Here is a 113,417-nt window from a genome sequence, read left to right as displayed (position 1 = left end):
GAACGCCCGGACCGCGTTAGGGCCGGAGCGGCCGACGCACTCCCGGGCCAGCTGATGGGCGAATTCGCGCTTGGCCTGGACGGAGATGCCGTGCCGCAGGTCGTTCAGGGAGCCGACGTGCTTGTACAGGGACGGCGGCCGTACTCCGAGCCTGTTGGCCAGCAGACCCATGGTCAGGCCCGCCCAACCGACCTCGTCGGCGAGCGCCGCTCCCGCCGCGACGACGGCGCTCGTGTCGAGGCCCGCCCTAGGCACGGGCGTGCGCTTCCAGGAAGGCCAGCATCAGGGACATTGTCTCCTCGGGGTACTGGTCGTGCGGGTAGTGGCCGGCTCCCTCGACCACCGCGAGCTTTCCGACACCGGCCGGCAACGCAGCCACGATCGCCTCGCCCTCGGCGCGCGGATCGACCCAGTCGGGGTCGAGCGAGCCCTGCACGATCAGGGCAGGGCACCGTACGTTGCCCAACTGGGCGCCGGCGTCGGTCGGCGCCGACTGCCCCATCTTCTGCATCGCCCGCATCCGGCCGGGCTCGCCCAGCATCGCCTCGATGTCGGCCAGCCGGTCGGTCCAGTCCGCCGGCTTGCGGCCCGGGTAGGCGTGGTCGAGGTAGCGGGACCACAGTCCCACGCTGCCGAACAGGCTGGCGCCGAGCAGCCGGAAGGCACCCTTGCGGTAGCTCTTCGAGCGGAAGTCGCCGAGCTTGATCGACTGCGCGCGTGTGAAGGGGCCCAGCTCGATGATGCCCCTGACCAGTTCGGAACCCTGGGCGGCTGCGATGGTGGCGGCGCCGCCGGAGATCGAGTGGCCGACCAGGACGGCCGGGCCGCTGTCGATGTGGCGGATCACCGCGAGCAGATCGCCCGCGATGTCGGTGCGCGAGTAGGAAGGCCATTGCGCGCTCGACTTGCCACAGCCCCGCAGGTCGACCGCGGCCACTCGATACCCCGCCGCCACCAGACGCGGCAGGACGAACCTGTACGCCGCGCGGCTGTCCCCCATGCCGTGGGCCAGGACCACCAGCGCGCCTTCTCCAGCGGCCTCGTAGGCGATGGTGCCGCCCGGGACGGAGACAAACTCGGCCATGACATCTCCCTGCTCGTTACGCGCCATAGCTATAAGCTAATGCGGCTAGCTAGAAGCTAATGCCAATAGCCGAGAGTGGTCAACCCTGGCCGGGTGCCAGGGGAGGACGAGGGGAAGGTCCAGGCTCGGTCCGGGGTGGAGCGGTAGGGGCATGAGTTGACGCACAGCTCGGCCGGATCCGCGTCGTCGTCATTCCGGTCATGCCGGTTCGGGACGTGCCTCCCCGATCCCCAGAGGGCTTCTGCGTGCTCGGGGCAGGCCTGCCCGCTCAGCGGCCGGTGCTGAAGCCGGCCAGTACTTGCCCAGTCCTCGCGCTCCGACGGCTGACCGGAAACGGACGCGATCAGGTCGAACCGGCGGAGACGGTCAGGCCGTTACCCCTGAGCAGCCCACCGTTTCGGCCGGGACATCACGCCACGCGACTCCGGTCCGTAGTACGTACATGATCCCGGCGAGTGTCGTCCGGTCGGGAACACGCGGTCGCCCGGGGCGGCGACGGCGCCGCTCAGGAGCAGGTGGCAGCAGCGGAGCTGCGCGCTCCCACGGGTCATCCGGAGCAGGATCATCACGCGTTCAAGGCGCATGTCGGCGATCAATCGCAGCAGCAGCGCTGGTGGCGGCGGTGGAGAGGGGCCTCGGCCGGCTGCCTGCCCACCGATGTTTCCCCGCCCCGCCCGTCGCTGGTCAGCACGGTTTCCGAGAGAAACTCAAGGATCGTTGAAGTAACCAGTACCCGGTGGGTACCTTCCTGGTCGACGGCGCTTTTGAGAGCGTTTCAGGGAGGCCATTGACATGCGGATCGTGTTGTTCGGAGCCACTGGGATGATCGGCAGCCAGGTCGCCGCCGAAGCGGGCGGACGGGGGCACGAGATCACCGGCGTCACCCGCGGCGGGAAGGGCGGCACCCGGGCGGCGGACGCGAGCGCCCCGGATACCGTCGCGCGCTTGGTGGCCGGGCACGACGCGGTGGTGCTGGCGGTGTCGCCGCCACGTGGCGGCAACGAGTCCACCGAGTCACTCCTGGAGGTGGGCCGGGGCGTACTGGACGGAGTCCGCAAGGCCAAGGTAGGCCGCCTGGTCGTGGTCGGCGGCTCGGGCGCCGTCGAGGTGGCGCCAGGTGTACGGGCCGTCGACGCCACCGGGTTCCCCGAGGAGTTGCTGCCGCGCGCACTCGCCCAAATCGCACTGCTCGAACTCATCCGGGACAGCGCCGATGACCTGGAGTGGAGCTACGTCTCCCCGCCCATGGTGCTGGAGCCCGGTGTGCGCACCGGTGTCTACCGGACAGGCGGTGGCCAGTTCCTCGTCGACAGCAAGGGCGACAGCCGGATCAGCATCAAGGACTACGCGATCGCCCTTGTCGACGAGCTGGAGAAGGGGGCACAAATCCACCACCCCATCCACGTCGCATATTGATTGAAAAGAGTAGGGGCAAGGTGGAAAAGGAAAGCATTTTCGTGCGCGTACGGTTCGATGTCCGAGAACAACGGAACGAAGAATTCGAGAAACTGGTGGTCGCGCTGTGCCGACAGGCAGACGACGAGCCAGGCACCAAAAGCTACCGGTGGTTCTCGGCCGAGGACGGCAGCTTTCTGGTGATCGAGGAGTACGTAGACTCCGCGGCGGCCATGGCGCACATGGAGAATGCGGCGGCACTGCTGGAACGTCTGACTAAATGCGCGGCAATTGGATCCGTGGAACTCCACGGGCCGATCGAGCCCGAGTTTCGGAAATGGGTGGGGTCGAATCCGCCGCCGACCACGTTCACGGATTTCCCGGGCCGCTGAAGCCGCCAAGGCCGCCGAGGCGCCGAACGCTTGGACAAACGCATCGAAAAGGAGATAAGCAATGCTTAAATTGGTCGATATCAATGATCATCAAGCCGTTCGCAACCTGAACAACATCGTGAACCTTCACGAAGTGATGATCAACCAGAGGCGGCCGGCGGAAGCCGTGGCGCAGTTCCTGGACCCGGGTTACATCCAGCACGACCCTCTCCTCACCACTGGCGCGGAAGGCTTGTCGAGTTTCTTCGACGATGTCCTCAAGGACCGCCCGCACGCTCGTTGGGTGGGGCATCGCATCATCGCGGTGGATGACTACGTGTGGGTTCACTCGAACTTTCTCAATCTCTTCAACGACGATTCGGACGACACGGGGATCGCCGGCGCGGACATTTTCAAGATGAACGCCGAAGGAAAGGCGATCGAGCACTGGGAGGTCCTACAGATCGTAGGTACTCCGGAAAACGCTGCGCCCTGGTTTGCGCCGGATCTTCCGGCTCTCAACAAGAACGGGCTCTTCTGAGTTCGAAGTGAGATAGAAGAGAGTTCAAAAGCGGCCCGCCATGCACGGTCATTGACCACGGCATCATGGTTTCGTGCATGGCGTGCCGTATTTCGCAGTCGCGCTGCCGCAGCGCGGCACGCCACGACTGGAGCTTCCATGGCCGATTCGTCCGCCGCCTGGATCGCCACCCACCGATCCGCTGTCATTAGTCCCCATAAGGACTTCACACTCTTCGAACTTCGCGGATTCGCCGACCAGACCGTACGTCAGCCGCTGCGAATCGCCGGCGGAGGTGAGGCCCTGCGTATACGCCTCAGCAACCGTTACGGAAAAGAGCCACTGGAGATAGCCGGCGCACACCTCGCCAGGCGCACCGAAGCAAGCGCGATCGTCCCCGCGAGCGACACCGTGCTGCGCTTCGCGGGCGCCGACACTGTCACGATCGGCGTGGGAGACGAGGTCGTCAGCGACCCCGTCGAGCAGAAGGTGAGCGCGGGGGAAGAACTCGTCCTCAGCCTCTATCTCCCGCACGACACGGGCTTGACCACCTACTCGGCGGTCCCCTACGACATCGGTTACGCGGCCCCCGGCAACCAGCTCACCGCCGCGTCCTTCACCGCCGCCGAGGAACTGGCCACCGGGCACTTCCTCACCGGTATCGACGTTCTCGCTCCGGAAGGCACCGCCATCGCCGTGGCCTTCGGGGACTCCTGGATCGAAGGCTTCGCCACCACGCCCGGCGCCGACAACAGCTTCCCCGCTCAGCTCGGCCGTCGCCTCCCCCACGGGTGGATCGTCAACCAGGGCATCTCCGGCAACCGGCTCCTCACCGACGGCATCGGCGAACACCTCCTGGCCCGTCTCGAACACGATGTGCTCGACGTGCCCGGCGTCAGCCACGTCCTCATCCACATCGGTCTCAACGACCTGGGCGTGCCAGGCACCCAGTCCTTCCCCGAACCCCCGGTCCTGCCGGCCCTCGACGACCTCATCGCCGGGTACACCATGCTTGCCGACCGCATCCACGCCGCCGGCCTCGTCGCCGTCGCAGCCACACTTGGCCCCTACGAGGGAACGGTGTACGACGGTGTCGACACCCCGGCCGGTCAGGCCCTGCGCCACCGGATCAACGACTGGCTGCTCGGCCCCGACCAGCCCTTCGACGCCGTCCTCGACATCGCCGCCGCGGTCGCCGACCCGGAGCGACCCGAGCGGATCCGCGAGGAGTACAACAGCGGCGACGGTCTCCACGTCAACGACGCCGGCGCGAAAGCCATCGCCGACGCCGTCGACCTGTCCTTGCTGCGGCTCGGAAACTAGCCCACGAACTCGTCCGCGAAGCGGGCGTCGTGGGCCTTGCGCAAGGACAGAACCTCGTCCACGTGTTTTGCGGCCCAGGCGTTGATCGGCTCCATGACGGGCCCCAAGGAGTGGCCCAGCGGAGTCAGTTCGTACTCCACGCGGGGCGGGACCTCAGCGAAGACCGTCCGGGTGACGAGGCCGTCGCGTTCCATCCCCCGCAGTGTGTGAGTGAGGACCTTGGGCGTCACGTGATGAAGCAGTTCGCGTAGTTCGCTGAACCGCTTGGGTCCGTCGCGCAGGTTCAGCACGATCAGCACCGACCATTTGTCACCGATGCGGTCGAGCACCAGCCGAGGCGGGCAGCAGATGTCCGAGTCGTTGGCGGCAGCCTTCATATCCGAAGGGTACTCAAGGATCGTTGAAGTAACCAGTACCCCATAGATACCTTCTTGATGACGGCGTGCTGGCGGCACGCACGATGAATTTTAGGCGGTCATGACATGCGCATCCTACTGTTCGGAGCCACCGGAATGATCGGCAGCCGGATCGCTGCCGAGGCGGGCAAGCGGGGCCACGAGGTGACCGGTGCCACGCGCAGCGGGAAGGACGGCACCCTCGCGGCGGACGCGAGCGACGTCGACACCGTCGCGCGCCTGGCGGCCGGCCACGACGCGGTGGTCCTGGCGGTGGCACCATCACGAGGCGGCATCGAGGCCTCCGAGTCGTTGCTGGAGGTGGGCCGCGGCGTACTGCACGGCGTACGCAGGGCCGGGGTGCGTCGCCTGGTGGTGGTGGGCGGCGCGGGCATCCTGGAGGTCTCCCCCGGTGTACGGGTCGTCGACACGCCTGGGTTCCCTGAGGACTTCCTGCCGTGGACCCTCGCCCAGGTGGCGCTGTTCGGCCTTGTCCAGGGGAACGCCGACGACCTGGAATGGACCTACCTCTCCCCGCCCGCGATGGTCGAGCCGGGCGAGCGCACGGGCGCGTACCGGATAGGCGATCACCAACTGCTCACCGACGGCGAGGGCAACAGCCACATCAGCACCGAGGACTACGCCGTCGCTTTCGTCGACGAGTTGGAGAGGGGCGAGCTCACCCGCCGCCTCGCCCACGTCGCGTACTGACCGGTTCCCACCAACGTAAGTTGACACGTCACCATGACGTGTCGTGTTAGTCGAGAATCAGCTCGGGTTTCTAGTGTCCTGAGTCTTTGATTCACTGAAGAAGTAGGCTGGGCTCATGGCGCGTATGGGTCGGCCGACGGTCGAGGTGGTCCTGACAGACGACGAGCGGGATACGTTGCTGCGCTGGTCGCGGCGGGCGACGTCGTCGCAGGCTTTGGCGTTGCGGTGCCGGATCGTTCTGGCCTGCGCCCAGGGTGGCTCAAATACCGTCGTGGGTACGGAACTTGGGGTGCACCCGGTGACGGTGGCCAAGTGGCGCAAGCGGTTCGCGTCCGATCGGCTTCAGGGCCTGTCGGACGAGCCGCGGCCAGGGCCGCCGCGCACGGTGAGCGACGAGAAGGTCGAGGAGGTCGTGGTGCGCACGCTGGAGTCCACCCCGAAGAACGCCACGCACTGGTCGACGCGGGAGATGGCCGAGGCCAGCGGCTTGTCGCAGTCCACGGTCTCCAGGATCTGGCGGACCTTCGGCCTCAAGCCGCACCTGGTGGACACCTTCAAGCTGTCCAAGGACCCGCAGTTCATCGAGAAGGTCCGCGACGTCGTCGGTCTGTACCTGGACCCGCCGGAGCGGGCGATCGTGCTGTGCGTGGACGAGAAGTCGCAGATCCAGGCGCTGGACCGGTCCGCGCCGGTACTGCCGATGATGCCCGGCATGCCCGAGCGCCGCACCCACGACTATGTGCGCGGTGGGGTGACGGCCCTGTTCGCCGCGCTGAACGCTGCGACCGGCGAGGTCATCTCCTCCATCCACCGCCGGCACCGCGCGGTGGAGTTCAAGAAGTTCCTGGCCAAGCTCGACAAGGAGGTGCCCGAGCACCTCGATGTCCACCTGATCTGCGACAACTACGCCACTCACAAGACCCCCGCGATCCAGAAGTGGCTGCTGGCCCACCCCCGGTTCCATATGCACTTCACGCCGACCAGCGCCTCCTGGCTCAACCAGGTCGTGCGACACGAAGTCGCTTGAGAAGAGTGGGAATCACCAAGGAGGTTCGACGATGTCGAAGGTGTAGACCCGAGCCAGTGCACAGGGCTCGTTCCCGCCTCAGCGTGCGTCGCGAGTGATCGCGGGGTGCGAAGCCTGAGGAAAGGTCCAAGGATTCCCGTTCCATCCGGGGATTACAGGCCGGGAAATGCCGGACGGGTGAATGCGAATGAACCCTTGATGATGCCTCGTCATGAGCACTCTCGCCGATGGGTTGTTTCAGCGGGAGATAGGGACTGGCCATTGAAAAGTGGCAGGCGCCGACCGGAGATATCTGACCGGTCGGGAGTGCACCGCCGTCCCCGGGGTGCAGAGGGCACCCTCCCCGGCAGCACCTCTCTCATGCGGAACGTGACAACCCCGATGGAGTCCAGGCAATAAGTTTCTGGCCTGGTAAGCCAACCGCAAGTAAGGCCCAAATCTCCAGCGGGCGCAGGAAGACCCAGCAAGCGAATGCCGGTGGCCGAAAGGCAGCAGGAAACCGGGAACCACATGCCGACACCTCCGTCGGCGGTTCCCGCATAACTGGCCGGATAGGGGCCGATACCCCGACCTGAAAGGGTGCTGACGTGGGTCTGGTGAGCTTGTGAAGGCACGAAGACCGAAGACACCGGAACCGAAGGAAAAGTTGGACGTCATGACGACACACGCGGCCGGGACGGCGCAAGCCGCAGCGACCGCCGTCGGCATAGCGAACGGACCGGAGGGCGAGATCACCGACTGGCCGTCGATCGACTGGCGGAGGGTCGAGGACGACGTACGGCGTCTGCGGCAGCGCATCTTCACGGCATCGCAGGCAGGAGACCTGGCCAAGGTCAGGAATCTGCAGAAGCTGATGCTCCGCTCCCGCGCCAACGCACTCGTGAGTGTGCGGCGGGTCACGGAGGTCAACGCTGGCCGCAAGACGGCGGGGGTTGACGGGAAAGTCGTCCTGCCGCCCCAGGAAAAGGCCGAGCTGGCCGACTGGGTCCAGCATGGCGCGGCCCCGTGGAAACCCAAGCCCGTCAAGCGGGTGTATATCGCCAAGGCGAATGGAAAACAGCGCCCGCTCGGAATTCCCGTGATCGCTGACAGATGCCTCCAAGCTCTGGCACTGAATGCGCTGGAGCCCGAGTGGGAGGCACGGCTGGAACCGAAGGTCTACGGCTTCCGTCCCGGCCGTGGCTGTCATGACGCGATTGTGGCCATCCACACGACGGCGTGCGGCAAGACCGCCAAGCGCCTGTGGGTGCTCGACGCCGACTTGAAAGCGGCATTCGACCGGATCGACCACGATAATCTGCTCACGTCGCTGGGTTCGTTTCCCGGAAGGGGAATGATCGCCGGATGGCTGAAGGCGGGCGTGGTCGAGAAAGGTTGGTTCGCCCCCACGTTGGAAGGAACTCCTCAGGGCGGGGTGATCAGTCCCGCGTTGTTGAATATCGCTTTGCATGGAATGGGAAAGGCCGCTGGAGTCCGCTACCAGACTCTCGGCAGCGATGCCGCGATTTTGGCGCGTGACTCACCGGTTCTGGTCGTCTACGCCGACGACCTCCTCGCCCTGTGCCACTCGCAGGAACAAGCCGAGGAGGTCAAGGCACGGCTCGCCGCGTGGCTCGCGCCCCGGGGACTGGCTTTCAACGAGGACAAGACGCGCGTTGTCCACCTCGATGAGGGCTGCGACTTCCTGGGGTTCAACATCCGACGCTATCGCGGCAAGTTGCTGACCAAGCCGAGCAACGCGGCCCTGTGGCGGATCCGGGAACGGCTCGCCGCCGAGATGCTGGCCCTGCGAGGGGCCAACGCCGACGCGGTGATCGCCAAGCTCAACCCGATCATCAAGGGCTGGGCCGCCTACTACCGGATCGGGGTGTCCAAGCGGGCGTTCAACTCGCTGGACGCCTACGTGTGGAGGCTGGTCTACAAGTGGGCCAAGTTCTCTCACGCGAACAAGTCGAAGCGCTGGGTGACCGACCGGTACTTCGGCATGTTCAACCCGTTCAGGTATGACAGGTGGGTGTTCGGGGACCGCACCAGCGGTTTCTACCTCTACAAGTTCGCCTGGACGCCGATCGTCCGGCACCGGATGGTGCCAGGAACGGCGTCGACCGACGATCCCACCCTGGTCGACTTCTGGGCCAAGCGGCGTCGCCGCGGCAAACTCCCGCTGGGCAAAGGCACCCTGCATCTATTGCAGAAGCAGGACGGCCGATGTCCAGTCTGCGGAGGGCTGTTGCTGCACGCCGACCACGAGCCGCAAACTCCCGACCAGTGGGAACAGTGGCTCAAGGTCACCCGCACGGCGATCCGGAAACACGCGATCATCGCTGATGCGGGCAACGGCAAGCCGGACAAATCCGCCGCCCCACGTCTGATCCACACCCACTGCCACCGTCGGCTGACCACCGGCATCGGCAAGTCGCCAGCACTTCTGACCAGCCCGCGAGCCATAGAGCTTGCTTGAGCCGGTTGCCTGGAAATCGGGCACGGCCGGTTCTGAGGGGGGACCGCTGCAGCAATGCAGCGGTCCTACCCGACGAGCGCTGGTTCGGCCTGCTGACGGACAAGCAGATACGGCGCGGCGTCCACAAGAACGTGCAGGCCCTGGAGAAAGACATCCGCTCCTGGATCGCCACCTGGAACGAAGATCCCCGACCTTTCGTCTGGACGAAGACCGCCGACGAGATCTTCGAACGCCTCGCCGGATATCTGAACCGAATCAAAGACTCAGGACACTAGTGTCGGACGGTGTAGCGCTCGATCTTGTCCATGTCCAGTTGCAGGCCGAGGCCGGGGCCGTTCGGCACGCGAAGGAGACCCTCCTCCGGCTGCGGATAGCCCCCCTGGAAAATTTCCCGGCACGGGTTGTCGATGAACATGTATTCAAGGGCGAGCAACGAGGGTGCCGCGGCGGCGACATGGATCGCGGCCAGCTGGGAGAGCCCACCCGAGAAACCCGTATGCGGGGCGAAGGCGATGTTGTGCGCGAAGGCCAGGGTCCAGATGTGGCGTGCTCCGGTGATCCCGCCACAGCGCCCCAGATCAGGCTGTGCCACGTCGATCAGCCGCCGTTCGATCACGTCGCGCATGGTGAAGATCCCGAAGTCGGTCTCGCCGCGCGCCAACGGGATCGAGGTCATCCGGTGGATCTGCTCGTAGCCACCGAGGTCGTCCATGAAGACGGGCTCTTCGAACCAGCGGATGTCCAGGGGCTCCATCGCCCTGCCCATGCGAATGGCGTCCGCCGCGTCGTAGGCACCGTTGGCGTCGACCACCAGGATCAAGTCGTCACCCACGGCCTCCCGGATGGCGCGGAGGGCGGTGAGGTCGGCGTTCTGGCCGCCCTCACCGGGCTTGCGGCCGATCTTGACCTTGAGCCGGTCGAAGCCGCGCTTCTGCTGCGCGATGGCCTCTCTGACCATGGTGTCGGGGTCGGAGATGTAGACCGAGGACGCGTAGACCGGAACCTGCTGTCGGCCGGCGCCTGCCAGCAGCTGCCACACCGACCGGCCCTCGATCTTGCCGACGAGATCCCACAAAGCGGTGTCGGCGCCGCTGACCGCCTCCATCACGACCCCGGAGACGTGTCCCCACGGGCGCAGTTGGCCGACCATGCGCACCCACAATCCCTCGATGTTGCGGGGGTCCTGGCCGACCAGCACGGGAGCCAGCAGCGACTCCACCGCCGTCGCGGTCATCGCTCCGCCGCGCCTGGCCAGGGCCTCCCCGTAGCCGATGTGTCCGCTGTCGTCCTCCACCTCGACGACGACCATGCTGTAGGTGTTGAAGTCGCCGGCGCCGAACACCACTCCGGCCGCCGGGGTCGCTTCCAAAAAGCGCGCGCTGACACGACGAATCGTCACGTCCGACCTTCTCCCTAATTGATTTTTTTCTGCCCTGCCCACACGTTAAGGAGACAAAATCAGCCCGGTCAACGTCCGCGAATAAATTTCGACGAGATGTCGAGTTCCGCTTCTCACGCATCGCATCGGAGTCGCGGACTTCTCATGCACCGAGAAGGATCGAGGCGCCTTCTCGAAGTGCCTGCTCAACGGGGATAAACAGTGACGCCTTCGAGATGTCCCAGTCGCAGCGACACTTTCTGTGCGGTCTCCCGAAGGGCGTCGAGAATCTCCGTGATCATCCGCTCCCGCGACCACCGAGCGCCCTCGACCGAGATCCCGACCGCCGCGACGACGCCGTCGAGGTTGCGGACCGGCAGGGCGATCGCGCGCAGGCCGTGTGCCACCTCCTCGTCCTGCATGCCCCAACCGCGGTCCCGGGTTTCCGCCAGGTCCGCCATCAGTGTCTCGGCGGTCCGGTGAGCACGCGGCCCGACTCCGGCGCGCCCCAGGTCCATGCCCGCCAGCACTCCGCTCAGCTCCTCCGGCTCCAGCGTCGCCAGCAGGGTCTTGCCCATGGCCGTACAGGTGGCCGCCAGCGAGGAGCCCACCGAGACATTGCCGATGACATAGTGCGACGTCTTGTAGCGCAACAGGTAGACGACGTCGCCACAGGAAAGGACGCCGAGATTGCATGTCTCACCCGTGCTCTTCCGAAGCTCCCTCAGCGGACCGCTCGCAGCCTCGACCACTTCGTTGCTCTGCAATGCCGCAAAGCCGAGCTTCAGGACACCCACGGCCGGTGTGAAGTTTCCGTCTTCGAGCTGCTCGACAAATCCAGAATCCGCCAGAGTGCGCAGAATACGGTAAGCAGTCGACACCGGTATGCCGGAAAGCCGTGCCACTTCGCTGGCGCCGAGTTGACGTCGTTGCGGAGTGAAGGAGGAAAGGACTTTCAGGCCCTTGTCGAGGGAGGAGATCCGGTAGCGCGCATTCATGCTCTCCGGCACGTGACCTCTTCGGTGAGCTGGGGGACGACGTCGAAGAGGTCGCCGACCACGCCGTAATCGACCAGGTCGAAGATCGGGGCCTCGGCGTCCTTGTTGATCGCCACGATCGTCTTCGAGGTCTGCATGCCGGCCCGGTGCTGGATCGCGCCGGAGATACCGGAGGCGATGTACAGCTGCGGCGAGACCGACTTGCCGGTCTGGCCGACCTGGTTGGAGTGCGGGTACCAGCCGGCGTCGACGGCGGCACGCGAGGCGCCGACGGCCGCGCCGAGGGAGTCGGCGAGCGCCTCGATGATCGCGAAGTTCTCCGCGCCGCCCACGCCACGGCCGCCGGAGACCACGATCGCGGCCTCGGTCAGCTCCGGACGCCCGGTCGACTCACGCGGCGTACGCCCGGTGACCTTGGTACCGGTCGCCTGCGCGGAGAAAGTGACCGACAGTGCCTCGATCGCACCGGCGGTCGGAGCCGCCTCCACCGCCGCGCTGTTGGCCTTGACCGTGATGACCGGGATGCCCTTGGAGACACGGGACTTGGTGGTGAAGGACGCGGCGAACACCGACTGGGTGGCCACCGGGCCCTCCTCGCCGGCCACCAGGCCGACCGCGTCGGTGATGATTCCGGAGCCGATGCGCAGCGCCAGGCGCGCGGCGATCTCCTTGCCCTCCGCGGAGGACGGGACCAGCACGGCGGCCGGGGAGACGGCCTCGTACGCGGCCTGCAGGGCGTCCACCTTCGGGACGACCAAGTAGTCGCCGTACTCGGCGGCCTCGTGGGTGAGAACGCGGGTCGCACCATGTTCGGCCAGCACCGCGGCCGTGTCAGCAGCACCCGCCCCCAGCGCCACCGCGACCGGCGAACCGATGCCACGAGCGAGCGTCAACAGCTCCAACGTCGGCTTGCGGACGGCGCCGTCCACGTGGTCGACGTAGACGAGAACTTCAGCCATGGATCCGTGAACCCTTCTCAGATGAACTTCCGGCTCGCGAGGCGGCATCACATGAATGTGCGCTGCGCGAGAAAGGCGGCGAGCTGCTTGCCGCCCTCGCCCTCGTCCTTGACGATCGTGCCGGCGGTGCGCGCCGGACGCTCGGCCGCGGAGGCGACGACCGTGTGGGCGCCCTCCAGACCGACGTCCTCGGCCTCGATGTCGAGGTCGGACAGGCCCCAGGCCTGCACCGGCTTCTTCTTCGCGGCCATGATGCCCTTGAAGGACGGGTACCGCGCCTCGCCCGACTGGTCGGTGACCGACACCACGGCCGGGAGAGAGGCCTCCAGCTGCTCGGAGGCGGCGTCGCCGTCACGGCGGCCCCTGACCGTGCCGTCCTCGACCGAGACCTCCGACAGCAGCGTGACCTGCGGAACACCCAGACGCTCGGCCAGCAGCGCCGGCACGACACCCATCGTGCCGTCCGTGGACGCCATGCCGGAGATCACCAGGTCGTAGCCGGCCTTCTCGATCGCCTTGGCCAGCACCAGCGAGGTACCGATGGCGTCGGTGCCGTGCAGGTCGTCGTCCTCGACGTGGATCGCCTTGTCCGCGCCCATCGACAGCGCCTTGCGCAGCGCGTCCTTGGCGTCCTCCGGACCAACGGTCAGCACGGTGATCTCGGCGTCGTCGGCCTCGTCGGCGATCTGCAGCGCCTGCTCGACCGCGTACTCGTCCAGCTCGGAGAGCAGGCCGTCCACGTCGTCACGGTCGACGGTCAGGTCATCGGCGAAGTGCCGGTCGCCGGTGGCGTCGGGCACGTACTTCACAGTGACAACGATCCTCAGGCTCATGTGACCTCCCTGACGTGAAGTGCTGTTCGTTCGGCCCGTCACGACGGTTGGTCGACGCCGGGCACGTCCCGGTAGACCTGGCCACGCTCCACCACGTTCTCCAGCAGGTCGAAGTACGTGTGGGTGTCGTCTTTCGGCGGCGTGGCCACCTGGCCCGGATAGCCGATGAGCTGCCGCACATCGGGATTGAGGAAATAGGCACCTGCCGTCAGCGTGCCGAACGCCTCGAATGCCGGGATGTGGTCCCGGTTGAGCACCTCGATGGCCTCGTCGGCAGGGAGGTCGCCGGCTGCCTGCAGGGCCTCGTTGAGGGCGGGCACCAGGTCCGGCCGGTATCCCAGGGCGTCGTCGAGCCATCTGGTCGGCACCTCTGCCTGGCTGGCCGAGGGCATGCCCTCGGCGGCAGGGATGAGGAGGTCCGCGAGCGAGGCGAACCGTTCGCGCTGGTCAGGAGTGAGCATGGAGAGCGCTCCTTAGAGAGTGACGGGCGCCGAGGACACGGTCTGGTCCCGGCGGTTGGCGATGAGGTGTTCGACCGAGCGGAGCGCGAGCGCCATGATCGTCGCTGTCGGGTTGACGCCGGACGATGTCACGAAGGTGCTGCCGTCGATGACGTAGAGGTTGGGCACGTCGTGGGCCCTGCCCCACTGGTCGATGACCGATCTGGCGGGGTCGTTGCCCATCCGGGCGGTGCCGAGCAGGTGCCACCCGCAGTCACGCATGAGTCTGGTTTCCGAGGTGGTGATGGCGCCCGCCGCCTCGTGGGCCTCACGCGCGCGGTCCACGTGGAAGTCGATGAGGCGGCTGGTGTTCTCGGAGCTCGTGTAGATCAGCTTGGGTGCGGGCAGGCCGTCGGAGTCGGTCAGCTCGGGATCGAGTACGACGCGGTTGGCCTCGTCGGGCAGGTCTTCGGCGATGATGCCCCACTCGAACGACCGCCCGAGGTTGGCCTTGACGTTGCGGTGGAAGTTCGCCCCCCACGACTCGTCGACCGGCCGGCCGCCGTACCCCGAGCGCATCCCGAGCGGACCGCCGCTGGGCATGACGTTCCACTTCGCACCGCGTACGAACCCGCGCGAGGTGTCGGTCTCGTAGAACTGCATCGACTCGATCGACTGACCGGCGGGGCCCAGCCAGCTGTCCAGCGGGTCCTCATACGTCCCGACGACGGCGCCGTAGGGGTGCATCATGAGGTTGCGTCCGACCAGCCCGGAACTGTTGGCCAGGCCGTCGGGGAAGAGAGCCGACGTCGACATCTGCAGCAGCCGCGGCGTGCCGACGCCGTTGGCCGCGACAATCACGACCCCGGCCTTCTGGCGCCGCTCGGTGCCGTTGCGGTCGATGTAGACGGCGCCGCTCGCACGGCCCTGCGCGTCGACGGTGACCTCGCTGACGCGTGCGCCGGTCACCAGCCTGGCTCCGGCCTTGAGGGCGTCCGGCCAGTGGGTGAGGTCGGTGCTTGCCTTGGCGCCGGCCGGGCAGCCTGTCAGGCAGGTGCCGTAGCGCAGGCAGCTGGGGCGGTGCCGGTACTCGCGGGACGGGATGGAGTTCGCGCCGGGCCACCAGTGCCAGCCGAGCCGGTCCATGCCCTCGGCGGCCTTGCGTCCGATCTTGCCGATCGGCAGAGGGGGCAGGGGATAGGCCGCACCCGGCGGGTACGCCGGATTGTCGCCGAGACCCGAGACGCCGACCTCGCGGTCCATGCGCTCGTAGAACGGCTGGAGTTCCGCGTAGTCGAAGGGCCAGTCGTCGGCGATCCCGTCGAGGGTCCTGACTCGGAAGTCCGAAGGGAGGAAGCGGCACCAGTGCGCGGCGTAGAGGATCGTGCTGCCTCCCACGCCGGAGTACATCAGCGGGTTGACGTCCGACTCACTGGTGTCGACGGGATAGTCCGCCGCGTTGGCGCGCACGTTGGGGTTGGGGTGCCACTGCTTCTGCTTGACCAGCTCCCACTCCGGCTTGTCGCCGGCGAAGGCACTGGGCGGAGTCCAGTCGCCCTGTTCGAGACACACCACCGAGAAGCCGCTCTCGGCGAGAGCCTTGACCGCCACCGAGCCGGATGCACCGGCCCCGATGACCAGGACGTCAGCGACGTCCGGGAGGTCGACACTCTGGTTGATCGTCATTGATCCCTGCACTTTCCGGGTTGAGGCGACATGCGCCAGGCCGCTCCCCCAAGGAGATCGGCGACGTCGTCCGGCCGAGCCGGCGAGGGACGTTCACCGCCACGGACGTTAAGCAGATGTTTCTCAGAGCGCAACCCCATGCTCGAAAAAGAAACAGCACTGCCTTCTTGGGACCAGCTCGCAGGTCGTCATAGCCCGCGACTGGGGCACGCCCACTGCTCCATCGTCCGCCGCCGAGCGCCAGGGCGTCGAGACTGGGGGCTGGGCTGGGGGTGGTCAGGTTGCGCGGACGCGACGGGGTCGGACGGTGGGGTTGACCGGCGTGCTGCCGCGATAGCGTCACCGCTCGCCGGCGCGCGCGGCGACGTCATGACGATGAGGCCCTGGTCTTCGACCCCGGCCTCCTCCAGCCGGAACCGGGCATCAGCGCCGATAGTGCCCACGGCGTATACGCCGTCCCACCAGAAGCTGCGGTCGACGGCGTAACCGGCAGGAAATGGTGGTCAGGTTGAGGACGCGGTCGGGTCAGACGGTGGGGTTGACCGGCTTGCTGCCGCGATAGCCGAGCCGCTCGCTGGCGCGCGCGGCGACGTCCATGACGAGGAGGCCCAGCTCTTCGACCCCGGCCTCCTCCAGCCGGAACTCGGGCATCATCGCCGACAGCGCCGCGATGGCCCTGCCGCTGGCGTCGTGGACCACAGCGCCCACGGCGCACACGCCGTCCCGCCAGTAGCCGCGGTTGACGGCGTAACCATCAGCCCGGTACTGGGCCAGGAGCCGCCGCAACTCGTCGGGATCCGCCACGGTGCGCCCGGTCGCTGCCTGCAGCGGCTCCTCGAGGTACGTCTCGAGGAGCGTGGGGTCGTCGGCGAGGAAGGACAAGCCTGCGGAGCTGGTGTGGGCCGGCCAGACCTCGCCCACCGAGGCGATGGAGACGACGGAGTGCTTCGACGGGATGGAGTCGACGCAGACCGAGCTCCTGCCCGCGAGCACCGAGAGGAGCACGGTCTCTCCGGTGCGCTCGTAGATCTCCTCCTCGGCCCAGCGCAGCTCGCGACGGATGTCGATGTGCCCGAAGGCCCAGGCGGCGAGCATCAGGCAGCGCGGGCCGAGGGTGTACCGGGTGTCGTCGAGCTGGACCACGTACCCCTTGTTCTGCAGCGTGCGGGCGATCCGGAAGGCGGTCGCCTTGCTGACGCCCATCCGCGCGGCCAGGGCCGTCGCACCCACCGGTCCGTCGAGCAGGGCCTCCATGAGCTCGAGAGCGCGCTCCACCGAGGCGATGCCGCCGTCATAGCTCATCGAAACAATCCTCCACTCCACTGCGCATGCGACCCGGTCACGTCGCCGACATGACTACATCGCGAAGCGCCTTACTGCGTCGTTCTGAAGGTCAAACCCTAGCCCGGGACGCTCGGGGACCAGAACGTGCCCCTCGGCGACGGCGAGACGGGTGTCCGGAGTGACCAACAGTTCGAAGTTGTAGATGTCCTTCTCCAGTGCGAAGTGTTCGACCGTCATGCAGTTCGTGATCGCCGCCGACAGGTGCGCATGCAGGTTCGCGTGCCAGTGGGGCGCGATGGGCAATGCGAAGGTCGCGGCCGCCGCGGCCACCCGCAGGAACTCCGTGACTCCACCCATGACGCCCGCGTCCGACTGGAGGATGTCCGCGGCGCCGCGCTCGATCAGGTCGCGGAACTCCCACCGGGAAGCGGCGATCTCGCCGGTGGCGATCGGTGTCCTGCTCCGGTCGCGCAGCCGCGCGTGGCCGTGCACGTCGTCGGGTGACAGGGGCTCCTCGTACCACCACAGCCCCGTGTCACCGGCCGCCTCCTCGAAAGCACGCAGCGCGCGCTCCGCCTCGGCGACCGTGCGGTAGGCGTTGTTGGCGTCGATCGCCAGGCGTCCGCGGCCCTCCATCGTCTTTACCGCGGCCTGCACCCGGGCCGCGTCCTCGGTGACTGCCAGCCCGCCGACCTTGATCTTGTGGTCGGTGAAGCCGCTCTCGATGTTGCCCGCGATCTCCCGGGTCACGGCGTCGGCCCAGTTCCCCTCCTCGGGCTGGTAGTACCCGCCCGAGGCGTACGCCGGCACCGACGCGGCACTGCCTCCCAGGAGTACCGCCAACGGCAGGCCGGCCCGCTTCGCGGAGAGGTCCCACAGCGCGATGTCGACCGCGGAGATGGCCCGCATCACCGCCCCCCGCCGGCCGTGCAGGAGCGTCTCCTGGTACATCGCGTCCCACGCCCCGACGATGTCGTCAGCAGGCCGGCCGAGGAGCGTCGGAGCGAGCATGCCGTTGACCGCTTCGGCGACGACTGCGCCGCCCGACGTGCCGGCGTAGATGTAGCCGATCCCTTCTTCCTCGGTGTCCTCACGCTTGACCCACACCAGCACGTAGTCGCGCTTGTCCAGAACACGCGTCGAGATGCGGGTCGGCCGCTTCACGGGGACACGCACAGCGACGGCGCGCACGGAAGTGATCTTCATCAGTTGTCTGCCTTTCGGGGTTCCGCCGGGCACCGGGGCATGAGGCGGTCGTGGTTGTCGACGAGGGGGAGAGGGCCTCGGTCAGAAGGGTGGGGTTGATCATGAGGTGATCGAGCTGGGTCGTGCTTCGGACGCGAATGGCGCGCGTCGGCCTGATCCGCGACACCGGCCGTCGTCCGGGCTGCCGTAACCGCCTCCCGTTCGGTGGCGAGAGCGATCGGGGTCAGAGCCCGTTGCCGGCCCGGACCTCACGCATCGGGAATCGCCCCCACCGCGAACGGCGGGTTCTCGCCCGACCCGTCGGTCATGAAGTCCAGGTCGGCGCCCAGGTGGGCCTGAGTGACGGTCTCGGCGTACAGCCGCCGCCAGCCACGAGCCGGGACCGTTGGGGCTGGCTGTTCGAGCCGTGGCCGCTCGAGTTCGTCCTCGTCGACCAGCAGGTCGATGCGCCTGTGGTCGACGTCCAGCCGGACGAGGTCGCCGTCCAGAACGAGGGAGAGCGGGCCGCCGACGGCGCTCGATACCGACGACCGGCCGCTCGAGGTTTTCGGAGCCGAACCCGGCCGCGGACAGGAACGCGCCCCTGAGGAAGCGGCTGAAGCCGACGTCGGCGTACGAGGTCATGCCCCGTTCGGCTCCGCTGGGTCCGGTCCTGGTCACCACACGTCCTGTTCTGGATGGCGTTGTTTCTGGTACTGCGGCGGCACTTGGCGGGTCGTTGGTCGTCCATCGCATGTAAGTGGCCCCGTGTACCTGCTCGCTCAGCTCATCGCTCCAGGTCACGACCGGCCCTTTTGGAACAGCGTGGTACCGGCCGCGTGCACGAACCCGTCGTCACTCCGCGCACAGCTCCCGAGCGATGTGCTCGCCGATCGGCAGGCACGCCGTCGCGGCCGGCGACGGCGCGTTGAGTACGTGCAGGGTGCGGCCGTCGCGCAGGAACAGGAAGTCGTCGACCAGTTGTCCGGCGCGCGTCACCGCCTGCGCCCGCACGCCCGCCCCGGATCGCCGCACATCGGCGGGGCGCAGGTCGGGCAGCATCTGCTGTGCCGACCGGACCAGGGCGCGGCCGGCCAGCGACCGTGCGATCTCCTGGACGCCGGTGCGCGCGTACCGGCGGGCCATCTTCCATGCCCCGGGATAGGACATCGACTCCCATACGTCGCGCGGCACCACGTCGGTCCAGCGGTAGCCCTCACGGGCCAGCGCGGGCACGGCGTTGGGACCGAGGTGGACCGTTCCGTCGATGCCGCGGGTGAGGTGGATTCCGAGGAACGGAAGCTCAGGGTCGGGTACCGGGTACACCAGGCCCTTCACCAGATGAGCGCGTTCGGGCACGATCTCGCTGTACTCGCCGCGGAACGGCAGGATGCGTACGCCCGGATCGATGCCCGACGCACGGGCGAGCCGGTCGCTGTGCAGGCCGGCGCACGCGGTGACCCGGGCGGCCTCGATCACGTCGTCGGAGGTGCGGACCCGGGTCACCCCTTTTACGGTGTCGATCGACGTCACCGTCACTCCGGTGCGGATCTCGCCACCGGCCGCGCGCAGGCAGTCGGCGAGTGCGGCGGCCACCAGCCGGTAGTCGACCGTGCCGGTCGAGTCCACGGCGAGGGCACCGAGGACGCGCAGGTGCGGTTCGCGTTCCGTGATCTCATGCGGGTCGAGCCGGCGCACGGGTACGCCGTTCTGCCGCCCGATGTCCAACAGTCGGTCCAGTTGCGGCAGTTCAGCGTCGCGGGTCGCGACGACCAGCTTGCCGGGCACGTCCATCGGGATGCCCTGCTCCACGCAGAACTCCTTGAGGGCCGCCGCTCCCTCGACGGCCAGCCGAGCCTTGAGCGAGCCGGGCTTGTAGTAGAGCCCGGAGTGGATGACTCCGGAGTTGTGCCCGGTCTGATGCACGGCCGGCTGGTCCTCCTTCTCCAGCACCAGGACGGGTCGGTCCGGTTCCAGCCGCTGCAGGGCGCGGGCGGTGGCCAGACCGAGGATGCCCGCGCCGATGACTACTGAGGGTCGCATCAGAACAGGTCCCACCAGACTTGGCGTTGCTGGGCCTCGGCCCCGGACTCCTCAAGGACGATCGAGCCGTTGCGGAGGACGTACACCCGATCGGCGATGGCAGCGAGGGCTTTCACGTTCTGCTCCACGACCAGCACGCTCATGGACCGTTCCTGTGCCAGCTCACGGATCGTGCGGAACGTGGCTTCGACGACCGCCGGGGAGATACCGAGCGACGGCTCGTCGAGCATCATCAGGCGCGGGTGGGCCATGAGCGCTATGCCGAGGGAGAGCTGACGTTGCTGGCCACCGGAGAACCGCCCGGCGATCGCGGTACGGCGATCGGCCAGCACGGGGAAGACCTCGAAGACCTCCTCCATCCGGCGACGGATCTCGCCCCGGTCGGATACTCCGGAAGCGCCGAGTTCCAGGTTCTGGTCGACGGTGAGGTCCCGGAAGATGGGCTGCTCGGCCGGTGTGATCGACATTCCACGGCGCACCATCTGAACGCTGGAAGCACGCTCGACCTGTTCGCCGTCGAACTCGATGTCGCCGGAGATCAGAGGCCTGATGCGGATCAGGGTCTTGAGCAGCGTGGTCTTTCCCGCGCCGTTGTGTCCGAGCACGCCGACGACCTCACCGGGCGCCACATGGACGCTCACGTCGGACAGGACACGGCGCTTGCCGTAACCGGCGGTGATGCCGCGGCCGGAGAGCAGTGGTTTCACGGCTCGTTCCACGGTCTGGTTGGTCATGTGATTCACGTCCCGAAGTAGAGTTCGGCGAGCTCGCGGCGGCCCATCAGCTCGTCCACCGTGCCCTCGGCGATGACCGCCCCCTGGTCGAGGAAGACCGCCCGGTCGGCCAGCCGCTGCACGAAGTGCACGCTGTGCTCCACCAGGCAGACGGTGTGGCCGAGGTCCCGCAGGCGGGCGATCCCGTCGATGACCTTCTCGACGCTGGCGGGGTCGACGCCGCTGGTCGGTTCGTCGAGGAGGAGCACGTCGCAGTCGGTGGCCAGGAGCCGGGCGATGGCGACGAGCTTCTGGTCGCCGTACGACAGCTCGCTCACCCGCAGGTGCGCGCGGTCGGCGATGCCGAGCAGCGCCAGACAGTCGAGCGCCTTCTGACGCACACGAACCTCCGCGGCCCGCGACGCGAACGGCCGCAGTACGAGTCGGCTGACGCGCTCACCGGGCTGGTCCTGCACGCCCATGGCCACGTTGTCGAGCGCGGTCAGCCGCTGGCACACGCGGACGTCCTGGAACGAGCGGGCAAGGCCCTTGTGGACCAGTCGGTGGGCCGGCTTGCCGGTCACGTCCTCGCCACGGAGGTACACCCGTCCCTCGTCGGCGCGGAGGGTCCCGCAGATCATGTTGAAGATCGTCGTCTTCCCGGCGCCGTTGGGGCCGATGAGTGCCGTGACCTGGCCCCGCTGGAGCGTGAAGGTCGCGCCGCTGACCGCTTTCAGCCCGCCGAAGCTCTTGGCGAGACCCTGGACCTGGACGATCGGTTCGCCCGACCGGCTTGAGGAGTCCTCCGCATCGGCGTGGGGCAGCCGGGCGAGAGCCTCCTGCTCCGTCGGCAGCATGGCGGGCGCTTTGTTCCGCCTGCCCGGCAGCCGGCCGCGTCCGATGCCTTCCGGGAGCAGGCCCTCGGGCCGCAGCCGCATCATCAGGACGAGCGCCGCTCCGTAGATGACGGCCTGCCACGGGATGGCGGAGTCGCCGACGTACTTGCGCAGCACCGGTTCGAGCAGCCCGAGCGCGATCGCTCCGACGACCGGGCCCCATAGGTTGCCGATGCCGCCGAGGACGACGACGGACACGATGAGGATCGAGTAGGTGAGGGAGTAGTTGCTGGGGACGACGGACCCGTAGTAGAACGCGGCCAGGGCGCCCATGCCGCCTGCGACGGCGGCGCTGATGCTGAAGGCGAGCAGCTCCGGGACAACGGGGTTCTTGCCGACGCTCGAGACCGCTGATTCGTGCTCCCGGATGCCCTTGAGGAGTCGTCCGAACGGCGATTCGCCCAGCCCCCAGCAGACGGCGACGGCGAGCGCGGCAGCGAGGAGCATCACCCAGAAGACCTGCTCAGGGGCAAGCAGTACCGTGCTGCCGATCTGGATGGGCGGGATGCCGGAGAGACCGTAGGGGCCGCCGGTGACCGAGTCCAGTACGCCCATCAGCTGGTTGGCGACCAGCTGGAAGGCGAGGGTCAGCAGGATCAGGTACTCCCCGCGGACCAGCCGGACCGCGGGGATGGAGATCACCAGGGCGGCCAGGAAGGCCATGACGACGGCTGCGATCAGCGCGGGGAACCAGTTCCAGCCGGCGCCGGTCTGCAAGCCCGCCGTCGCCGCCCCTCCCAGGTCGCCCGCCGTGGGCAGCGTCAGCCGGGCGGCGGTGAAGCCGCCGATGCCGAAGAAGATGGCGTGCGCCATGGAAACCCGTCCGGCGTAGCCGAGCAGGAGGTTCAGGGACACCCCGAGCGTCATGAGGATGAGGATCGAGATGGCGACGTCGGCGTAGTAGCTCATCAGGCGGCGGCCTTTCCGAGAAGGCCCTGCGGCCGTACGAGCAGGACGAGGAACATGGCGCCGAAGACCACGACGGGCCCGTAGTCGACCTGGAGATACAGCGCACTCCAGCTGCTGATCAGCCCGAGGGCCAGCCCGCCCAGAGCCGCTCCCCACTGTGATCCGATGCCGCCCAGGAAGGCGGCGATGAAGCCGATGAGTGTGGGCTGGAGCCCCATGGTGGGCGTGGCGACGCCCTTGGCGGTGAACAGCAGCCCGGCAACGCCGGCCAACAGGCTTCCGACGACGAACACCACCGAGTAGACGCGGCGGCCGTCGATGCCGACCGCCTCGGCCATGGTGGGATTCGTGCGCATCGCGGTGATGGACCGCCCGAACCGGGTCCGTGCGATGAACGTGGCCACTGCGGCGATGAGCAGCCACGCGATCGCGACGGTGACGATGTCGTGTCGCGAGACCGTGACCGAGCCCAGTCCGTAGGTCGGGTTGTCCGGCCGGGGAAGGGTCTGGTTCTCCGGCCCGAACATGAGCTGGAGCAGGTTGGGGAACGCGACGCTGATGCCGAGAGACACCAGGAAGATGGTCAGCAACGTCGCGTTCCGCCTGCGCATGGGCGCGTAGAAGAGCTTCTCGATGCCGAGCCCGAGCAGCACGGCCGCGATCAGTCCGACCGCGAGTGCGGGCCAGAAGGGCAGTCCCAGGGAATCGGCCGACCACACCGCCGCGTACGCCGCACCGGCGTACGCCACCGCATGGGCGAGGTGGAAGATCTTCGTGGTGGCGTAGATGACGCCGAAGCTCACCCCCAGAAGGGCGTAGGTGGACCCGACGACGACGCCGGACACGGTGAGCTGGGCCAAGAGAGTGAGATCCATGGTGCTCCTCGGTCGGTCTGGTCAGACCAGCGTCTTTGCCGGGTCTGCTCCCGAGGCGAGCTTGACGATGTCGGCGATCTTCACGGGCTGTCCGCCGACGACCTTGAACACGCCCATGGGCTTGGAGATGGTGTGGTCGGCCGTACTGAACTCGACCTCCCCGGGCGCGCTCGCGTCGCCCCCGTACAGGGACTTGAACTTCGGGTTCGCCACCAGCGCCTTCTGCAACGTGGTGGTGTCGGTCGCGTCACCGCCGTCCGCCAGGACGCGACGAACCAGCTCCCAGACGAAGAAGACCTCTTCGTAGTAGTTGGCCCCGTAGTACTCGGGGTCCTCGCCGAACATCTTCTTGTGACCGTCGACGAACACCTTGTTCCAGGGGTTCGGGTTCTTCGGGTCGTAGAAGTCGGTCGCGAAGGTGTACGTGTCGTACGCCGCACCGGCGACCTTCGCGGCCTGCCCGGTGAACTCGATGCCCATGATCGGCACCTTGACGTTGGCTTCCCTGAGCTGCTTGACGAGGTAGCCCACGTCGTCGCCGAAGCTGAAGGTCAGGATCGCGTCCGGACGGGCGGACTTGATGCGCGCGACGATCGAGCTGAAGTCGGTGGCACCCACGTCGTGCTGCTCGTTGGCGACGACCGAGCCGCCCGTGAGGCGCTTCCAGGCCGCGGGGGCGATGGTCTTGGCCCCCGTGACGCCGTTCTCCTGGGTGCCGATGATCGCCAGCTTCCTGGCCTTCGGGAACGTCTTGGCGATCCAGGCCAGGGCGCCGGGGCACGGGTCGTCGCCGAAGATCATCCGGGTCTGCCACAGGAACGGCTTGCCGACCTGGCCCGGGCTGGAGCCGCCGCCGTTGAAGGAGAGCAGCTTGTTCTGGCCGATCAGCGGGACGATCGCCTCGCTGGGAGCGCCGTACGAGGTCTGCAAAACCTTGATCTTGTTCTGGGTGACAAGTTGCCGCGTTGAGCTGAGCGCGGCCGGAACGTCACCGCTCTTGTGATCGCCGATGTGGATGTCGTACGTGATCCCGTCCGCTGCCTTGATCTGGGCCGCCGCGAGCTTGGCGCCCTGGCTCATCACCTTGCCGAAGAAGGAGCCCTGCCCCGTCATCGCCAGCAGCATGCCGGCGGACAGTGTGACTCCGGAGCCGCCTGCCTTGCCACCGGGTCCGAAGATGCCCTGCAGTGCCTTGCCCGCGCCGGGGTCGATCTTCGAGGTGTCGACCTTGGTCGGGGAACTGCCGCTGGCGCCGCCCCCGCCGCCACAGGCAGCGAGCAGTGCCGTACCTCCGAGGGCTGCGGCGCCCCCGAGGAAGCCACGGCGGGACACGTCTATGGAGGGGAAGCTGAGGTGCGACGGGCGAGCCGTCGGCTTACGTCTGCTCATGTGCGTTTCCTTAAAGAGTTGCCATGCGTGGTTGGAGTTGGTTCACCGCGTCGTTCAGGCGACGCCGCCGTCGATGACCAGCAGCTGGCCGGTCATGTACGACGAAGCGTCGGAGGCCAGGAAGAGCACGCCTCCCGCCACCTCCTCGGGAACGCCTTGCCGCCCGAGGGGGACGACCTGTTGGACGGCCTCCTCCTGCGAGTCGCGCCCGCCCATGAAGTCGATGGCGGGCTGGTTGAAGGGGGTGTCGATCCAGCCGGGGCACACGGTGTTGACCCGGATCCCGTGCGGGGCGAGCTCGGCGGCCAGCGCCTTGCCGAAGCCGACGATCGCGCCCTTGGACGCGGAGTACGCCGTCATGCCCGGCCCGCCCTTGATGCCGGCGATCGACGAGGTCAGGACGATCGATCCGCCTCGTTCCCGCAGATGCGGGGTCAGGTGCTTCGCGCCGAGGAAGCAGTGTCGTGGGTTCACCATGAAGAGGGCGTCCCACTCCGCGACCTCGAAGTCGGTGACGGCACCCGAGCGCTGCAGACCGGCGTTGAAGAAGCCGACATCGAGCCCGCCGAGCCGCTCGGCGGCGGTGTCGACCAAATTCTTCATGGCCGCCTCGGAGGTGACATCGGTCGGTACGACCGACGCCGCACCACCCTCCTTCTTGATGAGCGCGGCTGTCTCCTCGGCTCCGGCCACGTCGATGTCGCCGATGACCACGTGCCCACCGTGGCGGGCCATCAGGAGCGCGCAGGCACGGCCGATGTTGGCGGCCCCGCCGGTCATGACGATCCGCTTGCCCTTGAGTTGACTCAGGTCCGTCATGGCTCAGCCCGCCAGGGCTGCCGCGCCGGCGGCCGCGATCTCGTGGTCCTGGTCCGGCGTACCGCCCGCGACGCCGATGGCGCCGACCGGTTCGCCGTCGAGGGTGACGAGCACTCCGCCACCGAACGTGATGAGGGCCCTGCCCACCGCGAGGTGAGCGGTGTGGATCCCGAAGAGCGCACCGCCCGGCTGAGCGAGCCCTTCCACGTCACGTGTGTCGCAGCCGAGTGAGCGAGACGTGTAGGCCTTCGCCTGCGAGATGGCCGCGCTGGCCAGAAGCGCGCCGTCCATCCGGGCGAACGCGAGCAGTTCGCGCCCGTCGTCGAGCACAGCGATGGATGACGGCGATCCGATGTCGTTCGCCTTGGCCAGGCATGCCTCGAGAGCGGACTGGGCCTGGCTGAGGGACAGCGATCCCACGGGGTTCTCCTTAGGTTGGTTCTCGGGTTCGCGAAGCGGCCAGGGAAGTTGGCCGTGCGGTCAGGGAAGAACGAGCGCGACAGGGCGGACCGGTGAGCCCGTGACCCCCGCGAGCTTCAGCGGCAGACAGGCGAACAGAAACTCGTGGTTCCCGCTGGCGGCCAGGTCCTCGAGCTGGAGGTTCTCGACGATGTAGATGCCGGCCTCGTAGATCAGCACCACGTGGCACGGCAGCGATCCGAGCTCGGGATCACTGTTTTCGGGGACGTCGAACGCGACGTTGTCGGCGCCGCAGAGGTAGGGGTTCCTGGCTGCCAGCCACCGGGCTGCCTCCGGGCTGATGCCGGCGCCGGCCAGGTACTTCTCCGGCTTCGAGTAGCTACTGCCGGCGCCGGTGCGGATGAGAACGCAGTCACCGTCGCCGACAACCACGCCCTGGGTCCTCTCGGTCAGGGCCAGGTCGTCGGCCGTGACGAGGTAGCCCGGCTCGAGTGCTTCGACACCCATCGTCGCGGGGACGTCGAGGAGGACGCCGCGGCGGAATATCGGAGCGATCGTCTCGGCGCCGAGCTCGGTGAATCCGCGCGGCGTCTGGACCTGCGGGGTCACCTCCACACCGCCGAACATCTGCATCTCGACCGCCTGGTGGCACAGCGCGTCGATGTGGGTCCCGGAGTGCTCCTGCATCGTGATGGTGCCCGACGCGCTGGTGCGGACGCCTGCGCCGAGGGCCTCGTGGTGTCGGTGCAGCGTGTAGACGAAGCCCGGCCAGTGGGCCGGGAAGATCGGCGCCCCGACGTAACGCGGGTGCTCGAGCTCGAAGACCGCACAGAGCTCGAACGTGTTTACGAGGTCGGTCAGGGTGGTGCGCGGCTCACTCATGACGAGCCGCCTGCGGCAGTTCCAGGGGCTCGCCCGCAACGCTCCAGTGACCCTCTGCGTACTCCGCGACCAGGACCGAGATCCGCTCGGGACGTGACCCGAGCACGCGCTCGACAACTTTCGTGAGCTCCCGGACGAGCTCCGTCTTGACCGACGCGGGCCGGCCTTCGAGGAGATGCACTTGCAGCAGGGGCATGGCCGGAGACCTCGTTCTCGATGAGACGAAACGCCACCTTTGGCGTTTCGGTAGAGTAAACAGGGTCCGCCTGAAGAAACAAGGCTTGAAACTTCGATAACTTTGCGTGCTCGCGCGGAGCCAATCCGCTCAGCCCCTGTCAGGGCCGTACCGGTGTCGCAGAGCGCCTTGGCGGCCCGCGTACGTCGCCGTGCTGAGCGGCCGGACGCTTCCGGCTCCGCTGAACCAGGTTGGTCACGGAACCTGCCGGCGCGGGAGGAGACCGCATGGACGCTGCCGACCGGCGCACCATGACATGGCATGCGCTTGACCGCCGGACGGGCCGTCGAGCGGCGTTCGCGAGGTCCTTTGAGTCGCGCGCCGCGTCAGCCCTCGCTCGGACCGCATGACGCGTCGGTCGGCGCACCGCGGGTCTACGACCCGAAGGGCGGCGTGAGTTCGTCCTACGGGACGCGGGCACGTGCGAGCAGGCCGTGAGGGGCCGCTGCCCATCAGTCGAGAAACGTCCTCCGCCTGATCGAGCAGAAGCTGACCAGCGGAGGAGTGAACACGCCAGGCCGGCTGTGGCGCGGAGTCCGCTTCGACGGGATCACCGCGTTGAGCGAGGTGCTCTCTTCAGTGCATGGGCCTGATGGGCAAATGGACCCACTGAAAAGGGAACTGATGACACATCAGGCCTGCATGGCATCGCGGACTTCGGCGGTGTCGACGAATTGTTCGAAGCGGACGATGTGGCCGCCGCGGACGATGAAGTGGTGGGCGACGCGGACGTCGATGTCCTTTGCGGTGGCCTTGTTGGTGGCGGTGTAGCGGGCGAGGACGACGACGTTCTCCCCGTCGACGATGTAGGTGTCGTCGTGGGCGGTCCAGCTGTCCCAGTGCTTGCCGAGTTGTTCCATGACGGCGGAGGTGACGCCGTGGGGGGTGCGGTAGGTGCCGGCGAGGGGGAAGCCGGCCATCTCGGTCCACTCGACATCGTCGGCCAGTGTGTTGCGGAGGGCCTCGAGGTCGCCGTGGGCGGAGGCGAGGTATTGGCGTCGGACCACGTCGGCGGGGGCGGGGGAGGTGTGGAAGTCGGTTGTGTCACTCATGTGGTGGCCTTTCCGGGGGGCGGGGCGCGAGCGAGCGGGGTGCGTGGGACGGTCCGGTGCCGGGTGCCTGCGGCGCCCGGCACCGGACCGTGTCTGGGTGTGGGGTCAGCCCCAGGTCATTTCGCCCTTGGCGACCTTGGCGCCGAGCTGGGCGGCGATGAGCATCCCGCAGTCCGGGTAGCGGGCGACCAGCGCCTTGGTCAGCGCCTCACCGTTGTCGGCCTTGCCCAGCTCGTCCTCGAACGTGGTGAGGTAGTCGCGGGTGTAGGCGATGGGGCCGGCGTCGACGGTGGTGGTGGGCAGACGGTGGCCGGGGACGGCGAAGGCGGGGGCCAGGGCCGCCATCTCGTCGAGGAGCTCGATCCACACGGTGCGGGACTCGGGGGTGGCGGTGTCGGCGACCCAGACGTGCTCGTTCTGGAACAGCAGCACGCCGGCGACGATCGCGCGGTGTTCGGCCTGCCACAGGTAGTGGCGGTCGGGCAGGCCGGGGTGGCCGCCCTTGAGCTGGAACACGTGCCCCTCGAAGGTGATGTCGCCGGTCAGCTCGGCGAGCTCGACCAGGCGGGTGGGGCGGTTGGCGCCGACGGCTTCCCAGGCTTTGAGCTTGCCCTCGTACGCGGCTGCGATGTGCTCGATCACCAGTGGGGTGGCGAGGAGTTCGGCGGTGGGGAAAGCGTCTGCGATGACTTCGGCGCCCCAGTAGAAGTCGGGGTCGGCGTGGCTGATGAAGACCTTGGTGAGGGTCTTGCCGGAGTCGAGGATCTCGGCGACGAGGCGGTGGCCGTCGGCACGGGTGAACCCGGCGTCGATCAGGAAGGCCTGCTCCTCACCGGTGATCAGGGTGGCGGTCTTGTTCTTGGAGCCGACGGGGAAGTCGAGGTCGATGACCTTGAAGTCGAGGGTGCTCATGGCGATTCCTTCAGGGAAGAGGTGAGGGGATGGGCGGGGGAGGGCGGTCAGTGTGTGCCGACGAGAGCGGCCAGGCGCTGCTTGATCTCGTCGGCGGCGGCATGGCCGACCGCCAGGACCATGGAGCGCTCGCCCGTGACGGCCGGCAGAGTGGGGAAGCTGTGGACGCCCAGGGCTGCCGTCTGTGCGAGGCCGCCCTGGGCGGCGAACCTGCGGACGCCTTGCGCGGCCGAGTCCGAACACTGTCCCGGTCAGTTCGTTGATCTTGGCGTTGGCTCCCTGGGCGTACCCGAACTCGCGGATCGGTACCGGCGCGAGCCGGTGAACAGGCCGCCGGACACTACGTCCACTTCTGGAGCGGGGCGACATTGGACGCCAGTCCGGCCAGGGTCGGAGCGAAACCGTACGACCAGCCGCAGCGGACATCGAAGTCGTAGCCGAGCTTCATGAGCGGTGTGCCTCTCAGTTGCAGGATCCGCCGTCCGCGGGGCGGTTCACCAAGAGCCGGAGGTCTGCGGGGCGTGTCACGCGGTCATGCGGACTCGGTTGCGCTGGCTGCCCAGACCACTGATCGACAGCGTGATCTCGTCTCCGTCATGCAGGTAGCGGGCAGGTGTCTTGCCCATGCCGACTCCCGCGGGTGTCCCGGTGTTGATGAGGTCGCCCGCTTCGAGCATGACGAACTGACTGAGGTACCAGACCAAGTAGTGCGGGTCGAAGATCATGTCCGCGGTGGAACCCTGTTGCATACGTTCGCCGTTCACGCTGAGGGTCAGGCGCAGGTCCGCCACGTCGCCCACTTCGTCCGGCGTGACCAGGACCGGGCCGGCCGGGTTGAAGGTCGGGTACGACTTCCCCTTGAGCCACTGGCCGCCCCGTTCCAGTTGCCAACTGCGCTCCGAAACGTCGTTGACGGCCACATAGCCGGCGATGCTCTGGGCGGCTTCCCGCGGGTCGCTGACATGGTGTGCGCGCTTGCCGATGACGACACCGAGTTCGGCTTCCCAGTCACCCCGGTGCGCGTCGGCGGGAAAGACGATGTCGTCCGCCGGGCCGCTGAGGCTGTTGGGCGCCTTGCTGAAGACGATGGGCTCCGAAGGCAGGTCCATGCCTGTCTCGGCGGCGTGGTCACGGTAGTTGAGCCCGATGGCGTAGATGGCGTGGGGACGTGCGATGGGTGGTCCCATGCGCTGACCCCTCAGTTCGAGTTGCGGCAGCGCCCCCTCCACGACGGCTTCGGCGGCTCTCCCCATTCCGCCGCTCGCCAGGAAGGAACCGTCGATATCCGTCGTCAGCGGCCGGAGGTCGTAGCCTCGCTCGGACGACTCGGCCGTCAGCAACACCGGGATCTCGGACCCGGCAGCACCTACTCTGGCGAAGCGCATGGAACGTTCCTCTCTGATCGCCAAACGGTGAGGAGGATCGGGTGGTGTGGCGGAAGCGCACCACCCGATCCGAGGTCAGTCGAAGCTGGCGGCCTGCCGTTGGAGTTCCTCCAGCACCGTGGCGTCGTGGCCGTAGACCATGGTGGCGTCGTAGCGCTGCTGGAGTAGTTTCATCCAGCGGTAGCTTCGCCACCAGGAGTGCGAGTCGCGCCCGAGCCACCCCTGTGGGATCCCTTGTTCGAAGAGGTCCCGCACATGGAACAAGTCGCTGGTGAGCATGAAGGTGCCGGAGTTGTTCAGGTCCACCTGCATGGTCATGAGTCCGGGGGTGTGGCCTGGCATGTGGCGAAGGGTGATGCCCTCGAAGAGTTCGATCTCTTCACGGGAGATGGCCTGCCAGTTCAGTTGCCAGTCGAGATCCCCCGGGACGTACGCGCCGATGTCCTCCTTGGTGGCCACGGCGTAGTAGTGCTCGCGGATCTCCTGTTCGTGGGCGTAGATCGGGATGTTCTTGCCCCGGAAGTGCTCCAGGCCGCCGGCGTGGTCCAGGTGCAGGTGCCCCATCACCACCGCCTTGATGTCGTCGATGCCGTAGCCCGCCGCTTCGAGCGCCTTGTCGAGGTGGTGACGCTCCTCGTACACGTTGCGGGGGAAGGCCTCCCACGCCGGAGCGGGCCACTCCTCGCGTGCGTTCTGCGCGCAGCCCGTCTCGAACAGGATCGGCCCGGCCTTGGGATGCTCGATGACGGTCGCGATCACCGCGCAGTGGCGGAGCTGCGACGGAGCCTCGGGGTGGGAGAACGTCGCCGCGCCACAGCCGCGAATGAAGAACCCGTCGTCGACGTCCATCCGTCCCAGGTCCAGCAGGGACATCTTCGTACCCTTCATGGCCTCTTCCCCTTCTGGTTGTGCTGGTTGTTCCAACCGGACAGGAACTCGAGCAGCTCGGCGTTGACGATGTCGGGCCGCTCCTCCTGGCAGAGGTGCCCGCACTGCGGGATGGCCCGGCCGCGGACGGTGTGCGCCATCTGCTGCCACACCTTCAGTACGTCGAACGCCTTGCCGACCAGGTCGAAGTCCGCTCCCCACAGGGCCAGGACCGGGCAGTCGATCAGTTCGTCGGCGTCCTCCCGGTCCTGGGCGGTGTCTTCGCCTCCGGCCCGGTAGTCCATGCACGAACCGCGAACCGCACCCGGCTGCTGGTAGGCGCGCACGTACACCGCGATCTCCTCGGGTGTGAGCATCTCCGGGTCGTAGGACCAGTCGCGGTAGAAGTGCGTCAGCCAGGTCTCCTCGCGGCCCGCGATCAGGGCCTCGGGCAGGTCGGGCACGGCGAGGAAGGTGAAGAACCAGTAGCCCAGTCGCGCGAGGGCGATGTCGTAGGCCTCGGCCACCACCCGCGTGGGGATGTTGTCCATGACGACGAGCCGGTCGATCCGGTCACGGTGATCCTTCGCGAAGCGCGTACCGACCCTGGCGCCGCGGTCGTGGCCGACCAACGCAATCTTGTCGTGCCCGAGGTGGTCCATCAGGGCGATGACGTCGCCCGCCATGGTCCGCTTGTCGTAGCCGGAGGCGGGCTTGTCCGTGGCACCGTAGCCGCGGAGGTCCGGCGCGATCACCGTGAACCGTTCCGCGAGCACGGGAATCTGCTTGCGCCAGGCGAACCACGTCTCGGGAAATCCGTGCAGCAGGTATACAGGCGGACCGGAACCGGCGCTCACCCAGTGCTGCCTGATCCCGTTGAGCCGTGCGGTGTGGTGAGTGATACCAGTCGGTTCGATCATTCGGACTCCTTCGGCGGAACGACCGGGTAGTCGGGTGCCTCGCCCGCGAGCACGCGCACGATCTGTGTCGCCGCCTTGTGCTGGGACTCACGCAGCGCTTCCTCGGAGTAGTAGGCGATGTGTGAGCTCACGTGGAGATTCGGGATGTCGGAGATCGACGGGAGGTCAACAGGCTCGGTCGGAAAGACATCGAGCGCGGCACCACCGAGCCGGCCGTCGCGCAACGCGTCGGTGACGGCGGTCAGGTCGACGAGGCCGCCGCGGGACGCGTTGACCAGCAATGCGCCCGGTTTCATCGTCAGCAGTGTCTCTGTACCGATCAGGCCGGCCGTACCGGGTGTCAGAGGTGCGTGCAGAAGTACGGCGTCGCTGGCCGCCAGCAACTCCGACTGCTCCACCAGGCGGACCCGGTCGGGCACCGATCGTGCGTAGGGGTCACTGGCCAGCAGGGTCGGCCCGAGGGGTGCGAGTGTCTCCGCGACGAGGCGTCCGATGCGTCCGAAGCCGATCAGCCCGATGGTCAGCTCGGAAACCCGGCGCAGCGGTCGTACCCCTGCTACGCCCCATCCACCCGCGCGGACGTGCCGGTCCGCCTCGGGCAGCTTGCGCAGCAGTGACAGCAGCATCGCCACGGTATGTGTGGCGACCTCTTCGATGCAGTAGTCCGGCACGTTGGTGACCGTGATGCCCTGACTGTGCGCGGCCGCCACGTCGACGTTGTCCACACCGATGCCGTAGCGGGCGATGATCTTGGCCCGCTTCATCGTGTGGATCCGCTCGGCGGACAGGTCGAGAAAGGCGGTGAGGACGCCGTCGGCCTCGGGCAGCAGCTCGACGGCTTGGTCCGGGGAGTCGGCGATCACCAGCTCGTGGCCGGCCTCGGCGAGAACGTTGCGCTCGATGGCGGAGTCGGGGAAGACGGTGTCCGCGAGTACGATGAGCATATAGAGACTCTAGTTTATAAACTCTAAACGTCAAGGATTGTCGACAGAGAAGGAGGCGGAGGTCCCTAGATGGCACCACGCAGCAACGACGTCGCTTTGTCCTCCGGCATCAACCGCGAGCTGGTTGACCGCGTCCGTGCCCTGATCCTGACCAGGGAAATCCCTTCGGGCAGTCGCCTCCTGCCCAAGGACCTCCAGGAACGCTTCGGCGTCTCGGTGGTCCCCGTACGGGAAGCGCTGCGAACACTGGAGGCCGAGGGACTGATCGTCACCGTCCCACGCAAAGGCACCATGGTGACCCAGCTGACCTTGTCCGAGCTGGAGAACACGTACGCGATGCGCCGTCTCATCGAGCCGCCCCTGATGGTTCAGGCCACGGCGGACCGCACGATGGACGACATCGAACTGGCCACCACCTTGCACGACGAGCTGCACGAACTGAGCGGCGACGATGTCGAGCGGTGGCTTGATGTGCACCGCAGATTCCACGAGAGCATGCTCGCGCCCGCACTCAACCCGGTCTCCCGGCGGGTTCTCGGCCAGCTGTGGCTGACGTCCGAGCGTTACGTCCGTCTGGGGGTAACCGCGTTTCATGTCGATCAACCCGCGCAGCACGACCACCGCGCACTGCTCGACACCTTCACCGCAGGTGACAGTCGGGCGATCGACGCGGAGGCAGCGCGCCATCTCGATTTGGTCGAGGCGTTGATCAAGTCGTCTGTCGGGGACCAGTTGCACTAGCCTCGATCATCAGCGCCGAAGCGGCAGGGTCCCGCCGGTCGCTGTGACCGGTGAAGTCGGGGGCGAGCGAACTCATGCCGCCTACCAGCCGTCGCTGCTCTGCCGACCTGTCGGCAGAGCAGCGATCTGGACTCATCGACGATCGCGCACCAGTGTGTTCAGCGAGCGGTCGCGAGAATGAGTGCAAAGCCGGCGTTGGTGTCGGCCCAGAGCTGATTCGTACGGAGACCCGCTTCAGTCATTTCTTCCTTGAGTCCGTCTTGGGTGAATTTCGCGCTCCGCTCGGTGATCCATTCCTCTCCGCGCGCGAAGTTCACCGCCAGGTCAAGGCCTCGAATCTTGACGAGCTGTTCGACTCGGCTGCGCAGCCTCATTTCGATGTGGCTTTCCGTGCCGTTCCACACCGATACGTGGTCGAAGGCGTCCGGGTCGAAGTCGGCGTTCAGCTCGCGGTTCAAGACGTGCAACAGATGTTTGTCGAACTCGGCCGTGACGCCTTGAGCGTCATCGTAGGCGGTGATCATTTCCTGCTCGGTTTTGACCAGGTCGGCGCCGATGAGAAGGAAGTCTTCGGGGCGGAGGGTGTCTCGGAGCCCGCGGAGGAACGGTCCACGGGCAGGGCGTCGGAAATTCCCCAGCGTGCTGCCGAGGAAGGCGATGAGGCGTGGGCCGTCCTCGGGCAGCGTCGGTAGGACGAGGGAAGCCGTGAAGTCGGCGCGGAGGGCGTGCAGGCGGATCCCCGGGTAGTCCTGGACGAGTTGGGCGCTGGCCTGGTGGAGCGCGTCCGCACTGACGTCGACAGGGACGTAGTGCAGCCCGACCGGATCCAGTGCCTCGATGATCAGCTTGGACTTCGTCGAGCTCCCGGACCCGAGCTCGACAAGGCTGCGGGCTCCGGTCCGCACGGCGATGTCCTGGGCATGGAGTTGGAGCAGTCCCAGTTCGGCTCGCCACAAGGGGTATTCCGGCAGCTGGGTGATCTCCTCGAACAGCTCGCTGCCCCGGGCGTCGTAGAACCACGTGGGCGCCGTGGACTTCGGGGCGTGGGTCAGCCCGTCGCTGATGTCGGCGCGCAGTGCCTTGGCGTAGTGCTCGGCCTCGAGGGTGTCGGTGTAGCCGTAGGCCCGGGTGTCGGTCATGCGTGCCTCTCTTCGGTCGACGCCACATCGGCGGAGTGCCGGGATCGCAGTTTCCTTGTCGAGCGCGCAACGCCGGCGGCAGCGGGCACGCTCCCCATCACCGGGCCGCCGGGCACCCGGGGTGACCGACGGGACCGGGAAGCAGGCCGAGTTCGTCCCTTACCGATCCGGCTTCTCTGCCTGGGCTTGGGCACACGGGTGGGCCTTGCGGTGCGGACAACGGACAGGATGAACGACCCACGTAGCTCGGCGGTCACCCCGGCCGCGTCGTCGTACGCGGCGACGAGTACCGCCTCGTCCTTGACCAGGTCCGTGCCCAGCAGCAGCGCGTCACCGGGCGCCGGCAGCGCGCGGACGGCGGCCAGGAACGCGGCGCGCTCCACGGGCACCGGATTGCCGATGGTGCCGCCGAGGAACGCCACCAGGCGCGGTCCCGGGGTCTCGGGCAGTTCGAGCCCGGCGGTGAAGTCGGCGATCAGGGCGTGCACGTTCAGTCCCGCCCGGTCGACGAGGATCTCGCGCTCGGCGCGGGTCGGGTAGTACTCGGGCAACTCGGTGATCCGCTCGAACAGTTCACTGCCGCGCGCGTCGTAGAACCACTTGGGCGGCAGCGTCTTCGGGGTGCGGGTCAGACCGTCCAGGACGTCGGCGCGCAGGGCGGCGTCCGTGGCGTCCTCGGGCAGGGTGCGGGTGAGAAGGAACGGACTCACGCAGGGGGCTCCTTCGGAAGTACGGGTGAGGAGTCGTCGTGGGGGCGGGTGGCCTCCTCCAGCTCCTTGAGCGGGGTGAGCAGGACGTCCGTTCGGCTCGCCGCGAGCAGCGTGCGGTCCGGGACCTCCACCCAGTGCGGATCGTCGTCGTACGGCTCGGACGCCACGACCGTCCCGCGGCCGGGCTCGGTGAGATACCAGAGCGTGTCGCCCCAGGCCGTCGCGGCGATGGTCTCGCCATTGGTGAGCAGCAGATTGAGCCGTGACCCGGGGGCCGCCCGAGCGACATCCAGGACCGTGTCGGCCAGCGCCTGGCCCTCCGTGTCACCGGCCCGCAGCCGGTTCAGGACCAGGGCCCACACCAGCGCCGAGTCGTTGCGGGCCTCCATCGACAGCACCTCGACGGCCGGGAGTTCGGCGGCGAGCGGCGCCAGGGACCGGGGCCACCCGGCGACCGCCCCGTTGTGGCTGAACAGCCAGGGCCCGGCCGTGAACGGCGCCGCCGCGGCCTCGTCGTCCGCACCCGCCACCGTCGCGTCCCGTACGGCGGCCAGCAGCGCCCCGGTACGGACGACGCGGGCGAGGTCCGCGAAGGACTGGTCGCCCCAGATCGGTCCGGCCCGCCGGTACCGCCCCGGCACCGGGTCGCCCTCGGCGTACCAACCGACCCCGAAACCATCGGCGTTGACCGTCCCGTAGCGCTGCCGCCGGGGCGCCCACGACTGCCGGAACAGACCGTGGGGCGGGTCCACCAGGACCCGGCCCAGCGCCGAATCCGGCCCGAGGTAAGCGATATGACGGCACATCAGACGACCTCGGGGGAGGCGTCCCGCGCCGTGCGGAACCCGCTGAAGATCTGCCGCCGGATCGGATAGTCCCAGTTGCGGAACGTCCCCCGGCACGCCACCTGGTCCACGGCGAACGCGCCACCGCGCAGCACCTTGTACTCGGGGCCGAAGAACACCTCCGAGTACTCCTTGTACGGGAACGCCGTGAACCCCGGGTAGGGCAGGAAGTCGCTCGACGTCCACTCCCACACGTCACCGATCAACTGCCGTACACCCAGCGGTGATTCACCCACCGGATAGCTGCCGGCCGGTGCCGGGCGCAGATGCCGCTGCCCGAGGTTGGCGTGTTCTGGCGTCGGGTCGGCGTCGCCCCACGGGTAGCGGGCCGAACGGCCGGTGACGGGGTCGTGCCGGGCCGCCTTCTCCCACTCGGCCTCGGTGGGCAGCCGGCGCCCCGCCCAGCGGGCGTACGCGTCCGCCTCGTACCAGCACACGTGCAGCACCGGCTCGTCGGCCGGTACGACCTCGGTGACGCCGAATCGCCGCCGCAGCCACTGCCGGCCGTCGCGCCGCCAGAACAGCGGCGCGTGGATGCCGTGCGCACGGATGTGGTCCCAGCCCTCGGCCGTCCACCAGCGTTCGTCGTCGTAGCCGCCGTCCGCGAGGAACGCCTGGTACGCGCCGTTCGTCACCGGCGTGGTGTCGATGTGGAACGGCGGGACGGTCCGCCGGTGCGCGGGCCGCTCGTTGTCCAGCGCCCACGGCTCGGTCGAGGTGCCCATGATGAACTCCCCGCCGGGCACGAGGACTTCGGCAGGGCCCGTGAACAAGGGGACGGGCTGCGGGTCCGGTGCCGACAGCACGGCGGGGCCCCGGCGGAGCTGATGGGTGATCAACATCGTCTCGTCGTGCTGCTGTTCGTGCTGGGCGATCATGCCGAACGCGAAACCCGCGTCGGTCAGCCGGGTGCCGTGGAAGTCGGCGCTCTCCAGCACGTCAAGGGCCCGGCCGCGCACCTCGTGCAGATACTGCCGGGCCTCCTCGGGAGCCAGCAGCGGCAGCGAGGACCGCGCGGCACGCGGATGCTCGAAGGCGTCGTACAGCCCGTCGATCTCGGGCCGCATCGCCTCCCGCCCGGCGACGTTGCGCAGCAGCCACAGCTCCTCCTGGTTGCCGATGTGGGCGAGGTCCCACACCAGCGGGGACATCAGCGGCGAGTGCTGCGCGGTGAGATCGGGTTCGTCGACGGCATTGGTCAGGAGCGCGGTGCGGGCCCGGGCCGTGGTCAGCGCCGCCAGCGCGCGCTCCCGGAGTATGCCGGGGTCGGCGTCGGCCGTCGGGGCCGACGTCTCGGGTGCGGTCATGCGGGGAGGTCCTTCCCGTGGAACAGGTCGAGGAGATCGTCGGCGGGGCAGCGGCCCCGGGCCACATAGCGGTCGGTGTACGCCGCGACCGCGTCCCGCACCTCGGAACTCGCGCCGAGCCGGGGCAGCGCCTCGGCCGCCGCGGCGAAGCAGACGGCCGCCGCGTCCCGCAGTTCGGGATCGGCCAAACCGTCACGGGTGGCCGCGTCCCACAGCGGATTGCGCGGTGGCGGCTGCGAACCCGCCCGCTCGGCGAGGGGCTTGACGGTCCGATAGGCGATCTCCGCGGCCTCCGGGTCGTCGAACAGCGCCGCCGTCACGGCGAGCGGCACGATCCACCCGTCCTCGCCGGGCTGCGCGTCGATCATGCGGAGCTCCAGGTGGCCGCGCGGGCGCACCGGCGGGAACAGCGTCGTCAGGTGGTAGTCGAGGTCGGCGCGGCTCGGCGGGGTGTCGGATCTTGTCCACTCCCGGAACGTCATCGCCCCGGGCACCCCCCAGGGACCCTCGTCCGCCCGTACGCACATCACGGGCGCGTCCAGCACCAGCCCCGCCCACGCTCCGCGCGGGTCGCCGTCCAGCTCCGGGGCGTCGGTACGCGCCGGGTCCATCGCCGCCCACAGCGCCTGCCGGGTCGACTTCCAGCCGGTGATCCGGCCCCGCGCCAGCGGCGAGTGCGCGAACGCGGCCACCAGCACCGCGCCGAGCTGGTGCGCCAGCCACCAGCGCCGCCGGTGACCGAGGGGGCCCGGCTCCTCGAACCCGGCGTCGAGACACACCTGCACCGAGGCGGAGGAGCACATCATGGACCGCCCCTCGGGTCCGAAGCGGTCGAGATAGATCTCCATCGCGTCGTACCGGGGCTCGTGGAGGTAGCGGGTCGGGGAGTTCCAGGGTTCGTGGCCGAAGCCGCTGATGCCGAGATCCGCCTCGCGCAGTGTGGCGCGTACGGCGGCGAGGTCGGCCGAGACGGACCCGACGCACTCCATCAGGGAGGCGGCCGGCGCCGAGCTGAGCTCCAGCTGGCCGCCGGGCTCGACGGTCAGGGGTGAGTTCAGGGTCAGGGTCCGCAGTGCGGCGTAGGCCGCTTCGAGTCGTGCGGGTGTTGCCGGGAGCCGCGGATCACGCAGCTCGTGGACGTGCCATTCCAGTTCGACACCGAGGGTGCGGGGTGGACCGGTCTTGAAGCAGATGCCCCGTACCAGGGCCTCCACCTCCGCCTCGGTGACCGCGGAGCGTTGCTCCGTACAGCCACTCAGCGAATCTGACATGTCGGGATCCTCCTGAGATGCCCATCTCGTCGGCCAAGCCGTCGATCCGATCCCGATGGGGCGGACCGGCGGCGCTCGTCCCACCCAAAACCCTCGTGCCGCTTTCGCACAAGGGGACACATCATGACAATGCGGATTGTCGATCTCTGTTTTCGGGAAGTTCAGGCACCTCTTCCCGTACCCGTGCCGGATCATTCACACGAGGAAACCCCGTTGCGGTCACTCACCAGCATCGCCCAGGATGCGCCCATGAGCACGACGGGGGAGTACGCGCCGCTCGCGGCATGCGGGGTGGCGTCATGAGCGCCCGCCTACGGGGAATCGCACGCGAAACCGAGAGAATCGTCGCGGCCGGACGCTATCGCGCGCCCGCCGGCCATGAGGTGTCCCTCGCGGCCGAGGTGGAGACAGCGCGGGCCGGCACCCGCCTGTACGGCCCGGATCCGGTGGAAACACCACGGGTCAGCCCGGTGAAACCGACCATCGAGGTCACCGGCGAGAGCAGCCTGGAAGCGGCCCACCGACTGACGGCCACCGACGCCCCTGTGGCCGTCCTCAACTTCTCCTCCGCCCGCAACCCCGGCGGCGGCTACCTGAACGGCGCCCAGGCCCAGGAGGAAGCCCTCTGCCGGGCCTCCGCGCTCTACACCTGCGTCCGCGAGGCCCCCGCCTTCTACGCCCACCACCGCACCCACCGCGACCCGTTCTACACGGACCGTGTCATCCACTCACCCGCCGTACCCGTCTTCCGGGACGACCGCGGCGCCCTCCTCGACACCCCGTACACCACCGGCTTCCTGACCTCCGCTGCCCCGAACGCGTCGGTCGTCCTGCGTACGACACCGGAGCGCGCCCCGGAACTGCCGCGCGCGTTGGCCGTACGCGCGGAACGCGTCCTGGAGACAGCAGCGGCTCACGGCTACCGCCGACTGGTCCTCGGCGCCTGGGGCTGCGGGGTGTTCGGCAACGACCCGACGCAGGTGGCGGCGGCGTTCAGGGCCCTGCTCATGGACGGTGGCAGGTTCGACGGCACCTTCGAGCACGTGGTGTTCGGGGTACTGGACCGCACGAAGGGCGCGGTGGTCCGGAGCGCCTTCGAACAGGAGCTCAGCCCCCGCTTGTGAGGCGCGCGGGGCTGTGTCGATACGCGGCTCCGCCACGTGGGCGCCACAAGCCCCATCGACCCGCGTCCGGCGCCCGGCCTGTCGCCACCCGGCCTATCGCCATCCGTACCGTTCCCGCAACCGGAGCACAACGGAGTTGAACCGCATCCGGTCCAACGCGCACGCCTCCCGCCGCATCCCCGCCTCATGCAGCCGCAGCACCCGGTCGACATCCACCCAGGAATCCCGCCCGGACCGATCCCACGGCCCACTCCCGATCGGCACCCACTCCCGGTCCCCGTCATGCCGCTTGCTGGACAACTGCACGGCGAGCAACGTCCCGGCGGCCTCCCGGGCCACCACGAGCACGGGCCGGTCCTTCCCCCGCCCGTCGTTCTCCTCGAACGGCACCCACGTCCAGACGATCTCCCCGGGATCGGGATCCCCGTCATGCGCGGGCGAGTACTCGGTCCGCACCCGCCCGACATCACGGGGATCGGCCTCGGTGGTGGCGGTGGGGCCGTGGCGCCCGGGCACTTCTTGATCAGCGAAGGAAGTCACAGCCCACACGCTAACCCGCGCCCCTTCAGGGGCGCGGGGAACTGCGCGACAAGCCACAAGCAACCCGCAGCCGACGACTCACAGTCGGGACTGCGGCGCTACGACTCCCTGTCGACCTGCACCTTCTCCACGACCACCTTCTCCACAGGCACCCCATTGACTCCTGCCGAGCCGCCGGCGGGCACTCCGTTCTGGTTCATCGAGGACAGCAACTGTCGAGCCAGTCCCAGCCCCGTCCCACCCATCGTGAGCGCCTTGGCGAACACGTCCGCCATGCCGTCGGCCCCGTTGAGCAGCACCATGTTGTCGACGTTGCCGAACGCGGACGCACCGGCCCGCACGATCTCCGGCCACTGCTCGGCCAGTTGCTGCGCGATCACCGCCTCCTGGTTCTCGGCCAGCGCGGCGGCCCGCGCCTTGATGCCCTCGGCCTCGGCGAGCCCCTTCGCGCGCGTGGCCTCGGCGGCGGCGAGCCCCTTGGCCTGCCGGGCGGCGGCCTCGGCCTCACCCGAGATCTGGGTCGCGGTCGCCTCGGCGGCGGCCGCGAGTTCGGTCTCCTTGGCCTTGGCCTGGGCGGCGGAGATACGGGCGTCGCGCTCGGCCTCGGCGAGAGTCCGTTTCTCGTAGGCCTTGGCGTCGGCCGGCTTGCGGACGTCCGCCTGCAGCTGCTGCTCGCGCCGGGCCGCCGCCAGCTGCGCGACCCGGGTCTCCTGGACGACGACCTCCTGCAGGGCGGCCGCCTCGGCGAGCGGGCCGGCCTGCTTGGACTCCGCGGCGGCCTTGTCCCGCTCGGCCTGGTAGCCGGCCTGGAGGATCTCGCTGTCCCGGGTGGCCTCCGCCATCCGCGCCGCGGCCATCTGCTCGGCCTCGGTGGCGAGCCGGTTGGCCTCGGCCTGCGCGATACGGGCGTCCCGCTGGACGGCCGCCGCGTGCGGCATGGCCAGGTTCTTGATGTAGCCGGTCGGGTCCTCGATCTCGTGGATCTGCAGCGAGTCGACGATCAGACCCAGCTTCTCCATCTCCGTACCGCACGCCGCCCGTGTCTGGCCGGTCAGCTTGTCGCGGTCGCGGATCATGTCCTCGACCGTCAAACCGCCCACGATGGAACGGAGATGACCGGCGAACACGTTGTGCACCCGTTCCGAGACGCGTTTCTGCTGGTCGAGGAAGCGACGGGCCGCGTTGGCGATGGACACGAAGTCGTCGCCCACCTTGAAGATGACGACACCACGGATCTTCAGCGGAATGCCCTGATGGGTCACGCAGTCCACGGACAGCTCGGTCTGGTTCAGGTCGAGCGAGAGCTTGCGCACCGCCTGCACACCGGGCATCACGAGCGTGCCGCGCCCCGTGACGATGCGGAAGTTCATGCCCTCCTCCAGACCCTCCATCTTGGTCTTGGAGCCGGAGATGATGAGCGCCTCGTTGGGTTCGGCGACCCGCCACATCAGTTTGAACAGACCGATCACTACCAGGGCGGCTCCTACGGTCGCCCCTACGATCATGCCGACGAACATCGGCATACCCCCTCAGCCAGGTGCCCTTTCGGCACCGAACGTCGGGAGTGTCCCGCGTGGTTCAGCGGTGGTACAGGTATCGAGGGACCGTTGTTGCAGTCCTGATGCGAACCGGTGCCCGAAGGCCGACAGAGCGCGACCCGGGGACCCTGCGGACCGTCAACTGTCGTACGCCGCCGACACGTACACCGTGCGCGGCGGCAGATACTCCATCACCATCACGAGCGTCCCCGGCGCGATCCGGTCCTTCGCGGAGGCGGGGTACGCGAGAAAGTGCTCGGCGCCGCCCCGCACCCGGACGATCACCTCGCCGACGAGCCCGGGACCGACCGCACCGGTCACCCGTCCCATCAGCCCGACCATCGACGCTTCGACCATGGTCACAGCGTACGGGTCACATCGCGGGCGCCGAACCCGCTGACACCGCACGTGCGGTGGGCGGCTCACCCACCGCACGACCCGATCGGCTCACACCGCGGGTGAATCCGCGGTGCTCCGCTGCGGCGGCCACTTCTCGTGCCAGCGCTGGTCCGCCTCCAACTGCGCGGCCAGCGACAGCAGCAGGGGCTCGCTGTTCGCCGGGCCGAGCAACTGCGCGCCCACCGGCAGCCCGTCGTCCACGAACCCCGCCGGTACGTTCACGCCGGGCCAGCCCAGTACGTTCCACGGCCACGCGAACGGACAGGCCGCGATCATCGCGCGGTCGGTGCCGAGTCCGCCGAGGTTCAGCATGGAGCCGACGCGCGGCGGGGGAGCGGCGGTCGTCGGCGCCAGCAGCACGTCGTACGACGTGAAGAGCGCGCCGATCCGTCGGTGCAGCGTGACCTCCGCACGGCGGGCCAGCCGCAGGGGCGCCCCGCCGAGCAGCCGGCCGAGGCGGGCGGCGTCGAGGGTGCGCCGGTCGAGGAGGCCCTGCTCGGTGATGGCGCCGACCCGTTCGGCGATGCCGGCGGTGGCGCGCGGGATGAAGGTCAGCCCGATCTGCCCGTACCGGGGTTCCGCCTCCTCCACCACATGCCCGAGCGCGGCGAGCCGTTCCGCCACGGCCCGCACCCGCTCCTGCACGCGGGGGTCGAGCCGCGCGGGGAGCGCGGTGAACGGCGGCTTCAGGGACAAGGCGATTCTCAGCCGCCCCGGATCCCGCCGTACGGCCTCGGAGGCGTCGATGGCGGTCGGCCGGTGCAGGTCGCCCTCGTGGTTGCCGCTCGCCGCGTCCAGGAGGAGGGCGGCGTCGGCGACCGTGCGGGCGAGGGTGCCGTTGACGGTGATGCCCTGGAAGGACTCCGCGTGCGGCCAGGTCGAGATGCGGCCGCGCTGGGGCTTGATGCCGATGAGATGCGTCCAGGAGGCCGGGATACGCACCGAGCCGGCGCCGTCGGAGCCCAGCGCGGCCGGCACGAGCCCCGCGGCCACGGCCGCCGCCGAACCGCCGGAGGAGCCGCCCGGGGTGTGGTCCGGGTGCCAGGGATTGCGGGTGGCGCCGAAGGCCGGCCCCTCCGTGAACGGCCACTGCCCCAGCTCGCACGTGTTGGTCTTGCCGACGACGATCGCCCCGGCCGCGCGCAGCCGCCGTACGGCCTCGCCGTCCTCCGGCAGCGAGGGGAACTCCCCCTGGCAGCCGAACGCGGTCGGTTCGCCCGCCACGTCCATGTCGTCCTTGACGGCCACCGGCACGCCGAGCAGGGGCCGCCGCCCGCCCTGCGCCAGTTCCTTGTCCGCGGCGTCGGCCTCCATCAGCGCCGCCTCGGCCCGCACCCGGCGGAACGCGTTCACGGTCCCCTGACTCGCCTCGATCCGGGCAAGCGTCTTCTCCACGAGCGCCCTCGACGTCACCTCCCCGGCGGCCAGCGCACGAGCGCACTCCACGAGACCCGGCGCACGGTCGACACCCATTCGGAACACCTCCGGAAGCAGGATTTCTACCGAACGGTAACGTCCGCGAGGGCGCGACGGTACAGGCAGGACAACTTGCCTGACGGGGGCGGCGATTCGTCTCGGCATACGGGGCGCGGGGCGCGGGGGTGGGGCGGGGCGCGAGGTGCGGGGCGGCGGTGGTGGCGAGTGGGGCGGCGGCCGGGCTCGGCCGTGGTGCGCCGCGGCCGCCCGGTGCCTCCCGGGAAGCCCTGTCGCCGCCGTTCCTGAAGCCGTGTCGCCGTCGAGGGCGGTTGCTCAGCCGCCGCGGGCCAAGCGCCGCATGGTGAGGGCCAGATGGAGTCGGAGGCGGCCCTGGGGGTGCGGACGTGCCAGCCGAGGAGGGCCTCGGCGTGGGGCAGGCGGTCCTGGAGGGTGGAGTGGTGGACGTTGACGCCGGTGGCGGCCGCCCGCAGGCCGGCGGTGGAGGCGACCGCGTGGAGCGTGGCGAGCATCCAGGGTGAATCGGCGGCGGCCCGCTCCAAGTCCCGCATGCCCGGCGCCGGTTCGGCCCCCGGTGCGATTAGTTCGGCGAGCAGGGCGATCCCGCCGAGGTCGTCGGCGTGGACCACCCGCTCACCAGGGTCCTGCGCGCTGCACTCGGCGGTGAACCGCAACGCGGTCCGCGCGCCGTCCCAGGAACCGGGCAGGCCGAGCACGGGCACCGCGGGCCCGACACCGACCGGGCCGACAGGAAGGTCGGCAACCCCACCCGCCTGCCACAGCCGGGACGCATACGCGACGGCCTCGTCCCGGAGCGTCTCCCCGGACCCCACATCGATGAACGCCGGAGGCAATCCGCTCAGGTCCTTCGCCCGCGCAGGCGCCGCGTACTCGGAAACCTCGGGCCCACCCCGCCGCTCACCGAGCAGCGCCGTCCACCCGGTTTCGTTGGCCGTCCGGTCCCACCCCCCGCCCCGCCATCCGGTGGGCGGACGGCGTGTCGTTGCGGTCGTCGAGCATCGGGCACAGCAAACACCTGCCCGATCGGCCTGGGCCCCTTCCGGTCCCGCGTGAGCAACGCCGGCGCGGCGGTCAGGCCACCGCCCGCACTCGCCCCCGCGATGACGATCCGCTCGGCGTCGCCGCCGCTCTCTTCCGCGTGCTCGGCCGTCCACAGCAGGCCCGCGTAGACATCCTCGACGGGCGCCGGATGCGGATGCTCGGGAGCGAGCCGGTACTCCACGGACACCACGACCGCGCCCAGCTCCCGCGCCCTGGCCGGCGGCGCGTCCACCCCGACCCGGTTGTTGCCGACGATCATGCCGCCGCCGTGGATGTGGAGGATCACCGGCAGCGGACCCGGCGTGGTGGCGGCGGCCGGGCGGCAGATGAGCAGCGAGATCTCCGGCTCGCCCTCGGGGCCCGGCACCAGCCGGTCCTCGACCTCGAAGAACCCGTCCATGGTCAGCTCACTCGGAACCATGTCCTTGATCGCTTCCAGGGCAGCCGCAGCTCCGGATCGAACGGGGGCGGGATCATGGTCATGGCTTCTCCTCGATGAGCGTGACGGCAAGGCGCGTGGATGCCGTCGTGCGGCGGTGGTGCCCGCCATTCGCCGGGTGGCCCACCGGAAGCCGCCAGGCGTCACGGTCGGGGGGCGTCCGACCCGCGTTCGCACCCACATCGAACACACAGTTCACGCCATAGCTTTCGGGCGTCGCCACCACATGGCGCCCCCTCGGGTGGCCGGTCGACCGGACAGGGGAGGGAAGTCCCACGAAGGCCGCGCGTGAGCCGGCGCGCGTCCTCGGCCAGGCGCGAGGCCTTGTGCCGGTCGAGTGCCCCGGCCGGCGGATCGACCCGGCCACCAGCGCAACCCCCGGTGCCGCCGCGGCGCCACGGGACCACGGCGGGTCCCGGGCGGAGGCCGGGCACCCGCACACGGAGCGGCGCGTAAAGCCGACCGAACTCCCGTACGGGGCAGCCATCGGCGCACCTGTGTGGAGATGGCGTGAAATGGCCGCCCGGTTGAACAGATTTCGAACACATTCGCCAAACTGCCCAGCCACAAAGATCGGTGGCCCGAACCCGAGCTCCCGCGTGGCCGGTCCTCCCCCCGGCCGGAACGACCTTCACCGCTTCTGCAAGGATGCCCTCCTCATGGTGCAGATACCGAAAGAGCCCTCCTCGCCCTCGCCCCTGCAGCGATCCGTGCCCACGAGCGCCGATGTGGCACGACTCGCGGGTGTCTCACGCGCGACGGTCAGCTACGTCCTGAACAACACCAGCGCCGTCCGCATCAGCGAGCCCACGCGTCGCCGGGTCCACGAGGCCGCGAAGGAACTCGGCTACGTGCCTCACGCGGCGGCCCGCAGTCTGCGAGCCGGCCACAGCCGCCTGGTGCTGATGCCCACGCCGAGCGTTCCCATCGGCCCGCTCTACAGCCAGTTCATCAACGAGATCCAATGGGCCCTCAGCCGTCTCGACTACACCGTCGTGCAGCACGGTGGCATCGGCCTGCGCGGCGACGACGCGGCCCGCGCCTGGGCCGAGTTGCGCCCGGTCGCGGTGATCGTGCCCGGCGTCGGCATCGGCCCGCAGGGCGTGGCCGTCCTCAAGCGGTCCGGTGCCAAGGCCGTTGTCACCCTCACCCCCGAACCCGTCGAGGGCGCCCACGCGTTGATCCTGGATCACACGGGCGTCGGACACAGCGCCGGCCGGCACCTGGTCGAGCGTGGCCGCCGCCGTATCGGTGTCGTCGTGCCCGAGGAGCCCGGTTTCGGGGTCTTCTCCCACCCCCGCCTCGCCGGCGTACGACGCGCGGTACAGGGCACGGAGGCGACGGTCACCGAACTGCCGCTCGCCTACGACGAGGCGGCCGCGGTCCGGCTCGCCCGTGACTGGCGCTCCCTCGGGCTGGACGCGGTGTTCGCGTACAACGACGAGTACGCGATGCTGGTGATGCGGGCCCTGCAGGACGAGGGCATCGACATTCCCGGGGAGACGGCCGTGGTCGGGGCCGACGACACGATGCTCGGCCGACTGCTGCGGCCGCGCCTCAGCACCGTCCACCTGGAGCTGCCGTCCGGACGTCACCTCGCGGAACTGGTCGACCGCGTGGTGCGTGACCCCGCGTCGGTCCCCACGACCCACGACGTACTGGGCGCGAGGATCGTCCACCGCGAATCGAGCTGAACGGACAGGGCTGAACGGACGAGGCGGGACGGACGAGCGGGACGAACCCCTCGCCTCGGGGGCGCCTCATGCGCACGACGGTCGGTCTCACCGGGAACGGGGCGAGCGTGTCCGGACGAACACGGCAAGGCACAACTCCTCGACCATTACTCGGAGTTGCGCCTCGACCGGGTCCGGCAAGCGACCGGCCTCCAGTACGACACGATCAGGAGGCCCGGTGAACCGGTCGGCTCACTGACCGTTCTGCTCGACCTGCGCCTGCTGCTCGGCGACGGCCTTGCGGACCTCGGCCATGTCCAGCTTGCGGGCCTGCCCGATGACGTCGGTCAGCGCGGCCTCGGGCAGCGCGCCCGGCTGCGCGAACACGGCGACCTGGTCACGGACGATCATCAGCGTCGGGATCGACTGGATACCGAAGGCCGCGGCCAGCTCCGGCTGCGCCTCGGTGTCCACCTTGCCGAACACCAGGTCGGGGTTGTCGTCGGCCGCCTTCTCGTACACCGGGGCGAACTGCCGGCACGGCCCACACCAGGACGCCCAGAAGTCGATCAGGACGAACTCGTTGTCGGTGACCGTCTGGTCGAAGTTCTCCTTGGTGAGCTCCACGGTGCTGCTCATGGCGTGCATCCCTCTTCCTGGTATCGGTGCTCGGGGCGAGCCGCACTCGACAACGCCGCCCCGCGGTGGCGTATTCCGCGCGCGTACCCGTTTGGCCACCGCGCACACCACCAACCAGACTGACCCCATGACGGATACGGAGAACACCGAAGGCGCCGCAGGTGACGCGACGCCGACCGAGTACGACGTCGTGGTGCTCGGTGCCGGACCCGTGGGGGAGAACGTCGCCGACCGCACCCGCGCGGCCGGTCTGTCCACCGCGATCGTGGAGAGCGAACTGGTCGGTGGCGAGTGCTCGTACTGGGCGTGCATGCCCAGCAAGGCCCTGCTGCGCCCCGCGATCGCCCGCGCCGACGCCCGCCGCGTACCCGGCCTGCGCCACCTGGTCGACGGCCCGCTGGACACCGCCGAGGTGCTCGCCCACCGCGACTACGAGACCGCCCACTGGAAGGACGACGGCCAGGTCGGCTGGCTGGAGAGCGTCGGGGCGATCCTCTACCGCGGCCACGCGCGCCTGGCCGGGCCCCGCCGCGTGGTCGTGGACGCCCCCGACAGCGGCCGTCACGTCCTCACCGCCCGGCACGCGGTGGTGGTCTCCACCGGCAGCCGCGCCCTCCTGCCCGACCTGCCGGGACTGGCGCAGGCCGAACCCTGGACCAGCCGCGAGGCCACCAGCGCGCAGGCGGTCCCCGGCCGGCTGATCGTGGTCGGCGGCGGTGTCGTCGCCGTCGAGATGGCCACCGCCTGGCGGTCCCTCGGCTCCGAGGTCACCGTCCTCGTCCGCGGCAAGGGCCTGCTGCCCCGTATGGAGCCGTTCGCCGGTGAACTGATCGCCGACGCGCTCGCAGAGTCGGGCGTGGACGTCCGCACCGGCACGTCGGTGACGGCGGTGTCCCGCGAGAACGGGACCGTGGTGGCCCTCACCGGCACCGGCGACCGTCTGGAGGCCGACGAGATCCTCTTCGCCACCGGCCGCGCCCCGCGCACCGACGACCTCGGCCTCGATACCGTCGGCCTGGAATCCGGCTCGTGGCTGCCCGTCGACGACAGCCTCCGGGTGACGGGCAGCGACTGGCTGTACGCGGTCGGGGACGTCAACCACCGGGCGCTGCTCACCCACCAGGGCAAGTACCAGGCCCGGATCGCCGGGGCCGCCATCGCCGCCCGCGCGGCCGGGGTCCCGCTCCTGGAGAGCGACCCCTGGGGCGCCCACGCGGCCACCGCCGACCACGCCGCCGTCCCCCAGGTCGTCTTCACCGACCCCGAGGCCGCCGCCGTGGGCCTCTCCCTCGCCGAGGCGGAACAGGCCGGCCACCGGGTCCGCGCGGTCGACGTCGAGTTCTCCTCCGTCGCGGGGGCGGGCCTCTACGCCGACGGCTACCGGGGCCGCGCCCGTATGGTCGTCGACCTGGACCGCGAGATCCTCCGCGGCGTCACCTTCGTCGGCCCCGCCGTCGGTGAACTCATCCACTCCGCCACCGTCGCCGTCGCCGGTGAGGTCCCGATCGGCCGCCTCTGGCACGCGGTGCCCTCGTACCCGACGATCAGCGAGGTGTGGCTGCGGCTGCTGGAGGCGTACCGGGGCTGAACCGGCCGGTCCGCGCAACGCTGGGGCTCTCAGCCGCGCGGTCGCTCAGTCGGGCAGCAGGAAGCCCAGCGCCCGGGCGGCGTTGGCCGGAGTCGGGTCGTTCCAGCGGTCGGCCATCGCCTGGTTCGAGGAGAGGGAGCGCAACTCGGCGTGGTCGAGGTAGAGCGTGCCGTTGAGATGGTCCGTCTCGTGCTGGACGATACGGGCGGGCCACCCCGAGAACTCCTCGTCCACCGCCCGCCCGTGCTCGTCGAGCGCCCGTAGCCGCACCTTGGCGTGCCGGGCCACCACGGCCTGCCAGCCCGGCACGCTCAGGCAGCCCTCGAAGAACGCGTCACGGTACGACCCGACGGCCTCGTACGCCGGGTTGACCAGGACGCGGAACGGCTGCGGGACCCGGTCCCGGGCGAGCCGTACCTCCTCCGGGACCGGCGCGGGATCCTCGATCACCGCGATGCGCAGGGACACCCCGACCTGGGGTGCGGCGAGGCCGACGCCGGGTGCCGCGTGCATGGTGGCGCGCAGCGCGGCGACGAAGCGGTTGAGGAGGCCCGGATCCAGCTGCCCGTCGAAGGGTTCGGCGGTGCGGCGCAGTACCGGATCGCCCGCGGCGACGATCGGCAGCGGCCCCTCGTGGGCGAGGAGTTCCTCGACGCGGTCGCTCAGGGGCTGGGATTCGGTGCGGTCACGTTCAAAAGCCATCGGGCCAGGATGCCAACCGCGGTCGCGCGAGGCGAGGCGGCTCTCGCGGAGGCACCCGGGCGAGCAGGCGGACGACACCGGGCACTCGTGTGACCTACATCACATGAGGTGCCGGGAACTCGAAGCCCACACGCCCCGACTACTGAACCGCCACGACGTCCCCGCATCCCGGAGCACCCGCCGATGACCATCGCCCCCTCGACCGAGACGGACGAGCCCCAGAAGCCCGTCGCCAAGCCCGACGCCAAGCCCGACGGCACCACGAGGGGCTGGGCCACTCTCAGGCCTCTCGTGCTGCGGCTGCACTTCTACGCGGGCGTCCTCGTCGCCCCGTTCCTGCTGGTCGCCGCCCTGACCGGTGGGCTGTACGCCGCCTCGTTCTCGATCGAGGAGATCGTCTACGCAGACCGGACGACCGTCGCCGAGGTGGGCGACGCGAAGCTGCCGATCTCCGAGCAGGTGGCAGCCGCCCGCAAGGAACACCCCGAGAGAACCATCTCCGCCGTACGCCCTTCGCCGGAGGACGACGCGACGACCCGGGTGATGCTGACGGGCGTCGAGGGCATCGACGAGGGCAACACGCTCGCGGTGTTCGTCGACCCGTACACGGCTGAGGTGCGCGGCGCCCTGGAGCAGTACGGCTCGACGGGCGCGTTGCCGGTGCGGACCTGGATCGACAAGTTCCACGCCAACCTCCAGCTCGGTGAGACGGGCCGCCTCTACAGCGAACTCGCCGCCAGCTGGCTGTGGGTCATCTCGGGCGGCGGCCTCGTGCTCTGGTTCGCCCGCCGCCGCACCCAGCGCAAGGTCCGCGGGACCAGCGGCCGCCGCCGCACCCTGGGTCTGCACGGCACGGTCGGCGTCTGGGCCGCCGCCGGGTTCTTCTTCCTCTCGGCGACGGGTCTGACCTGGTCGACGTACGCGGGTGCCAACATCGAGATACTGCGCACCGAGCTGCACCAGGCGACCCCGGCCATCTCGGCCACGGCGGGCGACCACGGCGGTCACGACGCCGGTTCGACGGAGGAGGGCGCCGCCGCCGTGGAGGGGGACCTGGACAAGATCCTCGCCGCCGCGCGTGGCGAGGGTCTCGGCGACCCGGTGGAGATCGTGCCGCCCGCCGACGCGTCCTCCACGTACGTGGTCAAGCAGGTCCAGCGCAGCTGGCCCACCAAGCAGGACGCGGTGGCCGTGGACCCGGTGACCGCCGAGGTCACCGACACGATTCGGTTCGCCGACTTCCCGATCCTCGCCAAGCTGTCCCGCTGGGGCATCGACGGCCACACGGGCGTCCTGTTCGGCCTGGCCAACCAGCTCGTCCTGATGGCCCTCGCGCTCTCCCTGGTCGTACTGATCCTCTGGGGCTACCGCATGTGGTGGCAGCGCGGCCGGGCCTCGTCCTTCGGCCGGCCGATCCCGCGCGGCGCCTGGCAGCAGGTACCGCCGCAGATCCTGGTACCGGCCCTCGCCGTCATCGCCGTCGTCGGCTACTTCGTGCCCCTCCTCGGCATCCCGCTCGCCGTGTTCGTCGCGGTGGACGTCGTCCTGGGCGAGATCGCTCACCGACGCGGCAAGCGGTCCTACGGCGGCCGGTTGGAGGCGAAGCAGGACATGGCGGGGCGGAAGTGACGCGGGCCTCCTGAGGGAGGCGAAGCGGTGAGAGAGGGGCGCCTCGCGTGGGAGGCGCCCCTCTCTCGGCGTCGGTCCGTCCTCTACAGCCGCTCGAAGTCGCCCGCGAGCGCCGACGCGATCCGCAGGTGGGACTCCGCCTCGTCGTGCCGGGCCTGCCGTTCGAGCGTGCGGCCCAGCATCAGCCGGGCGTAGTGCTCCACCGGGTCCCGCTCGACGAGGACGCGCAACTCGGCCTCGGCGCGGCGCAGTTGGGCCGAGTGATAGTAGGCGCGGGCCAGCAGCAGCCGTGGGCCGGTCTGTTCCGGAACCTCCTCGACCAGCGGGCCGAGGACGCGCGCGGCGGCGGCGTAGTCCCTGGCGTCGAAGAACATCCGGGCGCGCTCCCAGCGCTCGGCGGGTGTTCCGTGGGTGTAGTACGTCGTGTCCACTGGTGGACCTCCTTCGACGGCGCACAACCCGCCCTGGCTATTGAATATTCCAGTACTTCACGACTTCACGACGTCATGTGACGGGGGCGGTCTCGGCGGCGGGACCTGGTGAACGTCTCCCGTCCGACGTCCGACGTCCGTGATCCTGAGCTGGGACGACGGGGCGTGACGGGCGGTCCCGCTCATGCTCTGTCAGCGTGCCGCCCTTCGGGATTGTCCTGTGACGGGCGATCTTGACCGTGTGCGCACCGTGCGAGAACACGACGACGAGCAGCCGTCGGCCCGACCGCCGCACCGGAGCGCCCACGTGGCCGACGGTGAGCGGTGCGAGGGGCTCCAGGGCGCTGAACCCCGCGTCGGCGAGGAACGCCTGAAGGGCGTCGGCCGGCATCCAGCGCCGCCGGGTACCGCTCGACGTCCCGGGCGTCCATGAAGGCGGCGATGTCGATGTAGTGGGCGTAGTCGCCGCTGCGGGTGTTCTCGCGTAGCCAGGTGATCGTGACGTCTGCCTGGTCATGGATATCGCGGGCTGCATAGTGGAAAGCGAGGGCGAGGTCCAGGACGAGTTCGGCCCTTCGACGCGGTGGTCGGCTCCGCCATATCGCCTTCCCGGCGGGCACTGACAGGCGAATACCGACACGCGCCGAGGTGACGTCAGGCGGGTTGCGTGGCGGGCGTTGCCGGAGCGGTCGCGGCCTTGCGGGTCTCTCGCATTATCAGCAGGCCGTTGACCACCATCAGCGTCGCGGTCAGGCCGTGGACGCCGAGCGCGGTGGCCACGGAGCCGTGGTGGGCCAGCACGGTGGTCATGTCGCCGTACGCGGCGAGGGCCTCCACCAGCAGCACCCAGCCCAGCGCCCGGCGGTGGCCCGTCACCAGCAGGATGCCCAGGACCAGGGCCAGGACGACGTCGCGGATCCCCTTGATGATCAGGAAGCCGTCGCCGTCGCCGGACGGCCGGCTCGGCAGGCCGAAGCCCGGCGCCGTCGTCTCCGGGCTCAGGATGAACTCCACCCCGAACCAGAGGATGAAGAGGACGAACGCGGCGACCAGGACGGTGTTGATCTTCTTCAGCGACATTGTTCTTCTCCTTGCGAGTCTTCGCCGGCTTGGTGAGCTTCGTGGAGCTTGCTGAGTCGCGTGGGGCCTGACCAGGCCGCGCGGACGCGGCTGATCGAGGGGGTGCAGTTTGTCGGGATCGCAGTTGTGGGATCTGAGCGGCAGCTGCATTCCCGGATGTCGGGAGTTCGGTGGCCCGCTGCCGCCCGGGGAGCGGGGTTCGTGCGCCGTCGGGGCGGGGGCCGGCCCGTGGGCTCAGACGAGGGCGGCGACGAGCAGGGTGAAGGCGGCGATGATGACGGCGACGCGGACGTAGTGGAAGCGTTCCCAGCGGCGCATCTGCTCCTTCCAGTCCGCGGGCCGGTTCTCGGGGGTCCACGTCTTGTTCCGGTTGTTGATCGGGACGAGCAGCAGCAGCGACATGACCACGCTGAGGAGCAGCAGCGCGCCGGCGGTGACGACGAGGCCGGCGCCGTGCTGGTGCCATCCGGCGATGGCCCAGACCGCGACGAGGACGAGCGAGCCGATGTACCAGACCGGCATCACGGCGCCGAGCATCCGGCCCCCGTGGGCGTGGCCGAGTTGGCCGCTGTCCTCCGGGAGTGCGTTGAGGATCGGGTTCATGACGAAGGCGACGGAGAACTCCACCCCCACCATCACGCCGACGACCACGGTGGTGACGACCTCGAGTGCGTTGAGCATGACGACCCCTCTGGGATATAGCGTTGCTAGCTGATGAGGCAACGCTAGTACTGCTGCCGCTCGATTGTCTAGCAGTGATAGGATCGAATCATGTCGGTACAGGAACGCAAGGAGCGGGAACGGGCGGCCCGCGAGCGCCTCATCGTGGCGACGGCCCGCGAACTCGCCGAGCGGCAGGGCTGGGACGCGGTCACCACGCGCCGGCTCGCCGAGCGCATCGAGTACAGCCAGCCCGTCCTCTACAGCCACTTCCGAGGCAAACGGGAGATCATCGGCGCCGTCGCCCTGGAGGGCGCCACCGAGCTGGCCGCCGCCGTGCGCGCCGCGACCGCCGCCGCAGACGGCCCGCGCGAGCGGGTGTACGCCCTCGCTCGCGCCTACCTCGACTTCGCCGAGCGCAACCCGGCGGTCTACGACGCCATCTTCCAGCTCGACGGCGGCCTGGCGTTCGCGCACGAGGACACCCCGGCACCTCTCAAGGACGCCTTCGCCGCGCTGCTGGAGAGCCTCGGCGAGGTCGCAGGGGACGGCGTCGACCCGGGGCTGTTCACGGAGACGTACTGGGCCGCCCTGCACGGCCTGGCCACCCTGACCCGGGCCGGACGACTGCCGCCGAAGGACACCGAGCAGAGGGTGGAGCTCCTGGTGGACCGGCTCGCCATGGTCTGACACGCCGTCCCGGCGGGCACGCAGCCGGGGTTCTCGGAGCCGCAGCCGGCAGCCCCGAGCGCCCGGCTGCCTGCCTGCGGCATCGCTTTTGGTCACTCGCGCCCACATGGCACAGCCGCAGATCGCCGGGCCCCGTACCCGGGGCGGGTGCCCGCCCCGGAAGCTGCGATGCTCATTGATCACGACCCGATACGAGCCTTTCAAGAGCTACGCGTCAGGCGAACGGCCCCTCCTCCAAGGGGACCTCATCCCACAGTGGTGACCATGCTGAACCGAGTAGCCGTCCTTTCCGACATTCACGGAGTCCTGCCGGCCCTGGAGGCCGTGCTCGCCGAACCAGAGGTGAGCGCCGCCGATCGCATCGTGCTCACCGGCGACATCACCGCCGGCCCGCAACCGACCCAGGTCCTCGACCGGCTGACCTCTCTCGGCGACCGCGTCGTCTGGATCAGCGGCAACGCCGACCGCGAACTCCTCGAATACCGGCGCGGCCAACGCGACTCGATCCCCGATCCGATCGCTCCCTGGGCCGCCGAACAACTACGCGAAGACCACATCGACCTTCTCGGCCGGCTGCCGCAATCACTCTCGCTGCCAGTACACGGCCTGGGGAAGGTGCTGTTCTGCCACGCCACTCCCCGGGACGATGAAGAGGTCGTCCTGGTCGACTCACGCCTCGACCGCTGGCGAGAAGTCCTCAGCGGGCTCGACACCGACATTCGCACGGTGGTCTGCGGGCACACACACATGCCGTTCGTCCGCCTCGCCCACGGCCGACTCGTCATCAACCCCGGCAGCATCGGCATGCCCTACGGACGGGCCGGCGCCCACTGGGCACTCCTGGGCCCCGGCATCGAACTGCGCTCCACGACCTTCGACATCGAGGCGGCTGTCACCCAGGTCACCCAGGACTCCTCCTACCCCGAAATCGCCGAGTGGGCCGACTACTTCCTCCACACGCGAGCAACCGACGCAGACGCTCTCGAAGCCTTCGCCCCTCGGGACGGCCGCAGCCACGCACCGTGACATCGCGCGCCCCGCCAAAGGCCGCCCACCCCGGAATTCCGACTACTCGATCAACGACTCATACCAGTACGACATCCATGAACGGGTCTATCAGGAATTAGGTGTGATTCGTCTGTTTGGCCTACGAGTTGGTGGGTGGGCTGTTCGGCCTACACTCGTCCGGCGGTAAGGCGGCCGTCGAAGAGGACGTCGAACTCGTTGAGGGCGGACTTCCAGCGGTTGTTCCAGCGCTGGCGGCCGCGGCCGGTGGGGTCGAGGGCGAGGGTGGCGAGGTAGAGGCGTTTGAGGGCGGCCTGCTCGTTGGGGAAGTGCCCGCAGGCCTGGGCCGCGCGCCGGTAGCGGGCGTTGAGGGACTCGATGGCGTTGGTGGTGTAGACGACCTGGCGGATGGCGTCGGGCAGGCCGAGGAAGGGTACGAACTCGCTCCAGGCCCGCTGCCAGGTGCCGGCGATCGAGGGGTAGCGCTTGCCCCACGTGGCGTCGAAGTCCGCGAGCCGTTGCCGGGCCTCTTCCTCGTTGACGGCGGTGTAGACGGGCTTGAGGTCGCGGGCGACCTCGGCCCAGTCGCGGCGCGATGCGTAGCGCAGGCTGGCGCGGATGAGGTGGACCACGCAGGTCTGCACGACGGTCTGGGGCCAGACGGTGTTCACCGCGTCGGGCAGGGCGCTCAGCCCGTCGCAGACCAGCATGAGCACGTCGCGGACGCCTCTGTTCTTGATCTCGGTCAGGATGGTCTGCCAGTACTTGGCGCCCTCGCCGCCGTTGCCGGCCCACAGTCCGAGGATCTCGCGGTAGCCGTCCGCGGTGACCGCGACGGCCACGTAGACCGGCCGGTTGGCGACGTGACCGTCCCTGATCTTGACGTGCACGGCGTCGATGAAGACGACAGGGTAGACCGGATCGAGCGGGCGGGTGCGCCATTCCGCCATCGATTCCAGGGCCTTGTCGGTGATCGTGGAGATGGTCTCCTTCGTGGTCGTCATCCCGTACGTCTGGGCGAGGTGGGAGACGATCTCGCCGGAGGTCAGGCCCTTCGCGGTCAGTGAGAGCACCAGGTCGTCCAGCGCGCCGGTGCGGCGGGCGTGCACGGGCAGCAGCCGGGGCCGGAAGGTGCCCAGCCTGTCTCTGGGGACCTGCACCGTCACGGCGCCGACCTCCGTCATGACCTTCTTGGCCCGGTAGCCGTTGCGCATGTTGCCGCCCGAGCGGGACCCGCGCCCGCCGACCCGGCCGGCCTCGGCGGCGAGGTGCTCGTCCATCTCGGCCTCCAGGGCGGCCTGCATCAGATGCTGGGCCAGTTCGGGCAGCAGCCCGCCCTCGCCCATCAGCCGCAGCCCTTCGCCGCCATGGACCTTCTCGGCCGCGAGCGCGGCCAGCTCCTCCAGCAATTCGCTGGACAGACCGTTCTCAGACACCGGCATCGACTTCACGTCGGCACCCTGGACACTGCCGTCGGCCACGGCAAGCGACACGCGGTCTACGGCCTCAATCAGGTGACCTGTCGTCGCATTCATCAGATGACTCCTTCGGGAAGGATCACACCTAATTCATGACACTCCCCCATGAACGCGATGCTCGACGAACTGTGTGTCGGCAGAGGTGTTTTCCGCGTGGGAGGTATCGGCTACTTGCGCCGCGCCCCGGCGCGGCCTGCTGCAAGTCCTCGGGCTCCGACGGCGCAGCGGTCCCGTTCTTACACGGTGAGCGGCTGTGTCCGCGGGCGATGCCGGTGACGCGTTCCGGCTTGACCTCGAGGTGAGGGGCCATGTCGGTGTAGCTGATGCCGTCGCGTTCGTTCTCCCTCGCCGGGCTGTACGAGGTCGTCCAGGTCTGGCATGCCCGTGAGCGGTCAGCCTTACCCGGTCCGGCTGTCGCCGCCCGCTGCCGGCGAAGCCGTCGGCTACATCACCGGCATCGTCCTCGACGTGGACGGCGGCGTCTCCATCGGATCCTCGATCCGGTAACGGCCGTGAACCCGGCGGACGAGCAGACGACCAGCCGCCGCATCGGCCTTCGTCGTCCGGCCCACCCACGCTCAAGGTCCGTAGTGACAACGCCACCCTGATCACCGACATGGTCAACAGTAGATGCGGTTGGCAGTTGTGCAATCACGTAGTGGTCTCGAGGTGGTCCTTGGGGCCGGGAGGTACGGATGCAGGCTGCGTTCGTCCCCGGCTGGGAGATGTCCGGAACGGTCCGTACCGACGGTGCCGGATTCCGTGCCGGTGACCGCGTGGCAGCCCTGCCGGTCACCGGTGGCTTCGCCCAGACGGTCGCTGTCGATGCGTCGAGACGGCGCGCCGACGGGCCCACCAGGACAGCTGCGGTGCGGTGGCCCCGTTGACGGCCCGGCCGCGCGCCTCCAGGCGCGCGGTGTTCCCCACGTCTGCCAGGGCGTCCAGCAGTTGACCCAGCCGATCCCGTCCGGCAGACGCGTCAATCTTCACCACCCTGTCCGGGCTACGGCCTGGCGACTACTCCGCTAGGGCGTTCCCCGTCCTTCCGTGTCTCGGAACCGGGTTGGTGCGGCAGGGAAGGTTTTCTGCTGGGTGGGAAGGAAGTCCTTTTCTCCGCACCAGCGGATGACGGTCCCGCCCATGCTGAGGCCTGAGCCGAAGGCTACGGCCAGGACAATGCTGCCGCGGCGGATCCGTTCCTGCTTCAGGGCCTCCCAGAGCACCAGTGGCACGCTGGCCCCTGAGGTGTTGCCCATCGAGGCAGCCGTCACCAGCGTTTTGTCGGTTGGCACCCCGACGCGTTGGAGGATCTTCGGGATCAGCCGCGGGTTGGCTTGGTGGAGCGCGATGAAGTCGGCCATGTGCACGTCGATGCCGTCGGCGGCGGCGATCTCGTGAATGAAGCGGGGAACGACGTCAAGTGCGAAGTCCCGTACCTCGGGACCATTCATGACAAGTACGTTGCCCCCGCTGAAGGCGTTGGCGTGCGGGTCCTGGCTGGGAATGCGTCGGACATGAGCGGTGTGGAACCACTCCGGCATCGTCCTCAGGAGCGTGGTTCCGATCCCTCGCCCGGCTTTACAGGGCTGCAGAAGGTAACAGGCGGCGCCGTCCCCGAAAATGGCCCGTGTGGTGCGGTCGTCCGTGGCGCAGACCCGGGTCACGACATCGGTGAGGACCACTGCCACGCACCCGTACTGCCCTGAGGCGACATAGCGGGCACCGACGTCCAGGGCGAACACCCCGCCGGCACAGCCGCCACTGTTGACGTCGAGGCAAGGGACGCCGTTCAGGCCGGCTTTGTGGGCGATGGCTGCGGCAGTGGCCGGGAACATATGGTCCGGGGTGGCGGTTCCGCAGAGCAGGAGATCCACCGCCGTCAGGGGAAGACCTGCGACGGTCAGGGCGTCGTGCAGGGCTTCCAGGCCGAGGTCAGACGCTTGCTGGTGAGGTGCGGCGATATGGCGCTGATAGATGCCGAGGCGTTCTTCGATCCATGCGGCAGTGGTGTCGAGGAGTCCTTCCAGCTCCGCGTTGTCCAGGGTTTCCTTGGGGAGGTAACCTCCGACGCTGCGGATACCCACGCCGGTGGGGAGGTGGGGGGTCATGGTTTGCTCCTTCAACGTGGGGGCATGCGCACGGCGCCGTCCAGTCGCAGGACCGCTCCGTTGATCATCGGGTTGTCGAGTACGTGGACCACCAGGGCGGCGAACTCGCCGGGATCGCCGAACCGATGCGGGTACACGGTGGTGCTGCGCAGGCTTTCCCTGACTGCGTCGGGCAGGATCCGGGTCTGCTCGGTCTCGAACAGGCCGGGGGCCAGCGTCACGCACCGGATCGACCACGGAGCAAGCTCTCTGGCAAGCGGCAACGTCATGCCGACGATTCCGGCCTTCGCCGCCGCGTAAGCGCTCTGTCCTGCCTGCCCGTCGAATGCCGCGATCGAGGACACGTTGACCAGGACGCCGCGTTCGCCGGCTACGAGCTCATTGGTCGTCATCCGCTGGGCGGCCAGCCGGACGACGTTGAAGCTGCCGGTCAGATGAGTCTCGATGACCCCTGCGAAATCAGGGAGGGGGCACGGGCGCTGACGTCCCACCGTTCGCATGGCCCGTCCTCCGCCGGCGCAGTTGACCGTGGCGCACAGTCGACCGAGGCCGACGGCAGCGTCGACCGCGCGTTTGACCGCCGCCTCGTCCGTGACGTCACCCGGGGTGAACACTGCCTTGGGGCCAAGCCGCTGGGCGGCGCGCTGCCCAGCGTCGGCATCACGGGCGAACAGCACCACGGCACGGCCGCTGTCCAGCACCTTCTGCGCAACGGCCAGTCCCAGCCCGCCTGTGCCTCCGGGCACCAGCACTACGTCATCCATCGGCGTCGCTGAAACGTCCGGGGAAGGGCGAGGCCACGCTCATGCCTCCATCGGCCACCACCACCTGACCCGTGATGTACGCAGCCGCCGGCGACAGAAGGAAGGCCACGAGCTGAGCTATCTCACCGGCCGTGCCCAGTCTCCCCAGGGGGATGCTGCGCACCATGTCGGCGTGATCCACACCCGTCGCGACAGAGTACGTATCCAGCGCGTCCGTCCTCACCAGGCCGCCACGCACCGCGTTCACGGTCACTCGCCGAGGCGCCAGCTCGCATGCCAGGTACCGCGTCCATGCTTCAAGCGAGGCTTTTTCTGCTCCCATCAGGGCATAACCAGGCAATGCCTGGGTGCTGCCCACTGACGTGAGTACGACGATGGCGCCGCCCTCGGTCATCAGACGAGCGGCTTCCTGAGAACCCCGCACGAAGGCGCCGGTGTTCATCTCGTGACTCAGCCGCAGGTGGTGTGAGGCCACCTCGGTCGCCTCGCGCAGTGGGGATCCTGCGGCGTTGGAGACGAAGTGATCCAGGCGTCCATAGGATTCAGCCACCGCGAAGAGTTCCCGGATGCCTGTCTCGGTGCCGATGTCTGCCTGCACGGCGACGGCGTGCCCTCCACAGGCGGCGATGTCCCGCACAGTGTTCTCTGCGGCAGCTGTGTCTCTGCGGTAGTTGACGACAACCGTCCCCCCGGTCCGGCCGAGCAGCAGCCCCACGGCACGGCCGATGCCCCGGGAGGCTCCGGTGATCACAGAAACGGTCTGCCTGCCCATTTCCCGCCTGCCGGGGCTGAGGTGGTCGCGGTTGTCAACGCTCGACGACGGCTCCGCCCCGGTCGGGACGCCTGGTCGAGTTGAGCCACGGGTTTCCTTCGTCACGGTTGGTGTCACGTCGCGGTTCCCTGGTGCGTGTCGGTCCGGCGTCGGTGCAGTCGCATGGAGAGTGTGTGGGGTGCCACAACCACTTGGCGGGCAGGGCGAACGGTTTGGCCCGGGGCGGGGCGTAGTTGCCAGCGGGTTGCGACGGTGGCGAGTGTGAGTGTCGTCAGAATGCGGGAGAAGGTGTCGGCGATGCATTTGCGGGGACCTCCCCCAAAGGGCACCCAGGTGCCGGGCGGAGGTTTGCCGATGTCCTGCCAGCGATCGGGGTCGAAGCGGTCAGGGTCGGGATAGAGATCGCCGCGACGGTGGAGCTGGTAAGGGCTGTAGATGACGGTCGTGCCGGCTGGGAGCGGGTGTCCGCCGAGGACCGTGTCGGTGGAGGTGCTCCGGGTGGCCAGTGAGTCCGGCGGAAACAGGCGCAGAGTTTCGGTGACGATCCGGCCGGTCAGTTCGAGGGACTCCAGATCGGTGAGTCCGGCAGGACGGTCGGCAAGAACGGTGTCGACTTCGGTGTGAAGCCGCGTCTGGACGCCAGGATGCGTACCGATCAGGTGCCAGGCCCAGGACAGCGCATTAGCGGCACTCTCCACCCCGGCCAGAAGGAAGGAAATGACCTGGTCGTGTACTTCGGCATCGCTCAAGTACACCCCGTTCGCGTCGGGGGCTGTCAGGACGGACATCAGATTCTCGCCGACTCCCGCCCGCGCGGACCGGAAGTCGGAGATCAGGGCGTCCGTGATCTGACGCAGATGAAGTCGGGCCCGCTCGTAGCGGCGATTGGCGGGCGTGGGGAGGCGGTGAATCAATGGCACCGGCCACATCAGACGCCGGGTGACGCCGGTGGCGAGGGCGTCGATGCTCGACTGCACGGTGGGAAAGCCGGACCTGTCGGTGTCGGCGTCGAACAGACACCGGACGGTGACCGCAGTAGTGAGCTGATGCATCGCAGCGGGCACGTCGAGGAACTGGCCGTTCTGCCACGGTGAGGTGAGCGCGGCGATCTCCTGGGCCATCACCAGGGCGTGACCTGGCATCCGGTCGCGGTGGAAGGCAGGCTGGATCCGCCGGCGCTGCGAGCGGTGTGCTGCGGCGGGGCAGGTCCCCAGGCCGTTACCACCGAACTCCCGGAGCTTGTCGTAGATCGGGCCGCCTTTGTCGAATGTGCGGTCCGCGACCAGGAGTTGGTGGACCAGGGTGGGGTGGCATACCGCGTACGCGGTCTCCGTGCCCAGCTTGAGACGCACAAGGTCGCCATGAGCGGAAAGTGACGCCAGGAAGTCGAGCGGCTTCCGGGCGAACAGTGGTGCGTGTCCGAGGAGGGGCAGTGCTCCTGGAAGGGCCGCCATTGTGTAGGACGGTGACACGGCTCCCGTCGTCTCTTGTACGGCGCCGAGTCGCGTGGGCACGCGGTCGGTATCCCGTCGCATAACAGTCCTTCCGCTCAGGCACGGGCCGAAGTGGCGGCGTGTGCTCGGTCGACTTGTGCCGATAGCCCGTGTGGACGAGGGCGCTGTGGTATCGGCGTGGCTTCATCACAAGTGGTGGAAGAACATGCCCCTTTGATCAACGCGGTCTCGTCGGGGACGTCACGCTCCCCGGCCTGACCTCACACGCACGAGGCAGCGGGCCAGGGTTGCCGCGGCTTGGCCACATGCCGAGGCCACCGGAGGCAAGCAGGTGTGGACGTGACCTTTTCCTTGGGCGAGTGGTTAGGCCCGCGTAGACCTGGGAGACATACACGCACGCGGGGGCCCGGTCGCACGCCTTCGCCCTGCCTTTGGTGACCATGTGATCCAACGCCCGAATACGCTTGACGGCTGCTTCCTCACTCACGAGCGAAGGCAGCCTGGTTTCCGGCCTTACGTAGGAATGGTTTTGCATGCGTCGGGATCCGCGCCGCAGGTAGAACGGGTGAGGGAGCAGATCGCCGGCCGCATCGAGCGGATGCCGGCACTGGCGTGGAGGATCACCAAGCGCGGGCGCCGGACGGTATGGGCGTGTGACCCGTCCTTCGACCCGCACGACCATGTGCATGAAATTCGTACTCCTGAAGGGCCCACGTCGCTCGACGAGACTGTGGACGCGCTCCTGAGTGCCCCGCTGCCCGAGCAGTCGCCGCGTTGGGGGGTCTGGCTCATCCACGGATACTGCGACCGTGAGTACGCGCTGTTCTACCGAGCTCACCACGCCGCCCAGGACGGGCAGGCGGCACTGGACGCTCTGACGGCGCTCTTCGGTACCGAGTCGCCCGCCCCAGTGGGCCTTGCCGCCGGGCGGGCACAGGGCCGTTCCTGGTGGCGCCGGATCCCGGCGCGTGCCATCACCCGGACCCTCAACGACACGGTGAAGGATCTGCGTCCCACGATGAGGTGGTCGCCGCAACGCGCTCTGACCGGCCGGCCACGGCTCCAGTCGGCTGTTGTGCCCTCATCGTGGCTCCGCGAGACAGGGCGGGCACTGGGGGCCGGAGGCAACGACGTCTGCCTGGCAGCCCTGGCGCAGGCGCTGCGCAGCTGGGTTCCGGAAAGCTGGATCGAGGACGACCAGCGTGGTCGCGAACTGCACGTGAGTCTTCCTGTCGGTCTGCGCGAGCCCGAGGAACGCTTCATGGTGGGCAACAGGGTCTCGGCAGTCCGCATCCCTTTGTCGTTCTGGGAAGACTCTCCGGCCGCTCGCGTAGCAGCCATCGCCCGTGCGACCGGCCCGGCCAAAACCGACGGCATGCGGCAAGTACTGCGGGCGCAGCTGAGACTTCCGGAATGGCTTGTGTACCGCTTCGTCCGGCACAGCGCCCAGGCAAGGAACGGCCTCGAAGCGTCCGGCCTGATGCGCCTTACCGGGCGGCTGGCGATGGGCACGGACCCGGTCGAGACGGTAGTAGCGACGCAGTTCCTGTACGGGGAACACCTCTTCGGAGTGGCGTTCCTCTCCTACGGGGACAAAGTCGTGGCCAGCGTCACCGTCGACCGCGCTCTGGACGACAGGGGCAACCTCGCCGCCCTGTGGGCGGACGCCGTGGAGCGCCTGTGGCACGAGACCGTCGTCAGCACTGAAGAGCCGATCCGGACGTCGGCGCCCCAGCCGTGATGCCCCCGGCCCGCAGTGATGCACACACAACCAGGCACTGCCGCAGGTGAAGTCCGCAATCCGGTTGCGGTACGAGGGAGGCAGACATGCCAAGCGCCTGGGCACAGGCGCAAGTTACGGTATCGGCGCGTGCCGATCTGACCGTGGAAGCCGACCTCGAACGTGTGGCCCATGCGGCGCGCGACACAACATCCTGGTCAACAACGCCGGCGCGGGCCTGGGCAGGTCCTTCGAGTACACCTCATGGGCCGACGAGCAACGCATGCTGACGCTCAACGTCGTCGCACCCACCAGTCTGCTGCACGCCGCCCTGCCAGCGATGTTGGGCCGCGGAACGGGCGGATCCTCAACATCTCGTCGGTGGGCCACGGGACCCGTCTGGCAGGGCACGACCTACGGTGCGTCGAAAGCCTTCGGCCTGGCACCGACCGAGTCACTGGCGTACTCCCGGCGCCTGCGCACCTCGCCGGTCACGGTGACCGCCCTGGTGCTGGGACACACCACCTCACGCTTTCACGAACGCGCCGGCATCGCTCCTTCGCCGCCGCTGCTGACCCTGCCTGGTTCGGCCGACGACTTCACCGTCCTCCACCACGGGGCGGTGAAGTCAGGCGGGAGCGATGGCGAGCACGGCGTTCTGGCCGCCGAAGCCGGCGGAGACGGAGAGCGCCACCTGTAGGCGTTCCTCCCGGCACTTGGTGGGGATGTCGAGAGCCACAGCCGGATCGAGATTTTCGAGGTTGGCGGTGGGTGGGACGAGCCCCTGCTCGACCGCCAGCACGGTCAGGACAGCTTCCACCGCGCCTGCCGCGCCCATCAGATGCCCCGTCACCGCCTTTGTGGAGGACACCGGCGGCCGATGAGGGAACAGTTCAGCCAGCACGGCCGCTTCCACCCTGTCGCCCACCTGTGTTCCCGTGCCGTGGGCATTGATGTACGAGACGTCCTCCGGCAAGACGCCGGCGCGGGCCAGGGCCTCGCGGACCGCTGACGTGAGCCCAGCCCCGTTCAGTCCAGGCTTCACCACGTGATAGGCGTCCGAGGAGGCGCCAAAGCCTTTGATGCGGCCCCTCACCTTTGCCCCGCGGGCCCGCGCGTCGGCCGTGCGCTCCAGGACCAGAACTCCGGCGCCCTCGCCGATGACCAAGCCGTCCCGACCGACATCGAAAGGGCGCACAGCTCTGGCAGGGTCTTCGAAATGGTGCGACAGTGCGCCAATCCGCTCCAGGCCGACGATGTTGAAGGGTGTGATCGCGGCCTCCGCGCCACCCGCCAGAACAATGTCACAACGGCCCAGCGCCAGCAGATCGAGCGCCGTGCCGATGGCAGTCGCCCCGGAGGCGCAGGCGGTGTTGACCGTAAGGCTCGGGCCCATGGCCGCGAACTCGATGCTCAACTGGGCAGACACCGAGTTGCTCAAGGACGTCGGCACCGCATAGGGGGATACGGCCTTTGAGCCCTTCTCCAGCAGCGCACGGTGTTCGGACTCCAGCATCTCGATCCCACCGTAGCTGGATCCCATGACCACCGCGACGCGAGCCCCGTTCCAGCGGGCCGGCTCCAGTCCGGCATCGCTCAGCGCCTCACGGGCAGCGAGCAGCGCCAACTGTGTGCAGCGGTCGGGCTTGCGGGACCGGGCCGGACCCAGTCGGGCAGAGTCGAAATCGACCACACACGCCAGATGGGGAACTGGCGTCAGTGGCCCCAGTACCGCCGTCGGCTGTCCGTCGCGGACCCGTTCCCAGCCGGTGCGCCAGCCATCACCAGCCGGAGTCAGCATGCCAAGGCCTGTGACGGACACGTCCTGGACGATCCTGCGGAAGGTCACCGCGCCGCCACGAGAGCAGCAACGTCCGCGACCGTACCGGCGGCCTTGATCTCCTCCTCTGTCACCTCCAGTCCCTTCTCGCGGCGCAGAACCAGGGCCAGTTCGACCACGGCAATGGAGTCGAGCCCCACGTCCTCCCGCGTGGCATCCAACTGGATATCCGGTTCGGAAATCCCAATAGAGATCATAATATTTTTCAGTTCATCGAAAGACATGTTTCTCTCCGGCCGAGAATGACAAAGAAGAGCTTCAACCTACCAGCACACGGCTCGGCAGAGATCTTCTGCAGGTGTGAATTGACCTGTGGACGTATCGAGATGGCATATTGCGTCGGGTGCGGAGGTCCGCCGGTTGCGCGGGCACGGAGGAACCCTGGAAGGCGTGCGCATGGACGTGCTGGAGAAGTGCCGGGCATGGACAGCGGAACATCGACGGGACGCTGGAGGGGACTGCTACTACCGGGCAATCAGCGAGACCTTCGACGGCACTGAGGTGGAATTCGAAGGCGCCCGGGTCATCATGGCGGCGTCTCACGACTATCTCGGCCTCTCCGCCGACGCCCGGGTTCGGGAGGCCGCTGTCAGGGCGGTGCGGCGCTTCGGTACCTCGTTGGGCGGATCACGAGCCGTGAGCGGCTCACTACGACTGCACGAGGAACTGGAGAACCGGCTGGCTCAGTTCCTGGGGCAGGAGGCCGCCGCGGTCCTTCCCTCCGGGTATCAGGCCAATCTGATGCTGGCTCCGCTGCTACAGGACGGCGACTACGTCTTCAGCGACCTTTCCAACCACGCCTCGTTGGACGAGGTAATTCGTTTGGGTGAAGCCAAGGAGCGAAAGTTCCTGCACAGTGACGTGGCACACCTTAAGGAACTGCTCGCGTCCGCCGCTTCAGAAGCCGGAAAAATGATCCTCACCGACGGTATTTTCTCCGTCGAGGGCGACATCTGCGTACTCCCCGAAATGATGAAACTGGCCGACGCCCACGGTGCGCACGTCGTCGTGGACAGCTCACACGACCTAGGAGTGCTCGGACCCAACGGCGCCGGAGTGGCGGACCACTTCGGACTGCGGCCCCTGCTCGTCACCAGTGCCCTGTCCAAAAGCCTCGCCTCCGTGGGCGGCGTCATCGCCGGGCCGACGGAAGTCATCCGGTACCTACGGTTCCACGCCCGTACGTCGATGTTCACCGCGGCCGCCTCACCCGCCAACGTCGCCGCCGCGCTGGCCGCACTGGACATCCTCCAGGCAGAACCGCAGCGCCGTGCGAGGGTCCTGGATCTCGCCGAGCAACTGCACAACGGTCTGCGGGCGCTCGGTTATGACACCGGTGCATCCGTCACCCCCGTCGTGCCCGTCCTCGTCCGGGGACGGGAGCGGTGCCTGCGCATGTGGCGGGAACTGTGCAGGGCTGGAGTGTTCACCGCTCCCATGACATATCCGGGCGTCCGGGCCGGTCGCGAGGTGCTGCGCATCACGCTGACAGCCGGGCACACGGACGAGCAACTGGCACGTTTGCTGGCCGCCTTCAAGGAAGTGGGGCGAAGGGAAGGCCTCATCCCTGGAACCTTGCATGAAGGGCCCGCCCCCGTACGGATCGTACGTCCGGCCACGCTCCCGACCACCCGCGCGGCCGCGGGCTAGAGATCTTCATGTGTTCGGGTTACTCGGGGTCGTGACGGTTGCCGTGGGCTGCGCCATGCAGGAGGGATGAGTATCCCGATGGCGGAGGGCTGAACGCCGAGGAGCGAGTTCGGCGTGAGCGGGTCCGGTTGGCGGCCGCTGATCTGATCGAGACCGGGGCCGGTGACCGGGAGGTGGCCCGGCAATTCAGAGCGACGCGTATGTCGGCGAACCGCTGGCCCCGGGCGGGTGGCGGGCCCTGGTCTCCAAAGGCCCCGGCGGCGCCCGCTGCAAGCTCGATGCAGGTCAACTGCGCAAGCTGGAGGGCGGTATTGAATGTCCAAACGGACCGAGCGCTGCGCGCCCTCACGCGCTGTGGGAGACGGCAGCCGCAGTTCGCACTTCGGCCTGTTCCCAAGGCCGTTCCGTAGTGGTGGGTGCGTGTCGGGGCGTACGGAATGGAGTCATGGGGATTACACGATCGCCCGTGTCGACTCAGACTCATCGAAGCCAACGTCGTCGTGCAGGCGCTCCACTGCGTCCGCCCACAGGGCGACAAGGCTGCCGACCTCTTCCTCGGCGCGGTCGAAGGCGACACTGGCGGCGACCTGGCCTTTGTAGGCGACGAACGCCATCTCGAAGAGGTCCTTGTACGGGAACGCGGCCGGAACCACCGTCTCGATCGGGTCGTCCCCCATCGCCAGCAGCTCTGGAAGGTGAACCAGACCGGACGTGATGAGGCATCCCGCAGCCTTGGCAGCGGCACGCCGAAAAATCCGGTAGACGAGCCACTCCGGAAGGCTCATCTGTGCCCGCAACGCACGCCGCATGCCCTCAGTTTTGACCGGGCGAGTCGCACGAGAGATGGCCGCGACACGAGTGGTCGCGGACTCCTCCCAGAACGACAAGGGGATCCGGACGGCCGCGAGTCTGTTGCCCACCGTGAACCGCTCCTCCGGCCTGCGCACCGAGATGGGCAGATAGGCATACAGTTCGCGTCCCCGCTGCCGGGGCGCCAGCCGGCTCTCAGGCATTCGGCTGCGTACCGCCTCCGCGAGGGCGGCCAGGCAGACGTCATTCGAGCTTGCTCCCAGCGCCCGGCCGGTATTTCGCAGCCATGACTCGGGCACGGCTGCCGATACGACCCGGGTCTCGCCGCTCAGGGGCCGCTGCATCGAGGAGCGCAGGGAAGGCCGCAGGCTCTTCATCGCATCGGTCAGAATCCAGGCGACGGCTTGCACTGGGATCCGCTGCCACCAGAACCGGCCTGCGTCCGGTACAGCGACGGCCGCCCGTGCGGGGGAGGCAGGCGGCTCCGTACCGAACAGGGCTCGCAGCGCGTCCACCATCGCCTGCCCGTCCTGCGCGGCATGGTGAGCACGGTAGAACAGAACGTACTCACTGTCGCAATAGCCGTGAATAAGCCACACTCCCCAGCGCGGCGACTGCTCATCCAGAGGGGCGCCGAGGAGCGCCTGCACGGCCTCCTCCAGGGCGGTGGGGCCATCCGGCGTCCTGACCTCGTGGACATGGTCGTACGGATCGAAGGCCGGGTCGGCTTGCCACACTGTCCGGCGCTCGCGTCTGGCCACCGTGCACGCCAGCGTCGGCATCCGCTCGATGCGAGACGCGATCTGCTCCTGCACCCGGCTCAGTTCCGGAGCGCGGCCCTGGGCATGCAGGACCATACCGAAGGTGGGGCGAAAATCGCTCAGCTCTTGCTCGTGCCTGATGAAACAGCCGTCGACAGCATTCGGGCGTTGGATCACTGGTCCACCAAACGAAGGGGCGACGGTGTACGGCAACACCCCCGCGACGGCATTACGCAGGGCTAACCGACCGCGCGGAGTAAAGGACACGATCCGGCTACAGATCCCCGACGCACGGAGACAGTCCCCAACTCGCCTACCGGAGCTGGCTGCTTCGTGCCTGTGACCAGCAGGGCCACGGTCATGAGCACCATCCACGCCGCCAGCACCTTGTAGAGGGTGGAGCTGCGCATACACACCGCCCAGGAGCAGTCAGGCCCACACCCCCAGCAAGTTTCCTGCCAGCAGGTTGACCGCGACAGGCCAGTGCGCGGGCAGTGGTGCCAGAGCCGTGAACTCCGATGAACTGTGGCACGAGGACCACCCTCAGCCGGCTGCGCGAGGCTCCATCCATCCCGGCCGGGTACCTCCTGGTCGCCCGCCCGGACACCGGTGCTTTCTTGAAGGGGCGGAAGTGGCGGCGGACTCTCTGGATGTCTCCGGTGAACCCCAACTCGCGTACCTCGTGGTGGAGCTGGGGGATGTCATGACGGCCCTCGCGCCAACGCTGGTGCAAGTAGGGCTTGTACTCGTCCAGGATGGAGGTCCGGTTCGTGGGCCGCGACCCGGCGGTAGAGGCCGGCCGGCGACTCGACCCGGACCACCCGCCCGCGGCTGCGTCTCACGAGCGCAACCCAGCGCCAGCCGCAAGGTTCAGAAGGCGTGCGCCATCAGCTCCGCGAACAGCGCGTGCTCGTCGACATCGAGGCCCCGCGAGCGGAACCAGCCGCAGATGTTGGCGCAGTCGCGCTGGAGGAAGCCCATCCCGTTGAGGTTGCCGACCAGGTCGACGATCTGCGGCAGGTCGATGATGACCAGCCGCTCGCCCGCCGCCAGGATGTTGTACGCCGAGAGGTCGCCGTGCACGAGGCCGTGCTGCACCATCGTCGCGAGCGCATCGGTGAGCTGCTCGAAGTACGCCGCCAGCAGCTCGGGTGAGGGTCGAGTCTGGGCGAGCCGGGGCGCGGTCTCGACGGCGCCGTCCTCGTCGACGACGGTGATCCACTCCATCAGGATCTCGGTGCCGTCGATCTGGACCGGGTAGGGAACCGGCAGCCCGAGGCCCCAGAGCCGCACCAGCGCAGCCCACTCGGACACCGCCCACTCGCCGGCCGCGACCTGCCGGCCGAAGGTGCTCTTCCGCTTGAGGGCCCGCTCGTCACGTGAGCGCTTCATCGAGCGGCCCTCGGTGTAGGACGCGGAGCGGTGGAAGGTCCGGTGCTCGGGAGAGCGGTACCGCTTGGCCGCCATGACCACGCCGGCGGCGGGGGCGAGCGGGTCGGCGCGCTCGACGAGGTGGACGTCGGCCTCCTTGCCGGTCTTGAGGACGCCGAGCTCGGTATCGATCGCGCCCTGCGAGGTCACCACCCAGTCCGGGAGCGGCTCGGGGCCTCGGCAGAGGGGTTCGACGCTGAGCCAGGTCGACCAGCGCTGGCCGTCATCGAGGTCGTCGTAGGAACGGAAGTCGAAGACGAACCGGTCATCGACGTCGCCCAGGTCGTCCGGCGGCGGGACGTAGTGGTAGGCGGCGGTGCTGAAGTCGTCAGGAAATGCCGGGTGCTGAGAGTGCTGCGAGAGATCGTCGTGAGACATCGCTGAAGGTGCTCCATGAGGTGAGACAGAGGCGGTCTGCGGGCAGGCCGAGGACAGTCGTGGTCACGGTCGTGCCTCCTCTCGTGGAGCACCGGGCCGCTCCCGGTGTCGCGCCCATGGTGAGGGGCGGACACCGGGAGCGGCAACCGAATAAAGCCGGCCCGCGTCGAGCGGCCCGAGCGGCGCCGTAGGTTTCCGGTGTGATCCTCCGGACCGGGCTCGTCCCGGCCCTGCTCGGGCTGACGTTGACCGGGTCGTTGCTGACCGGAACCGAGGAACTACTCGGCAGACAAACAGTCGCTGAGGAGCTGAAGAGTGTTATCGCAGGTCAACGGCTTGCTGAGATGTGTGCAGCGGCCGAAGCGACCCTAGCTGGCCCCCAAGGACCGCGGGTGCCGAACTGAGGCCGCGTCCACGTCGTACAGGGCGGCGCCGTCGTCCGCCAGACGCAGGTGCTGACGCCGACCGACCCCGAAGCCCTCGGGCGGGTTACCGGTGCCTGCTGACCTGGGCCCGGGCACGCCACAGGTCCCGGGGAGCGGTGACCTTCACCCGGAGGTCGACGAAGTCGGGTGGTGGCCGGAGATTCTTGATCATTCTCACGTTGTTCAGGAACGTCATGAGTCACGGCTCGCCTGGTTGCCGAGGCCCTGGTGCGCGGGGTGGCGGTTGGGCAGGCTAGTTTGCTCGGGTGAGTCTCCTCGATGATGTGGCTGAGCGCGACGGCTGGCGGTGCTGGGTGTGCGACGGACCGGTCGACCCCAACAAGTCGGTAAACGACCCGCTGGGGCCCAGCGTTGACAGTCGGACCGCGGACCGGAAGGCCAAGGTCGCCGAGCGGCTCGCGCACCGTGGGTGCAACACCCGCAAGGGCGCGGTCAAGGTGGTCATTGCCTGGCCGGACCGTCTGTACGTGCTCGAACCCGCGCCACTGATCGCCGTTGCCGAGAGGCTGGAGCGCAAGGGGGGCCGCGAGGTGGTGGGCCGTTGTCCGACCAGGCAGGACGCCCAAGAGGCGGCGGAGTGGCTGGTGGACCGGTTCTCCCGCCTGGTACCGGGGCTGCCGGTGACCGCCGGCATTGAGGCGGGCGGCGGCCAGTTCCTCGTCATCCTGGCCACAGGCCGCCGCTGATGTGCAATCACCAGCGCACACTCGCGTCGAGCTGAACCGTCGGTCCACATCGACCTGTCCTGGCACGAGCTGACCCACCGGCGCGTGGCGGGCTGCGGCTGGGTGACCGGCGGGTCGGCCGGGCGCCGGGTCACCAGGGGCGGGGCTGTGCCCGCTCGCGCCGGGGACCACCGTGGTTCCGCGACGGCCCCGTGCCTGCCTACCGATAGGTCAGCCGGACGACCGACCGGGCCGGCCTGCCGCACCGCGCGGGGGATGATGGGGATCGAATGACGGAACGCAAGGTCGGGAGCTTCCATGGCGAAGCGGTTTCATCAACCCCGTGAGGACGCGGAGTTCGATTTCATCCTCGGGATGAGCGGAGTTCCGGTCCTCGCATACTTCATCGGGACATGGCCCAAGGCAATCGAGCCCTGCCGGGTGATGGACCTCGTCGTGGGTGGCATCGCCGACGACTACACGGGCCGCCTGACGGCCGTCCGCACCGACATCACGCGTTGTCCGGCCGCAACCGAGCGATACGGGATCACCGGAGCCCCGTCCTACGTCCTTCTGAAGGAGGGCGAGGCGGTGGCGCACGGCACAGGACCTATGACCATCGCCGAGGTACGGGAGCTTCTGGACGGCCACCTCTGAGCGGCCCGCCGCGGCACTGCGGCCGCGACGCCCGTCACGCAAGCCGTGTAGGTCCCGGTGTCGACAGAGCCCGTAATTCCCCAGGTGCTGACCTGACCGGCGCGGCTGTTTGGTTCAGTGTCTGTTATGGAGACGCAGGTATGGACTTCACTGCTTGGTGTCGCGCTCGGGGGTGGATTCTCGTATCTGGCCCAGCTCACCGCCGGTCGGCAGGCCAGCCGTAGCGAGGACAGGCGCCAGACGGCTCAACTGGCGGAAACTCGCCGGACGGAACGGCTTGAGTTGTTGCGCGAGTTCATCAGCCTCACGCAACAGGGCATACGCCTCGCTGAAGAGCGGGAGAACGCCCCGGACCGGGACGCCGGCGCGACAGCCGAGTGGCGTGCGGCCGCGCAGGGCGTGATCGACCAGCTCTGGATGTGCGAGCGGATGATCGCGGTCGTCTTCCCTGCGGAGTTCTATCGCCGCGCTTGGGACTACGGGACCGCCGTGGACCAGGTCCTGTGGCGCGAGTACGAACACACTGAGGTCTCCCTGCATGACCATGTGAAAGGACCTCAGATCGCGTTCCTCGAAGCAGCCCATGCGGAGATCGGCTGATGGCTGGCGTTGATCAGTCGGTTTATCAGTGACTCGGCGACGACCGGGTTGGGGAAGCGCCGAAGTCCACGAAGCACGTCGGCCGCGCCCAGGTCGTCATCGGCGGCACCGTCCGCGAGACGCACGTGCTGTTCTTCACCGACGCCGAAGCCCGCGAGTGGGCCACCACCGGCCCGGCCACCACCACCGCGAAGAAGGGCGCCGCCGTCCCCAGCCCAACCCGCCCCCGTACTGCCCCAGAAGGCACTGACCGCCTGCCCACCACCACCGTGGACGACAACGCCGTCGACCCCGCCCACCGGCCCGGAGACACCCGCACACGCCACTCTCCCCGCCGCCCAGGCCCCGGCCGACACCATCCCGGCTGCGTCGTCGCCGGCGAACCCGGCCGCGGTCGACGACGACCAGGCGGTGGGGCTGCGCGAGGCCCACGAACATCACCTGCCGGAGATCACCCTCGCCGCCCTGCGTTACGTCCGCGCCCACGACCCGAGCCTCCCCGCCTTCGCCAGCAAGCGGGGCGCAGAGCTCCTCTACCGCGTCGGCGACCTCAAACGCTGGGCACGCAACCGGCCCCGCGCCGCCTCCGGCACCACCGACCTGGACTGACCGGCGACGTCCGGGAACCGGCCCTGTCCGCTCTGGCCGACAGGATCCCTCCCGTCCTGGAGAACACCCGGTTCACCAGGCACAGCACGGAAAAGGAACACCGCACCATGGCGAACACGACCGCGCTCCCGAAGGTGCTCCGCGTCACCGACCCGGGGGCCTGTGTGAGCAGCTTCAGGCGCTGCCCGCCTCTGCCGCACTGATCGGCATCAGCACCGACGGAACGGCGATCGCTGTCGACGTCGACCACGCACCGCACATCCTGGTCGGCACCGGCACCGGCGGTGGCAGCACGACCATCCTGCGCACCCTCACCGCACAGTTCCTGCACCAGGGCGCCCACGCCTTGGTCCTCGATGCCACGCGGATCTCCCACCTGTGATCGAAGGAGTTGCCGACGGCGACGCACTGACCTCGACGACGGCCGCCACGACGACGTGCCGCGCGGGCGGTTCCAGCCTGCTCGATCCCGCCGACGGAGAACGGCCGCGCGACGCCCTGGAGCTCGGCACCCGCCCGGTCGGCGAGGTCCTGGTGCCGCTGGCCCGGATGAGCACGGTCGACCACCGCGTCACCCCCCGCCCAGCTGGAAAAGGCCGCCGCCGGCGCCGGCTACTCCCGAATGCCCGTCTTGGGCCCGGGGAGCACGATCATGGGCTACCTGCACATCAAGGACGCCATCGGCGTATCCGAAGGGCAAGCCCTTCCCCCGCACCGCCCTGCATCCCGCGACCCGCGACCCGCGTGCAGATCGACACCCCGCTCGACGACGCCCTCACCGCGATGCGCTCCAACGGCACCCATCTCGCCGCTGTCACCGGTGACAAGGGCACCGTGATCGGCTTCGTCACCATGGAAGACGTCCTGTCCGAACTCGTCGGACCAACACCCGCATGATTGGCTTCGAACGAGTCTTCTGGCCCTGGGGCCCGGCTCGGGGGTCGCAACGTCCAACGACGTTCGACGTTGCGGCCCCGCCGTCGTGCGCGGGTATTCGACTCCGGCGTTCGCGCCGTCATGACCTGTGGGCGTCCAGATCGGCGGCGGGAAGCTGGGGCCGGTACTGGACGATGACGTATCCGTCGCCGATGACATGGCCGAACCCGGACTCCGGAGCGCGCTCGCCGGGTTCGGTGAAGTCCTTCGGGTGTCCGGTACTGCAGGTGAACGTCTCGGTGCGGTCGCGGACCTGGCAACTGCCCTGAGCCTGCGCCGTCTCGGATGTGTCGCCGAGGGCGACCAGCGTTGCGGCGGCCACCACGCCGCATGCCGCCAGAAAGGGCTTCGTTGTCCTGCCCCGCCGCTGGAAAGTGGAGTGCACGATCGGCCGGCGCATGAACGCACGCGACTACGAACGCCTTCCGCAGCACTCCCGAAGCCCATCTGAACTGGGCACTCATCACTCATCATCATGATGACCCGGCGCCTCACGGGCAAGAAACCTGCTCCCAACTGGACGAGGCGGCAGGCGGAACCTTCCCCCGACGGAGCCGAAAAGGGCTCATCGTAGAAGAGGGTGTAGTCGGGGGCTGTCGGTTTTCGAGGTCGCCTGCACGGATTTCCATGCTCGCCTGCTCGCCTGCCCTCCTGTCCGGGCGCGTGAGACGTGCGCCGAGGAACGAGCTATGCACCGTCGTTGCCATCGCGCAGGGAATGAACCATCCCCTGCAGGATCCGGAACGCGGCTGACTGCTCGGTCTCGGTCATGTCGGCCAGCATTCTGACCTCGACGGACCGAACCGCTACGGTCGCCTTCTCCAGGCTCCGTCGGCCGCGAGGCGTGAGCCGCGCGGGAAGAACCTTCCCTACGGGCGCCTCCGCAGGCCTGGTCACGTAGCCCTCTCGTTCCAGGGTCTGGAGCAGCACGTTCATCGTCTGCCGTGTCACGAACGCGCCACGCGCGAGCTCGGAGTTCGACAAGCCCGGCCGTTGAGCCAGCAGTTCGAGGCAGGAGTAGTGCGTCACGCTCATCCCGAGTGGCCGCAGTACCTCCTCCATGGCTGCGCGCAGGGCGCTCGAAGCCTCTTTCAGCAGGTAGCCCAGCGATTTGTCCAGGTCGACTCCGACACCCTTTTGACTCATGTCAGGATTCTGACATACGTTGGCCTGTGTCAGTAACCTGACACGAAGAGAAGGAGCATCACCATGCCCGCCACCGGCCCCGACTTCATCTCGCTCCAGGCGCGCGACCTCGACGCTTCGCAGATGTTCTACGAGCAGTACCTCGGCCTCGTCCGCTCGCAGGTCGGACCTCCGCACGCCGTCGTCTTCGAGACGAAGCCGATCGCGTTCGCACTCCGCGACGTCATTCCCGGCACCGACCTCGCATCCGTCGCTCAGCCCGGCATCGGTGCCGCGATCTGGCTCCACGCCACCGACGTCCAGGCCATCCACGACGCGCTCGTCGCCGACGGTCACACCATCGTCTCCGCACCGATCGACGGCCCCTTCGGCCGGACATTCACCTTTGCCGACCCAGACGGCTACCAAGTCACTCTCCACGACCGCGCCTGACAAGCCGCCACCTCTCCTACGTCCTGCGCGGCCGACCTCACCAGCCCGGCCTGGACGAACAGATCGTGCAGGCGGTCGTCGACGACTGCACCCGCCCGGTCAGCCGCCGCATGATGACCGGTGACCTGCGCATCCTGTACCCGCGCGATACCGAGGACGCCCAAGCGGTGCGGGCGGCAGACCCGCGCGATGCGCGAGCTCAACGCGAAGGCGTTCCCGGAGTCGGAGGCAGGCGAGGACGAACCGCGGCCTGCTCGGCGGCACCGCCATCGTTCTACGCCGCGGTCAGCGTCGCAAAGACCACGACATTTCCCTGGTAGCCGGTTTCTTCGGCGTATGGGCCCCCACAGGTGATCACGCGCAGTTCGGGCCGGTGGGAGCTGCCGTAGACCTTCTCATCCGGAAACGCCTTCTTGTCGTAGAGCTCCACAGCGTCGACCGTGAAGACGGCTGTCCGCCGGTCTGACCTGATGATCTCGATGGTGTCGCCCTTGGTCAGTCCTCCGAGGCGGTGGAAGACTCCGGGGCCTTGCGGCGTGTCGACATGTCCCGCAATGACGGCTGTGCCGACTGAGCCGGGAGGTGTACCGGCGCCATACCACCCGGCAAAGCCGGGCATATCGGCCGATGGCGGGCGCAGTGCTCCTGTTTCGTCGAGGCTCAGTTCCGTCATTGGGGCATTCACGCCGATGGCGGGGATTCGCAGCCGGACCGGAGCCGACGGGGGCAGGGGCGGCACAGAGGGATACCGGGTCGAGGCGGTGCTGCTGGGCCCGGGTAACACGGAGGAGGAGAAGGACTGCGCGGTCGAAGGTTGCGGAGGCTGTTCGCCCCGGAGGGCCGTGAGCACCAGCACCGTGCCCGCCAGTAGAGCGTAGGCGAGAAATTTGGCGGACGGGGTGGACGACGGGGAAGGATCGCCGGGCTCGCACCTCGGTTCCATCGCTGTGTAGCCTCCGCTTCGCGGCCGAAGTGAGTGAAGGCGGGAGATCCCCCCAACCCCCGGACACGGGCCTGGGGGCTGGGCCGGCAGGGCAGAGCGTCAAGCGCGGGCACCGGCCGGGGGACGGCGCATCTTGATCGCGCCGCCGGCGGCGGCTCCGGCGAGCAGCACCGCCCCGAGGGCAAGTTGCGTGCCCTTGTCGTTCGCCGCCCCGAAACCAGCGTCGATCGAGCCGCTGGGGTTGCCGGTGCCGACCCAATATGTGCCCGTGATCTTGACTCGCGGCGGGCACTTCAGGGTGATGGTGTAACCGCCGGGCGCGGTGCCGCCCGGCACCTTGAATTCGCCGGTCAGTACACCCTCCCGGTCGCCTGGGAGGAGGTGAAACTTGCCTCCTGCCTCAGACTCGCCCTTCCCATAGGTCTCCGAGCCGCAGGCTGTGGTGCTGACCGTGACGGTGGAGCCTGGGGTGGCGTGGCTCGGGCTGATGTGCATACCTGGATCACCGGTGGGGCCGTTCGCGGCTGCCGCGGCCGGGCTCGAGAGGCCGACGGTACCGAGAAGGAAACCGATGCCGATGCCGGCGCCTGCACACTTGATACGCATGAAGTTCCTCCGAGAAGCAGTGGCCGGCCGGAGTGCGCGGCGCCTTGTTGTGCTCCGCTCATGAGGAAACCGACAGACCGTCAGGGCTGCAACACGTATACGGACAGATGGGTCATCAGGCCAGGCCCAGCGGCCGCACTCCTTTGATCATTTACGCAGGTGAGCGCCCCTGAGGGCGAGGGTGGAAGAACGCACCGCACGGGCGACGAAGGGGCCGGCGTCCGCCTCCGGGGTGATCTTGAAAAGGCGCAGGACGCCCTGTGGCTGCCACTGCCGTCATACATCCTCCTGCGCGGCGCGTGACGGTGAAGCTCCCTAGGGCGCCGATATGACCTCATCCCGCGAGGCCAAGCTCTCGCCCGACCAGCTCGTCGGGGTTCAGCTCTGGCGAGTACGACGGCAGGACCCCTACCGTTTCGGACCAATAGCAGTCGTCAGGAAGGCCAGCCGCCTTGCATACGTCAGGCATTTCAGTGAGCGTCTGCGTGCCCGCGTAGTAGCGGATGGCGTCGGGATAGCTCTTGCCCTGCTCCCGGTACATCAGAACCTGGCCTACCAAAGCGCTGATCTGCCATGAGTCCCCCAAAGCAGCAGTCGGCAGGTGGAGGGCCCGATCGGTGCGAAGAGAGCTCTCCGGGAGGGTGAGCTGCATCCTGTCGAGTTCGGCGTCCCGGGCCTCGATGCGGAAGGCGTAAGGGAGTTGGGCTCGCAGATGCATTGCCATCTCGGCAAGCAGGCCGGGTTCGGCCGCGAGGAGATCCAGCAGAGTCTCGCGCTCGTCGGCCTTTGCTCCGGTCAGGGCGAAGGTGACGGGCAGGCCTTGGAGGGTGCACACGAGCTGCAGCCGCAGGCCCCGGAAGAAGTGGCTGTGACTGACGCAGTACCCGCACTCGGCCCATCCGGCCAGGTCGGAACGTCTGACGGTCGCGCGTGAACGGCCACATTCCACCGGTTGGAGTCCACGATCCACACGTCGTCGCTCCACACCGAGGTGTCGGTGGCCAGCAGCCGGGTGATGCGCCGAAGCAGTCCGGCGCTCTTGCGCAGTCGCTTGTTGTAGCCGGGCTGCTTGGGCAGGTACGGGAAGAGATGCCGCAGATGGGAACGGGCGTGGCGGAGCCACCTGGCCTCGGAGGTGAAGCCGAGCATGGCCTGCATCATCGCCAGTGTGACCAGTTCGGCGTCGGTGAGCTGAGGGGCGATTCCCACGGCCGGACGCCATGGCGCGAGATGCGGAGACGCCTTCAGCAGGTCGTCGGTCTTCACGCAGAGTGCGGTTGCGAGGGTGTCCAACTCTGTCTTCACACACTGACGTTGGACGCCCTCGTCCCATGCACGCAGCCGATCCCTTGAGGCCGGTCATTCAGGTGGTACGGCTGCTACTGCTCCTTGGCGGAGGGCCGTCGCACCTCGAAGTGGAAGCATCCGTATTCCAGTGCCCTGACGTGTAGGAGCACCACGTACGGATCGTTGAACGCATCGTCGAAGGCTGCATCGAAGCCAGTCGTGGCGTCGGCCGCAATCTCCAGAAGGCGGCCACCTGCGATATGGCCCCGGGCGTCATAGCGGCGCACGGTACGCAGTGCGCCTGGCCGAGCGAAGGGGTAGTTCTCGCCGGGGGTGAACCCGCCGCAGTCATCGGCATGGATGAAGACGGGACCCTGTTCGTCGTACGCGCCCGGATCGGCACCCCTCGTAGCGGCCCAGCGACGCAACGGGGCGTACGAAACCAGGGCGATCCGCTCGCCGAGCGTGATGGGGCGCAGGCAGCAGCGCAGCGGCGAGCCCGCGTCGTCGCCGGTCGCGATGTACGAGGCGCAGGGACGGCCCGCGTCGTCGACAATCCGCAGTTCCTTCAGGACGGCTGCGTCAACGGGGAGCACGGTGTATCTGGTCATGTGCCCATGCTGGACCGACACACGGACGGTTGCTGGCAGGAAACGGACGTCACGTTGTGCGCACCCCCGCTGAACGCAGGCCGCCTTGCCCATCGTGTTGGGCTTGGCTTGTGCCGCTGCCGTGTACTGGCGTGAAACGTGAACGCCTTGGTCGACATCACCTCCACGCAGTAGGGCCGAAGCCAGAAGATCGATTCCAAGGGGTCGGCGAGCGTAGGCGCAAGCCCAGGAAGCGAACGCAGTCGTACGGCCGGTCCGACGCTCCGCATACCTATGCCGTCTCCTCAACAACCCAGGACAGGTACGCTTCCGACCCGCCGGTCACGGGCAGCGTGATCCACTGAGGGATGTCGTACGGGCGCTTCTCGTGCAGCCATGCCTCCAGTGCCGGGAGACGGTCCGTCGTGGTCATGTACGAGATCCGCCACTCCTGCGCTGTCTCGACTTCCCCCTGCCACCAGTAGAAGGCGGTGATTGGCGCATCCCTGAGGTTCTCCGCTGCTCAGCATCTGCGCAGCGGTTCCATCGTGTGGGGACAAGGTCGCTTCGGGCGCCTCGGGCCGACATACGGCAGCATGCGCGCCCACGGCATCAGCATCAGCATCAGTGCCGGTGAGGCCCGCAAGCGCTTCGGTCCGGGGCGCGCCCGCGAACTGTACGACGCGTTCCAAGGCGCTGCCCTGGTTCTACAGGCGGCTGATCAATGTAGGCAAGCCACATCATCGCCACCCGGCCACCCGGTGAGGCACGCGCCAAAGAGTTGATCCCGAACGCCCTGCCTGCTGGTCGATTCCAGAACATCGGCCGCTGCGCCCGCCCCAAACGGGACAATCGCCTCTCTCCCGCGTGCTGCACGCCTGTGGGCGGTCGCTGCTGGTGTGGTCGGGGTGCCCGATCGGCTTGCCGCCCGCACCCCGGGCCGCCGTAGGACTCGGGTTCAGTCCGCGGTGATACGGGAGTTGACCCGCCGCATCCAGTCCCCGTCGGTGTGCCACATGGGGTGGTGCGGGGCCGCGTTGGAGGTCAGGAGGACGCCCTGGAAACCCGCGGCGAGGCAGCGGTCGACGACGAACTCGGCGATGTCCTTGCCGACGGCGTCCTCCTCGAAGCGCGTCAGCAGTGGGGTGTAGCCCACGACGCCTTCGCCGAGGACGGCGGGGATGCCGCGGTGGCGGGCGAACTCGGCGGCGGAGTCCACCCATCCGGCCAGGGTCTCCCGCATGGCCTGTCGGTGCGCCGAATAGTTCTCGTAGAGCCACAGGTCCCAGCGGTCGGGGTCGACCCAGTCGTGTGCGTAGAACAGTTCGCGCGGAATCCCCGTGGCGGCCAGCCGCCAGGGTTCGTCCGGCTGGTAGTCGGCGAAGGCGGGCGCGTCGGGGCGCAGCATGGCGGCCAGTTCGGGGGTGGGCCAGCCGGCCGTCTCGGGGGCCGCTTCGGTGCCGTGGCCGAGTCCCACCGCCTCGTACAGGGCGCCGAGCACGCCGTAGACGTAGAAGTGGAAGTGCGCGATCTGGGCCTGCTCCGGCAGGTCGTCGAGCTCGTCGGGCCAGGGCTCACCCAGCGAGTAGGTGACGGGGATGTCGGGGTGGCGCGCCTGCAGCAGCTTCACCGCGCGTTCGAGGGGGCCGCGCAGCCGGGCGTAGTGGCCGGGAGTGCCGTCGGCCGGCACCAGGTCGCAGTTGTCGACCTCGTTGTGCACCTCGACGTAGGCGACGCGGTCGGCCAGTCCGCGTTCGGTGAGGAAGTCCAGCAGCTCGGCCAGGGATTCGGCCACCGCCTCGGCTCGGTCCGGGCCGGGGACCGCGGCCAGGGCGCGGTGCCAGGCGTCGGTGTCGGCGAAGCTGGGGGACTGCTGGTACTCCCACGAGGACACGATCACCTTGCAGTCATGACGGGCGGCCGCCTCGAACAGCTCGACGAGCCGCCGGCGGCCGTCCAGCGGATAGCCGCCGCGCACGTCGTACCAGCGGGTGCGCTGCCCGAACTGCTCGCCCAGGCCGCGGACCTGGATGGACTCCGGGGCGTGGACGCGCCCGGAGAACAGCAGGAAGGGCATGGCGCAGATGCGGACGGTGTTGAAGCCCCGCTCCACCGTCTCGGCGAAGGCGCGGTCGAGGTCGGCGAACGGTTCGCCGGGGCCTGCCTGTGTGTACCAGCTGAAGTCCCACAAGGTGATGGCGAGCCGGCCCGTGGGCTCGCTCGTGGTTGTTCGCTGCGGTGTGGTGGTCATGAGGTCACCCGTCGTTCGTGTGCGGTGGGACGCCGTCGGCGGCTCGACGGCACCACGCTAGCTCAATTCATTATTTATGAATAATCCTTGACGAGGGTGGCGGGGTTGTCCAGGCTGTGGGGCGGACGAACACGTACGTGATCCGAGGAGCCGCCTGCCATGACTGAATCCATCCATCCGTCCCGGCGCACCGTCCCGTCCCGGCGCACCGTCGTCACGGCACTCGGCGCGGCCGCCTTCGTCGCCCTGCCGGCCTGGCCGGAGACGGCGCGAGCGGCGGACGGTACGGCCGCGGCCACCCCGAACGGCCCGGTGCTGGACACCCACCCCGCCATCGAGCCCTCCGGCACCCATGTGCGTGACGTCGGCGGCACCAACGTTGTCTTCCGGTACGGCGCGGTCCTCCCCGCGTTCGACGGCTGGCGCACCCATGAGCCCACTCGCGAGTACCTGTCCCTGGACAGGAAGTGGCGTTTCCGTTTCGACCCCGACGACCAGGGATTCGGCGAGGGCTGGCAGTCCGCGCGCCACGACGACAGGACGTGGGGCCGCATCGACGTCCCGGCGGCCTGGGACCTGCTGGACACTCCCGGATTCGGCTCGGAGACCGGCCCCTTCGCCCAGGGCACCGCGTTCAGCGACGGCTACGCCTGGTACCGCACGACCGTCGACGTGCCCGCGTCCTGGCGTGCCCGGCACGTACGCATCGCCTTCCTCGCCGCCGGGTACAGCGCCGAGGTCTGGCTCGACGGCAGGCATCTCGGCAAGCACGAGGGGGCCAACTCCCCCTTCGCGCTTCCGGTGGCGGGGGCGCTGAGACCGGGAACGCGTCAGACGATCGCCGTCCGGGTCTTCCGCCGGGCGAGCTACACCGACTACACGGACCCGACTCCCCAGCCGGTCACGGACGACCACGAGCTGCCGTACAAGCCGGTCGACTACTGGCCCTACGCGGGCCTGACCCGGTCGGCCTGGATCGAGGCGGTCCCGCAGGTCACCATCGCCAAACTGCTCGCCGTCGGCGCGAACGGGCGCCTTGAGGCACGCGCGGTCGTCGAGAACCACGGCGCCTCCGACTTCGACGGCCGGCTCACCCTGGATCCCGGCCGGGAAAGCGGCGGTCGGCCCGTCGTGGTCGCGGCCCGGATCGCGGCCCGGTCGGCGGGAGTGGTCCGCGTCTCGGTCCCGATACCCCACGCCCCGCGCTGGAGCCCGGCCTCGCCGCACACGCTCACCGCCCGCGCCACCCTGACCGCCGGGAGGCACTCAGGGGCGCGGGTGGACACGCTGTCCACCGGGTACGGCGTTCGCGAACTGACCATCGGCGACGCCCAGTTGCGGTTGAACGGCAAGCCTCTCTTCCTCAAGGGCCTCAACTGGCACGAGGAGACCGCCGCGCACGGCAGAGCGATGACGCCGGCCGAGTACGACCGGGAACTGGGCCATGTCACGGCAGTGGGCGCCAACTTCATCCGCAACTGCGTCTACAACCGCCACCCGTACGTCTACGACTGGGCGGACCAGCACGGCGTGCTGGTGATGGACGACATCGACACCATGTGGCTCAACACGGCCCAGGAGAAGCTGCAGACCGAACGCTACGGCCTTGCCCGCGCCCTGGCCCTGACCATGGCGTGGAACCAGCACAATCACCCGTCGGTGATCCTCTGGGGGCTGCAGAACGAGTCGGAGATCGACGCCGCCGGTGCTCCGGTCTACCGCGCCTGGCTCGCCGATCTCAAGGCGGCCGTGAAGGCGGTCGACCTCACCTCCCGCCCCGTGACCTGGGCGTCCAACACCAGCAACGACCCCGCCTTCGACCTCGCCGACGTGATCGGGTTCAACGAGTACTTCGGCTACTTCTACGGCAAGGACGCGGACCTCGGCCCCACGCTGGACGCGGTGCACGCGAAGTATCCCGGCAAGCCGATCCTGATCACCGAGAACGGCACCTGGTCCGTGGCCGGCACCCACGGTCCCGACACCACGCAGGGTACGGAGGAGTGGCAGGCGGCGAGCTTCACCGCCCACTGGACCCAGGTGGCCGCGCGCAGCGACTTCGTCGCCGGTTTCACCTACTGGGTCCTCAAGGACTACAAGCAGCGGGCCGGGTACAACCAGTCCTACAACGGCATCTCCGTCATGGGCCTGTTCACCTTTGCCGAGGAGCGGCCCAAGCTCGTCTACGACGCGTTCCGCGAGGCGGTGAATCCCAGGGGCAGGTGACCTGCCAGGGTGCGGCGGAAAGGGGAGGGGGAGGGGCCGTCCGCCCCCTCCCCCTTCCGCCTTCGAGCGCTCAGCCCTTGACACTGTCCTGCGTCATCCCGGACCGCCGGCAGCGCCGCAGCACGAGCGTTCTGGCAGCCGGGCAGGGGCCAATTGGGGTGGTCGGAGAGCATGACCAGCGGCTTGAAGTAGTTGTTCCAGATGCCGACGAACTGGAAGAGGAACACGGTCACGAGCGGGCGGCATCGTGCGCAGGACGAGGGTCCTGAAGATGCGCAACTCGCCGGCGCCGTCGACCTGTGCCGCCCCGTCGGTCGGTGATCGCATGGCCTCCGAGGCGAGACGCGTCGCGACGTACCACGCGTGTCCCTCGCCGAAGGAATGCCGGGTGACGGCCGCTGCCCGGGCCGACGACCCGGAGCCGAACTCGGCCACCACCGGGGCGCCTTCGGGCACGACGACCTCCGACCGCAGGCCGACGCGGCTGACCTACCCGTCTGACCGAAACCCGTGTGGGTGGCGGATGTCGACGGTCTCCGTCTCCGCCGGCGGGCCAGAACTCCTCGACGCGCAGGCCCAGTACCTTGCGCGGCGGCGCGGGATATCCGCCCAGGTGCAACCGGTCGAAGTCGTCGACGGTGCCGGAGTAGAACGACACGAGAAGCCGGCCGCCGCCGCGCACGAACTCGGTGAGGTGTTCGCCGTCCCGCTCCTTCGGCAAGTACAGGTCGGGCACGACGACCAGGCGGTAGCCGGACAGGCCGCTGTCGGGGGTACGACATCGCAGGCGACGCCCGCCTGGAACAGTGGCCGGTAGTGAGCGAGCGCGATGTCCATCTGGTTCAGCGCCAGCTCCCTCACTTCGCGGAGGTGCGGGTGTCGGTGCCGCCGTGCGGGAGCATCGCGGAGTGGTACTTCTCGGCGCCGCCCCTGGATTGCACCACGGGAAGCGGAGCACCGTGTCAGCGCCCTGGGCGACCGCCCGCGAGCTCCACAGGCGCATCCGCCCCGGCGGCTTGGGCCCGTTGCGATCGCGCCGGTTGACCGCTCTGGAGGCCTGCTCCATGAGCATCCATGGCTGTCCTTCGCGGGCGGAGCGGGTGACGTCGAAGATGAACCCCGTCGAGACGTGCGTGTCCTCGTCGCGCGGGTCCTGGTAGAAGTCGAGCGAGACGACGTCCTCCTCCGCGGCCCACCGGAAGGCGCCGACGGGCTTGTGTACATCGATGAAGCTCGTGGCGACCGGGAACACCCGGGGTGATCCTCAGCAGGACCCTCCTTCTCCGTCAGGTGGCACTGCGGCAGCGCGTCGTCGGAGAACCGGGCGAAGTCCAGTTGCTGGGCGGGGTTGGGGAAGGTTGTCGGGAGCATCGCGTCGAAGCTGTCGTGGTGCTGTGCCCGGAAGGCCGTCCACCAGGCGTCGTCGAGGGCCTCGATGTCGCCGTACCGCGTGGACGGCCGGCGCCGGAAGTCGGCTTACCAGCGTTCCTTCCGGAGTCCGGCGCCGTCCGGTCGGCAAGGGGCAGGACCGTCCGGTCCGGCTGCGTCAGCCCTTTACGCTGCCCTCGGTCAAACCGCTGCGCCAGAAGCGCTGCAGGGCGATCATGGCGATCATCAGCGGGACGACGGAGACAAAGGCACCGCCCACGGTCATTTGATAGAGCTGCGGTTGGCGGTCGGCGAAGGACTGCCACGACGTCAGACCGAGGGTGATGGGGTACAGCTTGGAGTCGGAGAGCATGACCAGCGGCAGGAAGTAGTTGTTCCAGATGCCGACGAACTGGAAAAGGAAGATCGTCACCAGGGCGGGGGTCATGATGCGCAGAGCGACGACCGTGAAGATGCGGAACTCTCCCGCGCCGTCGATGCGGGCCGCCTCCAACAGCTCGTCCGGTATGGATGCCGCGGCGTAGATCCGGCACAGGTACACGCCGAAGGGACTGACGAAGCTCGGCAGCAGTACGGCCCAGTAGGTGTTGGCCAGGCCTGCCTCGCTGAACAGCAGGTACATGGGCAGCGCCAGCGCCGTGGCAGGGATCAGGACGCCACCCAGCACGATGTTGAAGATCGTGTCGCGGCCGGCGAAGGAGAACTTGGCCAGCGCGTAGCCGGACATCGCGGCCAGAAGCGTCGCCACGCCCGCGCCGACGCCCGCGTACAGCAGGCTGTTGGCGGCCCAGCGCAGGTAGATCGCATCGTCGTAGGTGACCACCTGATGCAGGTTGCTCAGGAACCGGGGATGGGAGAACCACAACCCGAAGCTGCCGAACAGGTCGCCGGTGGACTTGGTGGACGCCACGACCAGCCAGTACACCGGGAGCAGGAAGTACCCGGCGGCCGCCACCAGCAGGCCGGTGACCAGGATACGACTGCGCGTGGTGACCCCGGTGATGCCGCCGCGCGGCGTTGTGCCGTCGTCGGAGGCCGGCGTCTCGCCCCTTGGCGGGAGTGTGCGGGCCGGTGTCTGGAGACTCACGCGTCCTCACCTCTCTTGTTGATCAGCCGCAGAAAGCCGAAGGAGAGCACGAACGCGGCGAGGGCGAGCAGCACTGCCTCGGCAGCGGCGAGGTGGTAGTTGTCGTTGGTGAACGCCTCGTTGTAGGCGCTGAGGTTGGGGGTGTAGGCGCTGTCGATACTCGATGAGACGGGCTTGAGCACCAGCGGTTCTGCGAACAGTTGCAGCGTGCCGATGATGGTGAAGACCGTGGTGAGGATCAGCGCCGGGCGCAGCAGCGGCAGTTTGACGTGCCGGACCGTCATCCACGCACTGGCGCCGTCGATGCGGGCGGCCTCGTACAGCTCCGCGGGGATGGTACGCAACTGGGCGACGAGAACCAGAACGTTGTAGCCGGCGAACTCCCACGTGACGATGTTCGCGATGGACCACAGAACCGTGTTTCCGCCCAGCAGGTCGACCGAGACACCCAGGTGGCGCATGCCGTCCACGAGAGGGCTGACTCCCGGAACGTACAAGAAGCCCCACAGGATGGACGCGATGACACCCGGAACGCCGTAGGGCAGGAAGAAGGCGGCGCGGAAGAACCGCACGCCTCTGGCCGAGGCGCTGTCCAGCAGCAGCGCGAGCCCGGCCGACAACGCGACCATCACCGGCACCTGGACGGCCGCGAACAGCAGTACGCGACCGATGCTGCGCAGAAAGGCGTGATCGGACAACGCGTCGGAGTAGTTGCTCAGCGCTACGAAGACGGTACGGCTGCCGCCGAGCCCCAGGGCTCCGGTGTGCTCGACATCCATGACGCTCTGGTAGACGGCGTAGCCGATGGGGAGGGCGAAGGTCAGTAGGAACAGCAGGAGGAACGGCGCGACGAAGGCGACGGGCGCCAGATTTCTGCGGCGGCGGGGCGCTCGGGTGGGCATCAGGGTTCTTTCTGGAGTCCGGAGCGGAGAACGGCGGCGGCTGTGTCGCGCCCCCCGGAGGTGGTCACTGGCCGGTGGAAACCTTCAGACCCTTCTTCTTCAGGTCCTCGACGGTCTGCTTCTGCGCCTGCTTGACCGCGGAGACGAACGTGCCCTTGCCGGCCAGGGCGGCCTGGAAGCCGTCGTTGAGGTGCTGGTAGGTGGCGTCGATCGTCGGTATCCACTTCCACGAGTTGTCGATGTTCTTGTCCGCCTCTGCGAAGACCTCGTTGTACTTCTGGCCTCCGAAAAACTGTGACGGCTTGTCCAGTGAGGAGCCCTTGTACCCGTCGGCCGCCGCGGGCCAGCCGTATCCGCCCTGCAGCAGCAGGTCGACGCTCGTGGGGTCGGTGTTGAGCCATTCGGCGAACTTCAGGGCCTCGGGGATGTGCTTGGCGCCCTTGAGGACAGCCGTGGAGGATCCTCCCCAGTTCGCGGACACGTTCGAGCCCTTCGTCCACTGCGGCATGGGCGCGACCGCCCATTTGCCGGTGGTCCGAGGAGCGTTTCCGCTGATGATGGCGTCGCCCCACTGGGCACTGACCCACGAGGTGATGGCACCGCTCTGCAGGTCCTTGTACCAGCCGTTGGCGAAGTCGGGTTCGGTCTTGATCACCTTCTTGCTGCGCAGGTCGTCCCAGAAGGCGGCGACCTTGAGGGTCTGCGGGGAGTCGATGTTCACCGACCAGGTGTCGCCCTTCACGCCGAACCACTTGGCGCCGGCCTGCCATGCGAGTGCGGTGAACCAGGCGGAGTTGCCGGCGGGGAAGGTGCTGATGTAGGCCTTCGGGTCGGCGTTGTGGATCTTCTGCGCGGCCTGGGCGAACTCGTCCCAGGTGGCGGGCGGCTTGATGCCCCACTTCTTGAACAGGTCGGAGCGGTAGAACAGGCCCATCGGGCCGGACGCCTGGGGGATCGCGTAGACAGCCGAGTTGAAGACTCCCTGCTGCCACTGCCAGTCCACGAACTTCGACCGGTCCTTGTCCGCGCCGTACTGCGACAGGTTCACCAGGCCGTTCTCCAGCAGGAACGAGGGGATCTCCTGGTACTCCACCTGCGCCAGATCGGGCGCGTTGCCGCTCTTGAGCGCGGCGCGCATCTTCGCGTAGCCGCCACTGCTGCCCGACGGGATCTTCTCCAGTTTGACGTGGATGTCCGGGTGAGTGGCGTTCCACTTGTCGACGGCCTTGTCGACACCGGGAACCCACGACCAGAACCGCAGGTCGACCTTCTGGCCGGGCTTGGCAGGTTCCTGGAGTGCGGGGTCCTTCGAACCGGTCGAACCCCCGCAGGCGGAGATCACCAGGGCGGCGGCGGCAAGGGTCACTGCGAGTGCGCCCCGGCTTCTGCGGAGGTGTGTGGTGCGGCTCATCGGAGGAGGTCCTTCCTCGCTTCGTACAAAGGTGTCTGTTGCTGCCGGTCAGTTTCGGAGCGGCATCGCCACCCCGTCAAGATATATTCATAATTAATTGAAACAGCTATGGTGGGCGCATAGGCAGGAGCGAGGGGAGACGCACGTGATGACGGAATGCCGCAGGATGACGGGGCGCGTGGCGGTGATCACCGGTGCCGCGCACGGAATCGGCGCGGCCACGGCTCGCAGACTCGCGGCCGAAGGGGCGGTGGTCGTGGTCACGGACGTGGACGACGCGGCCGGCAAGGCGGTCGCGGCAGGCATCACCGACAGCGGCGGACGCGCGGAGTACGTGCGCTGCGATGTGACCTCGGCCGCCGACTGGGAGAACCTGGCCCGACACGTCGCCGAGCACCGCGGCCGGCTCGACGTGCTGCACAGCAACGCCTACGCCCAGCTCAACAAGCCCGCCCACGAACTGAGCGAGGCTGAATGGGACGGCCAGATGGCGGTGCTGCTCAAGCCGGCCTGGCGGGCGATGAAGACGTTCGCGGCCATGCTGCGCGAGACCCGGGGCTCCGTCGTCCTGACCTCCTCGGTGCACGCGGTCATCGGCCTGCCCGGCCACGCCGCCTACGCCGCCGCGAAGGGCGCGCTGTGCTCGCTGGGGCGGCAGTTGGCCGTCGAGTACGGTCCGGACATCCGGGTGAACACGGTGCTGCCCGGACCCATCCTCACCGCCGCCTGGGACGGGATCCCGGAGCCCGACCGGACGCGCAGTGTGGTGGCCACGGCGGCCAAGCGGTTCGGACAGCCGGAAGAGGTGGCAGCCGCCGTCGCCTTCCTGGCGTCGACGGACGCCTCCTACGTGACCGGAGCCAGCCTCGTGGTCGATGGAGGATGGAGCGTCATGAAGGAGTCCTCGTGAGCGCCGCGCCCCGAGCGGGGCACCGACCGACAGGACCGATACGGAAACGGAGAACGTGGTGACCCATCCCCCCAAGGGGCTGCACGGCCAGGCCGTGGAGGAGCTGGGCCGGCGCATCATTCGCGGCGACTACCCGCCGGGCTCCGTGGTGGACCCGGCCAGGTTCGAAACGGAGTTGGGCGTCAGCAAGACCGTGGTGCGCGAGGCGCTGCGCGTGCTGGCCTCCAAGGGCCTGCTCGAATCGAAGCAGAAACGCGGTACGACCATCCGACCCCGCGCCGACTGGAACCTGCTCGACAGCGACCTGCTGCGCTGGCAGGGCAGCAGCGCCCCGACCGACGGCTTCCTGGAGGACCTCGCCGAGGTCCGCGCGATAGTCGAGCCCGCCGGAGCCCGCCTCGCCGCGACCCGCCGCACCACCTCCGACCTGGACGCGATGCGGCAGGCCCTCGACGCCATGGCCGCGGCAGGCGCGGACGCGGACGCCATGGTCGAGGCCGACCTGGCCTTCCACCGCGCCCTCCTGGAGTCCGCGCACAACGAACTGCTCAGCAGGATGGAGGTCGTCATCGAGGCCGGCCTGCGCATCCGCGACCGGATCGTGCACGGCGCCCGCCACTTCTCCGACTCCATCCCCGTGCACCAGGAACTGCTGGACGCCGTCGAAGCGGGAGATCCGGACGCCGCCGTGGCCGCCGTCGAATCCCTCCTGGCCCAGGCCTCCGACGACCTGGCGGCCGTACGGGCCCGGGACGACCACGACGACGTGGCGACCGACACGCCGCCTAAGGAACTTCCTTGAAAATCACCGGACTTGAGACGTTCCTCGTGGCCCCGCGCTGGCTGTTCCTGCGCGTCGCCACCGACGAGGGCGTCACCGGCTGGGGCGAACCCGTGATCGAGGGCCGCGCCGAGACCGTACGCGCCGCGGTCCACGAACTGGCGGACTACCTCGTCGGCCGGGACCCGCTGCGCATCGAGGACCACTGGCAGGTGCTCACCAAGGGTGGCTTCTACCGGGGCGGCCCCATCCTCTCCAGCGCCATCGCCGGCATCGACCAGGCCCTGTGGGACATCGCCGGCAAGACCTACGGCGTCCCCGTCCACCGCCTCCTCGGCGGCCCGGTACGCGACCGCGTCCGGATGTACGCCTGGATCGGCGGCGACCGCCCCAGCGACGTCGCGGAGCTGGCCGAGGAACAGATGAAGGCGGGCTTCACCGCCGTGAAGATGAACGGCTCGGCCGAACTCGCCCCGATCGACACCCCGGCCCGCACCGCCGAGGTCGTCGAACGCGTCGCCGCCGTCCGTGACGTGCTCGGCGACGAGCGCGACATCGCCGTCGACTTCCACGGCCGCGCCTCCACCGCCATGTCACGCCGCCTGCTGCCCCAACTGGAGCCGCTGCACCCGCTGTTCGTCGAGGAGCCGGTCGCGCCGGAACACTCGGCCAACCTGCGCAGCCTGGCGGAGTCCACCAGCATTCCCCTCGCCACCGGCGAACGCCTCTACTCCCGCTGGGACTTCCGCGAGGTCATGACCAGCGGCATCGCCGTCGCTCAGCCCGACCTCTCGCACGCCGGCGGCATCTCCGAGGTCCGCCGCATCGCGGCCATGGCCGAGACGTACGACGTCACCATGGCCCCGCACTGCCCCCTCGGCCCGATCGCCCTGGCCGCCAGCCTCCAGATCGCCTTCTCCGTACCGAACTTCCTCATCCAGGAACAGAGCATGGGCATCCACTACAACCAGCAGTGCGACCTGCTGGAGTACGTGATGGACCCCGAACCCTTCCGGTTCCGGGACGGCTACGCCGTCGCCTCCACCCGCCCGGGCCTCGGTGTCGAGATCGACGAGAAGGCCGTACGCCACGCCGCCGAGACCGGACACCGCTGGCGCAACCCCATATGGCGCGGGCCCGACGGGGCGTTCACCGAGTGGTGACCACCACCAGGCCGGCCCCCGCACCTCACGCACAAGGAGAGCCCGCTCCCATGAACCTGGTGGAATCGCTCCGAACCCACCGCCTGCTGGCGATCGTCCGCGGCAAGGACCCCGCCGCCGCCGTGCGCACCGTACACACCCTCGCCGAGGAGGGCATCGCGGCCGTCGAGGTCTCGCTGACCACCGCCGACGCCCTGACCGTCATCAGGCAGGCACGCGCCGAACTCGGCCCCGACGCACTGCTCGGCGCAGGAACCGTGCGCTCCGCCGCGGACGCCGCCCGTGCCGTCGACGCGGGCGCCTCCTTCCTCGTCACCCCGGCCCTGGTCGACGGACTGGAGCCCTACGGCGTACCCGTGCTGATGGGCGCCCTGACACCGACCGAGATCGAAACCGCCCTCGCACGTGGCGCCGCCGCGATCAAACTCTTCCCCGGCTCCCTCGGCGGACCCGGCTATCTGAAGGCTCTCCGCGACCCGTTCCCCGAGGTGCCCTTCGTGCCCGTCGGCGGAGTGGACGCGCAGGCCGCCCGCGACTACCTCGACCGGGGCGCCCTCGCCGTGGGCGTCGGCTCACCGCTCGTCGGGGACGCGGCCGACGGCGGCGACCTGGGCCAACTCCGAGCCCGCGCGGCCGAGTTCCGCACGGTGACCGTCGGGGAGAGGCCGTGACAACACCTGAAGTCGTGACCTTCGGCGAGACGATGGCGGCCCTCCGGGCCCAGGGCGCGCTGCGCTTGGGCGGCAGCCTCGGCCTGTCCGTCGCCGGAGCCGAGTCCAATGTCGCGATCGGCCTCGCCCGGCTCGGCCACCGGGTGCGCTGGGCAGGCCGCGTCGGTGCGGACGAACTCGGCGCGCTGGTCCTGCGCACGCTGCGCGCCGAGGGCGTCGACACCGACCACGCGGTCACCGACGACACCGGCCGGCCCACCGGACTGCTGCTGACCGAACCTCGTCTGGGAACGCTGACCCGAGTCAGTTACTACCGCGCGGGTTCAGCGGGTTCGGCAGTCGCACCGCACGACGTCCTGCCCGCGCTGGCCCCCGGGTCCCGCGTTCTGCACCTGACCGGCATCACACCGGCGCTCGGTCCGTCGGCGGCCGAGGCGGTCCTGGCCGCCGCCAAGACCGCCCGCGAGAGCGGTGTCACCGTATGCCTCGACGTCAACTACCGCTCCCGGCTGTGGACGTCCGACCGAGCCCGCACCGCCCTGCGACCGATCCTGGACCATACGGACCTGCTCATCGCCTCCGAGGACGAGCTGCCGCTGGTGCAGGAAGTGCCCGGTGCGGGCGAGTCCGAGGCCGTGCACGGCGTGCTGGCGGCAGGCGTCGCCGAGGTGGTCGTCAAGCGGGGTGCCCGCGGCGCGACCGTCTTCACCGCCGACGGCGCAACCGACCGTGCCGCGCGAGAAGTTGACGCCGTCGACCTGGTCGGCGCGGGCGACGCCTTCGTGGCCGGATACCTCTCCGGCCTCCTCGACGGCACGGACATCCCCGCCCGGCTGCACCGGGCGGTCACCACCGCGGCCTTCGCCGTCGCCACCCGGGGTGACTGGGAGGGTCTGCCGACGCGGGACGAACTCGGCCTGTTCGACGAGCCCGACGGCACGACCATTCGCTGACCCGGAGAACTGATCATGACATCTGCATCAGCACCGACGGCGGTCGTCGTGGACGGCGCGTACGAACTCGCCGAGGGCGGCCGCTGGATCGACGGCCGGTACGTGTACGTCGACATCCTCAGCGGCCGGCTCTTCGAACTCCGCGACGGCACCGACCCGGCGACCCCGCGCCAACTGGCCCGGCTCGACGTGCCGTTGGGCGCCGTCGCGCCGGTGGGGGACCGGCCTGGAGCGTGGATCGCCGCCGCGGGCACCGGCATCGCGCTGCTCACCTCGGACGGCGCACTGGAATGGCTGGACCGCCCCGAGGACCGCACCCCCGTCCCCAGCCGGATGAACGACGGCGTCGCGGACCCCGCAGGCCGCTTCTGGGCCGGCAGCATGGCCTTCGACGGCACCCCCGGCGCGGGTTCGCTCTACCGAACGGACCCCGACGGCACGGTGGTACGCGTCCTCGACGGCCTGACCATCGTCAACGGTCCGGCCTTCACCGCCGACGGCACGACCATGTACCTCGCCGACACGGCCGTCGGCACCATCCTCCGCTGCCGGGTCGACCCCGCCTCCGGCGACCTCGTCGGCGGCCCGGAGATCTTCGCCCGACTGCGCGACGGCGAAGGCAGCCCCGACGGGATGACCGTCGACGAGCAGGGCTGCCTGTGGGTCGCGATGTGGGGTGCCGGCACGGTCCGCCGCTACCACCCCGACGGTCACCTGCTCCACACCCTGACCGTGCCCGCCCCCCACCCCACGTCGGTGTGTCTGCACCCCGGCGGCAACCGCCTCTACGTCACCACGGCCCGCTACGGGGTGACGAACCCGACCGCGGCCTCGGGCGCGGTGCTGAGCGTTTCCGTACCGGTCGGAGGAACGGCGGCCTGCTCCTGGCGCCGACCGCGTCCGGCCACCACCGCCTGACCGCCCGGACGCACTGATCAGCGGCTCCGCCACAGCGCGAGTGACCGGCCCGCGCACCTGGGGTGGTGCCGCGGTCCGGTCACTTCGGCAGGTGGGTCAGCGGGGCTCGCGGACGACGGCGACGCCTCCCGGTGGGACGGTGACGGTTCCGGTGACCGGTGTGCCGGTGAGGAGTTCGACGCCTTCGGCAGGTGCTTCGGCGCCCTTTCCGGTGTGGTCGATGAGGAACAGGTAGTCGGCCCCCGCGCCCCGGCGCCGGACGACCTCGATCCCGGCGGGTGCGTCCTGCTCCGGTGTGACGCCGGCCTCCTGGCGGATGCGGTCGAGCAGGGCGGCGAGCGTGTCCTGGTCGGGGTGGGTGCCCAGATACCAGGCGGTGCCGTCGCCGTGCCGGTTGCGGGTGACGGCGGGGTGGCCGGCCAGTGGGCCGTCGGCGTGGGAGGCGACGGCCTGTGCGCCGGTGAGCCGGATGCGTTCCGACCACAGGTCGGCCGTGGCGCCCGACGCCACGTCGCCGGTCAGGCCGGTCGTCTCGCCCGGCAGCAGGGGGAAGAGCTCGTCGGTGACCACGCCGAGGACATCGCGGAACGCGCCGGGGTAACCGCCCAGGTACACATGAGTGTTCTCGTCGACCATGCCGCTGTGGAAGCCGACGGCCAGCGTGCCCCCGCGTTCGGCGAACCGGGCGAGGTTCGCCGCGGCTGCCTTTGCGACCAGGTACAGCGAGGGTGCCAGGACGAGCCGGTAGCGGTCGAGTTCGGGGTCGTCGGGGCGTACGAAGTCGACGGCGACCCCGGCCCGCCACAGGGGGGTGTACCAGTCCCGTACCAGGTCCTGGTAGCGCAGTGCGCCGCTGGGCTGGGAGGGCAGTTCCAGTGCCCAGCGGGCGTCCCAGTCCCATACGATCGCCACCTGTGCCGTGCTGGTGGAGTCCCGCACTTCGGCCAACGCCCGCAGGTCCGCGCCGAGTTGGACGACGTCGCGCCAGATCTGGCTGTCGGTGCCGGCGTGCGGCAGCATCGCCGAGTGCCACTGCTCGGCGCCCGCCTTCGCCGCCCGCCACTGGAAGAACGCGATGCCGTCGGCACCGTGGGCCACGTGCGCGAGCGCGTTGCGGCGCATTTCCCCGGGCCGCTTGGCGCGGTTGACGGGCTGCCAGTTGACGGCGCCGGTCGAGTGCTCCATGAGGAACCACGGGCCGCCCGCGAGCGAGCGCATCAGGTCGCCGTGGAGGGCGATGTCGACCTCGGGCTCCGGGTCGTCGGACAGCAGGTAGTGGTCGTTGGAGAGGATGTCCAACTCCGGTGCCCAGCGCCAGTAGTCGAGGGCGTCGATGGTGCGCAGGACCAGGAAGTTGGTGGTCGCCGGGGTATCCGGAGCGGCCCGGCGCAGTACGTCGCGTTCGGCGGTGCACAGGGAGAGCAGTTCGTCGGAGCAGAAGCGGCGCCAGTCCAGCTGGTGGGTGGGGTTCGGGGGAGCCGCGGTGGCGCGGGGCGGCAGGATCTGGTCCCAGTCGTAGTACCACTGGCTCCAGAACGTGGTGCCCCAGGCGTGGTTGAGGGCGTCCAGGTCGTCGCCGTAGCGGGCGCGCAGCCAGGTGCGGAAGGCGGCGGCGCTGGTGTCGCAGTAGCAGGCGTCGTTGTGGCAGCCGTATTCGTTGTGGATGTGCCACATGGCGACGGCCGGGTGGGTGGCGTAGCGCCCGGCGAGGGCTTCGGCGATCCGCAGCGCTGCTCGGCGGTAGGCGGGGCTGGACGGGCAGAAGGTCTGGCGGCTGCCGTACGACAGTGTGCGGCCGTCCTTGTCGACCGGCAGCGCTTCCGGGTGCTCGCGGAAGAACCAGGCCGGCGGTGCCGCCGTCGGTGTCGCCAGGTCTGCGGCGATGCCGTTCTCGTGGAGCAGGTCGAGGATCTTGTCCATGCGGGCGAAGTCGTAGACGCCCTCGGCCGGTTCGAGCAGCGCCCAGGAGAAGATGCCGACGCTGACCATGGTCACCCCGGCCTCGCCCATCAGGCGCACGTCCTCGGCCCAGACCTCCTCCGGCCACTGCTCGGGGTTGTAGTCACCTCCGTAGGCGATTCCGGGAATGCGAAGACGGCGTGCGGTACTCACTGGTGATGCTCCGGAAGGGGTGTAGGGGAGGGGCGAGTGGGGGTGTCAGCCCTTGTTGGCGCCCAGCGTGAGGCCGCTGACGAACTGCCGCTGGAGCAGGAAGTAGACGATCAGGGTGGGGATCGCGGTGAGCAGGGCTCCGGCGGCGACGAGGTTGTTGTCGGTGAAGTACTGGCCGGAGAGGTTGTTCAACGCCGAGGTGATCGGCATGTTCTCGCCGGTGGAGATGAGGACCAGGGCCCAGAAGAAGTCGTTGTAGATCCAGATGGAGAGCAGGGTGCCCAGGGCTGCCATCGCAGGGCGGCACAGCGGCAGCACGATCTGCCAGTACATGCGCCACACGGACGCGCCGTCGACGAGGGCGGCCTCGGTCAGCTCGTGCGGCAGCGAGCGCATGTAGTTGGCGAGCACGAACGCGCAGAAGCCGGACTGGAACGCGATGTGGATGAGGACCAGGCCGAGCGCGGAGTCGTACAGCTTGCCGGACATGGTGATGCCGGGCAGGTCGATGAGCAGGTACAGGCGGTACAGCGGGGTGATGATGACCTGCTGCGGGAGCAGGTTGCCGGCGGTGAAGACCAGCAGCAGGGCGAGGTTGATGCGGAAGTCGAAGCGGCTGACGTAGAAGGCCACCATCGACGACAGGAACAGGGTCACCAGCACCGCCGGCACGGCAATGAGCATCGTGTTGACGAAGTAGTGCCCCATGTCCGACTGCGTGAACGCGTTCGTGAAGTTGTCGAGGGTCAGCTTGTCGGGCCAGGAGACATAGCCCTTCTCGCTGGTCTCCGCGTACGGCCGCATGGCCGAGTACAGCGCCCACAGCAGCGGCGCGAGCCATGCGAGTGAGGTGCCCGCGAGGAAGAGGTGCAGCAGGATCCGGGCGGGGCGGACGGGCGTACGGACCTTGGCCGTGACGGTGGTGCTCATGCGCGCCGCTCCTTCCGGAAGGTGGACACCAGGTACGGGATGATCACGACGAGGGAGATCAGCAGCAGCACCACCGCGATCGCGGAGCCGTATCCGATGCGGCTGGACTCTCCGATGATGTTGTTGGTGACGAGGATCGACAGCAGTTCCGTGCCCTCGGCGCCCTTGTTGAAGACGAAGACGAGGTCGAAGGCGCGCAGGGCCTCGATGATGGTGACGACCAGGACGACGGTGTTCGTCGGGCGCAGGGTCGGGAAGATGACGTTCTTGAACGTCTGCCACTCGTTGGCGCCGTCCAGCGCGGAGGCCTCCCGCAGGGACGGGTCGACGCCCTTCAGGCCGGCCAGGTACAGGATCATCATGTAGCCGGTGTGGCGCCAGGACGCGGCGATGAGGATGGCCCAGAGGTTGAGGTCCGGGTCGCCGATCCAGTCGATGTAGTGGCCCGGCTCGTTGGCGCCGATCAGGCTGTTGATCAGGCCCGTGTCGGGGTTGTAGATCAGCTGCCAGACGAAGCCGATGACCGCGAGCGACATCACGACGGGCAGGAAGAAGGCCGTCTGGTAGACGCGGCTGAACCGGATCTGCTTGTCCAGCTGCACGGCCAGGAACAGGCCGAGCGGCGTGGGGATCAGGATGAGCGCCACGAACCAGATGATGTTGTGCTCGACGGCGGGCCAGAACTGCGGGTTGTTGGTGAACAGTTCCTTGAAGTTGTCGAACCCGACCCACTTGATCGAGTCGAAGCCGATGCCGTCCCAGGTGGTGAAGGCCAGCGCGATCGAGGCGAAGGCCGTCACCCAGACGAGGGCGACGTGCAGGATCGTCGGCAGACCCGCCATCAGGCCCAGCGTGAGCCTGTCTCGGCGGGTCAGCAGGCGCTGGTGACCCTGCGGAACCCGCCTCTTCGGCGTCGCGGCGCCCGGAGGCGGCGCCGGGGCCGCCTCCGGGATCTTCGTGGTCGTTTCGGAGCTCATGGTGTCGGTGTTCATCCGCTTCAGAAGGGGGGTCGGTCTCAGCCGGACGCGAAGATCGTCTTCTTCTGGCGCTCGATCGAGGACAGCAGGCTGTCGATCCCCTTGGGGTCGCGGATGAACTTCTGCAGAGCGGGCTGCATCACCGTGGAGGTGAAGTCGGGGCGACTGTCACGGTCCATGAACTGGGTGAGGTGCTTCGCCTGGCTGATCATCTCGTAGCCCTTCTTCTGAAGGGCGCTGTAGCCGGAGGTGTCGGCCTTCGTGGAGGCGGCGATGAGGCTCGGGTCGGCCTTCAGGTAGATCTCTTCGGCCTGGGCCGTGCCCAGGAATTCGAGCAGCTTGACGGACCCGGCGTGGTTCTTGGGCTTCTTGCTGAGCATGATGCCGTCGGTCGGCGCCTCCACGGTGTCCTGCCCGTACGCCGGGTCGATCTCCGGGAAGGCGAAGAAGTCGAGGTCGTCCAGGTCCGCCTTGTTGCTGAACTGCTGGGCCACGAACATGCCGAGCATGTACATACCGGCCTTCTTCGCCACCAGCGTCTGGGCGGCGTCCTGCCAGGTACGGCCGACCGCGCCCTCCTGGTGGTAGGGGAGGGTCTCGGCCCAGGTGTCGAAGACTTTGCGGACCTTCGCGTCGGTCCAGGAGGCCTTGCCCGCCATCAGCTCGACGTGGAAGTCGTAGCCGTTGAGGCGGAAGTTGAGCTGGTCGAAGGAGCCCATCGCCGGCCAGGCGTCCTTGTCGCCGTACGCGATCGGGACGAGGCCGTCCTTCTTCATCTGCCTGCACAGGGCGACGTACGCGTCCCACGTGGTGGGGACCTCGTAGCCGTACTTCTGGAAGACGCTCTTGCGGTAGAAGACCGCCCACGGGGACGTGGTGAGGGGCACCAGGTAGTACTTGCCGTCCTGACCCTTGCTCAGGTCATGCATGGCGCTGGGGAAGTTGTCCCCGATCGTCTTCCACACGTCGTCGATCGGAGCGGCGAGGCCCTTGGACGCGAAGAACTGCATCCGGTAGCCCGCGAACCACTGGAAGACGTCGTCCGGCGTGCCCTGCAGGTAGGTGTTGATCTGCTCCTGGAACGTGTTGTGGTCCTTGGTGTTGATGTCCACCGCGATTCCGGACTGCTTCGTGAAGGCCGCGTAGACGTCGGCGTACCCCTTCTTCGGGACGGCGTCGGACGCGTTGGAGCCCACGGTGACGGTCTTGGTGTCCGACGAGGCGGAACTGCCGGCGCAGGCGCTCAGCAGAGGGATGCCGGCACCCAGTACCGCGGCTCCGCCGAGTCCGCGGAGCACGGTGCGGCGGCTGGTTCCAGGCATGGACTGACCGGGGGAGGAACGGTGCATTTCGGCTCCTACTGGGCTGGCGGTGCCCAGGTATGGCACGTCAGCCGGACGGGGGTATGACGGAGAGTGGGTCGTCGAGGGACCGTTAGAGGGTCAGTCGAGAACCGGAATCCAACACAATCGAACAAACGCGATCGTCGGACGCCAGGAAGCGTGAACGCTCTGTGGACTCGCTGTCAAGACTTTCCGTCCGGGAATCCATGATGGACCGGGTCCGGCCATGAGCCCCACGCGTCGGCGGCCGGACCGGACGGGCGGGGCTGACATGGCTCGCCGTCGCACCGTCCCGGTCCCATCAATGGCCTCTTGAGCTGCAGGAATGCGTGCCGGGCGCGCATTCCTCGGAAGCCTCCGGCACCTCGCTCCGCCAGGCCGCGGGCCTCGACGACCGTCATGCCGGAGGCAAGTGGTGTTGCGAGAACTCTTGACGTGCGCTCGGTGGATGCGTACACATTGACCGCGCGGTCAGACCGCGCGGTCATGTAAGTGACCTCGTTCGATGGAGAACACACGGCCATGGGGAGACTTCATGACAACAGGGCTGGAGCGCGGTACCGGCTCCTCCGCGCCGCGCAGTGAGGACGTGGCCAGGCTGGCCGGCGTCTCACGCAAGACGGTCTCCCGGGTCCTCAACAACGAGCCGTACGTCTCCGACGAGTCCCGACGACGCGTCCTGGCGGCCGCCGAGGAACTCGGCTACCGGCTGAACCACGCGGCCAGGGCACTGGCCTCCGGCCGTACCCGCTCCATCGGTGTGGTCGCTCTGGGGACGGCCGGGTATGGAACCGCCTCCCTGCTCGTGGGCATCGAACAGGCCGTACGGGACGCCGGTTACGCGCTTCGCGTGCTCAACACACCGGACGGCAACCCGGAAAGCATCGCCGCCGCGCTGGAATCACTCCTGGAGCAGGGTGTGGACGGCATCGTCGTTTCCGAACCCATTGTCGAAGGTGAAGTCCCGCTCGGCGTCGACGTGCCGGTCCTTTTCCTCGGGGCCCCACCCGCCTTCAGTGCCGCCCGGACCCTGACCGCCGGCGTGGGCGCCCATCAGCTGGCGCGCGCGGCCACCGATCACCTCCTGGACCTGGGGCATCCGACCGTCCATCACCTCGCCGGGCCGCGGCGGTGGTACGCCACCACGGACCGTATCGAGGGATGGCGGGCGGCGCTGGCGGCCCGGGGCGCACATGAGCCGCCCGTGCTGAACGGCGACTGGTCGGCGGCCTCCGGGTACGCCGCGGGTCGCGAGCTGGCCGCGGACGGCGCGGTGACCGCGGTGTTCGCCGCGGGCGACGAGATGGCCATCGGCCTGATCCACGCCCTGCGGGAAGCCGGCTGCCGGGTGCCGGAGGACATCAGCGTCGTCGGTTTCGACGGAAACCCCGTCTTCGCCTACGTCTCCCCGCCGCTGACCACCGTCCGTCAGCCCTTCGAGGCCGCGTCACGGGAAGGAATCCGGCTACTCCTGCACGCCATCGAGAAGCCCGACACCGCCCTGCCGCCGGCGAACGATCCACCCGTCGAACTGATCGTCCGCGGCTCGACGGCGCCTCCGCGCTCCCTCTGACCAACCCCCGTACCACTGCTCCGGCGCAGGCCCGCTCGCCGGGGCACCCCACCTCTTCCATTCCGCGACTGTCGCGCCGCGCCCTCCGCTCGCGAGCCGCGCCCGGCAGCGTCGCCCGGTCGTCCCCCCCCGGACGACGTGCCCAACGAACCCCGCCGCGTCACTCTGGGCCGTTCCGAGCCGGCGGACATCGAAACACACCTTCCCCTTTCCCCTGGGAGCCGCAATGTCCTCAGCGCAGACAGGCGCCAGATCCGGCGCCGCTCCGCGTTCCCGTCCCCTCTCCCTCTTGTCCCTGGCCTTCGTCCTGCTCGTCGCGGCGATGACCATGGTCCTGCCCGCCGGCCGGGCGGACGCCCTGGCCCGCCCCTCGCAGACGATGTACACCCCGCCGTCGGGTGCGCCCTCGCCCGGGTCGCTCTACCCGCGGGCGATGCGTATGCAGCACAACGGCTCCGCCAACGGCACCATCCTCGCGACGTTCGAGCAGTACACCTCCGGCACACCGGTCCTCCCGATCTACCGCAGCACGGACAACGGCAACTCCTGGTCGAAGATCTCCGAGGTCGCCGACACCCAGAACGGCTGGGGCATGCGCTGGCAGCCGGAGCTGTTCGAACTGCCCACGGCGATGGGAGGCTTCCCGGCCGGTACCATCCTGGCCGCCGGAGCCTCGGTCCCCGCCGACCGCTCCGCCATCAAGATCGATGTCTACGCCAGCACCAACCGCGGACAGACCTGGACGTTCGTCAGCAACATCGCCACCGGCGGCCCGGCATACGACCAGAGCGGCAACGGCAACACCCCTGTATGGGAGCCCTTCTTCCTCTACGCCAACGGCAAGCTGATCGTCTACTACTCCGACCAGCGCGACCCCGACCACGGCCAGAAGCTCGTGCACCAGGTCACCACGAACCTCAGCACCTGGGGTCCGGTCGTGGACGACGTGGCGATGCCCACCTTCAGCCACCGCCCGGGTATGGCCACCGTCGCGAAGCTGCCCAACGGCAACTACGTCATGACGTACGAGTACGGCGGCTCGCCCTCGGGCAACTTCGCCGTCTACTACAAGATCTCCTCCGACCCGGAGGCGTTCGACTCCGTCACGGGCATTCCCCTGCGGTCGACGGACGGCGCGGTCCCCACCAGTACCCCGTACATCACATGGCTGCCCACCGGAGGTCCGAACGGCACGCTTGTCGTCGGCGCCTACAGCACCAGCGACCTGTTCCTCAACACCCAGAACGGCGCCGCGAACACCTGGACGCGTATCAGCTCCAACGTCGCCAACGGCTACAGCCGCGGCATGGTGCCCCTGTCCGACGGCCACAGCCTGCTCGTGCTCAGTGGCGGCAACGGAGGCCCCGACCTCTCCAACCCCGTCACCTACAGCACCATCGACCTGGGCGGCGGCATCTCGGACGGTGCCACCTACACCGTGTCGAACGCGGGCAGCAACCTCAGGCTGAGCATCGCGGGCGGCTCCACCACCAACGGCACGAACGCCACCCAGCAGAACGCCGACAACGCCACCGACCAGCAGTGGCGCTTCGTGCAGCAGAGTTCCGGCTACTTCGAGATCCTCAACGTCGCCAGCGGCAAGGTCCTCGGCGTGGAGAACCAGTCCACCACCAACGGCGCCAAGATCCTCCAGTGGGACGACAACGGCACCCTGGACCACGAGTGGGCCGTCTCCCCGCACCAGGCCGGCGGGTACAGCATCACCAACCGTGTGACCGGCAAATACCTGGAGATCCCGAACGCCTCCACCGCGGCCGGCACCGCCGCCGTCCAGTGGAGCGGCACCAGCTGCGCCTGCCAGCGCTGGAACCTCACCCAGACCGCTCTGCCCCCGCTGGGCACCGGGCAGTACGTCCTCGTCAACAAGAACAGCGGGAAGTACCTGGACATCCCCCAGGGTTCCACCGCCACCAACACCGCCGCCAACCAGTGGCAGAACTCGGCCTGTCTCTGCCAGCTGTTCACCTTCCAGTCCGCCGGCGGTGGAGCCTGGACCATCAGGAACGCCAACAGCAACCTGAACCTGGACATCCGTAACGGCTCCACCACCGCCGGAGCCGCCGTCGTCCAGAACACGCCGTCCGCCGCCGATTCACAGAAATGGACCCTCGTCGAAGCGGGCGACGGCTACTACGAACTCAAGAACGTCAGGAGCGGATTCCACGCAGGCGTCGCCCAGTCCTCCACCAGCAACGGTGCGGCAGTCGTGCAGTGGAACGACGTGAACGTCGACGACCAACTCTGGAAGATCGTCCGCATCAACTGAGTGACCGTCCGCGGAAGGACGTGTCAGACGGTCGTGCCGGTCACCGAGTTCCCGGACTCGGTGACCTGGTATGTCGCTTTGGCGCCGCTCCAGAAGTGGGTCCAGCCGGCCGGGCCCGCGTTGCTTCCGTCGTCGTACCTGGCCTCCAGCGTTGCCTCGACTCCGTCCTCCCGGTCGCCGACCAGGCTGGTGAGGACGGAGGGCGCCGGCGCCAGCTCGTTGCTGCGCTGCCTCCTGCATTCGCCGCTCCCCGGGAGGCGATTGAACGGCGGACCCACCGGGCTCAGGATGGGCCGCGGTCCCAGGGTGGGATTGAACGAGCTGAACCAGCTGTGGCGCTGCTTGTCCATGGCCGCCCGGGGGGCGATGCGCGGGAAGTCGCACCGCTGTCGACCGTGCTTGCCCACTCTTACCGGCCACCGTCTCCTACGGGCCACCGTCGCTCGATCGCTGTCCTCGTCCCCCCGCACCATCACATGCGTCGGCAGCACACCCTGCGGACGGTCATACCGTCTCCTTGCTTGGGTCGAAGGGTTCTTTGCGGTTGGGCCAGGCCGTGCGTACGGCGGGTGCCAGGGCCACGGCAAGGAACAACACCAGAAGGGTTCCGGAGATCGGGCGTGTGATGAAACCGGTCGGGTCTCCGTCGAACATCAGCAGTGAGCGGCGAAGTGAGGTCTCCAGCAGCGATCCCAGGACGAAGGCCAGCACGAGCGGGCCGGGGTCGAATCCGAGCTTCTTCATCAGGTATCCGATGACGCCGAAGAAGACCACCAAACCGATGTCGAAGACGCTGTTGTTGACGGTGTACGCACCTATGAGCGTGATGAGCACCGTGATGGGGGCGAGGATGGACGGGCGTATGCGCAGGATGCGCACGAACAGCCCGACCAGTGGGATGCTCATGATCAGCAGGAGGATGTTCCCGAGGTACATCGAGTTGACGACGCCCCAGAACAGCTCGGGATGCTCGGTGACAAGCTGTGGGCCCGGGGTGATGCCCTGGATCAGCAGGGCGCCGAAGATGACTGCCATGGTGGCGTTTGCGGGTATGCCCAGGGACAGAAGCGGGATGAACGACGATGTGGCGGCGGCGTTGTTGGCGGTCTCGGGGGCGGCCACCCCTTCGACGGCGCCGTGGCCGAACCGCTCGGGATGACGCGACCGGCGTTTCTCCAGGGCGTAGGCGGCGAGCGAGGCAAGTACCGCTCCGCCTCCGGGGAGGATGCCGAGAAGGAAGCCGAGGACGCCGCCGCGGCCGATGGCGCCGGAGGACCGCCGTAGGTCGGTCCGGCTCGGCCAGACGTTGGCGACGGTGGTCGGTGCGTGCACGACGCGGTGGCGCTCCTCCAGGGCGTAGAGGATCTCGCCGAGGCCGAAGAGGCCCATGGCGATGGGCACGAAGTCCAGGCCGTCAGCCAGCGACAGGCTGTCGAACGTGAAGCGTTCGGTGCTGGTGAATCCGTCGCGGCCCACGGTGGCCAGGAGCAGGCCGATGGTCGCGGTGATGAGGGCCTTGAGCATGCCGCCGCTGGAGACCGTGGCTACGAGCAGGATGCCGAGCAGGGCCAGCAGTGTGTATTCGGGCGGGCCGAAGTCCAGTGCGAACTCGGCGACCACGGGCGCGACGAGGGTCAGGGCGATGACCGAAAGGGTTCCTCCGATGAAGGAGCCGATCGCGGCGATGCCCAGGGCCGTGCCTGCCCGGCCTTGACGGGCGAGCGCGTGTCCGTCGAAGACGGTCACCACCGAGGACGCCTCGCCCGGCAGGCGCAGGAGTACGGAGGTGACGGTGCCGCCGTACTGCGCGCCGTAGAAGATGCCCGCCACCATGATGATCGCGGTCACGGGTTCCATGCCCAGGGTGATCGGGAGAAGAATGGCTATGGTCGCGGCCGGTCCCAGACCGGGCAGGACACCCACCAGCATGCCGATGAGCACACCGACGAGGCAATACAGAAGGTTGACCGGCTCAAGAACGACGGCGAAGCCGTCGAGCACGGGGGACACGTCCAACGGCCCTCCCGGACCTGTGGTGGTATCGGGTCAGAACAGGTGGGGGATGGTGACCTCGAGCGCGCCGACGAACAGCGCGTAGAGGACGATCGTGAGGACGAGACTGACGACGATGGAGGTCCGCCAGCTCTCCCGTCCGAGCACGCGGAGCCAGAAAAACGTCAGGAGCGCCGCAGGGATCTCGAAGCCGATGACGCCGACGACCGCCACGAACCCGACCATGCTGCCGACGGCTACGAGAACGAGAAGTCCGGTACGGGTGAACTGCTCGGCGTCGTCCATGCGCCGGGCATTGGCGGCCAGGAGAACACCGAGGACGGTCAGTGCCGCGCTCACGAGGGCAGGCCAGGTGCCAGGGCCGGGCTTGGCGGGGCTCCCGATGCCCAGGTCCAGCGCCCCTGTGAGCGCGGTGGCACCGAGAGCCACGACGACGACGGCCGTGACGAGCTGGGCCGCCGGGCCTGCCGCCGGTGGTCGATTCTCGTCGGCGGGCTCACCTGCGGCCGACGGGATCTCCGTGGGCGAGCTCATCAGTCTTCGCTCAGGTCGATCTTGTACTGGCCCGTGAGGTCGCGGTACTTCTTCAGCGCGGCCGTCCACTGGTCGATCACGGCGGGACCGTCCACCTCGTTGGGAGTGAGCAGTCGCTGCGTGTTGAAGTCCTTGTACTCCGCGTTGGCGAACGCCTTTTGGAACGCCGTTCGCAGTCGCACGACGACGTCCTTGGGGGTGCCCTTGGGGGCGACGATCGCGCGTGATTGCTGGACTGGGACGTCGTAGCCCGCCTCGACGGCTGTCGGGGTGTCCGGCATGTACGAGGGCCGCTTCTCCGCGAACGTCACCAGCGGGGCTATCTTGCCGGCCTTGATCTGGGGTTGGGCCTCGCCGAGTTGGATGGAGGCGACGTCGACCTGGCCGCCCATGACCGCGGTGAGCGTGGGGGCGCCGCCGTCGAACGGCACCGCGGTCGCGTCGACCTTCGCCTGGGAGAACAGCAGTGCCTGACTGAGGTGGCTGCCCGTGCCGACGCCGGTGGTGCCGTACTTGATGGCCTTCTTGGCGTCGACGATGTCCTTGACCGTCTTGAAGCCGGACTTGGCGCCGGCGACGAGGACGTAGTCGTCCTGGGAGAGGCCGGTGACGACCTCGTAGTCGTTGATGTCGACGGCTTCGTCGGCCGGGACAGCCAGCGGGGTTATGTACGCCAGAGAACCCACGAAGACCATCAGCGTGTAGCCGTCCGCCTTGGCACCGGCGAGCTCTTTCGCGGCGAGGGCGCCGTTGGCGCCGGGCTTGTTGAGCACGGTGACGGTCTGCTTGAGATCGGAGTCCGCGGGATCGGCGACCGCCCGCGCGGTGAGGTCTGTGCTGCCGCCGGCGTCCTGGCCGACGAGGAGGGTGATCCCGCGGTCCGGGAACGAGGCGTCGTCCTCGGACTTCTGATTGCCGACGTTCCCGCCGCAGCCGGCCAGAGCGAGTGAAACGGTGAGCATGGTTGCAGCCGCGATGCGGCGGCGCACCCGAAGGCTGTTCAGCATGAGTTCTCCCCAAGCGCGATGAGGGTGGTGGGGGTGCCGAGGTCCACGCTGTCGCGCAGCCTATGATCACCCTTCATGCCTGTCCAACTCCCTTAGTGCATAGGCTGATACCTTCTTTGCATGGGTTACACCCTGGAGCAACTCCGCGGATTGGTGGCCGTTGCCGAGGAGTTGCACTTCGGCCGGGCGGCCGCGCGACTGCGTATGACCCAGCCACCGCTCAGTCGCCAGATACAGAAGCTCGAGGCCGCCGTCGGCGTCCAACTACTCGAACGCGACAACCGTCATGTGGAGCTGACTCCCGCCGGCGAGGCCTTCCTTGTTGAGGCGCGACGCATCCTGGCCATCGCCGAGGCGGCGCCGAACCTGGCGCAGCGCATCCACTCGGGATCGCGCGGTGTGGTCCGTCTCGGCTTCACCGCGGCTTCAACGTTCGGCACGCTCGGCCACCTCCTCAACCGGCTGGAACAGCAGTTGCCGGATGTGCGCATCGAACTCTACGAGATGGTCACCCGCGAGCAGATCGCGGCGCTGGCCAGCGAGGACCTCCATCTGGGCCTCGCCCGCCCGCCGTTCGACTCCGAGCTCTTCGACTCCCGGCTGCTCCACCGGGAGGCCCTGATGCTCGCCGTGCCCGCGGAGCACAGGCTGGTCGACCTGGACCGACCCGTGGGCACCGAGGACCTCACCGGGGAGCCGCTGATCTTCCACTCGCAGCAAAAGGCCCGGTACTTCTACGACCTGATGGTGAGCATGGTCCCGCTGGCACAGGAACGCGTGGTGCACAGCGTCAGCCAGGTGCTCACGATGCTGTGGCTGGTGTCTGCCAACCGCGGTGTCGCCTTCGTCCCTGCCTCCGCAAAGTTGCTCCGCATCCCCAACGTTGCGTTCGTACCACTGGCTACGCATGTCCCCGAACCCGTGGAGCTGCATCTGCTGTGGCCCCGACACTCGCGCAATCCCGCACTCGCCCGCGCACTGATCGCCCTGGAGGACATCAGCCCCTAGTGCTGGATTCCTCATTCCCTGGGTATGTGTCCTGGTGGTGGGGCAGAAGCTTTCGGCCGGACGTGGCGCGAAGGGGGAGCGGCCGGGCTTTGCCGCGTGCGGACGGGGAGCCTCGGCGCCGGAACGACCGGTGTCACGACAGCAGCATTCGCGTCCATATCACGGCCAGGAACGCGCAGGCGAGCGCGAACAGGCTCTGACCGCGCACAGATACAGCTTGCCCTCGCCGGTTGCGTGCTCGGTGATGTCCGTGAGCCACTAACCTCGCCGTTTCGGTTGGGGTGCGGCTGAGGGTTGGGTAGAAACGCAAAAGTGCCTTCCTGAGCTGGGACGATGGACCTTGTCTAGGGGTTCTGTCGTCGCCAGAGGAAGGCACTTTCTGCGTGAAGGATATCGGTTCGCGGCCCCGGCTTGTGGTGTCCACTGACGGGTCGGGGGTGGTCGGGCACGCCGGAGCACGTTTGCTGGCGGACCTCGCCGAAGCGACCGGGCTGACGGCGGCGTATTCCACCGTGCTCCGGCCGCTTCGGCCGCGCGGCACCGGCCACGACCCGGGCCGGATCGCCACCGATCTCGCAGTGATGCTCGCCGACGGCGGCGAGGCGATCGCGGATCTGGCCGTTCTGCGGGACCAGCGCGAGGTGTTCGGCCCGGTGGCCTCCACGCCGACGGCTTGGCGGCTGCTGGCCGCCGTCGACGAACGCATACTGGACCGCCTGCGGTCGGCCCGCGCCGCAGCCCGGGAAGTGGCCTGGCTACAGGCCGCCGAGACCCGCACCGCGATACCCGCAGTGAAGGCCGGCGGACGCGAACTGCCCGGCCTGGTCCTGGACCTCGACGCCACGCTGGTCACCTGCCACTCCGAGAAAGACCAGGCCGCACCCACTTACAAAGGCGGCTTCGGGTTCCACCCGTTGCTGTGTTTCCTGGCCAACACCGGCGAGGCGATGTCCGGGCTGCTGCGGCCTGGCAACGCCGGAGCCAACACCGCCGCCGATCACATCACCGTGCTCGACCAGGCCCTCGCGCAGATCCCCGACGCCCATCGGCACGGCACCGACATCCTGGTCCGCACCGACAGCGCGGGCAGTGCGAAGGCGTTCCTCACGCATCTCCGCGCCTTGCGTGACAAAGGCCTTCACCTGCGTTTCTCGGTCGGATACGCGGTCACCGCACCGGTCCGCCGCGCAATCCGCGCCCTGCCCGAACAGGTCTGGCACCCCGCCCTGGACCAGGACGGAACACTGCGTGCCGGCGCCGAGGTCGCCGAGCTGACCGGCATGGTCGACCTGAACGGCTACCCGGCCGGAACCCGCATCATCGTGCGCCGCGAACGCCCGCACCCCGGCGCCCAACTGTCCCTGTTCGACCAGGACGAGGGCCTGCGGCACCAGGTCTTCCTCACCGACACCCCGTACTCCGGCGGCGGCTCGGCCCAGTTCCTGGAGGTCCGCCACCGTGGACACGCCACCGTCGAGGACCACATCCGGTGCGGCAAGACCACCGGCTTCGGACGCTTCCCATCCCGCCTGTTCTCCGTCAACGCCGCCTGGCTCGAGCTCAGCCTCGCGGCCATCGACCTTCTGGCCTGGACCCGCGTCCTGCTGCTGGACGGCGAACTGGCCACCGCCGAACCCAAGAAACTCCGCTACCGGATCCTGCACGTCGCTGCCCGTCTCACCCGCGGCGGCCGTCGCCTCCATCTGCGGATCGCAGCAACCTGGCCCTGGCGACACCAACTCGCCGCCGCCTTCCACCGTCTGGCCGCCCTACCCCGCCCCGCCAACTGACCAGCCACCCCGGCCACCTACGACACGAAAGACCTTGGAGAACCCGACCACCGCGCCGGGTCCCCACCATGCCCACCGCCCGATACCGCCTCGATCAACCCCACAGCGCCACCTCGTCACCCCAAGCGAAACAGCGAGGCTAACGGTTCGGCCCGTCCGCGGTGAAGTTCCGCCGCACCAGGTCATCGTGGACCGGTGGCCCGGCGTTGGCGTTCTTCCCGCGGCCCCTGCGTTTGCCGAAGGCACTCCACCAGCCGTTGTCCCGGCAGATCCGCCAGGCGGTCCGCTCGGCCATCGCCTCACCGGCGGCGCGGGCCTCGTCGATAAGGAAGCGGTGCCCCGAACTCGGGATCGTCGCGGTGCGCGTCGAACAGGGCGTTGGCCCGGTAAGCCTGGGTCAGTTCGGCGTCGGTGGCAGGCCGGGCCAGCCACCGGTAGCCGATCTATTTGGCGCCGCCGATATCACCCGCAGGGACCGCGGATCACCGAGTCGTTCGCGTAGCCCCCGCTCAGCCGCAGACCACGTCGAAGCGCCGGAGTTCCAGGCTTCGGCCAGCGGCACGACGCGGTGGATGTCTAGCTTGTGTGCGTCGTCCGGGCAGGGGGCGACGGGGCCGTTTGGTCCGCTACTGGTCCGGGAGAATTCGCTTGAGACGCCTATCGTGGCGCGATGTGCTGAGGCGATCGCGGAGAGTGGCGCAGGTGCAGAGGTTGCCTGGAGTGGAACGGAGTCTCCAGGCAACCGACTTGAGACTCTAGAAGAACCCAAGTTTCTTTGGACTGTATGAAACAAGAACGTTCTTCGTCTGCTGGCCGTACGGGCTTCATGTCGCAGTACATCGACGGCTTTGTGCGCCACGAGGCGCTGCATGACGTGCGGGGATGAAAGGACCCTGCCTCCGCTCAGTCGCAGCTGGGCGGAGTAGCTGAGGACAGTCCGACCCGGGAGACGCCGGTGAGGATGGAGAGCAGTCCTGACAACGACGGGACGGCCTGGCACTGCCAGACAGGTCGGGTCCGGCAAGCGATACGGAGAGGTGTACGCGAGGAACCGATGGTGTAAAGCCCCGTAAGCGATGTGCCGGCTCAAATCTGGTGGATATGGGCCGGGGTGCAGCGCGTGGCCGTCCTGGTTCGCCAGGAGCGGTCAACTCAGAAGCCGACCGGATCCGTCGGTGGTGAGGCCAGTGGAAAAGCCTGCGGCGTACCGCTGGCGATGCTGCCGGGGCAAAGTCGGACGCCTCCTTCGTGAAACGTCGTGCAGTGAACGTGGGAACCATCCGTGGTCGCCCGAACTCCGCGAAGCCATCGCGGTGAAGTTCCCCCCGCGAACTGGACAGCGGGTGTTTACGCTGCCGGGGCGAGGTTCTGCCTGAGCAAGGATCTCGTTTCGAGCGGGGTGACGTACCCGTAGTCGGGGTGTCGACGGAGCCGGCTGCGGTTGTACTCGACCTCGATGTAGCGGAAAACGTCGGCCCGGGCGGCCTTGCGGGTCTCCCACATGGTCGTCCCGATCTCCGCTTTCAGGATGGCGAACCAGCTTTCCGCGGCGGCATTATCGTAACAAGAGCCGACGCGCCCCATCGACTGCCTCATGCGCAACTTGCGTATTTCGCTGCGGAATTCGTCACTCGTGTACTCGCTGCCGCGATCCGTATGCATGACGCAACCCTGCTCCAGGCCGCCACGCCCGGCCGCCATCCGCAAGGCGGCGACCGGCAGCTCGGCGCGGTGGTGGTCGGCCATCGCCCAGCCGACCACCTCCCGCGTCGCGAGATCGATACAGGTCGCCAGATACAACTTCCCTTCCAGCGTGCTGAGTTCAGTCATGTCGCCGACGAGCCGTATCCCGGGCCGGGGCGCGGTGAAGTCCCGGCCGATCAGGTCGAGCGCGAACACCGCCCGCTTCGCCTGCCGGGTCAGGCCCCGCCGCCGACGGCGGGTGATCCCGACGATCCGGTGCTTGCGCATCAGCCGCTCGACCTTCTTGGAGTTCACCACCCGCCCGGCCCGCCGCAGGGCGGCGTGGATCCGCGGGGCCCCGTAGGCGCCGCGAGATCCGGCGTGAAGCACCCGGATCTCGCCCACCAGCACCTCCTCGGCCCGCTCCCGCACCGACCGGGCCGGCCGTGACGCCCTGTGCGCGTAGTAGGTGGAACGGGGCACTCCCAGCACACGTCACAGAAACGCAACGCTGTGACCTGCAGGATTACCCTCCGATGCCTTCTCCGCATCGATGAAACGACACCGTGCCACGGTGTCTACCTCATCTTGTCCTGCGCGAAGAAGGCGGTCGCTTTTCCCAGAACCTCGATCGTGGCCTCCTGCTCGCGAACCTTCCGCCGCAGCCGGACCAACTCCTCACGCTCCGCAGTGGTCAAAGCCCCGGCGGGTCCCTCACCGCGGTCGACCTTCGCCTGCTTCACCCACCCACGCAGCCCTTCGGGACTCACGCCCAGATCCCTCGCGACCTCGGTGACCGTCTTCTCCGAGGACAACGCCAAGGCGACCGCGTCCCGCTTGAACTCGGCCGTGTACCGCTTACTCATGTTGCTCTTGCTGCTCACTACCTGTGACTGCTTCCTCCGGGACCATCCGTCCCAGTATCAAGCTGTCCGGCTGGCAGGGGGAACCTCACGGAGATGGGCAGGCCCGTCGTCGGCTGATGGCCATGGGTGGGGCGGAGGCCCCGTAGTAGTCCGAGCGCGGGAAAGCCGCGCACATGGCGAAGGGGGCCAGCAATTCAGCAGCGGAAGAACTGGAATGTCAGGAGGATGTCGTTGGTGAATACCGACGAGTTGGAGCACGCCTTATTTCAGGCGGAGCGCCGGGTACTGAAGATCCAGACCAAGCTGCACTGTTGGGCGACCGATGATTCTCACCGTCGGTTCGATGATCTGTTCAACCTTGCTGCGCCACGAAAGCGCTCTGTTATATCCCCGGTTAAGCCGGGAGGAACTCGGAGGGATGTTCCTGGGTCCGATGGCTAACCTGAATCCGAAAGGTGCAGGGAACAATAGCATGCCAGAAAAGTAACGCTCGCGTTCAGGCATATGAAGCGAGGCGTTGCGGGACCCGTGCGATACGGATAAAGCTTGATTGCCTAGACCTCAATCTCCAGAAGGTGCAAGAACACGCCCG

The 113,417-nt window shown here is 68.6% G+C and carries 103 protein-coding genes and 15 pseudogenes (1 of these 118 running past the window's edge); 39 read left to right on the top strand and 79 right to left on the bottom strand.

The genetic code is table 11. The features are described 5' to 3' along the window. From OG622_RS07940 to OG622_RS07930, 3 genes and pseudogenes are all read right to left on the bottom strand, one after another. Positions 1-255 carry the 5' portion of a WHG domain-containing protein gene (locus tag OG622_RS07940; RefSeq protein ID WP_371574341.1) on the bottom strand. The gene continues 330 nt to the left of window position 1, outside the view, so the window shows 255 of its 585 coding nt (coding positions 1-255); it begins with the start codon at positions 253-255; its stop codon lies off the left edge, out of view. Further along, complete coding sequence (locus tag OG622_RS07935; protein WP_371574339.1) at positions 248-1,084, bottom strand: alpha/beta fold hydrolase; 837 nt, start codon at positions 1,082-1,084, stop codon at positions 248-250. Before OG622_RS07935 ends, OG622_RS07940 begins: the two co-directional genes overlap by 8 nt. Positions 1,085-1,453: 369 nt before the next feature. Beyond that, positions 1,454-1,636 (bottom strand): annotated as a pseudogene (locus tag OG622_RS07930) (transposase); the annotation flags it as partial. Positions 1,637-1,876: 240 nt separating this feature from the next. On the opposite strand from OG622_RS07930, the gene OG622_RS07925 reads away from it, so the two are divergent. From OG622_RS07925 to OG622_RS07910, 4 genes are all read left to right on the top strand, one after another. Next, a complete protein-coding gene (locus tag OG622_RS07925; protein WP_371574338.1) occupies positions 1,877-2,500 on the top strand; it encodes an NAD(P)-dependent oxidoreductase in 624 nt (207 codons plus the stop codon). Positions 2,501-2,520: 20 nt separating this feature from the next. Then, complete coding sequence (locus tag OG622_RS07920; protein ID WP_371574336.1) at positions 2,521-2,871, top strand: putative quinol monooxygenase; 351 nt, start codon at positions 2,521-2,523, stop codon at positions 2,869-2,871. Between the two features lie 61 nt (positions 2,872-2,932). Further along, entirely contained in the window at positions 2,933-3,391 is a 459-nt protein-coding gene (locus OG622_RS07915; protein ID WP_371574334.1) for a nuclear transport factor 2 family protein, read from the top strand. 138 nt (positions 3,392-3,529) lie between these two features. After that, complete coding sequence (locus OG622_RS07910) at positions 3,530-4,693, top strand: GDSL-type esterase/lipase family protein (RefSeq protein WP_371574333.1); 1,164 nt, start codon at positions 3,530-3,532, stop codon at positions 4,691-4,693. Here the strand turns inward: OG622_RS07910 and OG622_RS07905 are convergent. Then, entirely contained in the window at positions 4,690-5,070 is a 381-nt protein-coding gene (locus OG622_RS07905; protein ID WP_371574331.1) for a winged helix-turn-helix transcriptional regulator, read from the bottom strand. The genes OG622_RS07910 and OG622_RS07905 overlap by 4 nt on opposite strands. Before the next feature lie 105 nt (positions 5,071-5,175). On the opposite strand from OG622_RS07905, the gene OG622_RS07900 reads away from it, so the two are divergent. The 4 genes and pseudogenes from OG622_RS07900 to OG622_RS07885 all read left to right on the top strand — a co-directional run. Continuing rightward, positions 5,176-5,799, top strand: a complete 624-nt coding sequence (locus tag OG622_RS07900) for an NAD(P)-dependent oxidoreductase (RefSeq protein WP_371574329.1) — start codon at positions 5,176-5,178, stop codon at positions 5,797-5,799. A gap of 115 nt (positions 5,800-5,914) precedes the next feature. Then, positions 5,915-6,811: pseudogene (locus OG622_RS07895) on the top strand (IS630 family transposase); the annotation flags it as partial. A gap of 670 nt (positions 6,812-7,481) precedes the next feature. Then, positions 7,482-9,287 (top strand): reverse transcriptase domain-containing protein, encoded by a 1,806-nt coding sequence (locus OG622_RS07890; protein WP_371572569.1) that lies wholly within the window; start codon positions 7,482-7,484, stop codon positions 9,285-9,287. Positions 9,288-9,361: 74 nt separating this feature from the next. After that, positions 9,362-9,562: pseudogene (locus tag OG622_RS07885) on the top strand (IS630 family transposase); the annotation flags it as partial. Here the strand turns inward: OG622_RS07885 and OG622_RS07880 are convergent. The 24 genes and pseudogenes from OG622_RS07880 to OG622_RS07765 form a co-directional block, all read right to left on the bottom strand. Continuing rightward, the gene (locus OG622_RS07880) at positions 9,559-10,686 is read right to left on the bottom strand and encodes a mandelate racemase/muconate lactonizing enzyme family protein (RefSeq protein WP_371574327.1); all 1,128 of its coding nucleotides are present in this window, start codon (positions 10,684-10,686) and stop codon (positions 9,559-9,561) included. The pseudogene OG622_RS07885 and the gene OG622_RS07880 overlap by 4 nt on opposite strands. Positions 10,687-10,871: 185 nt before the next feature. Continuing rightward, positions 10,872-11,675 (bottom strand): IclR family transcriptional regulator, encoded by an 804-nt coding sequence (locus OG622_RS07875; RefSeq protein ID WP_371574325.1) that lies wholly within the window; start codon positions 11,673-11,675, stop codon positions 10,872-10,874. Next, positions 11,660-12,622 carry an electron transfer flavoprotein subunit alpha/FixB family protein gene (locus tag OG622_RS07870; RefSeq protein WP_371574323.1) on the bottom strand — a complete coding sequence of 321 codons (963 nt, stop codon included), beginning with the start codon at positions 12,620-12,622 and terminating at the stop codon, positions 11,660-11,662. Before OG622_RS07870 ends, OG622_RS07875 begins: the two co-directional genes overlap by 16 nt. Positions 12,623-12,669: 47 nt before the next feature. Next, positions 12,670-13,455, bottom strand: a complete 786-nt coding sequence (locus OG622_RS07865) for an electron transfer flavoprotein subunit beta (protein WP_371574321.1) — start codon at positions 13,453-13,455, stop codon at positions 12,670-12,672. A gap of 38 nt (positions 13,456-13,493) precedes the next feature. Further along, positions 13,494-13,916, bottom strand: a complete 423-nt coding sequence (locus OG622_RS07860) for a hypothetical protein (RefSeq protein ID WP_371574319.1) — start codon at positions 13,914-13,916, stop codon at positions 13,494-13,496. A 12-nt stretch (positions 13,917-13,928) separates the two neighbouring features. Beyond that, on the bottom strand, positions 13,929-15,581 hold the full coding sequence (locus OG622_RS07855; protein ID WP_371574317.1) for a GMC family oxidoreductase: 1,653 nt from the start codon (positions 15,579-15,581) through the stop codon (positions 13,929-13,931). A 525-nt stretch (positions 15,582-16,106) separates the two neighbouring features. Continuing rightward, complete coding sequence (locus OG622_RS07850) at positions 16,107-16,883, bottom strand: IclR family transcriptional regulator (protein WP_371574315.1); 777 nt, start codon at positions 16,881-16,883, stop codon at positions 16,107-16,109. Positions 16,884-16,937: 54 nt separating this feature from the next. Next, entirely contained in the window at positions 16,938-18,071 is a 1,134-nt protein-coding gene (locus tag OG622_RS07845) for a mandelate racemase/muconate lactonizing enzyme family protein (RefSeq protein WP_371574313.1), read from the bottom strand. Between the two features lie 248 nt (positions 18,072-18,319). Further along, positions 18,320-18,577 (bottom strand): annotated as a pseudogene (locus tag OG622_RS07840) (dihydroxy-acid dehydratase); the annotation flags it as partial. 328 nt (positions 18,578-18,905) lie between these two features. Beyond that, positions 18,906-20,093: an L-2-hydroxyglutarate oxidase gene (gene lhgO, locus OG622_RS07835; protein ID WP_371574311.1), complete on the bottom strand. Its 1,188-nt coding sequence runs from the start codon at positions 20,091-20,093 to the stop codon at positions 18,906-18,908. Next, complete coding sequence (locus OG622_RS07830) at positions 20,093-20,827, bottom strand: ABC transporter ATP-binding protein (RefSeq protein ID WP_371574309.1); 735 nt, start codon at positions 20,825-20,827, stop codon at positions 20,093-20,095. Before OG622_RS07830 ends, lhgO begins: the two co-directional genes overlap by 1 nt. Positions 20,828-20,832: 5 nt before the next feature. Continuing rightward, positions 20,833-22,611: an ATP-binding cassette domain-containing protein gene (locus tag OG622_RS07825; RefSeq protein WP_371574307.1), complete on the bottom strand. Its 1,779-nt coding sequence runs from the start codon at positions 22,609-22,611 to the stop codon at positions 20,833-20,835. Then, complete coding sequence (locus OG622_RS07820; protein ID WP_371574305.1) at positions 22,611-23,486, bottom strand: branched-chain amino acid ABC transporter permease; 876 nt, start codon at positions 23,484-23,486, stop codon at positions 22,611-22,613. Before OG622_RS07820 ends, OG622_RS07825 begins: the two co-directional genes overlap by 1 nt. A gap of 21 nt (positions 23,487-23,507) precedes the next feature. Further along, on the bottom strand, positions 23,508-24,875 hold the full coding sequence (locus OG622_RS07815) for an ABC transporter substrate-binding protein (protein ID WP_371574303.1): 1,368 nt from the start codon (positions 24,873-24,875) through the stop codon (positions 23,508-23,510). Positions 24,876-24,929: 54 nt separating this feature from the next. Beyond that, positions 24,930-25,694: an SDR family NAD(P)-dependent oxidoreductase gene (locus OG622_RS07810; RefSeq protein ID WP_371574301.1), complete on the bottom strand. Its 765-nt coding sequence runs from the start codon at positions 25,692-25,694 to the stop codon at positions 24,930-24,932. A gap of 3 nt (positions 25,695-25,697) precedes the next feature. Next, positions 25,698-26,114, bottom strand: a complete 417-nt coding sequence (locus tag OG622_RS07805; protein WP_371574299.1) for a heme-binding protein — start codon at positions 26,112-26,114, stop codon at positions 25,698-25,700. A gap of 60 nt (positions 26,115-26,174) precedes the next feature. Next, positions 26,175-26,996, bottom strand: a complete 822-nt coding sequence (locus OG622_RS07800) for a cyclase family protein (RefSeq protein WP_371574298.1) — start codon at positions 26,994-26,996, stop codon at positions 26,175-26,177. Then, on the bottom strand, positions 26,989-27,255 hold the full coding sequence (locus OG622_RS07795; RefSeq protein ID WP_371584029.1) for a 4-oxalocrotonate tautomerase family protein: 267 nt from the start codon (positions 27,253-27,255) through the stop codon (positions 26,989-26,991). Before OG622_RS07795 ends, OG622_RS07800 begins: the two co-directional genes overlap by 8 nt. Before the next feature lie 608 nt (positions 27,256-27,863). Beyond that, positions 27,864-28,283 carry a nuclear transport factor 2 family protein gene (locus OG622_RS07790; protein ID WP_371574297.1) on the bottom strand — a complete coding sequence of 140 codons (420 nt, stop codon included), beginning with the start codon at positions 28,281-28,283 and terminating at the stop codon, positions 27,864-27,866. Positions 28,284-28,388: 105 nt separating this feature from the next. After that, complete coding sequence (locus OG622_RS07785; protein WP_371574295.1) at positions 28,389-29,195, bottom strand: MBL fold metallo-hydrolase; 807 nt, start codon at positions 29,193-29,195, stop codon at positions 28,389-28,391. A 524-nt stretch (positions 29,196-29,719) separates the two neighbouring features. Continuing rightward, the gene (locus OG622_RS07780; protein ID WP_371574293.1) at positions 29,720-30,580 is read right to left on the bottom strand and encodes a fumarylacetoacetate hydrolase family protein; all 861 of its coding nucleotides are present in this window, start codon (positions 30,578-30,580) and stop codon (positions 29,720-29,722) included. Between the two features lie 75 nt (positions 30,581-30,655). Further along, entirely contained in the window at positions 30,656-31,468 is an 813-nt protein-coding gene (locus OG622_RS07775) for an N-acyl homoserine lactonase family protein (protein WP_371574292.1), read from the bottom strand. Next, positions 31,465-32,367: an alpha/beta fold hydrolase gene (locus tag OG622_RS07770; protein ID WP_371574290.1), complete on the bottom strand. Its 903-nt coding sequence runs from the start codon at positions 32,365-32,367 to the stop codon at positions 31,465-31,467. The genes OG622_RS07775 and OG622_RS07770 overlap by 4 nt, the downstream gene beginning before the upstream one ends. Continuing rightward, entirely contained in the window at positions 32,364-33,311 is a 948-nt protein-coding gene (locus OG622_RS07765) for a C-terminal binding protein (protein WP_371574288.1), read from the bottom strand. Before OG622_RS07765 ends, OG622_RS07770 begins: the two co-directional genes overlap by 4 nt. Before the next feature lie 69 nt (positions 33,312-33,380). On the opposite strand from OG622_RS07765, the gene OG622_RS07760 reads away from it, so the two are divergent. After that, the gene (locus OG622_RS07760; RefSeq protein WP_371574286.1) at positions 33,381-34,052 is read left to right on the top strand and encodes a GntR family transcriptional regulator; all 672 of its coding nucleotides are present in this window, start codon (positions 33,381-33,383) and stop codon (positions 34,050-34,052) included. Between the two features lie 158 nt (positions 34,053-34,210). Here OG622_RS07760 and egtD read toward each other — a convergent pair whose 3' ends face one another. The 5 genes and pseudogenes from egtD to egtA form a co-directional block, all read right to left on the bottom strand. Then, a complete protein-coding gene (gene egtD / locus OG622_RS07755) occupies positions 34,211-35,191 on the bottom strand; it encodes an L-histidine N(alpha)-methyltransferase (RefSeq protein WP_371574284.1) in 981 nt (326 codons plus the stop codon). A 215-nt stretch (positions 35,192-35,406) separates the two neighbouring features. Then, a pseudogene (locus OG622_RS07750) lies at positions 35,407-35,901 on the bottom strand (L-histidine N(alpha)-methyltransferase); the annotation flags it as partial. Beyond that, a complete protein-coding gene (gene egtC / locus OG622_RS07745) occupies positions 35,898-36,707 on the bottom strand; it encodes an ergothioneine biosynthesis protein EgtC (RefSeq protein WP_371574283.1) in 810 nt (269 codons plus the stop codon). The pseudogene OG622_RS07750 and the gene egtC, both read right to left, overlap by 4 nt. Next, a complete protein-coding gene (gene egtB, locus OG622_RS07740) occupies positions 36,707-38,053 on the bottom strand; it encodes an ergothioneine biosynthesis protein EgtB (protein ID WP_371574281.1) in 1,347 nt (448 codons plus the stop codon). The genes egtC and egtB overlap by 1 nt, the downstream gene beginning before the upstream one ends. Further along, on the bottom strand, positions 38,050-39,324 hold the full coding sequence (gene egtA, locus OG622_RS07735) for an ergothioneine biosynthesis glutamate--cysteine ligase EgtA (RefSeq protein WP_371574279.1): 1,275 nt from the start codon (positions 39,322-39,324) through the stop codon (positions 38,050-38,052). The genes egtB and egtA overlap by 4 nt, the downstream gene beginning before the upstream one ends. A 299-nt stretch (positions 39,325-39,623) precedes the next feature. Between egtA and OG622_RS07730 the strand changes: the two genes are divergently transcribed. Beyond that, complete coding sequence (locus OG622_RS07730; protein ID WP_371574277.1) at positions 39,624-40,448, top strand: TIGR02452 family protein; 825 nt, start codon at positions 39,624-39,626, stop codon at positions 40,446-40,448. Between the two features lie 93 nt (positions 40,449-40,541). Here OG622_RS07730 and OG622_RS07725 read toward each other — a convergent pair whose 3' ends face one another. The 5 genes and pseudogenes from OG622_RS07725 to OG622_RS07705 form a co-directional block, all read right to left on the bottom strand. Then, positions 40,542-40,988 (bottom strand): type II toxin-antitoxin system PemK/MazF family toxin, encoded by a 447-nt coding sequence (locus OG622_RS07725; protein WP_371574276.1) that lies wholly within the window; start codon positions 40,986-40,988, stop codon positions 40,542-40,544. 98 nt (positions 40,989-41,086) lie between these two features. Then, on the bottom strand, positions 41,087-42,505 hold the full coding sequence (locus OG622_RS07720; protein ID WP_371584028.1) for a flotillin family protein: 1,419 nt from the start codon (positions 42,503-42,505) through the stop codon (positions 41,087-41,089). A 159-nt stretch (positions 42,506-42,664) separates the two neighbouring features. Further along, positions 42,665-42,883, bottom strand: a complete 219-nt coding sequence (locus OG622_RS07715; RefSeq protein WP_371574274.1) for a hypothetical protein — start codon at positions 42,881-42,883, stop codon at positions 42,665-42,667. 90 nt (positions 42,884-42,973) lie between these two features. Next, a complete protein-coding gene (locus tag OG622_RS07710; RefSeq protein WP_371574272.1) occupies positions 42,974-44,398 on the bottom strand; it encodes an amidase in 1,425 nt (474 codons plus the stop codon). Between the two features lie 695 nt (positions 44,399-45,093). Beyond that, positions 45,094-45,904 (bottom strand): annotated as a pseudogene (locus OG622_RS07705) (alpha/beta hydrolase); the annotation flags it as partial. 615 nt (positions 45,905-46,519) lie between these two features. On the opposite strand from OG622_RS07705, the gene OG622_RS07700 reads away from it, so the two are divergent. Then, positions 46,520-47,554 (top strand): LacI family DNA-binding transcriptional regulator, encoded by a 1,035-nt coding sequence (locus OG622_RS07700; RefSeq protein ID WP_371574271.1) that lies wholly within the window; start codon positions 46,520-46,522, stop codon positions 47,552-47,554. Positions 47,555-47,785: 231 nt separating this feature from the next. On the opposite strand, the gene trxA is transcribed toward OG622_RS07700, so the two are convergent. After that, positions 47,786-48,172: a thioredoxin gene (gene trxA / locus OG622_RS07695; RefSeq protein ID WP_371574270.1), complete on the bottom strand. Its 387-nt coding sequence runs from the start codon at positions 48,170-48,172 to the stop codon at positions 47,786-47,788. 127 nt (positions 48,173-48,299) lie between these two features. On the opposite strand from trxA, the gene OG622_RS07690 reads away from it, so the two are divergent. Further along, positions 48,300-49,760 (top strand): NAD(P)/FAD-dependent oxidoreductase, encoded by a 1,461-nt coding sequence (locus tag OG622_RS07690; protein WP_371574268.1) that lies wholly within the window; start codon positions 48,300-48,302, stop codon positions 49,758-49,760. A gap of 45 nt (positions 49,761-49,805) precedes the next feature. On the opposite strand, the gene OG622_RS07685 is transcribed toward OG622_RS07690, so the two are convergent. Next, entirely contained in the window at positions 49,806-50,462 is a 657-nt protein-coding gene (locus tag OG622_RS07685) for a peptide deformylase (protein ID WP_371574266.1), read from the bottom strand. Between the two features lie 183 nt (positions 50,463-50,645). On the opposite strand from OG622_RS07685, the gene OG622_RS07680 reads away from it, so the two are divergent. Continuing rightward, the gene (locus OG622_RS07680) at positions 50,646-52,091 is read left to right on the top strand and encodes a PepSY-associated TM helix domain-containing protein (RefSeq protein ID WP_371574264.1); all 1,446 of its coding nucleotides are present in this window, start codon (positions 50,646-50,648) and stop codon (positions 52,089-52,091) included. An 83-nt stretch (positions 52,092-52,174) separates the two neighbouring features. Here the strand turns inward: OG622_RS07680 and OG622_RS07675 are convergent, their stop codons facing one another. The 3 genes from OG622_RS07675 to OG622_RS07665 form a co-directional block, all read right to left on the bottom strand. Then, positions 52,175-52,522, bottom strand: coding sequence for a tetratricopeptide repeat protein (locus OG622_RS07675; RefSeq protein ID WP_371574263.1), 348 nt, complete (start codon positions 52,520-52,522; stop codon positions 52,175-52,177). Positions 52,523-53,176: 654 nt separating this feature from the next. Beyond that, positions 53,177-53,602, bottom strand: a complete 426-nt coding sequence (locus tag OG622_RS07670; RefSeq protein WP_371574261.1) for a DUF4267 domain-containing protein — start codon at positions 53,600-53,602, stop codon at positions 53,177-53,179. A 234-nt stretch (positions 53,603-53,836) separates the two neighbouring features. Continuing rightward, complete coding sequence (locus OG622_RS07665) at positions 53,837-54,283, bottom strand: anthrone oxygenase family protein (protein ID WP_371574260.1); 447 nt, start codon at positions 54,281-54,283, stop codon at positions 53,837-53,839. 90 nt (positions 54,284-54,373) lie between these two features. On the opposite strand from OG622_RS07665, the gene OG622_RS07660 reads away from it, so the two are divergent. After that, positions 54,374-54,952, top strand: a complete 579-nt coding sequence (locus OG622_RS07660; protein ID WP_371574258.1) for a TetR/AcrR family transcriptional regulator — start codon at positions 54,374-54,376, stop codon at positions 54,950-54,952. Positions 54,953-55,216: 264 nt separating this feature from the next. Continuing rightward, entirely contained in the window at positions 55,217-55,978 is a 762-nt protein-coding gene (locus tag OG622_RS07655) for a metallophosphoesterase (RefSeq protein WP_371574256.1), read from the top strand. A gap of 149 nt (positions 55,979-56,127) precedes the next feature. Here the strand turns inward: OG622_RS07655 and OG622_RS07650 are convergent, their stop codons facing one another. Beyond that, a complete protein-coding gene (locus OG622_RS07650; protein WP_371583971.1) occupies positions 56,128-57,399 on the bottom strand; it encodes an IS256 family transposase in 1,272 nt (423 codons plus the stop codon). 420 nt (positions 57,400-57,819) lie between these two features. Between OG622_RS07650 and OG622_RS07645 the strand changes: the two genes are divergently transcribed. Both OG622_RS07645 and OG622_RS07640 read left to right on the top strand, forming a co-directional pair. Further along, positions 57,820-57,942 (top strand): hypothetical protein, encoded by a 123-nt coding sequence (locus OG622_RS07645; RefSeq protein WP_371574255.1) that lies wholly within the window; start codon positions 57,820-57,822, stop codon positions 57,940-57,942. A 188-nt stretch (positions 57,943-58,130) separates the two neighbouring features. Next, positions 58,131-58,322 carry a hypothetical protein gene (locus OG622_RS07640; protein WP_371574253.1) on the top strand — a complete coding sequence of 64 codons (192 nt, stop codon included), beginning with the start codon at positions 58,131-58,133 and terminating at the stop codon, positions 58,320-58,322. Between the two features lie 138 nt (positions 58,323-58,460). Here the strand turns inward: OG622_RS07640 and OG622_RS07635 are convergent, their stop codons facing one another. Genes OG622_RS07635 through OG622_RS07620 form a run of 4 tightly spaced genes read right to left on the bottom strand, consistent with a single transcriptional unit; the run spans position 58,461 to position 62,533 of the window. Continuing rightward, on the bottom strand, positions 58,461-59,543 hold the full coding sequence (locus tag OG622_RS07635) for a 3-oxoacyl-ACP synthase III family protein (RefSeq protein ID WP_371574251.1): 1,083 nt from the start codon (positions 59,541-59,543) through the stop codon (positions 58,461-58,463). Positions 59,544-59,554: 11 nt separating this feature from the next. Next, a complete protein-coding gene (locus OG622_RS07630; RefSeq protein ID WP_371574249.1) occupies positions 59,555-60,295 on the bottom strand; it encodes an SDR family NAD(P)-dependent oxidoreductase in 741 nt (246 codons plus the stop codon). A 4-nt stretch (positions 60,296-60,299) separates the two neighbouring features. Then, positions 60,300-61,196: an SDR family oxidoreductase gene (locus OG622_RS07625; RefSeq protein WP_371574248.1), complete on the bottom strand. Its 897-nt coding sequence runs from the start codon at positions 61,194-61,196 to the stop codon at positions 60,300-60,302. Beyond that, positions 61,193-62,533 (bottom strand): cytochrome P450, encoded by a 1,341-nt coding sequence (locus tag OG622_RS07620; RefSeq protein WP_371574246.1) that lies wholly within the window; start codon positions 62,531-62,533, stop codon positions 61,193-61,195. Before OG622_RS07620 ends, OG622_RS07625 begins: the two co-directional genes overlap by 4 nt. Before the next feature lie 442 nt (positions 62,534-62,975). On the opposite strand from OG622_RS07620, the gene OG622_RS07615 reads away from it, so the two are divergent. Together OG622_RS07615 and OG622_RS07610 are read left to right on the top strand one after the other, a co-directional pair. Next, a complete protein-coding gene (locus tag OG622_RS07615; protein WP_371574245.1) occupies positions 62,976-64,274 on the top strand; it encodes a wax ester/triacylglycerol synthase domain-containing protein in 1,299 nt (432 codons plus the stop codon). 46 nt (positions 64,275-64,320) lie between these two features. After that, positions 64,321-64,953, top strand: coding sequence for an SDR family NAD(P)-dependent oxidoreductase (locus OG622_RS07610; RefSeq protein WP_371574243.1), 633 nt, complete (start codon positions 64,321-64,323; stop codon positions 64,951-64,953). On the opposite strand, the gene OG622_RS07605 is transcribed toward OG622_RS07610, so the two are convergent. Next, complete coding sequence (locus OG622_RS07605; RefSeq protein ID WP_371574241.1) at positions 64,882-66,102, bottom strand: beta-ketoacyl synthase; 1,221 nt, start codon at positions 66,100-66,102, stop codon at positions 64,882-64,884. The genes OG622_RS07610 and OG622_RS07605 overlap by 72 nt on opposite strands. Then, entirely contained in the window at positions 66,099-66,317 is a 219-nt protein-coding gene (locus tag OG622_RS07600; RefSeq protein ID WP_371574240.1) for an acyl carrier protein, read from the bottom strand. Before OG622_RS07600 ends, OG622_RS07605 begins: the two co-directional genes overlap by 4 nt. 172 nt (positions 66,318-66,489) lie before the next feature. On the opposite strand from OG622_RS07600, the gene OG622_RS07595 reads away from it, so the two are divergent. After that, complete coding sequence (locus OG622_RS07595) at positions 66,490-67,743, top strand: aminotransferase class I/II-fold pyridoxal phosphate-dependent enzyme (protein ID WP_371584027.1); 1,254 nt, start codon at positions 66,490-66,492, stop codon at positions 67,741-67,743. Positions 67,744-68,195: 452 nt separating this feature from the next. On the opposite strand, the gene OG622_RS07590 is transcribed toward OG622_RS07595, so the two are convergent. Together OG622_RS07590 and OG622_RS07585 are read right to left on the bottom strand one after the other, a co-directional pair. Next, the gene (locus tag OG622_RS07590; protein ID WP_371574238.1) at positions 68,196-69,491 is read right to left on the bottom strand and encodes a wax ester/triacylglycerol synthase domain-containing protein; all 1,296 of its coding nucleotides are present in this window, start codon (positions 69,489-69,491) and stop codon (positions 68,196-68,198) included. A 693-nt stretch (positions 69,492-70,184) separates the two neighbouring features. Continuing rightward, a complete protein-coding gene (locus OG622_RS07585) occupies positions 70,185-71,123 on the bottom strand; it encodes a serine protein kinase RIO (protein WP_371574237.1) in 939 nt (312 codons plus the stop codon). A gap of 691 nt (positions 71,124-71,814) precedes the next feature. Between OG622_RS07585 and OG622_RS07580 the strand changes: the two genes are divergently transcribed. From OG622_RS07580 to OG622_RS07565, 4 genes are all read left to right on the top strand, one after another. Beyond that, positions 71,815-72,255, top strand: coding sequence for a hypothetical protein (locus OG622_RS07580; protein ID WP_371574235.1), 441 nt, complete (start codon positions 71,815-71,817; stop codon positions 72,253-72,255). A gap of 297 nt (positions 72,256-72,552) precedes the next feature. Continuing rightward, on the top strand, positions 72,553-72,891 hold the full coding sequence (locus OG622_RS07575) for a thioredoxin family protein (RefSeq protein WP_371574233.1): 339 nt from the start codon (positions 72,553-72,555) through the stop codon (positions 72,889-72,891). Positions 72,892-73,017: 126 nt separating this feature from the next. Beyond that, a complete protein-coding gene (locus OG622_RS07570; protein WP_371574231.1) occupies positions 73,018-73,491 on the top strand; it encodes a hypothetical protein in 474 nt (157 codons plus the stop codon). A gap of 411 nt (positions 73,492-73,902) precedes the next feature. Beyond that, complete coding sequence (locus OG622_RS07565) at positions 73,903-74,100, top strand: hypothetical protein (RefSeq protein ID WP_371574230.1); 198 nt, start codon at positions 73,903-73,905, stop codon at positions 74,098-74,100. 174 nt (positions 74,101-74,274) lie between these two features. Here the strand turns inward: OG622_RS07565 and OG622_RS07560 are convergent, their stop codons facing one another. Further along, positions 74,275-74,667, bottom strand: coding sequence for a hypothetical protein (locus tag OG622_RS07560; RefSeq protein ID WP_371584469.1), 393 nt, complete (start codon positions 74,665-74,667; stop codon positions 74,275-74,277). On the opposite strand from OG622_RS07560, the pseudogene OG622_RS07555 reads away from it, so the two are divergent. Next, positions 74,560-74,997 (top strand): annotated as a pseudogene (locus tag OG622_RS07555) (CBS domain-containing protein); the annotation flags it as partial. The gene OG622_RS07560 and the pseudogene OG622_RS07555 sit on opposite strands and share 108 nt — an antisense overlap. 118 nt (positions 74,998-75,115) lie before the next feature. On the opposite strand, the gene OG622_RS07550 reads toward OG622_RS07555, so the two are convergent. Next, the gene (locus tag OG622_RS07550) at positions 75,116-75,358 is read right to left on the bottom strand and encodes a hypothetical protein (RefSeq protein ID WP_371574229.1); all 243 of its coding nucleotides are present in this window, start codon (positions 75,356-75,358) and stop codon (positions 75,116-75,118) included. Between the two features lie 13 nt (positions 75,359-75,371). Here OG622_RS07550 and OG622_RS07545 point away from each other — a divergent pair. Next, positions 75,372-75,467, top strand: a pseudogene (locus OG622_RS07545) (IS5/IS1182 family transposase); the annotation flags it as partial. Between the two features lie 256 nt (positions 75,468-75,723). Here the strand turns inward: OG622_RS07545 and OG622_RS07540 are convergent. After that, positions 75,724-76,182, bottom strand: a complete 459-nt coding sequence (locus OG622_RS07540) for a MarR family winged helix-turn-helix transcriptional regulator (RefSeq protein ID WP_371574228.1) — start codon at positions 76,180-76,182, stop codon at positions 75,724-75,726. A gap of 63 nt (positions 76,183-76,245) precedes the next feature. On the opposite strand from OG622_RS07540, the gene OG622_RS07535 reads away from it, so the two are divergent. Then, a complete protein-coding gene (locus OG622_RS07535) occupies positions 76,246-76,614 on the top strand; it encodes a VOC family protein (protein WP_371574227.1) in 369 nt (122 codons plus the stop codon). 5 nt (positions 76,615-76,619) lie between these two features. Beyond that, positions 76,620-76,787 (top strand): annotated as a pseudogene (locus OG622_RS07530) (conjugal transfer protein TraA); the annotation flags it as partial. Positions 76,788-76,888: 101 nt separating this feature from the next. On the opposite strand, the gene OG622_RS07525 reads toward OG622_RS07530, so the two are convergent. The 6 genes and pseudogenes from OG622_RS07525 to OG622_RS07500 all read right to left on the bottom strand — a co-directional run bounded on the left by OG622_RS07525 (position 76,889) and on the right by OG622_RS07500 (position 82,291). Next, positions 76,889-77,557 (bottom strand): class F sortase, encoded by a 669-nt coding sequence (locus OG622_RS07525; protein ID WP_371574226.1) that lies wholly within the window; start codon positions 77,555-77,557, stop codon positions 76,889-76,891. A gap of 99 nt (positions 77,558-77,656) precedes the next feature. Then, complete coding sequence (locus OG622_RS07520) at positions 77,657-78,163, bottom strand: sortase (protein WP_371574225.1); 507 nt, start codon at positions 78,161-78,163, stop codon at positions 77,657-77,659. Between the two features lie 727 nt (positions 78,164-78,890). Then, positions 78,891-79,468 (bottom strand): annotated as a pseudogene (locus tag OG622_RS07515) (IS982 family transposase); the annotation flags it as partial. Between the two features lie 74 nt (positions 79,469-79,542). Next, on the bottom strand, positions 79,543-80,061 hold the full coding sequence (locus OG622_RS07510; protein WP_371574224.1) for a DUF1203 domain-containing protein: 519 nt from the start codon (positions 80,059-80,061) through the stop codon (positions 79,543-79,545). Positions 80,062-80,332: 271 nt separating this feature from the next. Next, positions 80,333-80,545 (bottom strand): annotated as a pseudogene (gene cutA / locus OG622_RS07505) (divalent-cation tolerance protein CutA); the annotation flags it as partial. Positions 80,546-80,998: 453 nt separating this feature from the next. Beyond that, the gene (locus tag OG622_RS07500; RefSeq protein WP_371574223.1) at positions 80,999-82,291 is read right to left on the bottom strand and encodes a cellulase-like family protein; all 1,293 of its coding nucleotides are present in this window, start codon (positions 82,289-82,291) and stop codon (positions 80,999-81,001) included. A 159-nt stretch (positions 82,292-82,450) separates the two neighbouring features. On the opposite strand from OG622_RS07500, the gene OG622_RS07495 reads away from it, so the two are divergent. Beyond that, on the top strand, positions 82,451-84,517 hold the full coding sequence (locus OG622_RS07495) for a glycoside hydrolase family 2 protein (RefSeq protein ID WP_371574222.1): 2,067 nt from the start codon (positions 82,451-82,453) through the stop codon (positions 84,515-84,517). Between the two features lie 143 nt (positions 84,518-84,660). Here the strand turns inward: OG622_RS07495 and OG622_RS07490 are convergent. From OG622_RS07490 to OG622_RS07460, 7 genes and pseudogenes are all read right to left on the bottom strand, one after another. Further along, positions 84,661-84,823 (bottom strand): annotated as a pseudogene (locus OG622_RS07490) (ABC transporter permease subunit); the annotation flags it as partial. Between the two features lie 78 nt (positions 84,824-84,901). Then, positions 84,902-84,952: pseudogene (locus OG622_RS07485) on the bottom strand (hypothetical protein); the annotation flags it as partial. Between the two features lie 172 nt (positions 84,953-85,124). Continuing rightward, positions 85,125-85,769 (bottom strand): annotated as a pseudogene (locus tag OG622_RS07480) (beta-galactosidase); the annotation flags it as partial. A gap of 35 nt (positions 85,770-85,804) precedes the next feature. Further along, positions 85,805-85,975, bottom strand: a pseudogene (locus OG622_RS07475) (beta-galactosidase); the annotation flags it as partial. 88 nt (positions 85,976-86,063) lie between these two features. Next, positions 86,064-86,993, bottom strand: a complete 930-nt coding sequence (locus OG622_RS07470) for a carbohydrate ABC transporter permease (RefSeq protein ID WP_371574221.1) — start codon at positions 86,991-86,993, stop codon at positions 86,064-86,066. Further along, a complete protein-coding gene (locus OG622_RS07465; RefSeq protein WP_371574220.1) occupies positions 86,990-87,895 on the bottom strand; it encodes a carbohydrate ABC transporter permease in 906 nt (301 codons plus the stop codon). The genes OG622_RS07470 and OG622_RS07465 overlap by 4 nt, the downstream gene beginning before the upstream one ends. A 64-nt stretch (positions 87,896-87,959) precedes the next feature. Next, positions 87,960-89,306: an ABC transporter substrate-binding protein gene (locus OG622_RS07460; protein ID WP_371574219.1), complete on the bottom strand. Its 1,347-nt coding sequence runs from the start codon at positions 89,304-89,306 to the stop codon at positions 87,960-87,962. Positions 89,307-89,472: 166 nt separating this feature from the next. Between OG622_RS07460 and OG622_RS07455 the strand changes: the two genes are divergently transcribed. The 6 genes from OG622_RS07455 to OG622_RS07430 are packed head-to-tail and all read left to right on the top strand — an operon-like array spanning position 89,473 to position 94,702. After that, positions 89,473-90,216: an SDR family NAD(P)-dependent oxidoreductase gene (locus tag OG622_RS07455; RefSeq protein WP_371574218.1), complete on the top strand. Its 744-nt coding sequence runs from the start codon at positions 89,473-89,475 to the stop codon at positions 90,214-90,216. A 55-nt stretch (positions 90,217-90,271) separates the two neighbouring features. Beyond that, entirely contained in the window at positions 90,272-91,018 is a 747-nt protein-coding gene (locus OG622_RS07450) for a FadR/GntR family transcriptional regulator (protein WP_371574217.1), read from the top strand. Further along, complete coding sequence (dgoD, locus tag OG622_RS07445; RefSeq protein ID WP_371574216.1) at positions 91,015-92,160, top strand: galactonate dehydratase; 1,146 nt, start codon at positions 91,015-91,017, stop codon at positions 92,158-92,160. Before OG622_RS07450 ends, dgoD begins: the two co-directional genes overlap by 4 nt. A 50-nt stretch (positions 92,161-92,210) precedes the next feature. Continuing rightward, a complete protein-coding gene (locus tag OG622_RS07440; RefSeq protein WP_371574215.1) occupies positions 92,211-92,831 on the top strand; it encodes a bifunctional 4-hydroxy-2-oxoglutarate aldolase/2-dehydro-3-deoxy-phosphogluconate aldolase in 621 nt (206 codons plus the stop codon). A 32-nt stretch (positions 92,832-92,863) separates the two neighbouring features. Next, complete coding sequence (locus tag OG622_RS07435) at positions 92,864-93,784, top strand: sugar kinase (protein WP_371584026.1); 921 nt, start codon at positions 92,864-92,866, stop codon at positions 93,782-93,784. 15 nt (positions 93,785-93,799) lie between these two features. Then, a complete protein-coding gene (locus OG622_RS07430; protein WP_371574214.1) occupies positions 93,800-94,702 on the top strand; it encodes an SMP-30/gluconolactonase/LRE family protein in 903 nt (300 codons plus the stop codon). A gap of 96 nt (positions 94,703-94,798) precedes the next feature. Here the strand turns inward: OG622_RS07430 and OG622_RS07425 are convergent, their stop codons facing one another. The 4 genes from OG622_RS07425 to OG622_RS07410 are packed head-to-tail and all read right to left on the bottom strand — an operon-like array spanning position 94,799 to position 100,070. Then, positions 94,799-96,814, bottom strand: coding sequence for a beta-galactosidase (locus OG622_RS07425; protein ID WP_371574213.1), 2,016 nt, complete (start codon positions 96,812-96,814; stop codon positions 94,799-94,801). Positions 96,815-96,859: 45 nt separating this feature from the next. Beyond that, on the bottom strand, positions 96,860-97,744 hold the full coding sequence (locus tag OG622_RS07420; RefSeq protein WP_371574212.1) for a carbohydrate ABC transporter permease: 885 nt from the start codon (positions 97,742-97,744) through the stop codon (positions 96,860-96,862). Next, positions 97,741-98,721, bottom strand: coding sequence for a carbohydrate ABC transporter permease (locus tag OG622_RS07415; protein WP_371574211.1), 981 nt, complete (start codon positions 98,719-98,721; stop codon positions 97,741-97,743). The genes OG622_RS07420 and OG622_RS07415 overlap by 4 nt, the downstream gene beginning before the upstream one ends. Positions 98,722-98,759: 38 nt before the next feature. Further along, on the bottom strand, positions 98,760-100,070 hold the full coding sequence (locus tag OG622_RS07410; RefSeq protein WP_371574210.1) for an ABC transporter substrate-binding protein: 1,311 nt from the start codon (positions 100,068-100,070) through the stop codon (positions 98,760-98,762). 529 nt (positions 100,071-100,599) lie between these two features. On the opposite strand from OG622_RS07410, the gene OG622_RS07405 reads away from it, so the two are divergent. Together OG622_RS07405 and OG622_RS07400 are read left to right on the top strand one after the other, a co-directional pair. Then, positions 100,600-101,637 (top strand): LacI family DNA-binding transcriptional regulator, encoded by a 1,038-nt coding sequence (locus OG622_RS07405; protein ID WP_371574209.1) that lies wholly within the window; start codon positions 100,600-100,602, stop codon positions 101,635-101,637. Positions 101,638-101,863: 226 nt separating this feature from the next. Continuing rightward, positions 101,864-103,924, top strand: coding sequence for an RICIN domain-containing protein (locus OG622_RS07400; protein ID WP_371574208.1), 2,061 nt, complete (start codon positions 101,864-101,866; stop codon positions 103,922-103,924). 23 nt (positions 103,925-103,947) lie between these two features. Here OG622_RS07400 and OG622_RS07395 read toward each other — a convergent pair whose 3' ends face one another. From OG622_RS07395 to OG622_RS07380, 4 genes are all read right to left on the bottom strand, one after another. Continuing rightward, positions 103,948-104,331, bottom strand: a complete 384-nt coding sequence (locus OG622_RS07395; protein ID WP_371574207.1) for a hypothetical protein — start codon at positions 104,329-104,331, stop codon at positions 103,948-103,950. A 97-nt stretch (positions 104,332-104,428) separates the two neighbouring features. Continuing rightward, positions 104,429-105,934, bottom strand: coding sequence for a tripartite tricarboxylate transporter permease (locus tag OG622_RS07390; protein ID WP_371584025.1), 1,506 nt, complete (start codon positions 105,932-105,934; stop codon positions 104,429-104,431). Positions 105,935-105,970: 36 nt separating this feature from the next. Beyond that, positions 105,971-106,471 (bottom strand): tripartite tricarboxylate transporter TctB family protein, encoded by a 501-nt coding sequence (locus tag OG622_RS07385; RefSeq protein WP_371574206.1) that lies wholly within the window; start codon positions 106,469-106,471, stop codon positions 105,971-105,973. Next, positions 106,471-107,478 carry a tripartite tricarboxylate transporter substrate binding protein gene (locus OG622_RS07380; RefSeq protein ID WP_371574205.1) on the bottom strand — a complete coding sequence of 336 codons (1,008 nt, stop codon included), beginning with the start codon at positions 107,476-107,478 and terminating at the stop codon, positions 106,471-106,473. The genes OG622_RS07385 and OG622_RS07380 overlap by 1 nt, the downstream gene beginning before the upstream one ends. 120 nt (positions 107,479-107,598) lie before the next feature. On the opposite strand from OG622_RS07380, the gene OG622_RS07375 reads away from it, so the two are divergent. Continuing rightward, positions 107,599-108,486, top strand: a complete 888-nt coding sequence (locus OG622_RS07375) for a LysR family transcriptional regulator (protein ID WP_371574204.1) — start codon at positions 107,599-107,601, stop codon at positions 108,484-108,486. 383 nt (positions 108,487-108,869) lie between these two features. Continuing rightward, positions 108,870-110,276: an IS1380 family transposase gene (locus OG622_RS07370; RefSeq protein ID WP_371574203.1), complete on the top strand. Its 1,407-nt coding sequence runs from the start codon at positions 108,870-108,872 to the stop codon at positions 110,274-110,276. Between the two features lie 139 nt (positions 110,277-110,415). Here OG622_RS07370 and OG622_RS07365 read toward each other — a convergent pair whose 3' ends face one another. The 3 genes from OG622_RS07365 to OG622_RS07355 all read right to left on the bottom strand — a co-directional run bounded on the left by OG622_RS07365 (position 110,416) and on the right by OG622_RS07355 (position 112,843). Beyond that, entirely contained in the window at positions 110,416-110,571 is a 156-nt protein-coding gene (locus tag OG622_RS07365) for a hypothetical protein (protein WP_371574202.1), read from the bottom strand. Positions 110,572-111,623: 1,052 nt separating this feature from the next. After that, on the bottom strand, positions 111,624-112,442 hold the full coding sequence (locus OG622_RS07360) for an IS3 family transposase (RefSeq protein ID WP_371583972.1): 819 nt from the start codon (positions 112,440-112,442) through the stop codon (positions 111,624-111,626). Positions 112,443-112,537: 95 nt separating this feature from the next. Continuing rightward, positions 112,538-112,843, bottom strand: a complete 306-nt coding sequence (locus tag OG622_RS07355) for a transposase (RefSeq protein ID WP_371572347.1) — start codon at positions 112,841-112,843, stop codon at positions 112,538-112,540. Positions 112,844-113,417: the final 574 nt, after the last annotated feature.

Source organism: Streptomyces sp. NBC_01314, from assembly GCF_041435215.1.
In the GTDB taxonomy this organism is placed as follows: domain Bacteria; phylum Actinomycetota; class Actinomycetes; order Streptomycetales; family Streptomycetaceae; genus Streptomyces.
The sequence above is the reverse complement of the archived record's forward strand: the minus strand, read 5'-3'. Positions and strand labels throughout refer to the sequence as shown.

Coding starts and splice junctions, on each gene's coding strand:
- OG622_RS07820 (WP_371574305.1), bottom strand. CDS start 23,486: ATGGATCTCACTCTCTTGGCCCAGCTCACCGTGTCCGGCGTCGTCGTC.
- OG622_RS07375 (WP_371574204.1), top strand. CDS start 107,599: ATGGGTTACACCCTGGAGCAACTCCGCGGATTGGTGGCCGTTGCCGAG.
- OG622_RS07415 (WP_371574211.1), bottom strand. CDS start 98,721: ATGAGCTCCGAAACGACCACGAAGATCCCGGAGGCGGCCCCGGCGCCG.
- OG622_RS07380 (WP_371574205.1), bottom strand. CDS start 107,478: ATGCTGAACAGCCTTCGGGTGCGCCGCCGCATCGCGGCTGCAACCATG.
- OG622_RS07665 (WP_371574260.1), bottom strand. CDS start 54,283: ATGCTCAACGCACTCGAGGTCGTCACCACCGTGGTCGTCGGCGTGATG.
- OG622_RS07405 (WP_371574209.1), top strand. CDS start 100,600: ATGACAACAGGGCTGGAGCGCGGTACCGGCTCCTCCGCGCCGCGCAGT.
- OG622_RS07460 (WP_371574219.1), bottom strand. CDS start 89,306: ATGAGCCGCACCACACACCTCCGCAGAAGCCGGGGCGCACTCGCAGTG.
- OG622_RS07815 (WP_371574303.1), bottom strand. CDS start 24,875: ATGAGCAGACGTAAGCCGACGGCTCGCCCGTCGCACCTCAGCTTCCCC.
- OG622_RS07915 (WP_371574334.1), top strand. CDS start 2,933: ATGCTTAAATTGGTCGATATCAATGATCATCAAGCCGTTCGCAACCTG.
- OG622_RS07770 (WP_371574290.1), bottom strand. CDS start 32,367: ATGATCGAACCGACTGGTATCACTCACCACACCGCACGGCTCAACGGG.
- OG622_RS07525 (WP_371574226.1), bottom strand. CDS start 77,557: ATGGAACCGAGGTGCGAGCCCGGCGATCCTTCCCCGTCGTCCACCCCG.
- OG622_RS07575 (WP_371574233.1), top strand. CDS start 72,553: ATGGCGAAGCGGTTTCATCAACCCCGTGAGGACGCGGAGTTCGATTTC.
- OG622_RS07430 (WP_371574214.1), top strand. CDS start 93,800: ATGACATCTGCATCAGCACCGACGGCGGTCGTCGTGGACGGCGCGTAC.
- OG622_RS07510 (WP_371574224.1), bottom strand. CDS start 80,061: ATGACCAGATACACCGTGCTCCCCGTTGACGCAGCCGTCCTGAAGGAA.
- OG622_RS07655 (WP_371574256.1), top strand. CDS start 55,217: ATGCTGAACCGAGTAGCCGTCCTTTCCGACATTCACGGAGTCCTGCCG.
- OG622_RS07910 (WP_371574333.1), top strand. CDS start 3,530: ATGGCCGATTCGTCCGCCGCCTGGATCGCCACCCACCGATCCGCTGTC.
- OG622_RS07660 (WP_371574258.1), top strand. CDS start 54,374: ATGTCGGTACAGGAACGCAAGGAGCGGGAACGGGCGGCCCGCGAGCGC.
- OG622_RS07720 (WP_371584028.1), bottom strand. CDS start 42,505: ATGTTCGTCGGCATGATCGTAGGGGCGACCGTAGGAGCCGCCCTGGTA.
- OG622_RS07790 (WP_371574297.1), bottom strand. CDS start 28,283: ATGAGTGACACAACCGACTTCCACACCTCCCCCGCCCCCGCCGACGTG.
- OG622_RS07640 (WP_371574253.1), top strand. CDS start 58,131: ATGCAGGCTGCGTTCGTCCCCGGCTGGGAGATGTCCGGAACGGTCCGT.
- egtD (WP_371574284.1), bottom strand. CDS start 35,191: ATGACCGACACCCGGGCCTACGGCTACACCGACACCCTCGAGGCCGAG.
- OG622_RS07570 (WP_371574231.1), top strand. CDS start 73,018: ATGGAGACGCAGGTATGGACTTCACTGCTTGGTGTCGCGCTCGGGGGT.
- OG622_RS07730 (WP_371574277.1), top strand. CDS start 39,624: ATGAGCGCCCGCCTACGGGGAATCGCACGCGAAACCGAGAGAATCGTC.
- OG622_RS07620 (WP_371574246.1), bottom strand. CDS start 62,533: ATGGCGGCCCTTCCAGGAGCACTGCCCCTCCTCGGACACGCACCACTG.
- OG622_RS07595 (WP_371584027.1), top strand. CDS start 66,490: ATGGACGTGCTGGAGAAGTGCCGGGCATGGACAGCGGAACATCGACGG.
- OG622_RS07540 (WP_371574228.1), bottom strand. CDS start 76,182: ATGAGTCAAAAGGGTGTCGGAGTCGACCTGGACAAATCGCTGGGCTAC.
- OG622_RS07825 (WP_371574307.1), bottom strand. CDS start 22,611: ATGAGCTACTACGCCGACGTCGCCATCTCGATCCTCATCCTCATGACG.
- OG622_RS07465 (WP_371574220.1), bottom strand. CDS start 87,895: ATGCCCACCCGAGCGCCCCGCCGCCGCAGAAATCTGGCGCCCGTCGCC.
- egtA (WP_371574279.1), bottom strand. CDS start 39,324: ATGTCAGATTCGCTGAGTGGCTGTACGGAGCAACGCTCCGCGGTCACC.
- OG622_RS07800 (WP_371574298.1), bottom strand. CDS start 26,996: ATGAGTGAGCCGCGCACCACCCTGACCGACCTCGTAAACACGTTCGAG.
- OG622_RS07500 (WP_371574223.1), bottom strand. CDS start 82,291: ATGACCACCACACCGCAGCGAACAACCACGAGCGAGCCCACGGGCCGG.
- OG622_RS07845 (WP_371574313.1), bottom strand. CDS start 18,071: ATGAAGATCACTTCCGTGCGCGCCGTCGCTGTGCGTGTCCCCGTGAAG.
- OG622_RS07710 (WP_371574272.1), bottom strand. CDS start 44,398: ATGGGTGTCGACCGTGCGCCGGGTCTCGTGGAGTGCGCTCGTGCGCTG.
- OG622_RS07900 (WP_371574329.1), top strand. CDS start 5,176: ATGCGCATCCTACTGTTCGGAGCCACCGGAATGATCGGCAGCCGGATC.
- OG622_RS07435 (WP_371584026.1), top strand. CDS start 92,864: ATGGCGGCCCTCCGGGCCCAGGGCGCGCTGCGCTTGGGCGGCAGCCTC.
- OG622_RS07420 (WP_371574212.1), bottom strand. CDS start 97,744: ATGAGCACCACCGTCACGGCCAAGGTCCGTACGCCCGTCCGCCCCGCC.
- OG622_RS07495 (WP_371574222.1), top strand. CDS start 82,451: ATGACTGAATCCATCCATCCGTCCCGGCGCACCGTCCCGTCCCGGCGC.
- OG622_RS07925 (WP_371574338.1), top strand. CDS start 1,877: ATGCGGATCGTGTTGTTCGGAGCCACTGGGATGATCGGCAGCCAGGTC.
- OG622_RS07650 (WP_371583971.1), bottom strand. CDS start 57,399: ATGCCGGTGTCTGAGAACGGTCTGTCCAGCGAATTGCTGGAGGAGCTG.
- OG622_RS07855 (WP_371574317.1), bottom strand. CDS start 15,581: ATGACGATCAACCAGAGTGTCGACCTCCCGGACGTCGCTGACGTCCTG.
- OG622_RS07385 (WP_371574206.1), bottom strand. CDS start 106,471: ATGAGCTCGCCCACGGAGATCCCGTCGGCCGCAGGTGAGCCCGCCGAC.
- OG622_RS07440 (WP_371574215.1), top strand. CDS start 92,211: ATGAACCTGGTGGAATCGCTCCGAACCCACCGCCTGCTGGCGATCGTC.
- OG622_RS07600 (WP_371574240.1), bottom strand. CDS start 66,317: ATGTCTTTCGATGAACTGAAAAATATTATGATCTCTATTGGGATTTCC.
- OG622_RS07700 (WP_371574271.1), top strand. CDS start 46,520: ATGGTGCAGATACCGAAAGAGCCCTCCTCGCCCTCGCCCCTGCAGCGA.
- OG622_RS07685 (WP_371574266.1), bottom strand. CDS start 50,462: ATGGCTTTTGAACGTGACCGCACCGAATCCCAGCCCCTGAGCGACCGC.
- OG622_RS07810 (WP_371574301.1), bottom strand. CDS start 25,694: ATGACGGACCTGAGTCAACTCAAGGGCAAGCGGATCGTCATGACCGGC.
- OG622_RS07535 (WP_371574227.1), top strand. CDS start 76,246: ATGCCCGCCACCGGCCCCGACTTCATCTCGCTCCAGGCGCGCGACCTC.
- OG622_RS07860 (WP_371574319.1), bottom strand. CDS start 13,916: ATGCTCACTCCTGACCAGCGCGAACGGTTCGCCTCGCTCGCGGACCTC.
- OG622_RS07865 (WP_371574321.1), bottom strand. CDS start 13,455: ATGAGCCTGAGGATCGTTGTCACTGTGAAGTACGTGCCCGACGCCACC.
- OG622_RS07905 (WP_371574331.1), bottom strand. CDS start 5,070: ATGAAGGCTGCCGCCAACGACTCGGACATCTGCTGCCCGCCTCGGCTG.
- OG622_RS07365 (WP_371574202.1), bottom strand. CDS start 110,571: ATGGCCGAGCGGACCGCCTGGCGGATCTGCCGGGACAACGGCTGGTGG.
- OG622_RS07850 (WP_371574315.1), bottom strand. CDS start 16,883: ATGAGCTATGACGGCGGCATCGCCTCGGTGGAGCGCGCTCTCGAGCTC.
- OG622_RS07715 (WP_371574274.1), bottom strand. CDS start 42,883: ATGGTCGAAGCGTCGATGGTCGGGCTGATGGGACGGGTGACCGGTGCG.
- egtC (WP_371574283.1), bottom strand. CDS start 36,707: ATGTGCCGTCATATCGCTTACCTCGGGCCGGATTCGGCGCTGGGCCGG.
- OG622_RS07935 (WP_371574339.1), bottom strand. CDS start 1,084: ATGGCCGAGTTTGTCTCCGTCCCGGGCGGCACCATCGCCTACGAGGCC.
- OG622_RS07680 (WP_371574264.1), top strand. CDS start 50,646: ATGACCATCGCCCCCTCGACCGAGACGGACGAGCCCCAGAAGCCCGTC.
- OG622_RS07760 (WP_371574286.1), top strand. CDS start 33,381: ATGGCACCACGCAGCAACGACGTCGCTTTGTCCTCCGGCATCAACCGC.
- OG622_RS07765 (WP_371574288.1), bottom strand. CDS start 33,311: ATGCTCATCGTACTCGCGGACACCGTCTTCCCCGACTCCGCCATCGAG.
- OG622_RS07890 (WP_371572569.1), top strand. CDS start 7,482: ATGACGACACACGCGGCCGGGACGGCGCAAGCCGCAGCGACCGCCGTC.
- OG622_RS07635 (WP_371574251.1), bottom strand. CDS start 59,543: ATGACCCCCCACCTCCCCACCGGCGTGGGTATCCGCAGCGTCGGAGGT.
- OG622_RS07410 (WP_371574210.1), bottom strand. CDS start 100,070: ATGCACCGTTCCTCCCCCGGTCAGTCCATGCCTGGAACCAGCCGCCGC.
- lhgO (WP_371574311.1), bottom strand. CDS start 20,093: ATGCGACCCTCAGTAGTCATCGGCGCGGGCATCCTCGGTCTGGCCACC.
- OG622_RS07455 (WP_371574218.1), top strand. CDS start 89,473: ATGACGGGGCGCGTGGCGGTGATCACCGGTGCCGCGCACGGAATCGGC.
- OG622_RS07400 (WP_371574208.1), top strand. CDS start 101,864: ATGTCCTCAGCGCAGACAGGCGCCAGATCCGGCGCCGCTCCGCGTTCC.
- OG622_RS07785 (WP_371574295.1), bottom strand. CDS start 29,195: ATGAGCACCCTCGACTTCAAGGTCATCGACCTCGACTTCCCCGTCGGC.
- OG622_RS07585 (WP_371574237.1), bottom strand. CDS start 71,123: ATGTCTCACGACGATCTCTCGCAGCACTCTCAGCACCCGGCATTTCCT.
- trxA (WP_371574270.1), bottom strand. CDS start 48,172: ATGAGCAGCACCGTGGAGCTCACCAAGGAGAACTTCGACCAGACGGTC.
- OG622_RS07690 (WP_371574268.1), top strand. CDS start 48,300: ATGACGGATACGGAGAACACCGAAGGCGCCGCAGGTGACGCGACGCCG.
- OG622_RS07520 (WP_371574225.1), bottom strand. CDS start 78,163: ATGCGTATCAAGTGTGCAGGCGCCGGCATCGGCATCGGTTTCCTTCTC.
- egtB (WP_371574281.1), bottom strand. CDS start 38,053: ATGACCGCACCCGAGACGTCGGCCCCGACGGCCGACGCCGACCCCGGC.
- OG622_RS07870 (WP_371574323.1), bottom strand. CDS start 12,622: ATGGCTGAAGTTCTCGTCTACGTCGACCACGTGGACGGCGCCGTCCGC.
- OG622_RS07775 (WP_371574292.1), bottom strand. CDS start 31,468: ATGAAGGGTACGAAGATGTCCCTGCTGGACCTGGGACGGATGGACGTC.
- OG622_RS07830 (WP_371574309.1), bottom strand. CDS start 20,827: ATGACCAACCAGACCGTGGAACGAGCCGTGAAACCACTGCTCTCCGGC.
- OG622_RS07780 (WP_371574293.1), bottom strand. CDS start 30,580: ATGCGCTTCGCCAGAGTAGGTGCTGCCGGGTCCGAGATCCCGGTGTTG.
- OG622_RS07670 (WP_371574261.1), bottom strand. CDS start 53,602: ATGTCGCTGAAGAAGATCAACACCGTCCTGGTCGCCGCGTTCGTCCTC.